We start from the raw sequence: 97,685 nt of genomic DNA, 5'->3' as shown, positions 1-97,685 counted from the left end.
GTAAATCGTTAAACCAGAACATCAGCAGCAATACAAACAATACACCAAGGTCGTTTAAGCTGCATCAGAATTATCCGAATCCGTTTAATCCAACAACAAACATTAAGTTTGATATACCAAACGATGCACATATAACAATAAGGATATATGATCTGCTTGGCAGAGAGGTATTCAGTGTTAACGAATATAAACAAGCCGGAATTTATGAATTGATGTTTGACGGAAGTAATTTAGCTTCAGGGTTGTATTTTTATAGCCTTGAAGCAAGTCCTTCGACAGGCTCCCAAAATGGGCTAGCAGGACGAGGATACTTTGAAACCAAAAAGATGGTTTTGATAAAGTGATCCCGCCAAGGAGGGGTCTGCGAAAATTCCTGAACATTTTCTTGAAAATGAAGTTTAGAATCATTCTTAAACCTGCAGGGTCTTAGAGACCTTGCAGGTTTTTTTGTAGCCGTGAATACTCGTAAAGGTAATGTTGTGCTGAGTCCCGCAACTCGTGCGGGATAAACTTCGTCGAAGCACGTAGCTCCCAGCCCTTCGACTCCCACGCCTTAGGCGGGCACAGCGCTCAGGGCGACAAAATTGATTTGTAGTTGAGCCGATTTCAAAGCCAGTCCTTAGGTTTTAAGGGCACGTTAAGATTTTATTTTAACTTTTAAGAACCCTGAAAGGGTTCGACTACGGTTTCTTTTGAAGACATGGCAGGTTTTTTATTGTAAAGTGATGCAGTTCAAATATCATGTGTCGTTATTAAGTGACCCCCACTCAACGAGTCAATGACTCTTAGAGTCGTTGACCAGCTCCCCAGTCAGGGGGAGGGTAAATTAATAACGCAATCATTAATGATTCCTGCATATCTGGTTTTACACCACTGGTTTAAACAAAGTCAATCTGTTGTAACTCCGCTTTTAAATCTCCCGAATTTTTCGTAAATTTGTAATTCCTGCATGTTTAAATCCCATAAAAACACACAAAAACAGCATTTTTAAGCAGATTTTAGAAAAATTAATATATTAAAGGAGTAATATAATAGTATGAAGCGTATCGGAATATTATTTGGCCAGGAAAATACTTTCCCCCAGGCATTTATTGACAGGGTTAATCACAAAGCCAGGGAAATGAATGTTGAAATTACAGCAGAAGCTGTTCAGATAGATAAAGTAATACAGGGTGAACCGTTAAAATATCACGTAATAATAGACAGAATTTCACAGGATGTACCTTTTTACCGCGCATTCTTAAAAAATGCTGCATCAAGCGGAACGGCTGTAATCAATAACCCGTTCTGGTGGAGCGCAGATGAAAAATTTTTCAACAATGCGTTAATGACAAAAATAGGCGTTCCGGTTCCCAAAACCGTTATACTTCCTTCAAACCAACTGCCGCCGGATACAAATCATAACTCGTTCCGCAACCTCGCATTTCCGCTGGATTGGGAAGGCATATTCAGCTACATCGGGTTCCCTGCATACTTTAAACCTCATGCCGGGGGCGGATGGAAGAGTGTATATAAAGTAAGCAATGTTGAAGAGTTCTTTAACGCTTACAATGAAACCGAACAGCTTGTTATGATGCTTCAGGAAGAGATACAGTTTGATGAATATTACCGCTGCTACTGCCTTGACAGGCAGGATGTATGGGTAATGCCGTATGAGCCCCGCAATCCACACCATTTAAGATATTTAAGGGATACAGTTGTTGCCCCTGAAAGGCTTAAGATGCTTACAGATGTTGTATTGAAGATAAACCGCGCGCTTGGATATGATTTTAACACAGTTGAGCTTGCTTTAAGGGATGGCGTTCCTTATGCGATCGATTTCTGCAATCCTGCACCGGATGCTGATGTTCATTCAGTTGGCGAAGCTAATTTTGAGTGGATAGTTGAAGCTGCCGCAAACATGGCTATCCGCAGGGCAATGGAGCACAGGGAAGGACTGAATAACCTGACATGGGGAGATTTTGTTTATTCATCTGCAAACAATGAACCCATTGTTGAAGGCGCATATGACGCTTCAGTAAAAAAAAAGCCCAAAAGTAAACCAGGCGTAAAAAAGGCAGCTAAAAAAGCCGCCTCGGGCATTGAAGGCGAAGCTAAGACTGAAAAGAAATCAAAAAAGACTAAGGCTGCTTAGCAATCGGTCTATCCCAAATTCCAAAAGAAAGTGAAAGAATGAATTTCGTTTTTTTATGGTAATGCTCCAGACCAGATACAAAGGAAATTTGTCACCCTGAACTTGTTTCAGGGTCTGCTTTCATACTATTAAATTTTTGAGTAAAATGTACAGATGCTGAACCAAGTTCAGCATGACTAAAGTTAGAGTTAAATTCATATTTTCGCGGCAAGTCGTAAGATTTGGTATATAGCGCTTTCTGGAGTCGGAGATACTTCAGCAAACTTTTAACTGGAAGTAATATTTTAATATTATAAATTGAGATTCCCGCTTATACGGGAATGATAACGCCATATATTGCTTTATTAATCTTAATTATATAGATTGTAATTCAACAATATAAAAATTATGGATAAGCATATTTTTACACTAGGTATCGAAGAAGAGTTCATGCTGGTTGATCCCAAAACAAGGGCTCTTGTTTCTCATATGCAGCAAATCGTAGATTCAGGCAAAGTATTCTTAAAAGAACAGATAAAGCCTGAAATGCATGCATCAGTGGTTGAAGTAGGTACAAAAATATGCCGTGATATCCATGAGGCGCGTGATGAAGTTACGAGTCTTCGCTCTAACCTGGCTTCACTTGCAAAGGAAGCGGGATTCAGAATAGCGGCTTCCGGCACTCATCCGTTTACTCACTGGAACGAAGTTTCAATCACAGACCATCCGCGTTATCACGAAATTGTAAATGAAATGCAGGAAGCGGCACGCGCAAACCTGATATTCGGGCTGCATGTGCATGTCGGGCTTCCAAACCGCGAAGTCGGTATTCAGATAATGAATGCTGTAAGATATTTTATTCCTCATATCTTCGCTCTTTCAACAAACTCGCCTTTCTGGCTTGGAAGGAATACTGGATTTAAATCTTACCGCGTAAAAGTATTTGATAAATTCCCAAGAACAGGTATCCCTGATTATTACGATACCGTTACGGAATTTGATAATTACGTCAATCTTTTAATTAAAACCAATTGCATAGATAACGGCAAGAAGATCTGGTATGATATCAGGCTTCATCCGTATTTTAATACTCTAGAGTTCCGCATGTGTGATATACCAATGAGGGTTGATGAAACTATCTGCCTGGCAGCGCTGATGCAGGCTGTTGTTGTTAAGCTATACAAGCTGATGAGGCAGAACCTCGGTTTCAGGATATACCGCCGTGCGCTGATAAACGAGAACAAATGGCGCGCTGCGCGTTACGGTACTGAAGGTAAGCTTATTGATTTTGGCAAGCAGGAAGAAGTGGATTTTAAAATTCTTGCTATGGAGCTTATCTCATTTATAAGTGATGTTGTTGATGATCTTGGAAGCTGGGAAGAAGTGAATTACATATTGCAGATGCTGCAAAACGGAACCGGCGCAGACAGGCAGCTTTCAAAGTGGGATGGAACCCAGGAAGGCCTTAAAAAAGTGGTAGATTATATAATAGATGAAACACATTTAGGTTTAAGCTGATAAAAATTTAATAATAATAATATAAAAATACATTTTACTTAATGGATCAAATGCATACAGTTGTTGATTTTGATAAAGAACTTTCTGAGGGTGCACATAATGCGATAGTTGTTTGTTTAAGGCTTCAGCCGGAAGAAAGAATTACTATCATAACCGATAATGAATCCCTTGAAATAGCTTCATCACTCGTTGCCGAAGTGAATAAAGTAGGCGCTGAGTGCAGCTTAATGGTAATTGAAGATTATGCTTCGAGGCCTCTTAAAAACATGCCGCAGCCGATACTTGATGACCTCGCGAAGTCACAGGTAAGTATATTCTGCGCAATTGCCCATACGGGCGAGCTTCGCTCAAGAATTGATATGACCGAAGTTGTTGATAAGCATAAGATACGCCACGGGCATATGGTGAATATCAACAAGCAGATAATGCTCGAAGGAATGCGCGCTGATTTTCTGAAGGTTGATGAGCTTTCACAGAAGCTTATAGAAAAAGCAAGGAAGGCGAAGATTATTACTATTAAGAGTCCGGCTGGAACAGATATGGTAAGTGAATTTTCGCATGACCTTAAATGGCTTAAAACCAGCGGAATAATTTCAGTGGAAAAATGGGGCAACCTGCCCGGCGGTGAAATATTTACTTCACCAAAAAACTGCAATGGTGTATTTGTTGTAGATGGAGTAGTAGGGGATTACCTCTGCCAGAAATACGGCGATATAAAAGATACACCGCTGAAGATATGGATTAAGGATTCACGCATCACAAAAATGGAATGTTCTAACAAAGAGCTGCTTGAAGAGTTCACTGCTTACACTATGACTGATGAAAACAGCAACCGTGTTGGCGAATTTGCAATCGGCACCAATATTGCATGCAAACATGTTATCGGTCATATTTTACAGGATGAAAAATTACCAACTATTCATATAGCTTTTGGCCATCCGTATTCAGCACACACAGGCGCAGACTGGCAATCAACAACTCACATTGACTGTGTTAGTGTGGATTGCAGCATCTGGCTGGATGACGAACAGGTAATGGATAACGGAAAATTTCTGATATAAGTTTTTTATTTTCCATTAATTCCAACATTACAAAAGGTGCAATGCACATAAAAAAATGAGACTCCACATCATTAGCTTACTTTTAAGCACAGCCCTGTTTTTAAGTTTCAATGGATGCAAAAAAGACGATACATCTGTAAATAATAATACGAATAATTCACCAACAGTACCTGTAAATCCTGTTCCGGCAGATAGTTCAACAGGAATAGATGACAGCTCTGACGTATTATTAAGCTGGGAAAGCACTGACCCGGATATAAATGATACACTTAAGTTTGATGTTTTTGTCGGTTCATCGCTGCCTATAAGCGAAATACCCATAGCTGCAAATCTTCTGACCCCGCAGTACAACCTTGGAATGCTTCCTTTTCCCGGTTCTACTTATTATTGGAAGATAAAAGCTAAAGATAATCACGGTGCTTCTGTTACAGGAGAAATATGGGAGTTTACGATCAGAACAAGACCGTAAACCAGTAAAACCATAAACCAATAAAACCATAAGCCAGAAAGACCATAAACTAATTAAAGAATTTGGTTCCGGAAATTAGGAAAAAATACAATGCGGAATTCACCCAGGAAAAGTATGAGGCATTTGTTAATGACCTTAATACAGCTTATGAATTTCCTATAGAATTCCGCATTGCTGAAACGCCTATATTCATAGGCAAGGAATTCAAGAACGAGATCCTTACCGCCGCAAATATGATAACGGATTATCTAATGAGCGCGGAGTATCAAAAGATCTCTATGAATGCTATCCCCAAAGGTATGGAAGTGCCCAATGACCCAGGTTACCCTGCAATGATGGCAATTGATTTTGCGATATGCAAAGATGAGAACGGTAAGTTAATTCCAAAGCTTATTGAGCTGCAGGGATTTTCTTCGCTCTTCTTTTATGAATTGCTGCAGAACTATATGTTCAGAAAGCATTTTAATATTGATGAACGTTACGGCGGCCTGCTGAATATCCATAAACCTGATGAATATCTTGATATCCTGAAACGTGTTGTTCTTGGTGATTCTGCCCCGGAAAATGTTATACTCCTTGAAATTGAACCTGACAAACAGAAAACAAGAATAGATTTTGAATGCTGTTATACATATATAGGTGTTAAGCCTGTTTGCCTGACAGATATCACCAAAGAAGGCAAAGACCTTTATTATATGCTCAACGGAAAGAAAACTAAAATAGAGCGTATATATAACAGGGTAATATTCGATGAGCTTGAAAGAAGAAAAGACCTGAAATCCGCATTCAGCTTTCAGGATGAGCTTAATGTAACCTGGGTGCCGCATCCCAACTGGTTTTACAGGATAAGCAAGTATTCACTTCCTTTTTTAAAAAATAAATACGTACCTGAAACAAGGTTCCTGAGTGATGTTGAAAATTATCCCGCCGACCTGGAAAATTATGTGCTTAAGCCTCTTTTCAGCTTTGCCGGGCAAGGCGTAATTTTTGATGTGACAAAAGAAGCCCTTGATGGAATTACAGACAGAACAAACTACATATTGCAGAAAAAAATAAATTATGAGCCTGTTATAGAAACTCCCGACCAGCCTGCCAAGGCTGAGCTGCGCTTATTATTCGTTCATGATAACGGAAAGCCCTATCTTGTAAATAACCTGGTACGCTTAAGCAAAGGCAAGATGATGGGCGTTGATTTCAACAAGGAAAAGACCTGGGTTGGCTCAAGTCTTGCATATTTTGAGCATTTGTAGAATCTAATCACGAAATACACCATTTTCATTAATTCTGTCAATTAAATATGAAATTTCAAGAGGTTTTTTCCAGTTTCTATGTATCATTCGATGACAATTAGAACATACAGGAATTACATTATCTAAAGCATCATCAATTTTACGAGTTAAATCTTCATCTTCATATTTAAAAATTGGTTTAACATGATGAATTTCAATAAACAATTTACCTAAAGCAACACCATAAAACTTAGAAAAATTAAAATCGCATGTATGACAATCAATTGAATCATCAGTATTTTTAAATTTGTCAATAGCCTTTTCTCTTAGCAAAGTTGATCTTTCGTAAACTGAAACTTCTGTAATTTTCTTTATACCTTCTTGAATTAAAATATTCTCATCAAAAACTTCTATAGCTTTTTTATCAGTTTCAGCATTATTTTCAAGTTCAATAAATGCACTTTCTAAATCAGAATATTCAAAATCATTAACAAGTAAATATTTTACTATATCAGAATTATTTTTTAGATGTAATATGCCAGCATCAGTTATCTTATATTTTTTTTCGGTATAATCATAGTCAGCCAAACCATTTAAAGTATTATGCGATTTTAAATTTCTTACTTTTTGGGAAAATTTAGTATCATTTCTACTTGGATTTCTTTCTAAATCTTCAGGTGGTGGTTTTAATATAGAAGTTAATTTATCTATTAAAGTAGTAGTATCAATCATACCATCCGGTTGAATGTTCATTAAAAATAAACTTGGTAAGATTAATTCTTTTTCAGGAATCCGTCTAGTCATAATTTTTAATTATTAAATGTTTAGTGTTAGGATTATTTCTATTTTTAAAACTTACTAGATATCTTTTGTCAAACGATGTTATATGTAGGCCTTTGCCTTCATATAATGAAACTATAAACTCTGTATTTTTTATTACGAGCATCCATTTAGCCTTGCAGTTTTTAATAAATAAATTTGCTAATCTGATATGCTCTTCTTTTCCAAAAACATTTTTTGTATATGTGCTAAACTCACTATCATAAGGTGGATCTAAAAAAACAAAATCATTATTTGATGGCTTAAATTTTAATATAAAATCTTCAAAATCAAGACTTGTAATTTTTGTTTTACTTAAATGGTTTAAAAAATCCTTTTGCCTAAAATAATTTAATTTTTTGTTAAAGTCTTTTCTATTATACTGAATACCTCCATAAGGTACATTAAATTCACCTTTAGAATTATATCGAAACATTCCACTATATGCTTGATTCCTAATAAAATAAAAAATTACTGTTTGTACAGTTCTATTTAATTGATAGAAATTTGAATTGTTATATAAATGCCTAAAATGCATATAAAATGCACTTTTTAATGCTGTCTCAATATTCTGCAATAAATCAAAATCTATAACATCGTTTCCGTCATCTTCAATTTTTGATAAATTATTAATCTTAGAAGTTAAGTTTTTATTTAGTTCAAATAGGAAGTTTTCAATATTCATATTAAAGAAACTGCCTTTGAGTAAATCCTTAAACTCAAAATTATGTTCCAATATAAATTGAGTTATTTTGTCTTTTAACTTTATCAAATTTTTTTCTATGTGATAAGATCTATAAAGTTGTATGAAAAAATTATTATTATTTCTTACAATTTCTTCTAGAGCTTTCCAATTCTCAATAATCTTAATAAATAGATTAAAGAATAGTTCATTATTTTTCTTTGCTAATTCCAAATACAAGTTAATTAGCTCGTCTGATTTGTCATTTATAAAATAATTTTTAGCTTTTACTGCAAAGTAAACTGCACCACCACCAACAAAAGGATCATAAAAGTTTTCAATTTGTTTTGGTAATTGAGGTAAAATATAGTTAAGCTCAGAATCTTTTCCGCCAGGCCATTTTATAATAGGTGTAAGCCTTTTTTCCTTATTGTAATATGATACATTATAGTTTATTAAACTCAATGTTTCAAGTTCATCATAAGAATTATTCGTAATTCCATTACTTTTAATAAGCTTCATTTAGTAAGATAAAAATAGAATATGTTTTTTACAGTATAGTTTTTAATATCTTAACTTAAAAATTCTAAGCAAAATTTTTAAATTGTTTTTAAATTGATTGCTTGGTATTTTTGTGCTCTAAATTTTGTAAAAAACAGACAATATGAGCCATAAAATGAAATTTTTTGCAGTTTTGCTGGTTTTTTGTGGTTTTTCATTCAATTCTAACGCCCAATTACTGCCCAGTTTTGCATTTGCAGGGGGAGTAACCGCCGGGTGGCATTTTAATCCCGTAAAAAATCTGAACACAGAGCTGAAAAACGCAGGATTTCCTGAATTTTCTGAAAATGGTTTTTTAACTCTGGGCGGCGGTGGATTTATTGATCTGCCGATGAAGGATAATTTTTTAAGGATTGGCGGCTTTGGAAACGGTTTTTCTTCCAAAATTTCAAAGCAGGTTAATGATACATTAAAAAAAGACGCTAATTATTCAATGGGGCAGGGCGGCTTCAGCCTTGAATACATCATTCCCATCAGCAAAATTTTTGATATTTCATTCGGTTCACAGTTTTCAACGGGCACACTCAAGCTTGAGCTCTATAAATACGGGAATGACCTTGGAAACTACAGTACAATTTCAAACGTATTTGGTTCAAACGGCTCTTCATCAGATATTTCGCACACATTTAAATCACGTTTCTTTACTGTTCAGCCGCAGGTTGGTGTTGGTATCATGCTGAGAAAATTCATGTACCTTAAGATTGACTGCGGTTACCAGCTTGGCGCTCAGAATACCTGGAGAGTAGATAATGATGTTGAAGTAAAGGATTTTCCAAAAGGTATAGAGACAAAAGGCCTGGTAATTAATGTAGGGCTTAACTTCGGATTATTTATAAGGGATTAGATTATTCCCCTCTTGAGAGGGGAGGAATTTCGTGAAGCGAAATGGAGGGGTGTGTTAATTAAAAATCAGATTATACCATATAACTCCAAACTGGTAGATACTGCCAGGAAGCTTAGGAAGCAGGGAATTTATTCTGAAGTCTTATTATGGAAAGAGCTGAAAGGTAAAAAACTGGGTTATGATTTTCACAGACAAAAGCCTATAGACGAATAAATTGTTGATTTTTACTGCAGTAAGTTATCACTGGTAATAGAAATAGACGGTAACAGTCATGATGAAAAGGAAAAATATGATGCTAAAAGACAAAACAGACTTGAAGAATTTGGACTAACAGTATTAAGATTTAAAGATCACGAAGTTACAAAAGATGTAAAATTGGTTATTACAAAAATTTTAACGTGGATAAAGGAACACACCCCGTCCCGGTAAACCGGGCCACCCCTCTTTTTAGAGGGGAATAAGAAATGAAAAACATACTTGTTACCGGCGGAGCCGGTTTTATTGGTACAAACTTTGTCTATTATATAACCTCTAAAGGTTATAATGTCACGGTTCTTGATAAGCTCACCTATGCGGGAGGAAAAGACAATCTTGAGCCTCTTATTGCTGAAGGCAAAGTTAAATTTATCGAAGGCGATATCTGTGATAAAGATATTGCTGTTAAGTCGCTTAAAGGCTCTCAATCTGTAATTCATTTTGCGGCTGAAAGCCACAACACCCGCAGCGAAACCGACCCTGACCTTTTTTACCGCACAAATGTTGAAGGCACAAAAGTAATGCTTGAAGCCGCGTTTGAAAACGGAATCGAGAAATTCATCCATATATCTACCGATGAAGTTTATGGCTCTATTGCCGATGGTTATTTTGCTGAAGGCGATAAACTCATTGGCGATAGCCAGGCAACTTCCGCGTATTCAAAATCAAAATCACAGGCTGATGACCTTGCAATGGAATTCGGAAGAAATTACCCTGTGATAGTCTTAAGGCCCACAAACAATTTCGGCCCGTGGCAGTATCCTGAAAAAGCGCTGCCTAGATGGATATCAAATATCCTGCTTGGTGATAAGATCCCCTTATGGGGAGAAGGCCTGCAGGTGCGTGACTGGCTTTATGCGCCGCTGACATCGGAATGCCTTGAGTTCTTACTCAATAAAGGCGAAGCAGGAAATGCGTATAATGTCGCAGCAAACCATAACCCTGAGATCACAAACCGCCGGGCTGCTGAATGGATATGTGAAATGCTTGGAGTAAACAAAGATGAATGGATAAGCTACATTCCTGATCCAAGACCCAACCATGATTTCCGCTACGCTTTAAATGTAGATAAGATAACCAAGCTTGGCTTTAAGCCGGCAGTTGATCCTTATGCTCAGTTCAAAGCCACAGTTGAGTGGTATAAAGCCAATGAACAGTGGTGGAAAAAACGCAAGGAAGAAGCTGAAAGTATATATAAATAACCGGCAAACAGTTTAAACTGTTGCAGGTATTTGATACCAGATACAAGGAAATACAGAATTCTAATTTCACTAATACACTACCAGAAGGAAAACAATAAATGAGTGAAGTATTAAGAGAAAAAATCAAGCAGAAAAAAGCCAAGATCGGTATTATCGGACTGGGATATGTCGGTTTACCTCTTGCAATAGAGTTCGCAAGAAAAGGATTTAATGTACACGGCGTTGATCTTGACCAGAATAAGATCAAGCTTATACAGCAGAAAAAGAATTATATAAAAGATGTTATCAATAAAGATTTCCTTTACGCAATAAATAATAACCTTTTTACAGCTTCAGCAAATTATGATAAAATAGGCGACCAGGAAATTATCTTCATTTGTGTGCCTACCCCGGTTACTGATAATAAAACTCCTGATATTTCTTTTATAATGGATTCCACACAGGAAATTTTCAAAAGGATGAAAAGGCACACCCTGATAATATTAAAAAGCACAACATTCCCCGGCACCACCGAAGATTACGTCCAGCCGCTGCTGGAATCAAAAGGGTGGAAATGCGGCAAAGATTATTACCTCTCATTTTCACCTGAAAGGGTTGACCCAGGAAATAAAGTATATAATACCGGTAATACCCCGATAGTAGTCGGCGGGGTAACTAAAAAATGCCAGGAGCTTTCTGTGATGATAATGCAGGAAGTTGCCACAAAAGTACACCAGGTATCTTCACCCAGGGCCGCTGAAATGGAAAAGCTGCTTGAAAATATTTTCCGCAGCGTGAATATAGCGCTGGTGAATGAGCTTGCAAGGCTTTGCGACAGGATGGGAAATGTGAATATCTGGGAAGTAATAGAAGCTGCCGCAACCAAGCCATTTGGATATATGCCATTTTACCCCGGTCCGGGGATCGGCGGGCACTGCATACAAATAGACCCGTACTATCTTGACTGGGCTGCAAAACAATATGACTTCCACACGAATTTTGTTGAGCTTGCAGCTGAATCCAATGAAGAGATGCCCTTTTATGTAAGGGATATGGTTATGAGAGAAATTGCCAATGCGCCGGTTAAAGCCGCTGACGCCAATGTATTGATACTTGGCACCACATTCAAGCGCGATGTTGAAGATCCCAGGAATTCACCGGCAATAAAGGTAATAGAGCTGCTCTATAAAGAAGGAATTCAGAACATCAATTTCCATGACCCGTATATGAGAAATATAAGGCTGATGGATAAGATATTCCGCGTTCAGGAGCTTAATGAAAAGCTGCTTAAAGAAGCTGATGTTACTGTTATAGTAACAGATCATACTACATATGATTATGAATGGATAGTCGCTTTTTCAAAAAGGGTTATCGATACAAGGAACGCGACAAAGAAGCTGAAATTGAACAGGGAAAAGATAACGCTTCTTGGCGCTAACACTTTTAAGATCAGCTAGCTGAATATTAATTGACCAGAACAAAAAAGAAGATCATATCCGTTGTAGGGGCAAGGCCTAATTTTATGAAGCTTGCCCCTATTGAACGGGAGCTTAACAAACACAAATCCCTTTTCAAACATTTAATAGTACATACAGGTCAGCATTATGACCACAGGCTTTCAAAGGTATTTTTTAAGGATCTGGACCTGCCAGAACCGGATATTTATTTAGGTGCAGGCTCAGGCTCTCATGCAGAGCAGACCGCGAAAATTATGACTGAATTCGAAAAGGTCGTGTTAAAAGAAAAGCCTGATCTTGTTATTGTTTTCGGCGATGTAAATTCTACTATAGCCTGCGCGCTTGTATGCTCAAAGATACATCACGGCAGCGGTACAATCCCTATAGCGCATGTTGAAGCAGGCCTCCGCAGCTTTGATAACACAATGCCTGAGGAAATTAACCGAATTGTAACCGATGCTCTTTCTGAAATGCTTTTTATAACTGAGCGTGCCGGTGTTGATAACCTGTTGAAAGAAGGAGTTAAAAGAAACAGGATATTTTTAACCGGTGATACTATGATAGATTCGCTGGTTCATTTCAGGAAAAAAATAAATTCATCAGAAGTACTGAAGAAGCTTGGAATAAAAAAGCAGAAGTATGTTCTTGCAACAATACACAGGCCGGTGAATGTTGATAACAAAGAAAATCTTGCAAAGATCATATCAATTTTTGAAGGAATATCCCATTCAGCCCGCACTAATGATCCCGGTATAAAAATCGTTCTCCCCATTCACCCCCGAACGCTTAAGATGGCGGAGAAATTCGCACTTCTTAAAAAGCTTGAAGGAATTAATAACATAATAATTACTGAACCCGCCGGGTATACAGATTTTATAAAGCTTTTAACTGATTGTAAATTCGTAGTTACTGATTCAGGCGGCATTCAGGAAGAAGCAACTTTTTTGAAGATTCCCTGTTTAACATTAAGAGAGTCATTTGAGCGCCCGGAAACACTAAAATTGGGTTCAAATACTTTGTGCGGATTAAGTGAAAAGCTGATAATTAAGAAAACAGCGGAAATATTTAAGGGAAAATACAAAAAAGGGAAAATACCTCATTTAATGGACGGAAAAGCAGCTGTCAGAATAGTAAAAGTTATAAAAACCCGCCTCTTTTAGACCACCACAAAAGATTACATTATTGTATTTTCTATCTTTTAAAAAAGAATTAACTTTAAATTACGGGAAATTATTTTTCCCCGAAGCGGAATTTAAGCTAAAGTTAATAAAACCACTAGTTTTTGGAAGAAAAAAAGTATTATTTTTTCTCTGATGTGCATCTGGGTTTCCTGGGAAAAGATGAAGAAAAACAAAAGGAAAGGAAACTTGTAAGTTTTCTTGAAAGTATAAGGTTAAATGCCCGCGAAATTTTTATTGTAGGCGATCTTTTTGACTGCTGGATAGAATACAGAAGAGCTGTTCCAAAAGGGTTTTACAGAACCCTTGCGAAGCTGAATGAAATTGTTGAGCAGGGTATTAATGTAAATTTTTTTTCCGGGAACCATGATTTTTGGCTAAATACATATCTCCGTGATGATGTTGGACTGAAGCTTTACAGTGACTCACTTGAAACTGAGCTTGACGGGAAAAAATTCTTCATTACTCACGGCGACGGGCTTTCAAAAGGAGATACGGGTTATAAGATAATTAAAAAGATTCTCCGCAGCCCGGTTAATCAGTTCCTGTATTCACTTGTTCATCCCGATATCGGTCTTTGGCTGGCACAGGGTTCATCAAAAAAATCAAGGCTTCATACTGATGACAGGCAGAGAGTAATAGAAACATATCCTGAGAGCAGTAAAACAGGTTCACATGGTTCAGGCGGTATGCGTGATTTTGCATCGGGTAAAATAGGAGAAGGCGCAGATTTTGTTGTAATGGGGCATATTCATAAACCCCAGTATATAGAGCTTAAAAATAATGGCAGGGTTGGTTATTATATAACCCTGGGCGACTGGATCAAAAATTTTACGTACGGCTCATATTCAAACGGAATATTTGAGCTTAAAAAATTTGAATAAGAAAATCAGAGGATTTAAACCATAGATGTTCGGCGGAAAAAAGAAAAACGAAAATAACAGCAGGATAACAAAGTCTTCAGAACGCGAAGAGTATTTTAATAACCGCGATTTCAGAAGGAATATGATGAACAAAAAGAAACGTTCATCAAAAAGAAAGCTTAGCATTTTTGCCCTATTCTTAATTATCATATCTGTATTAGTAATTTCATATGGCGCGTTTCTTTTTAACGGGCTGCCGCCGCTTTCGAGCCTCGAAAATCCCAAAACTGACCTCGCGACAAAGATCTACTCCGAAGACGGCGAGCTTATTGACCAGCTATTTATAGAAAACAGGACTATTGTTTCAATCGATGCTATTCCGAAAGATCTCATCAATGCTGTAATTGCAACTGAAGACAGGAAATTTTATAAACACTGGGGTGTTGATGTTGACAGGATTATAAAGGCAATGGTGAAAAATGTAATGTCCTTTTCGGTAAAGGAAGGGGCAAGCACAATAACCCAGCAGCTTGCAAGAAATCTTTACAGGACAGAAATTGGCCAGGCAATATCCATGACCAGAAAGCTTCGCGAAGCTATAACTGCCGTACAGATAGAAAAAACTTATACAAAGGAAGAAATTCTGCTTCTGTATCTTAACCAAGTATATTTCGGCAGGGGTGCATACGGAGTAGAAGCAGCCGCTAAAACATTTTTTGATAAATCAGTTACTGATCTTACGCTTGATGAGTGCGCAATGCTAGTCGGAATGGTAAAGAACCCCTCAGGCTTTTATGACCCGATAGAAAATCCTGAAAACTGCCTTGATCGCAGAAATATTGTTCTGAACAATATGCAGGAAGAAGGCTACATTACAAAGGAAGTTTATGAGCTGGCCAAAAATGATCCCATCAAGGCGCAGCCAAGAACTATACAGAAAAAATCAACAGGACTCGGCGGTCAGTTCAGCGAATATGTAAGGCAGGTACTTGAAAAAAAATCAGAGAAGTACGGTTTTAATATTTACAGGGATGGCCTTATTGTTACAACTACGCTGAATTCACGCATGCAAAAGCATGCTGTTGACGCAGTTACCAACCAGCTTAAGGATTTTCAGCGTTCATTTAATTCCACCTGGAACTGGAAGGGTAATCGCCAGTTGCTCAATGAATCCGTTGAAAAATATATTAAACAAAGCGATGAGTATAAAAAAGCGAAAACAGACCAGGACCGGCAGAGAATTTTCAATAAGCTTAAACAGGATAATGAGTTCGTAGAAAAAGTTAAAGAGCGTGAAATAGCCGTCCAGGTTGGTTTTGTTGTGATCGATCCTAAAACCGGCGAAATTAAAGCTATGGTCGGACAAAATCCGAATTATCCCTTTAAATACGGGCTTAATCATGTTACACAGATAAAGCGTCAGCCGGGTTCATCATTTAAACCATTTGTTTATACCACTGCCATAGAAAACGGGTATTCGCCCGCATACACAATTTCAAATGATCCGCTCAAAGTTGTTATCGGCGGCCAGACATGGGCACCCAAAGGCGGCGGAACCGGCGGAATGGTTTCACTGCGCGATGGTATCACTCACTCAATAAACGTAGTTGCTGTGAGAACAGCTATGGAAATTGCGCCGATAGACCAGGTAATAAAGCTTGCGCATAAGATGGGAATTAATTCAGAATTACCAAATGTGCTTTCACTTTCACTGGGCGTAGGCGAAGTATCACCGCTTGAAATGACAAGCGCGTACGGTGTTTTCCCAAATGAAGGAATATGGGTTGAGCCTCATGCAATTTTAAGAATTGAAGACCGTTACGGCAATATAATAGAAGAGTCAATTCCTGAAACAAGGGAAGTAATAAGCGAAGGTGTTGCATACATGATGAGCGATATGATGGAAGATGTAGTGAACGATGGTACTGCTGCATCAATAAGGAACTGGTTCAACAGGCCTGCAGCCGGTAAGACGGGTACTACACAGGATTACACCGATGCCTGGTTTGTCGGATTCACGCCGCAGCTTGTGGCAGGATGCTGGCTTGGATTTGATGACCCGCGCATAAAATTCGGCGGCGGATACGGACAGGGCGGCAGAGCCGCTGCGCCGATTTGGGGCAGGTTTATGAAATATGTTTATGATGACCCGCAAACAACAATGGAATTGAAGTATTTTGAAATGCCCCCTGATGTTGAGGAGGCTAATATATGCACTGTTACCGGATTGCTTGCAAATGAAACCTGCCCGGCATATAATGACCTTATTCTGAAAAGGAACACGGGCCGAAGATGCTCAATGACTCATGCTTTTACACCAACGGAAGGTACTGAAACAACAGGTGAACCTCCGCCGGGAAGTATAGGGTTTTAAAACTCTGATAATTTTAAATTACGGATAATTCAATTCTAATGGGCGTGTTCTCCGCTAAGTTCGCCTTTTTTCATTTCTGATTTCAAATAAAACGTGCCTTTTATTACTATTTCCTCACCGTTTTTCAGTTTATCAATCTGGAATATATTTATACTTCTTAAGCCAAACCAATCAACTTAAAAGTAATATTTAGTAATTACAAAGTCTTTTTCAATAAATAATTGACATATGTAATTCCATCAATAATTTCAGACAACGATTTTTTACTTTTTTCCACTAATTCCAAGAACTTTTTGTTATCATTGAAATCTACATATAAATTTTCATAATTCAATTCATAAATTCTGCCAGTTTTACTAATACTATAATAGTACTTTTTATATTCTCCATACCTAAAATGCTTATGCATCTGGAAATATATAATTAAACCTGATGTATCTATAATTGTAAAAGACCCATACAATTGTTCAATTTCCGGTGCTTCATATAATCTTTGTTTAAGAGTATCTACTCTATAATTTAATGTACTAAAATTAATATAGTGGATACTTTTTGAACATACCGGTAATGAAAGGAAAAAAACGAATATAATACATATTGTGTGTTTGAACATATTAAAAATGTTTAATAATTTATTGTTATTTTCTAAATGTCATTTGTCAATGTTCATGCTCTCCCAGTTCACCTTTTTTAAGCTCAGATTTTAAATAAAAGGTTCCTTTAGTAACGATATATTCGCCTTCTTTTAATTCTTCCAATGGAAATATCTGGATAAATTTATCGTCTGAAACACCGGTGTTTACAATTATCTTTTTGAAGACAATACCTTTTTTGTGTTCCTCTTTACCTGCTTTATCGTTTTTTCCGGCTTCTTCTTTATGTTCTTCTTCACTGTGTTCATCTTCTTTGTGCTCATCATGATCTTCGATTTCTTTTATCTCGTCGGTTTTTACGAAAATATACTTACTCTCACCTTCTGTTTCAATTGCAGAAATTGGCACCGCAAGAACACTTTCCTGCTTAACATATATCTTAGCAGAAACAAACATATTGGGCAGTAACTTCTCATTTTTGTTGTTAATGGCTACCCTTACTTTTACCGTACGCTTTGCATCATCAAAGACCTTATTTACAAAAATTATTTGTCCTTCATAAACTTCATAAGGATCAACTGATACATCCAATGTTACTTTCTGCCCCGCTGAAACATACGGCAGATCCTGTTCAAAAACATTTAGATCTACAAATACAGTAGAGGTATTAATTATATGGAACATATCGCCGGAAGGCTCAACATACTGTCCGACAGATACATTTCTTTCTATTATGTTACCTGAAATAGGCGCGGTAATTGAATAATACCTTTGTAAATTAGCTACAGTATCTTCATATATATTATCAAACCTGTTCTTGGATATCCTGTAACTGCTTAATTTTTCCTCTAATGTTTTATAATCTGCCAGCGCCTTTTTATATTTTGATTCAAGTTCATTTAATGTTTTTTTTGAGCCTATGTTATCGCTGTTAAGCTTTAACTGTCTTTCGTATTCTCTTTTTGAATATTCATATTCATTCTTAGAATTTATATATTCAACCTGAACATCTATAAGCTGCGGGTTTTCTATTACAGCCAGAGTTTGACCGGCTCTGACATATGAACCCTCTTTAACATAAATTTTCCTTACCCTACCCGGAATAATGCTCCCTACTTTTGATTCCTGGTCAGGGTTTATCACAACTTCGCCGTTTACCTTAATGTAACCCGATATATTTTCAAGAGCAAGCTTTTCGCTTTCAATGCCCATTAATTTTATCTGATCATCAGTTAAAGCAACCTCGCGGGTTTCATTCTCTTCAGAATGGTTTTCTTCTTCAGGCTTCGTATCACCCTGCTCCTTATTACTATCGCCACAGCTCTGAATTACCATTGCTGCGATAATAAACATAAGAGTTATTATAATTCCTTTTAGTTTGATTATTATATTCATAATTATTTCATTTTTGGATTACATAATAGAATGCTATTTATGATTATGTCCATCCCCTTCTTTATGGTCATGTCCATCGTCTTTTTTATTTTCATTTTTTGTATCTGCCTCTTTTTTCTTGCTTTCCTCTTTTGTACAGCCTGGAATTACCAATGAACCTGATAAGATACAAAGAATTAAAAATAATTTTAATTTTGTCATTTTATTTCTCCCGCAATAAGTTTTTCTAATTTATAAATAGAAGCGTAATAGCTGAATAATGATCTAAGGTATTGTGTCCGTGTTTCATAAACTATCTGTAAAGCCTGTAAATATTCCACATAATCAATTGCTCCCTCTATGTAGCTTATCTTAGCCTGTCTTAATATTTCATCTGTCTCCGGCATAGCTTCCGTATGGAAAAATAAAGACTCCCTTAACCCGTTTTCAAATTCTTCAAATGTACGGTTAACATCATTTTCAATTGTTCTTTTTATATTTATTTCTTCATTTGAAGCAATATCCAGTTCATAACCTGCTTCCTTTATATTACCGGTCTCTTCCCACCAGAACCATAATGGTACACCCAAGCCAAACTCAACACCCCAGAAACCGGCATCATTTCCAATTTTCTGTGTGTAATATTTGAAAGAAAATTTGGGAAGCAATTCAGACCTGGTTAATGATAATTTATTACTGAACTTTTCCCTTTGATATTTATTTATTTTCAGATCAGGATTATTTGATAATGCTGCTTTTTTTATTTCTTCTTTATTAAGTATAATTTCCCTGAAAATAAGCTCATCAGTTGGCACGAAATTGAAATAAGTAACATTCGTCAGTTTCTTAAGCTCTGACCTGGCTTTTATTATTTCTGACTCAATATTCTTGATCTCGTTCTCAAATTTTATCTTATTTACCTTAGCGCCTAATACTTCCAGGTTACTTGTTGCGCCTGCGTCATATTTTCTTTCCGCTGTAAAAAGGAAATCATCATATATTTTGAGATTTTCGCGGGCTGTTTCAAGCATTTTGATGTTTAAGATCAAGCTTAAATATGCATTTTCAACTTCATTTTTTAGATTAATGGCAAGTTTATTTAACTCCTGCCTGGAAATTTCTACCTGTGAACTTTGAACATCATTACGTAGAAAGTAATTTGTTGGAAATTCCATTTCCTGCAGAATACCAATTTTCCTTGATTCAAAGTTTTTTATATTTCCTTTAATTCCTTCGAACTCAATAAATAACTCAGGACGAGGTATATTAAACGATTTAAGCTTTATCGCTTCTTCTTTTTTTATGTTTAATTTAGCTGTCTTAATTTCCTGATTATTTTCTATAGCTATTTTAACAACTTCATTCATGCTGAATTTCTGTGAATAAACTGAATGCTCGTTGATTTCCAATATCAGAAAAGCCAAAAACAATAATTTTAATAGTTTCATGATAAATAATTATTTAAAATTCAACAGCCTTAAACTGTTTATGATTACTAAAATTGTAACGCCTACATCAGCAAAGATAGCCATTACTAGGTTGCTTAATCCCATTACTGCTAGCACGATAAATAAAAATTTTGTACAAATTGCAAAAATAGTGTTAATTTTGATGGTTTTTATAGTCTTCCTGCTTAACCGTATTAAAAATGGAATTAAATTGAGGTTATCATTCATTAAAGCTATATCTGCTGTTTCTATGGCAATATCCGAACCGGCTGAACCCATTGCTATCCCTATATTGGCAAGTGCAAGCGCAGGTGCGTCGTTTACACCATCACCTACCATAGCCACATTTCCATACTGGTTGATAAGTTTACTTATCTCATTTGATTTCCCTTCCGGTAGTAACTGGCTCCTTAAGTCAGAAATTCCCACTGATGAGCCGACAAAGTTAGCTGCCTTATCATTGTCGCCTGTCATCATTACCGGTACTACTTTCAGTACTTTAATTTCATCTATTGCATTCTTACTGTCACTCTTAATTTCGTCCGAGACTGCAATAATGCCCTCTACAGTATTATCATTACTTAATACAAGGGCAGTTTTTCCCTGTTCCTGCAGTCTTTCCACTACTTTAACAATGTCCTGCTTTACAGTATGCTCTTCAGCTACAAACTTCAGACTTCCCAATACATGGTGAGCATCTGAACAGACAATGCAATCTCCTTTAACGCCTTTTCCTAAAACAGCCTCAAAATTTTTAACCTTATGAAAATCAATGTTCTCTTCATTTGCTTTTTCAATAATACTATGAGCAATGGGATGCTCTGAAAAGACCTCAAAACCAGCAGCACAAGCAATTAATTCTTTTTTTGAAAAACCATTAAGCGGAATGATGTCACTTACAATAGGTTTTCCATATGTAATAGTTCTTGTTTTATCCAGGGCAATTGCCTTAATTTTTCCTATATCTTCAAGATACTTTCCGCCCTTAACTAATATTCCTTTAGAGGAAGCATTTCCTATTGCTGAATATATTGAAACAGGGGTTGAAATAACCAAAGCACAGGGGCAGGAAATAACCAGAAGAGTTAAACTCATTAACAGCCACTCATTAAAATTACCGTTTAGGAATAAAACGGGAATGAGTATCAAAAATGCCGCAATAACCAATATTGTTGGGGTATAATAAGCTGAGAACGTATTTATAAATCTTTGTGTATCAGACCTGGCTTTTGAAGCCTGGAATGTAAGCTCAATTATTTTCGACAAGGTAGAGTCTTTGGATACCTTAGTTACTTCTATTTCTATATATCCCTGTTTATTAATTGAGCCAGCGAATACGGTATCATCAACTCGTTTATCAACCGGTATAGGTTCGCCTGTAATCATAGATTCATCAATAAATGAAGTGCCTTCAGTAACTGTACCATCCAGGGGAATCTGATCGCCTGGTTTTATGATAACTATTTCTCCTACTGAAACTTCCTGAATCGGCACATCACCTTTGGATTTTATATTGGCGGTTTTAGGTGAGTTATCTATTAAAGACTGAATAGCGGATTTACTTTTTACAATCCCATATCTTTCCATGTATTCACCTAATGTAAAGAGTATAATTACTATAGCAGCCTCAGGATATTGTTTTAAAAAAAACGCACCGCATATTGCGATAAACATGAGTGTATTAATGCTGCGAAAATTAAATTTGACTAAATTCCTGATTCCGCTCCAAATCGTTCTGTAACCAATCGCGATGCTGATTAATCCAAATAATGCAGCTTCAAAAGTATTATTAAAATGAAAATCCAATAGAGACATTATCTCAAAAATCAGAACAAAGAATAATGCTACTAACAAATATTTAAATTTCTTATCTTTTATTAATTCTTTCATATTCAATAAAATAAACCTGATTTTTAAAAACAATTTTTATTCTAAGCTTAGACAGAATACTATTTTCTACTTCAGTTCACTGGTCAACAGATTTATCGTCTATACTATGAAGGTGATCCTGAATTTTGGTGCTTCGTTATAATTCTTTAAAAAAGAAAACTGATAATATTAGAATTAGCATTGTAAAAATGATCTTATATTTTTTTCAAAGTATTTAGAATTAAATTATAAGATATTTCTCAATAACCTCAACAATAATAATACCATCTCCGGAATTTCCGGTATGAGCATGAGATTTAATCTTGTTTATGAAATTATCTGTCTTTTCGTTTTCACAAACAATACTAATAACTGCGATCTTAGAAACACTTTCGCCAAGTTCGGATGAGAAATTACTGTGCAGGATATCCACGTACTTCAAGGCGCCTACCTCGTCGATAACACTTACATACTCTGCCCCTTCTTCCTTAAGGCTGTCTAAAATATCACGCACCTTAAAAGATTTCACAAATGCTTTTATTAATTTCATAAAATTATTTCTTAATATTATTAAAAGATTGGTTCCAATTTTTATAATTTAGCCAGAATCTTTTTTAATTTATTCGAAACTGCTGAAGAAGCGATAATTAAGTCTTTGTCACTAAATATCCTCATTGCAATAGAATAATTTACAGCACAAATACGAATTTGATTGTTTTTCAATTCACGTACAACGATACTAAAGGGAAGCATTAATCCAACATCTTTATCAACAAGTAAAGCTTTATAAGTAATTAATGGATTATATATATTGAAAATTTTATAATTTCCAATTTCCACTTCCAATTTCTTATTTAAAATGTCTCTTAAATCCAACTCTCTCAATACTATGAAATCCTCATTTATTAATTCTTTTTTTAAATTATTCAGTGTTTCTTTAAAAGAGGTCTTAACGAACTTTGTTAAAGTATATTTCATATAAAGTAATTTAACTAACTATAATGTTTCACGTTTTTTTAAATCATTTTTAGGATTTACGTGTTTATTAAATATACCGTAAAGTACGGGTAAAACTATCAGAGTAAGCAAAGTAGAAGAAATTATTCCGCCGATAACAACTGTTGCCAAAGGTCTCTGAACTTCTGCCCCGGCACCCTGTGAAATTGCCATTGGTATAAAACCTAAAGAAGCAACCAGGGCAGTCATCAATATTGGTCTTAATCTGGCTGATGTACCTGAAATTATACGGTCATGTACATTACTTATCCCTTCTTCTTCAAGCCGGTTAAAATAAGCGATCATTACAATTCCGTTCAATACCGCAACACCAAACAATGCAATAAACCCAACACCGGCAGAAATACTGAATGGCATGCCTCTTATAAGCAGTGATATAATTCCTCCTACAATTGCAAACGGAATACCTGAAAATACCAGTAGACCCTGCTTAATGGAATTGAATGCAATAAACAACAGTGCAAAAATAAAGAGCAGCGCAACAGGTACTGCAATAAGCAGCCTGTTAGAAGCGCTTTCAAGATTCTTAAATTGTCCGCCATACTCTATTATATAACCCGGGGGCATTTTGATACTCGAACTGATCTTGCTTTTTAATTCATCAACAAAACTTCCAATATCCCTGCCTCTGACATTTCCCTGTATGACGATCCTTCTTTTCCCGTTATCCCTTGTTATTTCCGCGGGTCCTTCTTTTACTTCGATATCGGCAAGCTCGGAAAGCGGAATTTTAATTCCCGAAGGCGCTGCAACAAGAATATTCCTGATGGAATTCATATCCCTTTTATATTCATCATCATACCTTATCACAATATCAAATTTCCTGTCACCTTCAAATATCACACCCGCCGACTTGCCCGCCATTGAAGTTTCTATAACATCATTAACGTCATCAACATTAATGCCATATAAAGCAATTTTATCCCTGTTTATTTTAATTTGCAGCTGCGGTAAGCCTTCTAACTGCTGAACAGAAATATCTTCTGCGCCGCTTATGGTCGACATGACTTTTGAAACTTCATTGCCGTGTTTTGTTAATACGCTCAGATCATCACCAAATATCTTAACCGCGATATCACCCCTTGCGCCTGATATCAATTCATTGAACTTAAGTTCAATTGGCTGTGTAAAAGATAAGCCTACCCCGGGCACTGCAAGTAATTCTTTTTGTATCTTTTCTACAAGTTCTTCTTTGGTTTTGACTGTTGTCCATTCTTCAATGGGTTTTAATATCACTATTACATCACTTATCTCGGGTCCCATTGGATCGGTTGCAAGCTCAGGCGCTCCGGTTTTGGTTACAACAGTTTTAACTTCTGGGAATTTAGCTTTTAATATCTGCTCGCATTTTGTACCGAGATTAACAGACTCGGTTAAAGAAACTCCCGGTAGCCTTACTATCTGAAATGCAAGGTCGCCTTCATCCAGCTTAGGTATAAATTCAGAACCCAGTTTTGTGAAAGCAAAAAGACTTATAATAAGCATTAAAACAGCAACAGATATAATTACAAACTTATTCTTTAAGGAAAATTCAAGTACAGGCTGATAGAGTCTTTTGATAAAATTAATTATTTTATCAGCAATATTTTCCTTTTCGCTTAAATTTCTTTTTAAGATAAGCGAACACATCATTGGAACATATGTCAGCGATAAAAGCAGTGCCCCGACCAGCGCAAAACCGACAGTAAACGCCATTGGTTTAAACATCTTACCTTCAATCCCGCCTAATGCAAAAATTGGCAGGTAAACAATCAAAATAATAAGAACCCCGAAAATTGCTGATTTAATAATACCGGATGAAGCGTTAAACACAGTTTCATTTAATTCAGATCTTTCAATGGGTTTTTTATTTAAATGTATCTTTGCAGCTACTGTAACAATAACAGATTCAACAATTATTACCGCGCCGTCAACTATCAGTCCAAAATCAATTGCCCCTAGCGACATTAAATTTCCGGATACTTTGAATAAATTCATCATTATCAGTGCAAATAACATTGCAAGCGGTATCACTGATGCAACTATAAACCCAGCACGCAAATTACCCAATAATAAGAACAAAACTAAAATGACGATAACTCCGCCTTCTATGAGGTTTTTTTCTACTGTTGCAATAGTTTTATTAACAAGATCTTCACGGTTATAGAATTCATCTATTGTAATCCCTTCGGGTAAAGAAGGTTTAATATCTTCAATTTTTTCATGAACTCTCCCGGCCACTTCTCGGGAGTTTGCTCCTTTTAACATCATCACAATACCGGTTACAACTTCGCCATTCCCATCCTGTGTAACGGCGCCGACTCTTAAACCTTCTCCATATTCAACATCAGCCAATTGTTTTAAATATACCGGTGTACCGTGGTCGGATTTTACAACAATATTCTTAAGATCGTCCATGCTTTCGATAAGACCGATTCCTCTGATAGAATACTGGTCGGATTGTTTTTCTATAAAACCACCGCCAACATTACTGTTATTATTTATAACAGCCTCATAAACTTCTCTTAGAGTGATATTGTAATTTGTTAATGCACTGGGATTTATGTGCACATGATATTGTTTTTCAAAACCGCCAAAACTGTTTATTTCAGCAACTCCATCAGTACCAAGTAACTGCCGTTTAACTATCCAGTCCTGTATTTCCCTCAATTCGGCATTATTATAAGTGGTATCTTTCGGGTCTATTGGTCTTACAACATACTGATATATTTCACCCAGTCCCGTGCTTACTGGCGCCATTTCGGGTTTACCTAAACCTTCCGGTATGTTTTCTTCGGCATCCTTTAGTTTTTGAAAAACCTGGTTCCTTGCAAAGTATATATCAACCTTATCATCAAAAACGATTGTAACAACAGATATACCGAATTTCGAAATTGACCGCATTTCCACAACATCAGGAATACTTTTCATTGAAATTTCGATCGGGTATGAAATGAATCTTTCTATTTCAGAAGCCGAAAGTGTGGGACTTGAAGTGATTACCTGTATTTGGTTATTTGTAATATCTGGTACAGCGTCAATAGGCAATTGTATTGCGGAATAAATTCCGGCTAAGATCAAAATAAGGATACAAAAGCCCACAACCATTTTTTGCTTTATTGAAAAAGCTATAATTTTATCTATCATTAACTAACATTAACTAATATGAATGAAAATAAGCGCTACGCATCTATTGCGCACACTTCATATAAATAAAAATTTAAACTTAGTTTATGCTTTTGGAGGCGGAGATGTTGGTTTATATGATAAGGGGAAAATATTGGAATGATCAATTACTTCAAGATCAATTGAAGTAGTATTAATTACTGAAAGATGATTTGTAGAAATTGAAATAGCAATATTGCAGCACAGGCAGTTGCATAGGGGGGAACAAAGGTCATGATAGTCATCAGTATGCGTATCTTCAATGTGTACTACGCCTTCTGTTTGACAGAATTCAGTAGTGAGTACGTCATTGCATGGTTTAAGCGCCAAAAACAGTACATATATCAGCAAAAATGCTGAAAAGTATTTATGTAAATATACAAACATATACAAATATAAACTGCTGAGGCTTATTAATCAAGGGATTTGAGTAAATCGCCGGAAAATGTACTAATATTTTTTTTAAGTTTTGTATTTTATGTAATTACAGTATATTATGATAAAAGTCATTTTTTTTAATGATAAAGTGTGTTAAGTTTGTACAGAATGAAGGAACATTTCAGAAATATCATCAGGATCTTTGTAGCTTTTTTAATGCTTGCCGGAGGCAATTTTGTTTTTGCGCTGGCGCATGGTGATTGTTTTATCAGCTCTCATGGCCACATTACCTGCGAAATGGAATGCTGCCAGGAAAACCCCTGCCTTGAAGAAGAAGAAGAAGAAAACACAATATTAACTTCGGTTGAAACTGACTCCTGCTGCCAGACTCATATAGATCAAGCCATTGAGCAGGATATTACTCTGCCAGTAATATCACACAATACTGAACTTTCCAAAACCATTTATTCTAATATTGATAAAGTTTCAAATAATATCGAACCAAACGGTTTTATTGCATTCATACACAAACACAAAACTACAAATATTCTCCTCATAAATTCAGTTCTCCGCATTTAAAATTAATTTTCATTACTGGTTTTTTAAATTTAAGCCTGCGGCCCGGCTGCGGGATTTTATAAATTTTTATTAATGAAAATTAAAATGAAATTATACTTCATCCTATCCGTATTTATTATTGCAGCGGCATTTACAAATGCAGAATTCAAAAATTATTCAGTACCTTATCATTATTCTGATACTTCGATGGTCTGTCCCGTAACTGGTGACCCGGTTGCCGGCGAACATATTGTTTACAGGTATATAGATAAAGAATTAAAATTCTGCAATGATGGATGCTTGATGGCTTACAAAAAAGATCCGTCAAAATATTCCGAACATCTTAAATGCATGCCATGTAATGATGATGATGCTAACCGTGAGATAAGCACAACCCATGATGGAGTGAAGTACTATTTCTGCGGAAAAGGATGCAAGGGAAAATTTGAAAAAGATCCCGAATCATACTTGAAGCAATTTTCCAAACAGAACTGAAAATTACAATGAAAACCATTAGAGGATTTTTAATAATACTGTTATTGCTTTCCTCGGGCAGCCTGCTTTCGCAAAGTATAACCGGTTACATATACGGCGATGACGAAGGCAAAAAGCAGCCGCTTGATGCGGCTGTGGTTAAGTGGATAAATACCACAAAGGGAACAATTACAGATGAAACCGGTAAGTTTGAACTTACTCTTGTTAACATTACAGATAAAAGGCTTGTAGTATCTTATGCGGGATATAAAACTGATACTGTTGATGCTGCCGATAAGCAGTCAGTTGAAGTTACACTGATACCAAACATGTCAACTTCAACAATAAATGTTGAAGACCAAAAGAAATCCACGCACTTTGGCAATTACAATGCCAAGACAGAAGTTATCACTTCACAGGAGCTTGTAAAAGAAGCCTGCTGTGACCTTGCAGGATGCTTCGGCAGGAATTCTTCAGTGGAAGTTGCAGTAACAGATATTATCACCGATGCGAAAGAGCTGAAGATACTTGGCCTCGAAGGCGCATATACCCAGCTTCTGGTTGATAATATGCCGCTGATGTCGGGTCTGAATACCAAGTACGGTATTTCCAGCATTCCCGGTACACAGATAGATAAAATAACGATCTCAAAAGGCTCAAACTCCGTTATACAGGGTTATGAATCCATCAGCGGTATCATGAACGTGATACTGAAGGATTATAATAATTCTGACAGGCTGCTTGTAAACGGTTTTGTGAACAGTATGCTTGAAAAACAGTTTAACCTTAACTTTGGCAACAGCATAAATAAAAAATGGAGCAATATTTTAACTTTTCATACAGTACAGAAATCAAATGTAATGGATGATAACGGCGACAGCTTCCTTGATAACCCGCTTATTACAAGGTATGTGCTTTATAATAAATGGAACCTGAGCGATAAGGATAACCAGACTGAATTCAATATTGCAGGGAGGTACTGGAATGAAAAACGCGACGGCGGCCAGACAAATGATCCATCACATAGCGGAACGCATACGACAGGGCATGCATTGTATGAGCAGAATGTTAAGATAAATTCAGCAGAAGGATACTCAAGGTTCAGCAAACAGTTCACAGAAACCAGCGGCTTAAAGATGTATCTTACATCTTCATATTATGACCAGGTTTCCAATTACGGATTCACCAAATATGACGCTAAGCAGACAAGCTTTTCTGCTATGGGATTTTATGAATTTGAGCTGATGCCCAGAAGCTACCTAAAAACAGGCTTCAGCTATAAATACCAGAAGATTGACGAAGTAATTGCATTTGGTGATACTACTTCAAAAACTTACGCTGGTAACTATATTAAGAAAGAAGCTATCCCCGGAGTATTCGCGGAAAACTCACTCAGCTTCTTTGAAGATAAGGCATCATTAATGACTGGCATCAGGCTGGATAACCATAATGAGCACGGGCTAGTAGTTACACCAAGAGCGCTTTTCAGGTACCAGCCGGTTAAAACTATTGTTTTAAGGGCATCAATCGGCACCGGGTTCAGGACACTAAATTTATTCAGTGAGTACTCAAACCTTCTTGCAAGCTCCCGTAATGTGGTAATTGCAGAAACACTTGAGCCGGAGAAGACACTTAACTACGGCGTTGACCTGCTTTATTATTTTGGCGGCACATCATTTTCAGGCAGTGTAAATGTTGATTTCTACAGAACAGAGTTCAGCAATAAGATCATACCTGATTACGATTCAAACCCGCGTGAAGTAATATTCGCAAATTTGAACGGCAGGGCATTTTCAAATGTAATGCAGAGTGAAGTCAGTATCACTTTACTTCGCAGCTTAGATCTTAAATTCGCGTATAAATTCATTGACCTGAACTATGAAAAAGACGGCGTAAAATATGAACAGCCGTTTGTTTCAAAACACAGGGTGCTTTCAACAATATCATATATTACAAATAATAAGGAGTGGTCATTCAGCGCCGGGCTCAACTGGTTCGGCAAACAGCGTTTGCCTTCAACGGCATCAAACCCGGTGGAGTATCAAAGGCCAACGGAATCAAAGCCGTATACAATTGTAAACGCGCAGGTTAATAAGAACTTTAAATATTTTGAATTATACGCAGGCGTTGAAAATCTGCTGGATTTTAAACAGGATAACCCAATTATTGCCGCAGATGATCCTTTCGGGCAGTATTTTGATACCTCATTCATCTGGGGTCCGACAAAAGGCAGAGAGATATATGCAGGCTTCAGGTTTATTTTAGGCAAGTAAAATAATCAGAGAATATTATTATTCATGAACAAGGGGCCTCAAGCCCCTTGTTTTGTTTATGTGAAGCGTTTAGTTTAAAAGCCGTCGTTGGTGTTTTCACCAACGACAAAATCATACAGTTCAAGGAGAAAATAATTGTTATCGTTAAAAGATGATTTTGCCATTCTTAAAGTCTTATAATGAGTGGGCCGTTGGTGAGAACACCAACGGCGGCGAATTACACTAATGTATGAACAAGGGGCCTCAAGCCCCTTGTTTTGTTTATATGAAGCGTTTAGTTATTATCATCGTTACTGCATTTAAATTCAACAAAGATACCTTTATATTCGCAGGAATATGTACAGAATAAAGCTCAATGAATTCGAGGGTCCCTTAGACCTCCTGCTGTTCTTTATCCAGCGGGATGAGCTTGATATTCACAATATCCCCATATCAAAAATCACCAATGAATTCTGCGAATATGTGAATTATATCCAGGTGCTAGATCTTGAGCTTGCCAGCGAGTTTATACTAATGGCGGCTACCTTAATACAGATAAAAGCCAAGATGATGCTGTTTAAGCCTGAGGAAATTACCGAAGAGGAAGAGGATCCCAGGTATGAGCTGGTAAAAAGGCTGCTTGAGTACAAGCGGTTTAAGGATGCTTCGCAGGAATTCGCAACCCTTGAAGAAGAACACCGGAAGGTGTTTTACCGCAATGATTTTGACGGCGACTATAAAATTGACGATGAAGCCGAAGAAGATGTAACTATACAAAATCTGACCCTATATAACCTTATCAAAGCGTATAAATTCGCAATGGAGCATCAGCCCAAAGAGGTTGTTCACAACATCACGCGAATGAATGTTTCCATTGATGAGCAGATAGCGCATGTAAATACGCTTTGCAGCAGCGCTGAATATGTGTCATTCCTTGAAATGATAATAGGGATGGAAAAGATAAGAATAGTGGTAACATTCATTGCAATCTTAGAAATGGCAAAAAACGGCATAATTGGTATAAAAATCAATGAAACTTTAACGGATTTTCATGTTTTTAAAATAGCAGAACTGCCTGAAGAGGGTATTATAGAGACCTCAAGTTTTAATTAATTTTTTGTTTTTTCTCTTTATTTAGCAAAAAAGCTTTATTATATTCGTAATCTGCATTATAAACTCAAATACAAGGCTATACGGGCGTGGTATCTCGTTTCTTATTTATCTAAACTAAAGTTTAATAACAATATATACCATAAATGAATTTTGACGGCATAAAAAAAATTGTTGAAGTTTTGATCTTTTCATCAGATAGGCCCCTGACGTTAAAACAGATGAAGGATATTATCAACCAGGAAAAATCCGAAACCGGAGTTACCTCGGATATCCGTAATATCGAAAAGGCTGTTGGTGAGCTGATAGAAAAATATAATACCGGCGATTATTCATTTAATATCATACAGGTAGCCGGCGCATACAGGTTTGCTACCAAACGTGAGTTCGCTCCCTGGCTGGCTAAGCTTAACAAGGAAAAATTAAAACGCAGGCTGTCACAATCAGCCCTTGAAACACTTGCCATAATTGCATATTCTCAGCCGATAACCAAAGGTGAAATAGAAGCGATCAGGGGAGTTAATGTTGATTACATAATCGGCTCACTGCTTGAAAAAGATCTTATCACCATAAAGGGCAGGGCAGAAGTTGTTGGAAGGCCGATGTTATACGGCACAACCGATAACCTGCTTGAGTATCTTGGAATAAATGATATAACAGACCTGCCGCAGTTAAAGGCAATTGATGAAATTATCAAGTCGGGTCCGCCGGAAGGTGTTACCCAGAGCGATATTGATTTCTACGAAGAAATTAACCAGATCCGCGAAAAGATAACATCCGGCGGGAACGCCGCAGGACAGTTAATTTCGGAAGTTAACACAGATGAGAACGAAAATGTTATTATCCACGAAATGAGTTCTGAATTATCCGGTTTAAAAACTGATGATTCAGAAGCAGAAGTGAATATTATTGATGATAAGAACGATGTTACAAGCTCTGAAAGAGACGGTATAGAAAGTATCAGTGATGAAGAAAGTAATTAAAAAAAGAACTTTCAAAAGATCTGATGATGTACCTGAATATATAAATCCCGAAAAGAAGTCATGGAGTAAATCTGATGCAGAAGATAATTACCGGGGTGAGGATTCAGGAACTGACGATATAAAACTTACAAGGCTAAACAAATTTATTTCGAATGCGGGTGTAACCGCAAGAAGAAAAGCAGACGAATTAATTTTTACAGGAAGGGTTACAGTAAACATGCAGACTGTTACAGAACCGGGCACAAAAGTTAACCCGGAAAAAGACGTAGTTAAAGTTGACGGGGAGAAGGTAAAGCCTCAATCCGAGTTTATCTATGTCGTCCTCTTTAAACCAAGGGGATATGTAACTACCACTCACGACGAAAAAGGCAGACCGACCGTGATGGATCTTATAGGTCTCAATACCCGCCTATACCCTATCGGCAGGCTGGATTACGATACAGACGGAGTTCTCCTGCTGACAAATGACGGGGAGTTTTCCAATATGATGATGCATCCCCGCCACAAGGTATTTAAAACTTACTTTGCCAAGCTGGATAAACCCATGGAAGAGAATGATACTAAAAAGCTTCGCGAAGGTGTTATGATCGACGGCAGGCCGACATCAAGGGCAAAGGTCAGGATCATTCCCAATACAGGCGACCAGAATATCTGGATATCTATCCACGAAGGAAGGAACCGCCAGGTAAGAAGAATGCTTGAAACATTAGGGTATATAGTTCAAAGATTAAAAAGAGTTGAATACGCAAGGATAGGCCTTGACGGCTTAAAACCGGGTGAATGGAGATACATGACCCCTGAAGAGCTTGCCGATGCCAGAAAGCTTGCAACGCCAAAACCACCGGTTTTCAGGAAACCTGAGGTTACTGAAGCTCCCGAAGGTGAAGTGCCCGTGAAAAAGGAAAAAAAGGGCAAGAAGGGCGGCAAAAAGAAGAAGAAGAAAAAAGACAAGCTTAAAAAAGCTGCTGCAGTTCAGCAGCCGTCTTCAGACTCTGATGTTCTGGAAAGTATATCCAAAGAACTTGAAAATATTTCTGAACAGATTTCCGATAACAACGAATAAAAGCTTTAAACCCGTTTTTAATATTTTCAATTTTACTTCAAATTTTTAAGGACACAATTTTGCTCTGAGGGGTTTTAAAAAGTTGTGTCCTTTTATCATTATTGAATCTGATATTAAACTAAACAGGAGAATTTTTTGCAGGAAACCAACGATCTGGTAAAGAACCGAATTGCAGCGCTTGAAGAAATTAAAAAGATGGGTGTTAACCCGTACCCGCACAGGTATGATGTAAGTACAAACTCTGCTGAAATTTTAAGCACCTTCAAAGATCCGGCTGATGAAGCCGAAGCTGAATTGCAGAAACAGAAAATTGTTTCTGTTGCCGGCAGGATAATGGCTATACGTAAAATGGGTAAAGCCAGCTTTTTCCAGGTAAAAGATGATACGGGAAAAATTCAGATATATATAAGACAGAATGATGTTGGTGAAGAGCAATACAAGCTGTTCAAGCTGCTTGATATCGGCGATATAATCGGGGTGAAGGGCTTTGTTTTCAGGACTAAAATGGGAGAGGTTTCTGTTCATGCGGTAACAATAGAGCTGCTCACAAAAACCATACAGCCTCTGCCGATCGTTAAAGAAGAAACCACCGAAACCGGTGAAAAGATCGTTCATGACGCGTTTGCTGATGTTGAGCTTCGCTACCGCCAGCGGTATATTGATCTTATTGTGAATGAGCATGTTAAGGAAACATTTATTAACAGGACTAAGATCATACAATCCATAAAAAGGACACTGGAAAAGTATAACTTCATGGAAGTGGAAACCCCTACACTTCAGTCAATTTACGGCGGAGCGAATGCCAGACCGTTCATTACTCACCATAACGCTCTTGATATTCCTTTGTACCTTCGAATTTCAAATGAGCTTTATTTAAAAAGGCTGGTTGTAGGCGGTTTTAACCGGGTGTATGAGCTGGTTAAGGATTTCCGCAATGAAGGCATAGACAGAACACATAATCCTGAGTTCTCACAAATTGAATGGTACCAGGCGTATGGCGACTACAATGACAGTATGAACCTGTTCGAAGAGGTAGTTGAAAATGCCTGCCTTGCTGTGCATAATTCAACCAAGGTTAATTACCAGGGCACAGAAATAGATTTTAAGCGGCCGTGGAAACGCCTGAAAATGGTTGATGCAGTTGCAGAAAAAAACGGTATAGATGTTCTTAATATGAAAAAAGCTGATATCATTCAGTACATGAAAGATAAAGAAATAGATCTTGACCCTAAAATTACTCACAGCAAAGGGCTGGTTATATCCGCATTATTTGAGGCAACCTGTGAGGAGAGCCTTGTACAGCCCACATTTGTTATAGATCACCCGATTGATACAACACCGCTTTGCAAGCCGCTGCGCGAATATTCAATGCAGCAGCTGGATGAAATGAAAAAAGACCCTGAAGCAGTGATATTTGTTGAAAGGTTCGAGCCGTATATAAATAAATGGGAGCTTGGCAATTCATACACAGAGCTTAACGACCCGGTATTGCAAAGAGCATTGCTTGAAGAGCAGGTTGAGCGCGGCAGAGGCGGTGAAGAGGAAACCCATCCGCTGGATGAAGACTTTTTACGCGCAATTGAAGTAGGTATGCCGCCTACAACAGGAGTCGGGCTTGGAGTTGACAGGCTCGTAATGCTGCTTACAAATTCAGCAACTATCAGGGATGTTCTGTTCTTCCCGTTAATGAGACCATTGTAGAGGATCTTTTATCTATCAATGAAAAATAAACTGACCTGGTTTTTTCGAATTGTCATAATTGTGAATCTTAAAATTTTATTTTCAGTTTTAAAAGATACCTGCTTTCGCAGGAATGACAAAAGTATTTGGGCTGCCACGCTCTTTAGGGCGTGGAAAAAATATGTTTAACTCTATCGGGACTTTAGTCCCCAAAATTAAAATTTTGAATGCTGTTTGAAGAAACCATAGACGGATATTTATATTCCACCGATAAAGATAAGCTGCAGTTTGATGTGATCCATAATTTTTTAGCAAATGATTCATATTGGGCTAAGGGAATTTCCCGGGATATATTGAAACGTTCTATAAATAATTCCGAATGCTTCGGGATATATTCAGGCAGCCAGCAGGTGGGGTTTGCAAGAGTTGTAACAGATAAAGCTACCTTCGGGTATATTGGAGATGTATTCGTTTTACAGCCGCACCGCGGCAGGGGAATATCAAAAAACCTGATGACATTTATTCTTAAACACCCTGAGCTGCAGGGCTTCAGAAGGTGGATGCTTTTGACAGCTGACGCCCAGGAACTATATTCAAAGTTTGGATTTATAAAATTTCACGCACCTGAAAGGTGCATGGAATTATGGTTTCCGGATGTTTACGGCAGTGATCCGGATAAAAAAATTATCGCCGCTAAAGAAAATAACTGATAAGAATAACTTTGTAATGAAAGTGATATTTTAAAATGAAAGTAGTAAACAGCATATTAGAACTCTTCGGAAAAACCCCTTTAGTAAAACTGAATCATTTAACCAAAGATATTAAAGCATCGGTGTTCGCAAAAATGGAATCGATGAATCCGGGCGCAAGCGTTAAGGATAGAATAGGACTTGCGATGATCGAAGACGCTGAAAAACGCGGCCTGCTGAAACCGGGCGGAACTATCATTGAAGCTACAAGCGGAAATACGGGTATTGGTCTAGCATTAACCGCGGCAGTTAAAGGCTATAAATGTATTTTTACAATGACAGAGAAGGTTTCAATGGAAAAACGCCGTTACCTTCAGGCTTTGGGAGCGGATGTTGTTATTTGCCCGATGACTGCCAAACATGACTCACCCGAAAATTATGTAAACGTTGCAAAACGCATTAACGCAGAAACACCCAACTCACTTTTTATATACCAGTATAACAATCCCTCTAATCCGGATGCTCATTATCATACAACCGGACCCGAGCTTTGGGAACAGACGCAGGGCAGAATTACACACTTTATAGGAAGCCTTGGTACAGGCGGGACTGTAAGCGGTACAGGAAGATACCTGAAGGAAAAGAATCCGGGTATTAAAATTATTGCCGCTGATCCATACGGCTCAATTTTTAAAACTTATAAAGAATCAGGCGTAATGACAGAAGGAACACCATATCTTGTTGAAGGTATAGGTCAGGATATGCTGCCTGAAAATGTTCATTTTAAGTATATTGATGAGATAATAAACATAACCGATAAGGAATCATTTCAGCTTTCACGAAGGCTTGGCAGGGAAGAAGGCATTTTCTGCGGAGGCAGCACGGGTACTAATCTTGCAGCTGCTTTAAGAGTCGCTAAGGATCTTGATGAGAATGCTTTGGTTGTATTTATTGTTTGTGATACAGGTGAGCGCTATTTGACCAAGCATCATTCAGATGAATGGATGAGGGAAAAACGCCTGCTTGAAAAGGATAAAACCACTATAGGGGTTGTGTTCCAAACCAAGCTTTCTGGCGGTTTGCCAAATATGATATCCGCTGCGCCGGGTGAAACGATAGGTGAAGCGCTTGCAAGACTTGAGCAGTATAATGTTTCCCAGATACCTGTGCTTGAAGATAACCGTTCAGTAGGCTCATTAACCGAAGCAGATATGATGAGCATGATAATTGATAATCCGGCAACTATAGATAAAAAGGTATCTGAAGTTATGGAAAAACCTTACCCGGTAATCGATGAATCTGAGGATATCAGGCATGGAATTCAGTACCTTAAGGAATCACCTGCGATACTGGTAAGCCAGTACGGCAGATTGATAGGTATCTTAACAAGATACGATGTGCTTGATTTTGTGTGATATCATCATTAATACTTCGTGCAAAGACGCAAAGCCGCTAAGTGTTTTATACATTTTCTTAAATTATATTTATTCAAGTACAAAGAATTCCAATTTATACTAATTTTAAACAATATCAGGGATGCAAAATAAGCAGAGTTTCCGAAAAGTAACTTTGCGATCTTTGCGTCTTTGCGAGAGATCAAAAAAAAATGAAATTTTCAACTAAAGCTATACATGCCGGCAACAACCCTGACCCTACAACCGGGGCAGTGAATGTACCAATTTACGCTACTTCAACATACGCTGATGAAGCGTTTGGAGTATCAAAAGGATTTGATTACGGAAGAACAATTAATCCAACGCGCGTAGCGCTTGAAACCAATATTGCAGCTTTAGAAAACGCAAAACACGGTTTTGCATTTTCAAGCGGAATGGGCGCCACACATGCAATTGCAACACTTCTCCAAAAAGGAGACCATGTAATAGTATCACAGAACGTTTACGGCGGAACCTACAGAATATTTGAACGCATCTTCCGCAAAATGGGGCTGGATTTTTCTTGGGTAGATACATCAAAAGAATCTGAGATCAATGCTGTATTAAAGCCTGATACAAGAATGATATTTGTGGAAACTCCCACTAATCCGATGCTTACGCTCACAGATCTTGAAATGATCTCAAAGTTCGCAAAAGCAAATAAGCTGATATCTGTATGTGATAATACTTTTATGAGCCCTTATTTCCAGAATCCGCTTGACCTTGGAATTGATATTGTTGTGCACAGCACCACCAAATATATAAACGGGCACAGTGATGCCATCGGCGGCTTTGCCGCCACATCGAACGCAGAAATTGCCGAACAGCTTAAGTTCATACAGAATTCAGTAGGGGCAGTTCCTTCGCCGTTTGATTGTTATTTAGTCCTTCGCGCTACTAAAACACTGGCTTTAAGGATGGAAAGACACAACGAAAATGCGATGAAAATTGCCGCTGTTCTGTACGATAAATATAAGGATAAGATAAAACACGTATTCTATCCGGGGCTGCCCTCACATCCGCAGCATGAGCTTGCAAAAAAGCAGATGCGCGGCTTCGGGGGAATGATATCTATAGACCTGGGCTCACTTGATAATGCAATTAAGTTTTTTAACGGACTTAAGATTTTCTCACGTGCTGAGTCACTCGGGGGAGTTGAGAGCCTGGTTTGCCATCCTGTCAGCATGACTCACGGCGCTGTGCCGAAAGAAGAACGCGAAAAGTTCGGCTTAACAGACGGACTTGTAAGGCTATCAGTAGGCGTTGAAGATTACGATGACCTGATAGAAGATATAACCAATGCACTTGGCGGAGTAAAATAATGCTTGATAATCATAATACCATTCGCGCGCAGTTCCCGTTCACAGAAAAATTTATTTATTTTGATGCAGCGCATTATACGCCTTACCCTTTAAGATCTGTAGAAAAGCTGAACGAATTTATACATAAATTCACAACTGATTACCTGAATCTAAGCCTGGTGAACATTAACAGCTCACGTGAGTTCAGAAAAACATGCGGTAAGCTTTTGAACTGCGAAGCAAATGATATTATTATTACATCGAACACAACACACGGAATTAATATTTTCGCAAACGGGATAAAGCTTGAAGCGAATGATAATAATGTGGCAATGCTTGATTCAGAATTCCCCGCAGTTGTTTATCCGTGGCTTAACCAGGAAAAGCTCGGCAGGGCAAATGTAATGCTTATACCCAGCGATAAAGGCTATGCCAACGAAGCTCTTATAAAGCGTACGCTTATGGATTTTAATGTAAGGGTTTTTACCATAAGTTTGGTTCAGTTCCTCGGGTACAGGCACTCAATAAGAAATATCGCTGAATTTTGCAAAAAACGCAATATTTATCTTGTTGTTGATGCAATTCAGGCAACAGGCGTTTGCCCTGTTGATGTCCAGGAAATGGGTATCGATTTTTTAAGCACAGGGAACCAGAAATGGCTTATGTCTCCTGCCGGATTAGGGTTTACGTACATTTCAAAAAAATACCGTGAGCTTATTAATCCAACCTATGCGGGTACTACGAATGTGAATTATAACTTCGATAACTTTCTTGATTACAAGCTTGATTTTAAAACCTCAGGTGAAGCTTATGAGAATTCAACACTAAACACACTGGCTTTGATCGGTACCGATGAGGTACTCAAATATTTTATGGAGCTGGGTGTAAAAAATATATTCGATCACATAATTGATATACAGGATAAGCTTATCAGCCTGCTTGATAAAACAAAATATAAAATTGAAAGCGATCTTTCTGCAGAACACCGCTCGAACATCCTGATATTTTCTCATGTTGACAGTAGTAAGAACAAAGAAGTGCAGAAAATGCTTGAAGATAAGAAAATATATATCGCAGTACGTGAAGGTTTCCTTAGAGTTTCACCGCATATTTACAATAACTACAGTGATGCAGAACAATTGGCTGAAGCATTGAACAGTTATTAACATTACAAATCAAATTATTATGGCATACCACAATTCAAAAACTGTTTCAACAACATTCGAAGAAACAATCGAAAGAGTAACCGAAGAGCTGAAAAATGAAGGCTTTGGGGTGCTCACAGAAATTGACGTAAAAGAAACATTAAAGAAAAAGCTTGATGTGGATTTCAGGAAATACAGAATACTTGGAGCATGCAACCCGCCGCTTGCATACAAAGCGTTAAGTGAAGAAGAGAACATAGGCGTGATGCTGCCCTGCAATGTGATTATTCAGGAAAAAGAAGGCGGTGTTGTCCAGGTATCTGCTATCAATCCAATGGAATCAATGAAAGCAGTTGCGAACCCGAAGCTTGAAGAAGTTGCATCAACCGTAAGCAGTAAGCTTGCGAAGGTAATTGAAAATTTAAATTAAAATAAATTGGCTGCTATTTTTTTAAAAAAGAACGAATCCCGCAGGATTTTAAACGGTCACCAGTGGGTATTCAGCAATGAAATTGCAAAAACAGAAGGCAGCCCTGAAACCGGCACTCTTGCTGAGCTTTATGACCAAAAGGAATATCTTGGAACCGGTTTTTATAACAAAAATTCACTTATTTCATTAAGACTGCTGAATAATTCTTACGAAGGTGACCTGGGAGAATATATAAAAAATGCCATTCTTAATGCTAATGACCTAAGAAGGACATTCTACCCGAACCGTGATTCATACCGCATGGTATTCAGTGAAAGCGATTTCCTTCCCGGGCTGATAATTGATAAGTATAACAGTACATTTGTAATGCAGGTCTATTGTTACGGTATGAATGAAAATATTCAATTGGTTGTTGATGTTTTGAAAAACCAGCTTGGAGCTGTAAATATCTTTACCAGGAACGATCCGTATTTCAGAAAGCTCGAAGGTCTGCCTGAAGATGATACAGTTTATCTAGGCGAAGCCTCTCCTGAAACAATTGATGACGGCAGCCTGAAATATAAAATAGATTTTGCATCATCCCAGAAAACGGGCTTTTATTTTGACCAGTGCGATAACAGGGAATTCATAGAAAAGATCTCAAGCGGTAAAACCGTGCTTGATGCATTCTGCAATTCCGGCGGATTTGGAATGCATTCTGCAAAAGCAGGTGCAGGTTATGTTACTTTCCTTGATTCATCCAAAAGTGAGATCGAAAATGCGGAGAAAAACTTTGCACTTAATGAGCTGGCTAGTGAAACCGATTACATTGTAATGGATGTATTTGAATACCTGCAGAAATGTATTGATGCCGGAAGAACTTTTGATGTTGTAATGATTGATCCGCCTGCGTTTGCAAAGAGCAGGAAAAGTATCCCTGCCGGTTTGAAAGGATACGCAAAGCTTAATAAAATGGCTGCCAGCTGTGTTGGTGTTAACGGGTACCTGGTTACATCATCATGCTCACATCATATTTCACAGGAGGATTTTTTAGAAGCTGTTTTTAGCGGCGCAGCTAAGGCTGACCGTAAATTACAGCAGGTCCGTTTTAATTCCGCTTCACTCGATCATCCTTCAATTCCCGGAATGAATGAAACAACCTACCTCAAATTCGCGGTATTTAAGGTAATTTAATTCGAATTTTTATATCTTTTTAAATTCAATCAATACCCTTATTTTACATTTTAAATTCTAAAATTAGCAAAAATGAGCAAATATCCGCCGATATATTACGCAGAATATTTGGGGCTTGATAAACTGTTAAGTTCTCAGAATCTTAAGAGTGAACAATACGGCTATAAAGCGCATGATGAAATGCTGTTTATAATAGTACACCAGGCTTATGAGCTATGGTTCAAACAGATACTGCATGAGCTTGATTCTGTTACGCAAATGTTCCGTGATGAAGTTGTGGATGAAAAAAGTATCGGCATAGCTGTTGCCAGGTTACACAGGATAACTGAGATTCAGAAGCTGATAATTGAACAGCTCCGTGTACTTGAGACAATGACCCCGCTGGATTTTCTGGAGTTCAGGGATTTCCTGATACCTGCCAGCGGTTTCCAGAGCTTTCAGTTCAGGCTTATTGAAAATAAGCTTGGTTTAAGCGAAGAAAAACGGATCCAGTATAACAATGTTGATTACCTTAACACTCTTGAAGAACAGCACAGGAAGATCATAATGGATACTGTTAATGATCCATCAATGTTCGAACTTCTTAACAAATGGCTTGAAAGAACTCCGTTTTTAAACACAGATAAATTCAATTTCTGGCAGAGCTATAAGCTTGCAGTTGAAAAAATGCTTGAACATGATAAAAATATCATAAACAGCAATCAAACATTAAGCGAAAAGAAAAAGGATTTTCAGCTTAAAAATATTGAGCTGACCCGTGAAAATTTTGAAGCGCTGTTTGATGAGAACAAACATAAGCAGCTTGTTGAAGAAGGCAAAAGGCATTTGAGCAATAAAGCAATGCTTGCAGCTATATTCATTAACTTATACAGGGATGAGCCTATACTTCATATGCCATATATGCTGCTGAATCATTTGGTTGAGATCGATGAATTATTCACGGAATGGCGTTACAGGCATGCGCTTATGGTTCACAGGATGATAGGCGCAAAGATAGGTACAGGCGGCTCTTCGGGTCACCAGTACCTTATGAATACTGTTGATAAGCACAGGATATTTACAGACCTGTTCAACCTCTCAACATACCTCATTCCGCGCTCTGAATTGCCAAAGCTTCCGGATGAGCTGATCAAAGAGTTAAGCTTTAGTTTCAATAACAGGTAAGTTCGTCAATTTATTTCAAAAATTTAACCACGAATTACACAAATTTCACTAATGTTTTTTTGGTCAAATTTATATGAATGAGCCTATTTTTAAAGAAGAATCATATAAAATTATTGGATGTTGTCTTGAAGTACATAAGGAACTGGGTCCCGGATTTCTAGAGGTTGTATATAAGGATGCGTTGGAGATTGAGTTTCAATTAAATAATATTCCTTACTCCAGGGAAAAATTGTTTGAGGTATATTATAAAGGTAAACCTACAAACAGAAAATATAATGCGGATTTTGTTATTTATGATAAAATAATTCTGGAAGTAAAAGCATACAAAAAATTATCTGACGATAATATGCTGCAAACTCTAAATTATTTAAAAGTTACAAAACTTAAATTAGGAATATTAGCAAATTTTGGTGAAAATTCATTTAATTCCAAAAGAGTTGTATTTTAATTAGTGAAATTTGTGTAATTCGTGGTTAATGTTATTTTGTAAAACCAAAATTGTAAAATTGTGAAAATATGAAAATTGATTTATCAGGAAAAAATGCCGTAGTCTGCGGTTCATCGCAGGGGATTGGCAGGGCAATAGCAATTGAATTTGCAAAGTGCGGAGCTAATGTTGTACTTGTTGCAAGGAATGAAGAGTCATTACGTAAAGTGTTAAGGGAGCTGCCTGCTTCAAAAACCCAGAACCATAACTTCATGGTTGCTGATTTCAGTGAACCTGAAGAACTGCGCAAAAAGATGCATAATTTTGCAACTGAAGCCAGGCCGGTGCATATTCTTGTAAATAATACCGGCGGTCCAAAAGGCGGTGAAATTCATAAAGCAGAAACCGGTGAGTTTGAACAGGCGTTCAGGAATCATTTGATATGTAATCAGATTATGGTCCAGGCTTTAGTTGACGGTATGAAGAGAAATGAATATGGCAGGATAATAAATATTATTTCAACATCGGTTAAGCAGCCAATTAAGAATCTCGGAGTATCAAATACTATCCGCGCAGCGGTAGCTAACTGGGCTAAAACACTTTCTGTGGAGCTTGCTCCGTTCGGAATTACAGTAAATAATATTCTTCCGGGAGCTACTAAAACAGAACGATTAACCAGTATTTTTAAAGCACGGATGGAATCAAGCGGAAGATCTTTTGAAGAGATCGAAAAAGAATGGCTGGCTGAGATCCCTGCAGGCAGGTTTGCAGAACCCGAAGAGCCTGCGTTTGCGGCAGCTTTTCTTGCTTCACCGTTTGCAGCATATATTAACGGCATAAACCTGCCGGTTGATGGCGGAAGATTAAACTGTTTGTAATATATTTAAAAAGATTTTTAACCACTAATTACACTAATTTCACAAATAAGAATTGGTTAAATCATTCTTAGTTGAACAGCTCAATACATCAATTCTGTTTAAGCCGTAATTCAAGTGTAAAAAGGAAATTCGTGTAATTAGTGTAATTCGTGGTTTACGTTTTTGTTTCTGAAATTTTGAATATACAAATTAACAATAAACTAAATTAAACTATGCTATCATACAACGTAACAATAAATGTAGATGATGATATCCATGATGATTGGGTTGACTGGATGACTTCGCAGCACATTCCGGATGTCATTGCTACAAGGTGCTTCAATAACTACAGCATGCACAGGCTGCTTTCACCGGAGCCTGAAGAAGGCACAACATATGTAATTCAGTATATGTGCGATAATGTTGAAGATTACGAGCGCTACCAGATCGAACATGCAGCTTTGCTGCAGAACGCGCACCAGGAAAAATTCGGCGGCAAGTTTACAGCTATAAGGTCTCTAATGGAAGAGGTCTGATATAATTAGCAATGAGCAATTAACAATGATCAATTATGGATCATTCAGAAAAGAACAAAACGAAACCTGATGGCGGAATTGATTCAGAGGAATTAGCTAAACTTTTTGAGAAGCTAAAGCTGAATAAATTCCAGTTCTGTCCGTATTGCCAGAGCGCAGTTGAATATATTTGGGTGCATGGTCATTACCAGTGCCCAAAATGCAAAAATGTAGTGATAAGCTGCTGCGGAGAATCTTAAATAGTGAAATAGTTAAATAGCGAAATGGTGAAATGGTGAGTAGATATGTGGTTGCATAGGTAAGCAGGTTAAATAACTGAAGCGGAGATCAATAATTTATGCGCAGGTTACATTTAAGTATATACAAAAAGTGGTTTGAAGAGATATTGTGTGGGACCAAAACAATTGAATACAGAGATATAAAACCATATTATGAAAAGCTGTTAAAAAATCATTATGATGAGGTCAAGTTTGTTAATGGTTATGGCAGAGAGAGATCATTTCTTGTCATTAAGATCACTAAGATAATCAAAGGGAAAGAATTCTACGAAATACATTTAGGTAATATTATTGAAACAGGAAACCTGTAACTTGTATCATGTAATTATTAAATCAGTGAAATCAATTAATCAAACAAATCTGTGATCAAAAACTATATTAACGGTGAATTAGTTGAGCCGGTATCAGAAAAATATTTTGATAACTTCGATCCGGCTGTTGGCGAGCCGTACGGTATTGTGCCTGATTCCGATGAGCGTGATGTTGAGCTGGCCGCAGCCGCAGCCGAGGCTGCATTTCCGGCCTGGTCGGCAATGCCTGCCGATGAACGCTCGCGTATTATGTTTAAGATAGCAGATCTGATAAAACGCGATCTTGCAGAGTTTGCAAGGGCTGAATGCATCGATAACGGCAAACCGCTCACTCTCGCAAAGACAGTTGATATTCCGCGCGCAATTAAGAATTTCGAGTTCTTTGCATCTGCAATACACGGCTTTTCAAGTGAAGCGCATCATACCGAAGGCGAAGCTGTTAATTATACCCTGCGTTCACCAATTGGGATAGTTGGCGCAATATCACCATGGAACTTACCCCTGTATTTATTCACATGGAAAATAGCCCCGGCTTTAATTTCAGGTAACTGCGTAATTGCAAAACCATCTGAAATTACGCCAATGACTGCTTACCTGCTTTCGGAAGCCTGCATTGAAGCGGCCCTGCCGGAAGGAGTACTGAACATTGTGCACGGGTACGGTAATAAAGTTGGAAAAGCCATAACAGCTCACCCAAAGATAAAAGCAATAACATTCACCGGCGGTACCAAAACCGGTGCGGATATTGCCTCGGTTGCAGCGCCAATGTTCAAAAAGCTTTCGCTGGAGCTTGGCGGGAAAAATCCCAATATAATTTTTGCTGATGCTGATTATGAAAAAATGCTCAGCACAACCGTAATGTCCTCATTCCGCAACCAGGGTGAGATCTGCCTGTGCGGCTCGAGGATATTTATTGAAAAGCCTATATACGAGAAATTCAAAAATGATTTTGTTGAACGCACAAAAGCTTTGAAAATAGGCGATCCGCTGCAGAATGATACTGACCAGGGCGCTATAGTTTCTAAAGAGCATATGGAAAAAGTGCTTGGTTACATAAAGCTTGCAAAGGATGAAGGCGGTACAATACTTTGCGGCGGAAATCAGTTCATACCCGAAGGCAGGTGCGAAAACGGCTGGTTCATAGAGCCAACTGTTATTGAAGGTCTGGCGTATAATTGCAGAACGAATCAGGAAGAGATCTTTGGGCCTGTTGTTACAATAACACCGTTTGAAACCGAGGAAGAGGTTTTAATGATGGCAAACAGTACAGAGTACGGTCTGGCTTCTATTGTATGGACTGAGAATCTTTCACGCGCACACAGGATGGCGGCAAATATCCAGACAGGTATAGTATGGATAAATTGCTGGATGGTGCGCGACCTGCGCACGCCGTTCGGCGGGATGAAATCCTCAGGGGTTGGCAGGGAAGGCGGCACGGAAGCCTTAAGATTCTTTACCGAGCCTAAAAATGTTTGTGTGAAGCTATAATACTTTTGTCTTTAAATTTTACCGGTGGGGTAGATTTGGGAAATGTTTTTTTCGTTAACTAAATTTAAATTTTATGATGCTCGGGATCTGTATAGAACTTAAAACCACTTGTAAACACTGCAGCTCACCTTTGATGCTGAATGCTTTTACTGAGAGCATATTATGCCCTTCATGTTACAAAAATAATTATTTTGATGGCGAAGAATGGAAGAACCTTCTGGAAGATGCAATGGAGGAAGCTCCAAAAATGGAATTGGGTGAAGGCCAGCCTTCAACAATTATGCGCGGCCAGTACACTTACCAGCTTATGTACGGCAGGCAGGAGCCACGTTGCAGTAAATGTAAAACCAATGTAGAAATTGAAAAGATTGAAGGTTATGCCCAAAAAGGCAAAACTCACTGCAAAAAATGTTCTGAGGAAATATTCATCCGCAAGCCGGATGAGTTAATATCAGAAAGCTTTTCAAATGTAAAATACCTTGTTGGTGAAGATGATGACCAGTTAAGGAAAAATTCCGAACCCGGCAAGCTGCCTTCATCGGCAAAGCCTGTATTGTTCACCTGTCCTGCTTGTGCCGGGAATCTGGAAATTGACGGCACTGACCGGATGGTGAACTGTAAGTTCTGCGATTCACAAATTTACCTGCCCGATGATCTTTGGCTTAGACTGCACCCCGCTAAAGAGGTTACAAGATGGTACATGGTGCTTGATGAAAACGCACTGCCGCCAAAAGGAAAAATGCCTGAATGGTATTACCTTTCTGATTTGATAGCCGATAAAAACGGGAATGTATATTTCGCTACAGCAAATGACGGCGAAAGCGATTTTATGGTATGGTCAATTGATAAAGAGCTGAATACAAGATGGATAAGTAAAGATATAAAGTTCAATTACGAAGATACCAGAATGGAAATTGCGGCTGACGGCAATATTTATCTTTATAATCCCAACAGGCATTCACTCGTAAAAATAAGTTCAGAGGACGGTAAGCTGATTGAGAAGATTGAAGGCAGCAAAGACCGCAAAAAGCTTAACATGAAAGGCTGCAAGCGCCTTGTTGCTTATCCCGATGGAACGCTGCTGGCTAATATAAACCACGTTTTTGCGAGGTTCAACGAAGACGGCGAGCGGGTTGAGCTGTGGGAAGCAAAAAAACTGGGGCTGTTTTCATCTGGAGCCGGCGATGATATCCCCGAAGGTGACGGCGAATGGGCGCCTTATGTTAAAGATGTGGGTTCATGTCCTAAAAAGATAAATGGTGATTTTACTTACATGAATATAGGGCTAGACGGGTATTTGTATATGCTCGATAGAAGCTCAAGCGATGGAGAGCTTGCCAAGTATGAGCTTTCAGGTACTAAAGTGTGGTCAAAATACATTCCGCTTAATTATAAGGAGTGCCGCCCGTGCCAGGATGAAAGAGGTTATATATATATAATTGGCAGTGATGAAAAGTCTAACACAAGAGTAATAAGATATCACGTATCATCAGATTCTTTTGAAACTATAATAGTTGACCTGATGGAAGGCGGCAAGCTTCAGGAAGAAGATACCATTGCTGTTTTGCCAGACGGAACGATATTTGCCGCAAAATTCTATAACAGGCTTAAAGTCTTTTCGCCTTCAATGGAAATGATCTACCGCTCAGAGCAAAGCAAAGAAGATGATGAGCTTGAGCTGAGAAGAAGGAAAGATAAAATAGAAAAAGACGAGGAGTTTGAAAACTGATGCTTTCATTCTGGGAAAAAAACTCGTTTTTGAAGTATGATGTTATTATCGTAGGCAGCGGTATACTTGGACTTTCAACTGCATGCGAAATAAAAGAAAGAGATCCCGGTAAGGAAATATTGGTTTTAGAACGCGGTATTTTCCCCACCGGCGCAAGCACAAAAAATGCAGGCTTCCTTTGTTTTGGCTCGATAACTGAAATACTTGAAGATATTAAAATTAAAGGTGAAGCTGAAACGCTCAGCCTCATTGAAAAAAGATGGGCAGGGATAAATTATCTTAAGCAAAGGCTTGCCGAAAACAAGATAGGATATTATTCTTACGGCGGGTATGACCTTATTGATACACCAAGATCCGGGGTGATCAGAAAAATTGATATAGTAAATGATCTTTTAAAACAGATATTCGGAAAAAATGTTTTTGAAATATCCGATAGTAAAATAAGTGAATTCGGCTTTAATAAAGAGCTTGTTTCTCACCTGGTTTATTCACCGATGGAAGCGCAGATTGATACCGGTGAAATGATGAAAACGCTCATAAACTACGCACAGTTCCTTGGTATCCAGATCATCAACGGCGCTGATGTTAAAGAAGCCTCCGGCGGAAAAGTTACAGTCCGCCATCCTGCACTTAACAGCTCAATTGAGTTTAAAGGTGAGAAAGTTATTATTTGCGCAAATGCATTTGTAAATAAAATATTCCCTTCGCTGGCGGTAAAACCGGGGCGGGGACAGGTGATAATTACAAATGAAATTGAATCTTTAAAATTCAAAGGTATTTTCCATTATAATGAAGGTTATTATTATTTCAGGAATTATGGTAACCGTGTAATTTTCGGCGGCGGGCGGAACCTGGATTTTAAAACCGAGGAATCATATGATTTCAGCTATAATGATATGATATTAAATGATCTCAAAGAAAAGCTGGATAATATGATACTTCCGGGAGTGAAATATGAAATAACTGATAAATGGACAGGGATTATGGGTTTCACTGAAAATAAGCTGCCTGAAATTAAAGTTATCGATAGCAGCACAATTGCTGCATTGAGCTGCAACGGAATGGGAATTGCGCTTTCAGGTTACATTGCCCGTGAGATAGTAAATATGTTAAGCTGATTTGTGTATGTTATTTTTCAAGCTCCTTAAGTACTTTCCTTGCGCGTGATTTTAATCCAGGTGTTGAATCTTTCATTAGCAGGTTTATTGTCTGTACCAGCTCGCTTTTAAGCTCCGGATATTGTTTTACTATACCTGCAGCAACCGTCATAGAAAAACACCTTACGGCAATAGTTTCTTTAGGATCAGTGATATAGTTAATACAGTGATCAAACACTCTTGCCCTGTATTTTACAGGTATATTCAGGAACTGAAGTACTCTTATAATATTCCTTTTAACCGCTGTATGAATATTTTCGCTATCAAGCCTTTTGATTATCTTCCCTATATTTTTTTCTACAAGCTCCGGATGTTCTTCTGCAACAATACTAAGTACCCATGAAATTCTTTGTACGACCCTGTATTCATCATTCAGGAATAAAAAAAGGAACTGCCTGTACCGGTCTTCATCAGTACCGATCCAGGCAGCAATTTTTAAAATCTGCTTTTTGGAGTGCTCCTTTAAAACTTCCTCTCGAAGATCCATTTTTCATTAATTACATATTTGCTTCATCAGCAGTTGGTCCGTAAGAACTTGGTAATGGAATATCGAGCAGCCTTAAATAAACACCAAGCTGAGCGCGGTGGTGAACTTCATGGTTAAACACAAATGAACGCAGTACAGCTGCTTTAGGCAGTGTAAAAAATACCTGTTCACCATTTCTCATTGTCCAATTTTCCATAAATTTTGCATCATCTGCATTCTTAAGACATTCAACAGATTTTTTAACCATATCATCAAATTTTTCAACCAGTGCTTCAGTTGTCTTTGGGATCTCTGGTTTGTATTCAAATTTAGCAAAGTCAAGCTCATCCTGGTCAATTGTTACCATAGTCCAGCTCAAAAGTTCAGCAACATGATTAGCCAGGTTGCCAAGCTTCATTGATTTTGCGTGCGGTGCCCAGTCGGCTTTATCCATTGGCACGCGTTCAAGCAGCTTTCTTGTTGCAGCAGCTTCCTGCTGAAGCTCCGCGATAAAAACTTCGTTCATTCCCATAGTTTTTACAGTTTTTTGGTTATTAATAGAATTAAAGAGGCAAAATAACTTTATGCTTCAGGAGTTTCAATGATATTAATAAGCAGAAACGTTCAATTTAGTTGAGGAACTTTCCAGTTGTTTTTACACTACAATATTCATAATTTTGTTAACTAACCGGAATTGAAAGTTCCATAGAAAATTGTTGAAATTATGAAAAAAATAGCTTTTTTGTTGCTTTTTGCTGTTGCAGCTATAAATATCTATGCAGGTGATAAGTCATGGTATAAATTTTTTACAGGTAAAATAGATTCTTACCCTGTTACCATGTGCCTGGTTAAGTATGGTGAAGAAGTACGTGGGTTTTATTATTACGATAAGTTCAAACAGCCGATAGATGTTTACGGAAACGTGACGGGAGATTCAATTTCACTGTATTCATATTCAGGCTATGACGATACAGAAGCTTTTAAAGGAGTATTAAAAGGAATAAGCTATTCCGGAGTTTGGGATAAGCCATCAAAAAGCAGGGTATTTGATTTTTCATTAACTGAAGATAAAAAACAAAGCAGTAATTTTGAGTTTGTGTATGTTGAAGGCAAAGAGAAATATTTCAAAGATCTGGAAGCGCCTTTCTGCAGCTACACAGAAGGTACAATATGGCCGACTGATGAGTTTGATAATGCGCAGTTCATACGGAATTACATACTCAAATCAAAAAATATGAAAACCGGCGCATCGGAAATCGGCGAGCAGATGCTTGCCAATAAAAAGAAATTTTTCATGGAATTTAAGGAATATAACAAAGACTTAAAGCGTGATGATATGGGTGACGGCTGGAGCTATTCGCTTGAAAGCCAGAATATCAGCATTCCGGTATTTTTCAATGATAAGCTTTTTGTGTTATCTAATTTTGACTATAGCTACACCGGCGGTGCGCACGGAAATTATGGAACAGGGTTTGCAAACCTAGACCTGAAGCGCAAAAAAGTCCTTTCAATTGATGATGTTGTTACCAAAAAAGGAAAAGAAAAATTACCGGCTCTGCTTGAAAAATATTTTAAGATCCAGAGAGGAGTTCCGCGGGAAAAAACTCTCATGGATGCCGGTCTATTTATAGATACGATACCTGTGAATGACAATTTTATGATATCACCGGGTAATATTATGTTCAATTATGTGCCGTATGAAATTGCTTCTTATGCAGATGGTGAAATAAAAATTACAATTCCCGTAAGTGAAATTTCTGATTTTTTAAAACCGGAAGTTAAAGATCTTTTTAAAGAGTAATGGCTGAGAGTACAAATAATAATTCAGAAGCAATAAATTCAGGGAAGGCTCCTGAACCAGTTGGATTGTACCCGCATGCGAGGCGAGCGGGTAATCTGCTTTTTCTTTCGGGGGTTGGACCCCGTGAGCGCGGCACTAAAAAGATCCCCGGTGTTACACTGGATGATAATGGCAATATTATATCATATGATATCGAGATACAATGCCGCTCAGTTTTTCAGAATGTGAAATGGATACTCGAAGAGGCGGGCTCTGGGTGGGATAAGCTGATAGATGTGACAGTGTATCTTACCAATATGAAAGACGACTTCCCGGTTTATAACAGGCTTTGGGCTGAGTATTTTAAAGATAGCCAGCCATGCCGTACGACCCTTGAAATAAACTGTTTACCAACACCAATAGCAATTGAACTGAAATGCATTGCGCTTGCAGAAAACAACGGGCAGATATAATTACTTTTATAACTGCAATAGCTTTTTTAATTTTACTTCCTGCATATTTTATGATATCAGAACCGCCTAAGGAACATAAATATACTTACCTGGCACTGGGTGACTCGTACACTATCGGTGAAATGGTAGATGAAAAGGACCGCTTCCCAGTGCAGCTTGTTAACAGGCTGCGGGGTGACAGCATCAGCATTAAGGAACCCGTAATTATTGCAACCACAGGGTGGACTACCGATGAGCTGATGGCTGCAATAAAAGAAAAGAATATTACAGATACTTTTAATATTGTTACTTTGCTCATTGGTGTAAATAACCAGTACCGCGGCAGGGATGCTGAGAATTACAGGGCTGAATTAAAGCAGCTTCTGGATATTGCCCTAAATTATACCGGCGGGAAAAAAGAACATGTGTTTGTGCTTTCTATACCTGACTGGGGTGTTACCCCCTTTGCGGAAGGGAAGGACAGGGGTAAAATTGCTGCAGAAATTGATGAGTATAACAGTGTAAAGAAGGAAGAATGCGAAAAACTTGGAGTGAAGTTTTACGATATAACCGAAATATCCCGCACCAGCGACCCCGCATTAACAGCATCAGACGGGCTGCATCCTTCCGGTAAAATGTACGGTATGTGGGTCGATAAGATCTACAGCGATATTAAACAATTACTAAAATAGTATTATTGTCATTCCCGCGAAAGCGGGAATCTTTTTTTGTTTAAAACAGCAATATTTAATTTATTTGGAAATTATTGGAAAATTCACTGCCCGATATAAAAATTAACGATTATACTTACAGCCTTCCCACTGAAAAAATTGCACAGTATCCTTTATCCGAAAGGGATAAATCAAAGCTGCTGGTTTATGAAAAAGGAAATATTTCTGAAAAGAAATTCAATGAGCTTCCCGGAGTTATTCCGCCAAACACACTTCTGATTTTTAATAAAACCCGTGTAATAAATGCGAGGCTAAGATTTAAAAATCAGAGCGGTAAAAATATTGAAATATTCACATTAGAACCCGCTGAACAAACCGAGCTGGTTACTGCTTTAAACACAAAAGGCAGTGTAAATTGGCTGTGCCTTGTGGGAAACCTGAAGGCATGGAAAGGCGGGAAGCTTGAATCACAAATAAACACAGAATCAGGCAGCATTACTTTAGCAGCGGAGCTGCTTGAAAAAAAAGGTGATTCTTTTATAGTAACATTAAGCTGGCAGCCTGCGGAAAAAACCTTTGCCGAAATACTCGACCTTTTTGGCGATGTACCGCTTCCGCCGTATATGAAAAGGGATTCCGAAACAAACGATAAACAAACTTATCAGACAGTCTACGCGGAAAATGAAGGCTCAGTTGCAGCGCCAACAGCCGGACTCCATTTTACTGAAAAAGTATTTGAAGGGCTGAGGAGAAATAATATCAAAACAGATTTTGTAACACTGCATGTTGGTGCGGGAACGTTCAAGCCGGTAAAATCAGAAACAATTACCGCACACGAAATGCACTCCGAAAGCTTTTATATAGATAAAAAAACTATCAGCAGCCTGCTAGAAAATCTTAATGTAAACAAAATAATAGCAGTTGGCACAACTTCTATGCGTACTATTGAATCGCTATACTGGTTCGGTGTACAGCTCCTACAGGGAAGGCATTCAGGCAACGAGGTGCTTATCAGCCAGTGGGAGCCATATGAAAACACAATCGAAGATGTAAGCACAGCCTTAAAGGCTGTATTGGAATACATTAATTCAGCCAGCATTGAACATTTATACGGTAAGACCAATATTATTATAGTTCCCGGTTATGATTTTAAGATATTCAGCGGTCTGATTACAAATTTCCACCAGCCCCAAAGCACACTTTTACTTCTGATAGCAGCATTTATTGGCGGCGACTGGAAGAGGGTCTATGAATATGCTTTAAATAATGATTTCCGTTTCTTAAGTTACGGTGATAGCTCAATATTATTGAAGTAAAGGATCTATAGTAGCCGCTTTTCATCCATTTCAAATATTCTTAATTTAATTATTCCTTGATATGAATGAACAAACTCTTCAGAATTTCCGCGCATTTACCAAATTATACGGTTACATCAGATTTTTCCATCCAAGTGATGAAGCAGCATCCGTTGACTGGGATAAATTTTCTGTTTATGGATTTGAGTATGTTGAAAATGCTGAAAGTGAAATGGAGCTTAAACAAAGACTCCTTGAGCTGTTTTTACCTATTGCTCCTTCGCTAGAGATATATTTTGCAGGGGATGATTTTACTTACGACCTGAGAAAAATAATTCCCGAAAATACAGAAGGCTTGCTGCCCGTAGCGTGGCAGCATAAGGGAATTCAGGATAATATGGACACAATTTATGGTATTTATAAAAGTACCAGAATAAACAGGATTCCGCCTGTTGTAAATCAATCTGCAATACTCTCAAAAACGATCGATGCGTCAGAATTCAGAGGAAAAAAGATCAAGATTATTACGGGTATTAAAATACCGTTCGAAGATAGAGATACGAATGGAGAGCTTTGGGTTAAAACATATGGAGTTAACGGAGAAGTTTCCGGGTACTCTGAAACTCATTTTAAAGTTGACAAATGGAAAAAATATGAAGCTGAAATTAACATTCACTTAGATGATTTAAAAATTGAGTATGGAGTTAGACTGAATAATGAAGGTATATTGTTTGTAAATGGTTTCAATTTGGAAGTCTATAGTGCAGGAAAATGGAGAACAGCAGAACTTACTGATGGTAGGTTTGAAGAACAGGCTTGTGGTAAATCACCCCAAGAGTGGAACATTGTAAGCTGCGATTATATATATGAGATTATTGATTTTGATACATTTGATAATGATAAAGCGTGTTTTATTCAGAGCTGTTACAAAAAACAGCCATTTGATAAATATCCTTTGCCCGGGGAGCTCATCAATAAACCAATTTCAGGCAGCCTAAGCTGCATTGTCCCACTGGCGTTATATTCAGATACAGTTGGTACATTGCCGCACTCAGATGTTGAATCATTGAAAAATTTGCAGGCTATACTTGAAGAGAGTAAGTTCAGTGAGCTCAGCGGGGAAAGTAAATACGTACGTTTAGCAGGTATTGCCAAACTTTGGAATGTAATACAGCATTCATACCCGTACTTTGAGCTTTATAATATTGACTGGAACGGTATTTTGAATGATGCATTGAAATTTGCGGTGATAAGTAAGAACGGAGTTGATTTCCTGAAATACTTACAAATTATAACCTCTAATTTGAATGATGGTCATGCAGGTGCGGCATACAGCAAACACAAATTTAATTATTGTTACCCGCCTTTTTTGCTCGATCATGCCGAAGGAAAGTATGTGATAAGCCGCATTTTTGAAAAGGACACCGGTTTGTTAGAAGGGGATATTTTAACTGAGATAGACGGCAGGAATGTTCATGAAATTGCGGATGAAGAGGGTGAGTTGATATCTTCAGCTACGGAAGGCTCGCGCATTAACGGGATCCTTTGGGGCAGACTAACCAAGGGAGTAAAAGATTCAGTTATCAAATTGAAATTAACGAGGGAAGGGGCGAAACTAAATTCAGAATTAAAACGCAATTTCCAATTTTCCGACGTAATGGAGAAGGGATATTATCCGGAATACAGACCTGAAAAAATTTCGGAAGTGAAACCCGGGATTTTTTATGTGGACCTGACACGTTTAACCACAGAAGAGCTGAATGGAAAAATTTATGAATTGGCAGTTGCAAAAGGTGTTATATTCGATGTTCGCGGTTATCCAATGTTAGAATGTGATTTTTTGAATAATTTATCTGATAAAAAACTTTTTTCAGCGAAGTGGAATGTTCCTCAATTAATTTACCCTGATTATGAGAACCTGGTTGGATTTGATACATCTGAAAGATGGGAAATGGAACCGCTTGAACCGCAATTCAAGGGGAAAATAGTATTTATGACAAATGGCGGGGCTATCAGCTATGCTGAATCGATTTTGGGAATAGTAGAGGCGTATTCGCTTGGAGAGATTGTTGGTGAAACAACAGCCGGCACTAATGGGAATATAAATCCGGTATCACTTCCCGGAGGGTATACCTTTCAGTTTACAGGTATGAAAGTGCTTAAACATGATGGTACCCCTCATCACGGAGTAGGAATTCACCCGACTGTTCCGGTAAGGCGTACTATCAAGGGAATCCGTGAGAAACGAGATGAATTTCTGGAAAAAGCCCTTGAATTAATTGAAAAATAATTTTTTATGCTTTTTAATTTCATAATTCATTCTTAAGTTACACCAAATTATACATTCATTTAAATAATATGTTATGGGTGTCATTGTAATATCGGCTTATAAGCCGAAACATAACATGGATACTGAGCTGTATTCCGCAGTTAAAAGTCATGTACCTATTCTTCGTTCACTGGGGATGGCAACTGACCGGGAAGTTATAGCCATGAAGGCAGGGGATGGGACTATTCTTGAAGTTTTTGAATGGGTATCGCCGCTTGCTATAGAAGATGCTCATATGCATCCTGAAGTGCACAAAATGTGGAAAGAATTCGAAAGCTGCTGCGAATACATAAAGCTGGTTGATGTAGCAGAGTGTTCGGGACTGTTTGCTGAATTCACTCCGCTGGAATTATAACAGGGTTTTTTAATTATACAGCTTTCAACTAAATAAATAAAACTATGCTCGAAACATTACAAAAGAACTGGTGGTTAATTGCTGTAAGGGGTGTACTTGCAATTATTTTCGGTATTCTTGCGCTTGCATCTCCTTATATAGTAATATTTTCACTCATTACTTTCTTCGCGTTCTTTGCAATACTTTCAGGGTTTTTTATCTTAACACTCGCTTTCCTGGGTGAAACCGATAATAAAGGTCTGCGAATAATTGAAGGGCTTATCTTCCTTGGCGCGGGAATTTTAGTGCTGTTTAACCCTGTATCTGCTCTTGGGGGAATAATGATATTCATAGCCGCATGGGCAATACTATCGGGTATAATTCATATAATAGGCGCTATAAAGATGCGTAAAGTAATTACAAATGAATGGCTGATGATATTAAACGGCATAGTCTCAATAATTTTCGGTATACTGCTTGCCGGTAACCTGATACAGGGTGCGGGCGTGATGCTGATGGTGTTTGGCGCATTCGCAATCCTAAGCGGAATATTTTCAATAATGCTTGCATTCAGAATAAAAACGTATAAATTAAATTAAACTATAGTACATAAAGGACTTAAATATGTCAAATGACGAAAATGTTAATCCGGGCGGTATCGATTCAGGAAATGAAGGCCTGAACGAAGAATACCTGGTTTCAGTTTTTAAAACAGATAACATGGCAATTATCGCAGTTGTGAAGTCAATTCTTGATGAAGCCGGCATAAAATACATGGCAAAAGGTGATGGCATTCAGGGGGTAGTACCTATCAATGCTTTCCCTGTTGATTTCCAGGTAATGCCTGATGATGTTGATTACGCTAAAGAACTTCTTGCTGAAGTTGATGAAGATTCAGACTGGTACGATGAAAATTCACCCGATGACTCAGGCGAAGAAAATCCAAACCCTTAATACCACTATATGATAAAAAAAATTATTGCGGCTTTCGTTTTGCTGGTTTGCTCTGTTTACGGGCAAACCAGCGAAGTTATATTTATACAGATGAACGATGTTTACGAAATTGCCCCGCTTGAAGGAGGTAAGTACGGCGGACTTGCGCGCGTAAAAACCGTTATCGATAGAATTAAACAGAACAACCCGTACACATTTGTTGTGCTCTCAGGCGATTTTATCTCACCCAGCGCGCTTGGCACAAGCACATATGAAGATAAACGAATAAACGGCCGGCAGATGGTTGATGTTCTTAATGCCATCGGGCTGGATTATGTTACATTCGGCAACCACGAATTTGATTATAAATATGATGTGCTGCAGGAAAGGCTGAACCAGTCACAATTTGAATGGATAGCAAGCAATGTTAAAAGAAATGATAACGGCACTACATATCCTTTCAGCAGCAACGGTATCGATCTGCCTGAATATAAAGTATTAAAAGTGCAGGGGTACCTGAAAAACCAGCCTATTAAAATAGGCATAACCGGTATCTGTATAGATGCTAATAAACAGCCTTATGTAAGTTATTCTGATTATTACAGCTCAGCCAGAGAAGTATATTCAATATTACGTGATAGCATAGACTGTTACATTGCTATATCACATCTTAATATTGATGAAGATAAAAAGCTTGCATCTGAAGTGCCGCAGATTAAGTTAATTATGGGCGGGCATGAACATGTGAACATGCTTCATAAAGTAGGTGAAACATTGATAACCAAGGCTGATGCCAATGCAATAACTATCTATATACACAGGCTTCTTTTTGATGAACATAATAAGCTGCTTGAGATAAAATCTGAGCTGGTAAGTATTGATGAGAAAATACCAGAAGATCCCAAAGTAAAAGCGCTGGTTGATGAATGGGTCACGCGCGCTTATAAAGGATTCTACGATAAAGGCTTTGACCCGCTTAAGATGGTTATTGATCTTAAACAAGATACACTTGACGGAAAAGATGAAACTGTCAGGTACTCTCAAAGTGCTTTAGGATACCTGGTAGCTAATGCAATGTTTGACGCGGTAAAAGGAGCAGACCTGGCATTTTTCAACAGCGGTGCAATAAGGCTGGATGATAAGCTGACTGGTGAAATTACAGAATATGATATTATCAGGGTGCTTCCCTTTGGTGGAAAGATACTTAGGGTTGAGCTTAAAGGGTCACTGCTTAAGCAAATTATTGAAACAAGCTTTTCGCAGCCGGGCAGCGGCGGATACCTGCAGTATTACGGACTTGAGCAAACTGCAGCCGGGTATAAGATCAAAAATGAGCTTATTGATGAGAATAAAGTTTATACCGCCGCGGTTGCTGATTATTTAATGAGCGGTATGGAAAGTAATTTCGGGTATCTTACAAAAGAAAACCCGGGGGTGATAAAAGTAACTGAACCGGATCCTGCTGATAAAAGTGATCTTTCAAATGATATCCGGTTTGCTGTAATAAATTTTCTGGGAAAGTGGTATAAACCAACCAAAAATTAACAGGTAATATTGAGAGAGTGGAAAATTTAAACTTAACTACGGTTATTGCAGCGGGATTTTTAATATTATCATTTATTATTCTTTATATTTTTAAGCATAAAAAAAGGAAATGAAAACAATCCCCATGAATCATAAATGAAATTCATTAAATACTTACATACTAATTTCAGCAGCGAAGAAATGCATGAAAGATCAGAAGGATTCAGAAGATTTATGGATTCAAGAAGAAGCATTCGTGAATTTTCTGACCGCGATGTTCCTATTGAAATAATAGAGAACATCATTATGACAGCATCTACAGCTCCATCCGGGGCACATAAGCAGCCCTGGACATTCTGCGTAATAACTGATCCTGATATCAAAAAACAAATTCGCGAGGCTGCTGAAAAGGAAGAGTATGAAAACTATAACGGAAGAATGGATGAGCAGTGGCTTAAGGACCTTGAAAAATTCGGCACTGACTGGAAAAAACCATTTATTGAAACAGCACCATATATAATTGTAGTATTTAAAAAATTATATGATATATCTGAAACAGGAGAAAAACTGCAGAATTATTATGTGAGTGAATCTGTAGGAATTGCCTGCGGATTTTTACTTACAGCTATTCATAATGCAGGTTTATGTGCGCTAACACACACGCCCAGTCCAATGGGTTTTTTATCTAAAATACTTAACCGGCCGGAAAATGAACGCCCATTTTTATTAATTCCTGTCGGTTATCCTGAAGAAGGCTGTACGGTTCCTGAAATTAGCCGAAAAAGTAAAAATCAAATTATATTAAATTTCTGAAATTACTAAATTAGATATAAAGCGGTGTATCAGGCAAATTTCGGTTGGATTGATTTAAATATTTAGTTTACCGGTAAGTTGTTTAGTTAATGCATTTAATATTCCGTTATTCCTTAAAGAAATATAAGAACCGAATTTTTGTCTGCAGTTTATGATAATGCCTCCGATGAGAAAAATATGGTTCCCTGTAAAATCTGTACGGTTGATAAGCTCCATTAACCTTTTTTCATTTGCCTCGTAGAATATTTCTGCAGCTTCCATTTCCGGAATATTTGCCGAAAGTATCCTTTGTTTGTTATCTTTAACCAGTTTTTCAAGGTAGATTTGCTGCCTGTCAAGCACATCGATTCTTTCAGCTTCATTAATTCTGGAAAGCGCCATGGCTGCAGCTCCGCAGCAATTTGACTCCTTATGCTGGCCCGGGCGTGTTACCCTACCAATCACACCATGTGTTGTGACGCCTATATGCGGACCGTAAAATATCAATACAGCCCCGTCATCCGGTACGTGGGATGCAAAGGCTTTCATACCCGTTAACCCGGTGAACGGGAAGCCGTTGAGTCCACCCAGCTCAAAAGCCCCGAGCATTTGCCGCGCATCTGCAGGGTATTCAATGCTGTTTATATCATCGCTGCATATGGAGTTCGCAAGTAATATCTGGTTTGGTGTGTAATCATATTCATTGAATATTGACTGAATTACATTATGCATCAGGTTATTCAATGAAACTGCATCAGGGTAAAAATTCTTTACTACAGGGGAAATATCGGATAGTTGTTCGTATAAGCTCATAACTTAATTTGCTTACACAAAAATAAAAATAGAAAAGTAATTTTAATACTCAAAAAAAGAATACCGGTTTATTGCTCTTTTTTAACTTTATCGTTATATCTTAGATCTATTAACGATCCTTTTACGGAATTTTTTACAGCTTTAAAATCTGTATCTGCGCCATTTGCACCGGTTACCAAAATACCGGCTGATTCGCTGTTATCCTCAGCGGAATACTCCTGGTAAAGCTTGTAAGTATAACCATTATTTTCAAATGTAAGATAGTTGAGGTCAAGTCCTGCATTTTCCTTTCCTCCTCCGCGGTAATAATAACTGTATGTAAAAAGATTCCACGAATCGCTGTTTAATGCTGCGGGATAGGTGAGCTCAACCTTGCTGTTTGTGCCAAAACGGTAAACAATATATGATTCATTTTCGCCTGTACAAATAACGGCGGTTTTACCGCTGCTGGTTTTGAACCTGAAAAGCTCTGTTTCACCTTTTTTTACAAGCTGTGAATAAACTGACGCTGCTGAAAAAATTAACAATATTACTAATATTTTTTTCATTTTATTTCTTCTGATATTTCCAGTTTCTTGATTTGCCTTCTGTCATCCATTCAATTGCCGTTTCCATTCTTTTGTTCCTGGTCGCTTCCGTTTTTGCTTCGATTATCCATTCAATGTACTCCCGCTTATGTGATGGCGGAAAGCCTTCAAATACAGCTTTCGCTTTTTTGTTTTTATTTAATTCTTTCTGAAAGTAAGCCGGCATGGAGTATTCTTTTCTTTCGTGTTTGGGCTTTTCGCTCCTGCTGATCTTTATTCCCGCATCGTTAAGCTTCATGGCTTCTTTTATCCATTTAACCAGTACAGCATCTTTGGGCAGGTCTTCTATTGATTCAATTCTGCCTAAATTACCCATTGCGCCTTTTGCATTTTTGCCCATAAGTATTTTGCTGTCCTTCATTATAGCGCCTTTCCAGAAGTACAGTACGGCATGCTTTTTAAAAGCTGCAAAACCCATGAACGGTCCCTTGTATTCAAAGCTTGGCATTCCCCATTTTATCGTTTCAGTAACCTCCGGACATGTTTTGTGAATGAGTTTTCTGAAATGCTCTAATACCGGTTTGGCAAAATCCTGTGACTTTGCGATGTATGCGTCAACTCTTTTATCCTTTGTTCCCATATCAATTGATTTAAATTTATTCTCCAAACTGAGATAAATGATGGTCCAGGTGTTTCCATGTGATGAGGCTCCACTCTTCCGGTGTCATAGGTCCGAAAAACGGATGGGGATCCCTGCTAATTGCGCCCGGGCCTTTTTCAGCTAATGATTCTACAAGTGAAATTAATTTTTCTTTTTCAGCTTCAAGCTCGTACTTTCCCTTTGGTTTGAACTCATCGCTGGTAGGAACACCTTTTTTAAAAGGCTTATCGCTCAATGCCTGCTTTAATGCCATTTTGCCGAAAAGAATACCGAGTAAACCGCGTTTCAGCTTCAGCTCTCCCAGTGATACTCTGATAGGTTCCTGGCAATGAAACAGCATTTCCTCAGCTCCCATTTTTCCCCAAAGAGGTTTTGAGCCTGCATGGATTTTTCTGATCCTGTTTATGATAGCTGCATTATCAACTTTATTGAATATATCCTGCATTTATTATTATAAGCTTAATTATTATGAAGCCGAATGTAATTTTTCCGAAAATATTATTATTTATACTTATTTAAAATCAATTTAATTTGATCTTATAACAGGCTTTAACCTGCAAACCCTTGATACTAAAAACCTGTTCCTGTTGAAAAGTTTGTAAAACAGCCAGGTTATCTGCTTGAATGGCGGAACCGAAAGCATATAGCCAAAAGGACTGGACCACCATACTGTTTTCATCCCGAATATATAGGCATCTGCTCCTATGAGTTTTCTTCCGTCAGAAAATAACAGGATGATATCCCTGTTTTCCAGCTCACCCGGCAATTTCAGCTCTTCACGCACCCATTTATCCTGCAGCATGGCTATTCCATAGCCTGTACGGTTTATGGTCTTCTCCCAAAACGGTATCCACCATGAGCAAAAACCGCACATACCGTCATATAAAACCCAGCCTTTTTGTTGAGGAAATGTCTGCATTAAGTTTCTGTAAGTATGACATACTAATTTACTCATCCTTTTTCCCTAAAACAATTAATTATTATACCTTTAATTATTGTGTTATTTTAACGATTTTTGTCAATTCGTAAAACAATTTTTCATTTTAATCAGGCGAATATACTATAATGCTTAAATCGCTTTCAAAAATAACCCGCAAAATATCTTCTCATTTAAACAGGAATGTTACAAAGCAGAACCAGGGTCACATTATTGCTCTAGGCGGCGGTGGATTCTCAGATCAGCCAAATAATCTTCTGCTTGATGAATACCTTCTGTTACAGACTAATAAAGCTAAACCAAAGGTACTTTTTCTGCCAACAGCCGGGGGTGACCATGAAGATTATATTGCTAAATTCTACCGTGCTTATAATAAATTCAATTGTAAGCCTACGCATCTTTCCCTGTCAAAAAAATCTGTACCTTTTAAAAAGCTTGAACAGATAGTTCTAAGCCAGGATCTTATCTTCGTAGGCGGAGGCAGTCCCAAATTTTTAATGCAGGTTTGGCGTAAAGCCGGACTTGACCGCATCATAAAAAAAGCATGGAAGCAGGGCGTAGTGTTAAGCGGAATGTCAGCCGGCGCTATTTGCTGGTATGAAGATGGTTACCAGAATCCAAAGGATGATATCTGGCGCAGGATAAGCTGTCTCGGTTTTCTTGAAGGAAGCTTTTGCCCGCATTATGATAAGCGCGGAGAGCTCCGCAGTGCCTACAGGAAAATGATATCTTCAGGTGAAATTGAAGGTGGTTACGGGGTTCAGGATGGTGTGGCGCTGCATTATGTAGGCACGGAGCTTAAATATATAGTATCAAGCTCACCGGATGCAAAGGCTTATATTGTTAAGAAGGCGGCGTTCAGGGTCACAGAAAAAGAGCTTAAACCAGCTTACCTTGGGATACTTCATGAGGCGCATCAGCTTAACTCAAAGATCTCAGCCAATGATGATGATACGCTGATTGATAATACTGAAATTGTCCGCAGGTATATCAAGCTCATAAATGAACATGATATTCCCGGCCTGCTTGCTATGACATCCGGTGATGCTGTATTCATTGATTCGATGGGAATTGATACTAAAGGTGTTACAAATATGCGCAAAGCATGGAATGTTTTGCTTACTTTTTTCCCAGATTATACTGTAATTATAAAAGATATAATCAGCAAAAATGGTATGGTGGCAGTTTTTGGCACAGCTAAAGGTACACTGGCAACTGATGGAAGAATTCTGGCGGAAAATAAATTTGAGATCCCGGCATCATGGACTGCAACAGTTGAAAACGGAAAGATAACCAAATGGCGCGTTTATGCAGATAATCAGCCTGTTAGGAAGCTGATAGAGAAGTATAGGGGGAAAATGTGAAAAGGCAAAAAGCAAAAGGCAAAAAGGAATAAAAGATAATAAAATACTTTAACATTTCATGACAAAAAAAATTTTATTGTTAGGCTCAGGTGAGCTGGGTAAAGAATTCGTTATAGCCGCAAAGCGGCTGGGACAGTATGTAATTGCTGTTGATTCATACAACAATGCCCCCGCCCAGCAGGTTGCCGATGAACGCGAAGTAATAAACATGCTCTCCGGTGATGAGCTGGATAAGATCGTAGCAAAACATAAACCGGATATTATTGTCCCAGAAATTGAAGCTATCCGTACTGAAAGGTTCTATGATTACGAAAAACAAGGGTACCAGGTTGTGCCAAGCGCGCGTGCAGCTAATTTTACTATGAACCGTAAAGCGATACGTGACCTTGCCGCGAAAGAGCTGGGACTCAAAACTGCGCCTTACAAATATGCTTCTACACTCGATGATTTCAGAAAAGCTGTAAAAGAAATAGGCATTCCATGTGTTGTTAAACCGCTCATGTCATCTTCAGGCAAGGGGCAATCAGTTATTAAAAATGAAGGAGATATAGATAAAGCGTGGGAATATGCTTCAACCGGCGGCAGGGGAGATTACTCAGAAGTAATTATTGAAGGATTTATAAACTTTTTTACAGAAATAACACTTCTTACCGTTACACAAAAAAACGGCAAAACCCTGTTTTGCCCGCCAATAGGCCACAGGCAGGAGCGCGGTGATTACCAGGAAAGCTGGCAGCCATGCGTGATCTCACCTGAACATCTTGCCGAAGCGCAAATGATGGCTGATAAAGTCACGCGCGCGCTTACAGGTTATGGTATATGGGGAGTTGAATTTTTTCTTGCTTCCGATGGCGTTTATTTCAGTGAGCTCTCACCACGTCCGCATGATACAGGTATGGTAACACTTGCCGGCACACAGAATTTTAACGAGTTTGAGCTTCACTTAAGGGCTGTACTGGGACTCGATATCCCCGAAATCACTTTAGAGCGTGCCGGCGCCAGCGCAGTTGTGCTTGCTGGTGATGATAATTCCGGTCAGCCTGTTTACAGCGGACTTGAAGAAGCTGTAAAATATCCCCAGTCAGATATTAAGATCTTCGGTAAACCCAGTACCCGTAAATTCCGCAGAATGGGTGTTGCGCTGGCATATGGTAAACCGGATGCTTCAACCGATGAGCTTCGCTTTAAAGCCAAAGAAATTGCAGATAAGATAAGAGTAAATATTTAACATATATTTTTTGCGAGGAGCGTTAACGACGAAGCAATCTCGTAAATAGAGCAATAATTTTGTTTGCCACGATCTTCAGCTCGTGGATCAAATTTGCAAATTAAACCCGGCTTTAGCCGGTAACACAGAATTAAATTATGAAAGTAAAAGCTTAAGGGCTAAAGCCCATTTCTTTTGTATCCTTTACCCACGACCTGAAGGTCGTGGCTATTATAATAGCAATTTAATTTTCTTTCTTTTTAAAATTATTTTACATTAAAAAGGAGAAGATTTCGGTATATTTTTGTTTTCTAAATCGTTTTAGATTAATATCGAATTGTAAAAAGGGATGACAAATATTTTTATATTTAGCTTTGTTTAGATAGGTTTTATTTAAAACTCTTTAGATATCTTGTAACATTATTGCCACGACCTTTAGGTCGTGGATTAAATTGCAAATCAATCCCGGCTTTAGCCGCTAACAGAATATGCCATTTATAAAGATCTGGATACATTTAATTTTTTCAACAAAAACCGGGCTCATATAATCACAAAGGATTTGAAGCCCAAATTACTGGCTCATATCAGAGAAAACGCTGAAAGTAAAAAAATCTATTTAGATTCAGTTAATTGTGTTGCTGACCATATACATATGCTGGTTTCATTAAAAGGTGAACAAAGCATTTCTAAAGTTACTATGCTGTTAAAAGGTGAATCTTCCTTTTGGATAAATAATAATAAATTATCAAATGCAAAATTCGAGTGGCAGGATGAATTCATAGCAGTTTCTATTGGTGAATCTGCATTAACGAAAGTAAGAAAATATATTGCTGATCAGGAAGAGCATCACAAGAAAAAAACATTTGCAGAGGAATACGAAGAATTCATTAAAGTATATGGATTTGAAAAGCTTAAGGGCTAAAGCCCATTTCTTTTTTATCCTACCTCCACGACCTGAAGGTCGTGGCAATCAAGATAATAAAGCAATATATTAATTTGAATTTGTTTATGTAAAAAAGATAAGCTTCGTTAAATCTCATCATGGAAAAATATTTAGAAGTAAACCGTGAGTTGTGGAATAAAAAAACACCGGTTCATATATCATCAGAATTCTACGATGTACCATCTTTCAAAAAAGGAAAGTCATCGCTAAATCCAGCGGAGCTTGAAGCGCTTGGTGATGTTTCCGGTAAATCACTCCTTCACCTGCAGTGCCATTTCGGGCTGGATTCTCTCAGCTGGGCAAGACTCGGCGCAAAGGTCACAGGAATTGATCTGGCTGAAAAAGCAATTGATGCTGCAAAGGAGCTGAACGTAGAACTGGGACTTGATGCTGACTTCATCTGCTCTGATGTATATGAGCTTAAAAAAGTGCTGGATAAAAAATTCGATATCGTATTTACATCATACGGCACTATCGGCTGGCTTCCGGATCTGAATAAATGGGCTGAGATTGTTTCGCACTTTTTAAAGCCCGGCGGAACATTCTTTATTGCAGAATTTCACCCCGTAAGATGGATGTATGATGATGACTGCGTAAAGATGGATTATTCTTACTTTAATGTTGAACCAATTATTGAAGAAGTTGGGCATTCATATGCAGATAAAGACCGTGCTATAGACCATTTATCGTACGGCTGGAACCATCCTTTAAGTGATGTTTTTTCTGCTTTACTGAAACAAAATCTGCAGGTAACCGAGTTTAAGGAATATCCGTACAGCTATTATAAGTGTTTTAATAACACTGTTCAAAATGAGCTGGGATACTACGAAATTAAAGGAATTGAAGGAAAAATGCCTTTAATGTATACCATTAAGGCAATAAAACCTCAGTAAAATAACAAATCCATCCTGAAAAACAAAGAGCAGCAGACCGGTAAAGGGAAGTTAAAGGAAGTTACAACAAACGAAAATGCGCAAAATGTTGTAACTTATTACGAAGATACGGGGCTTGATTACGGCAAATGGAGTCGTGAGTATAATATGCATTTCGGATATTACAGGTTCCCCATGATACCGCTATGGCGTGAACAGATGCTTGATGCTATGAACAGGTTTGTGATTGAAAATCTGAAGCTGGGTGATAGCGATAAAATTGTTTATGACCTTGGGTGCGGACTTGCCGCGCCATGCAGGACTTTCGCTAAAATGTATCCCGGAAAAAAAGTTAAAGGCATTACAATTGTTGAGTGGCAGATCCAAAAAGCAAGGGAGCTTAACAGGCAGAAGAACATTGACGGTAATATAGAGCTTGTATTGGGTGATTACACCGATCTGCCGTTTGATGATAATTCCGCTGACGCTGCTTACGCGCTTGAAAGCGCCTGCCACTGCCCCGATGATGATAAAGCAGCATTTGTTAAAGAAATGATGCGCGTTCTTAAGCCGGGTAAAAATTTTGTAATTGCCGATGGATTCTTAAAGCGGCCATCTGAAAAATTTTACCCGCTGCTTAAATACTGCTACACGGAAATTTGCAAAGGCTGGGCGCTGCCTTCGTTCCCTAATGTGAACGGAGTTGTTGAGCAGCTGAAATTGAATGGCGCTGAAAATGTTACGGTTACCGATCTTTCATTCCGTGTTGCGCCGTCAGTAATGCACGCGCCGTTCACAGTTGTAAGCTTTGTATTAAAGAAAATGCTGCAGGGTGAAAAGCTTAATTCTGTAAGGATAGGACATTTGAAAGCATGTTTTCTGGGGTTGTTAATGGGAATGCACCGCGGAAGCTTTTCTTATCTGATGATATCAGGAAATAAAAAATCATAATATAAATATGAAAACAATATTGCTGTTTCTCGTTCTTTCATCAGTTTGTTTTGCGCAGTCAGCAAAGGAGCTTATTGGCTCCTGGCAGGCAGCGCCGCATGTAGCGGCTGGATATGATGATACTTTCACATTTAATGATGACGGAACGTTCTATTATTTTAATAATCAAATGAATTGCGCTATAAGAGAAGTCGGGTATGGAGGAACGTGGGAGCTGAAAGGAAAAACAATTCATCTTACAGTTACATATTATGATATTGAAAAAGGCGGCTGGCTTGAACCATCTGACGGAAGCTGCGGAAGTGATTCAATGCTGGTAGGCTCAACAATAGTTAAGGTCCTTCAGTTTCCTTACGATCAGAAAGAATTGAGGCTATCCGGTTTCAGAACAGAAAACGAAGACGGCACTGATAGATTCACAATGGAAATAAATAACAGGAAACATTGGTATTTTTCGAAATTTGAGTATTAATAGAAAATGAAAGTAGTAAAGCTGACAGAAAAAAACATCCCCGCGTTCAAACAATATTTTAAACAATATTCCCATGAACAGGATGAATCGAATCCCCCGCTGGATGATTTTACAACTGGTGAAAATGACCCTGTGTATTTGCTGATTAATGGCAGCGAGGTCCGCGGCGCAGCCGCTTTGATGCTGCATCCCGAATACAGGGAAGTCAGGCAGGCAAGGCTCAGGATGTTCCATGCCGCCGATGGTGATTATTTATCCTATTTAAAGCTTTTAAACAGCATTTTACTGCATACTTCAGGGCTCACTTCTATTTACGGTTTTATTGAAGATAATTACAGCAATATTGCAAAAATATGGGAAGATCTTGGATTTGAATCCAGAAGGTTTGCATGGATACTTATCAGAGATACCAAAGAATTTACCGGACCGCAGTTTCCTGAAGGGTATGAGCTGCGCACTTTCCGTGACGGTATTGATGAGGAGCACTGGTGCAGCATAATTAATGACGCATTCGGGCACTCACTCGGTCACGTGCGGATGACACCAGAGCGTTTAGAGCACTGGAGGCTTGACCCTGCTTATATCGATGGCGGAATGAAACTACTCTGGCACAATGATACACCGGTTGCTACTTTGAGTATGACAAAAGAAGAACACAAAGGCGAATATCTGATCTTTATAGAAGCTATTGGTGTAGCAGGTGATTACCAGGGAAAAGGCTTAGGTAAGAATCTACTCAGGACAGGTATTCAGTATGCCGCTGATAGCGGTTCATCGGGAGTTATGCTTTCTGTCAACGGTGAAAATGATAAGGCTGCCGACATGTACTTCCGCGAAGGATTTAAAAAAGAAGCCCTGTACAAATGCTACTACTTTGATATAAAAAATTAATAAACCTGCATAATGGCAAAAGAACAAAAAATTGATCGTGATGTTAAGGGTGAATTCATGGAAGTTCTCCGAAAGTCACTTAAGGAAAATACATTCGTAAAATTTACACTTGGCAAATACCGTGGGAGTGAAGACGGTCTGGAAAATATTTATGTAAATCCGGTAAAAATAAAAGAAGAAGTGAAATTCGCTCTGCGGTATAAGTATAAAACCCGTGATATATACAAAAACCATACTGCTGATGAAGCAGCGAATATCATAAGTGATGAAATGGGGAAAAATTTTCTTTACGGGGGACTCTTTACAACTGTAAATGATCATGTGCTTGAATACAATAAAAAACGTGTTCCCAGAACGTATACCCGTAAGGCATCGTTTTCGCGGGTAGAGATCAAAGAACATAACCGCATTAAGACCCGTTATATTGATTCAAAAGATAAATATCTTAACCTGCTTGGAATTACCAACCAAAAAGGAGAAGTAAAAGGCGATAAGTATGATAAGTTCCGCCAGGTGGATAAGTTTATTGAGATACTGAACGGACTAATAGAATCAAGCAGCCTCGCAGATAAAAATGAAGTGGATGTAATTGATTTCGGCAGCGGAAAATCTTATTTAACATTTGCAGTATATAATTTCCTGAACCATAAGCTTGGATTGAAAACTAAGGTTACAGGTATCGAACAAAGAGAGGACCTTGCGCAGCTTTCCAATGATATTTCAACAGCAGTTGATTTTAATGACCTGAAATTCATTAACAACACAATTAATGATAACAAAATAAAGGAAGCTGATATTGTTATTGCACTTCACGCATGTGATACTGCTACTGATGATGCTATTGCCAAAGCAATAGCACTGAAAGCTGAAATTGTCATCCTTGCTCCATGCTGCCAGAAATATGTGCGTAAACATCTTCACATCCCCGAAGAATTAAAGGGTGTTTTTAAACACGGCATACTGGAAGAGCACTTAGCTTCCTTTATAACCGATGGCTTAAGGGCACTTGTGCTTGAATCATACGGCTATAAAACCAAGGTGTTTGAATTCATTTCAGGTGACCATACCAGCAAGAATATCATGATTACTGCCATTTTGGATGAGTTCACCGATGATAACTACTTTGCCAAAGTTGTTGAAATCGAAAAGATGAAATCGCAATTTGGCTTAAGCGATTTTTACCTTGATAAACTTCTCACAAAAATAAAATAAATTTTTATGCTTGAACTGAACATCGATCAAATATTTACAGCGGTAACAAAGGAAGAACTGTACTCTTACAGAGAGAAAATAACCGAAGCAAATAATTTGCTTTATCAAAAAACCGGCAAAGGAAGCGATTTCCTAGGCTGGATTGATCTTCCTTCAAATATTTCCCAAAATGAAATTTCACGGATAAAAGAATGTGCTTCATTACTTGCAGAGAACTCTGATGTAATTGTTGTTATCGGAATCGGAGGCTCTTATTTGGGAGCGCGAGCCGTAATTGATGCATTATCAGATAATTTTAACAACCTGTTAAACCGGTCTGAACGCAACGCGCCGCTGGTTATTTTTGCAGGAAATAATATCAGTGAGGATTATCATGCAGAGTTGATGCAGGCTCTTGAAAACTTTGATTATTCTATAATAGTGATTTCAAAATCAGGTACAACCACAGAGCCGGCAATTGCCTTCAGGTTGCTTAAAACTCACATTGAAGGCGAATACGGCAAACAGGAGGCAAAAAACCGTATAGTGGCTGTAACCGATAAAGCCAAAGGCGCTTTGAAAAAGCTTGCCGATGCTGAAGGTTACCAAACATTTGTAATTCCCGATGATGTAGGCGGAAGATTTTCTGTGCTGACTCCGGTAGGTTTACTGCCCATTGCTGCTGCCGGTTATGATATTGATAAGCTGCTAGGCGGTGCAAAAGCTATGCAGCAGCTTACCCGTGAGAAAAAAAATATTGATGAAAATCCCGCAGATCTTTACGCAGCTGCGCGAAACGCCCTTTATAATAAAGGTAAATCGATTGAAATTCTTGCAAGCTTCACACCAAACCTGAATTATATAATTGAATGGTGGAAACAGCTTTATGGAGAATCAGAAGGCAAAGAGGGTAAAGGGATTTTCCCTGCAGGCGTGAATTTTACGGCTGATCTTCACTCAATGGGGCAGTGGATACAGGAAGGAACGCGCAGTATTTTTGAAACTGTGATTAGTATAAATGAATCCAAATTTACACTTACCGTGCCGCGCGATAGTGATAACCTGGATGAAATGAATTACATCGCAGGCAAACGCCTTGGTGAAGTTAATAAAATGGCAGAGCTTGGCACCATGCTTGCGCATGTATCAGGCTGTGTGCCAAATTTATCAATTACGCTTAACAGACTTGATGAGGAAAATCTTGGAGAGCTTATCTATTTCTTCGAAAAAGCATGCGCTGTGAGCGGATATCTGCTGGGTGTTAATCCGTTCGATCAGCCGGGAGTTGAAGCTTATAAAAAGAACATGTTCGCTCTTCTTGGCAAGCCAGGTTTTGAAGAAATGAAAAAAGAGCTGGAAGCTAAACTTAAAAAGCATTAAAGCGAATGTCGTTTGGTTATGGCAATAAAAGGGGAGTAACAAAGTGGCGGATGCCTTCAGGTCCCCAGGCAGTTTTAATAATCCTTATCTTCGCGCTGCCGCCGCTGGTTGCAGCATTTCTCTTTGAGCATATCCCGCAATTTTTAAGGATACCCCTTGCAGTAGTTTGGTTCCTTGCAGCATTTGTTGTTTATATTTACATTATTTCCCACGGCAGGGGCAAAGAAAAAAGTACAATTACTTCTGCGAATGCTCTTACCGGTGAATTCACCATTGATAATAACTGGATATCATTCCTCGCTTTCTATCCGCTGGTTTCTACAGTAGGCGCCGTTATTAACGGCTACTATCTTATAGCTGTAATGCTTGTTATTACCGGGTTAATGATAATAACTGTTGGAAGGCACTTCAGAAAAAAAATCAGAATCGATGAGGCAGGAAATTTATATGTTATTACCGGCGGTGAAGAGAGATATATTGATTTTAACACCGTCAGCTCAGTTATTGGAAAATTAAACCCAATGAGCTCTGAAATTGTATATAAACCTATAATTATCATTAGTTTTAACAGCATGCTAACAGAGCATAAGCCTTTAAGGCTTAAATTTTCTGTACTTCGCTCAGTTAAATACGGAACCTACTCACCCTCTCAACTGATTCTATCATATATAAAAGAAAAATGCGTATCACACGGTTTTATTATTACTTATCTTAACCCCAAAGAAACCGATTTCAAAGCAGAAAAATTATAATTCTATAAATCAAATCATACTGCCATGAAAACATTACTGCTTTCATTAATTCTTATTTTTACTTTTATGAATATTTCATATTCTCAGAAACATGATTGCTGTGAAGAAGAGACTACAGCAACTGAAAAGAAACCCAAAGCTGAGTGCTGCGAAGAAGTTAAAGGCACTACAGGCAGCGATATTACTGCCCCGAACATAATGGCGATGTTTGGTAATGATGAGAGCTTTAAAAATGAGCATCCCCAGCCGCTTACTTTTACTCTGGCAGATGGAAAGGGGAAAATGATCACCTATAAAACAAGCGATGGCATTGACGCAAACGGGTATGAAGTAAAGGCTGATAACCCGACTAACAACTGGGTATTCCTTTTCCATGAATGGTACGGACTGAATGATTATATTAAGCGTGAGGCTGAAGAAGTCGCCTCAACATTAGGGAATGTAAACGTGCTCGCAATAGATCTGTATGACGGTAAAGTCGCAACGAACAATGATGAAGCCGTAAAGTATGTGCAATCGGTAACAAACGACCGCGCACTTGTGATCTTAAACGGCGCAAAAGACTATGCAGGCAGTGATGCAGTGTTTGCAACTTATGGGTGGTGTTTCGGGGGTTCATGGAGCAACCAGGCTGCAATTGAGCTGGGAGATAGATGCAAAGCTTGTGTGATATATTACGGAATGCCTGAGCAGAATCCGGATAGGCTTGCTAAGCTTAAAGCTCCGGTTTTGGGAATTTTCGCGAAGCAGGATGGGAGAATTACACCTGAGGTAGCCGGGAAGTTTGAAAGTGATCTAAAGAGCCTGAATATTCCCGCAACAATTATTATTTACGATGCCGGACACGGATTCGCAAATCCAAGCAATCCAAAACACGATGTTACCGCCACAACAGATGCAAAAGAAAAAACATATGCGTTTTTAAAAGAGAAAATGAAGTAAGATAGTAGGTCAAAGGCATGCCTTTGACCTACATTTGATTTTTTTTTGTAGAGACGACCCGACAGGTCGTCTTTTTAATTAATTATTCATCTCTCTGCGTCTTCTCATCACTGCAGTAAAAACTAATAATCAACCAATTCCCTCAACTGCTGTTTAAATCTTTCTTTCGGGAAGAAATTCTGCTCAAGCTCAGTTGCAAATGGAACGGGTGTATCAAGTGAACCTGAGCGCATTATAGGCGCATCGAGGTATTCGAACAAATTCTGCGCTATCCATGCGGCGATCTCCCCTCCAATTCCGCCAAAGAGTGTATCTTCATGCAGAATAATTACCTTACCTGTTTTTTTAACGCTCTCAGCGATGGTATCATAATCCAATGGCAGCAATGTACGCAGATCAACTATATCAGCCGAAATATCCTTCATATTCTCAAGGGCATTTAATGCCCAGTAAACACCCATGCCGTAGGTAATGATTGTAACATCGTCACCTTCGGTTTCGTATCTTGCCTTGCCAATGGGCAATGTGTAATAACCATCAGGCACGTCTTCGCTCACGCTTCTGTAGAGCGCTTTATGCTCAAAGTACAACAAGGGATTGGGGTCTTCAAAAGCGCTTAAAAGCAGTCCCTTAGCGTCATACGGTGTTGCGGGGTAAACTACTTTCAGACCGGGTACATGGGTGAACCAAGCTTCATTGCTTTGGCTGTGGAACGGTCCTGCGCCAACACCTCCGCCAGTAGGCATTCTTACAACTACATCAGCGTTCTGTCCCCAGCGGTAATTTATTTTGGCAAGGTTATTCACAATTTGATTAAACCCGCAGGTCACAAAATCAGCGAACTGCATCTCAACCATTGCCTTGTAACCTTTTATTGAAAGCCCAAGCGCTGAACCAACTATTGCTGATTCACAAAGCGGCGTATTTCTAACTCGCTCTTTGCCGAACTCCTTATAAAAATTTTCTGTAACCTTAAACACACCCCCGTATTCACAAATATCCTGACCCATCAGCACAAGGTTATCATGTTTTATCATCGCTTCCTTCAGCCCGTCAGAAACAGCATCAACAAAGCGCCTTTCTTTGGATGCTTCACCAGGCTCAATTATAACGGGGTTATATGGTGCGTAAACATCATTAATTTCATATGCTGTATCGGGTACTATCTTTGGCTGAGCGAAAGCTTTATCGAGTCCGGCTTCAATATCCTTTTTAAATCCGGCGCGTATATCCTGAATGATTTCATCATTCAGCAAACCCAGCTCTTTTAAATACGCCTCATAATTCTTTACCGGATCTTTTATTTCCCACTTCTCAAATAATTCTTTAGGCACATATTTAACACCGGAGGCTTCTTCATGTCCCCGCATACGGAAGGTCATACATTCAATTAACACCGGACGCGGTTTTTTATTCATGCTGTTACGCAGAGTTAAGATCCTGTCATATACTTCAAGCAGGTTATTTCCGTCAATCTGGTATGATTCCATTCCGTAACCGATTGCCTTATCAACCAGCGCTTTGCACTTATATTGTTCGGTTACCGGAGTTGAAAGTCCATAAGCATTATTTTCAATTATAAACAGTACGGGCAGATCCCACACAGCGGCCACGTTTAATGATTCATGGAAGTCGCCTTCACTTGTGCCGCCATCACCTGAAAATACAGCTGTTGTCTTAATTTCATGTTTTTTATCCTTAAGCTTATTCATCAGCTCAGCCAGTGCAATTCCATCTGCAATGCCAAGCTGGGGACCCAAATGGCTTATCATTCCCACAATATGATAATCATTGGTGCCAAAATGGAATGACCTTTCGCGACCTTTCGAAAATCCGTTGTAGCTGCCCTGCAGCTGCATGAAAAGCTTATCCAGCGGAACGCCGCGTGATGTAAATACTCCAAGGTTACGGTGCATAGGCAGTATATATTCATCCTGCTGCATAGCCATTGTTAAGCCTACTGAAATAGCTTCCTGCCCGATACCGGAGAACCATTTGCTTATTTTACCAAGCCTCAGGTTAAGCAGCATTTTTTCTTCTATCATTCTGGGCAGCAAAATTGCCTTATAAAGCTCAAGCAGGGTTTGGTCTGAATATTTTTTCCGGTTGAATTCCATAACAGTGCCGAAAAATTCCGATGAGCTGTGTTTCGTATCGTTTTGTTTATGCATTAATTTTAAACCTGTAATTATTAAAATATTAAAAAAGGGAAGGCTTCTTACGGCTTCCCTTTATATGATCGTGTGAATTCAATTTCCTTCTTAAGCAGCAGGGGGAGTAAATGATCTTGATGAATACTCCTGGTCTAAAATAAGCAGACCCTCGCCTTTACCGCCAATAATTTCCATCTTTCCTAAAGCTTTGCTTGCAAGCGCTTCTTCTTCAACCTGTTCATCAACATACCATTTCAAAAAGCTGTTTACAGCGTGATCGTTTTCTTTTATTGCATCATCCATCAGGTCGTTTATTGATTTAGTGACCTTTTTTTCATGGGCAAGCGCTTTTTCAAATACTTCTATCGGTGATTTAAATGTAACATCGGGCTGCGCTATCTGCTGAAGCTCAACCTTGCCGCCTTTATCAAGCACAAAGTGGAAAATTTTCATTGCATGAAAATGCTCTTCCTGTGCCTGCACGTGGAAATAATTGGCTATTCCATCCAGGTTCATTGAATGGAAATATGCTGCCATTGAAAGATATTCATACTCAGCAAAGAACTCATTGTTCATCTGCTTGTTAAGTTCTGACTGAAGCTTTCCTGATAACATACGTTGCTCCTTAATTAATTGATTTTACAAAATTACTAATAATAAAAATCAGTTTAAATGATAAAATGTTTCAGTTTTAAACGTATAATGGTGATTATTAATGGTTTATAAAAATAAATTTATTGAGCGATTTTACCCTTTAACCTATTTACTATTTAACTGATTAACTGTTTGCATAGTAAATTATCAACTATCAAATCTCAACTGACAACTATCAACTCTCAACTCTTCATCCTGTCTATAAGTCTTCTGTCTTTTTTAGTGGGCCTTCCTGTGCCTTTGAACTTGCTTTGATATGAAACGAAGCGTTCTGTTCCCCGTTTTGCAAACTCTTCAGGGGGAGTTATATCCTCAGCATAATTTTTTACCAGCGGAGCTCCAACACGTTTTTCAAGCAGCTCCAGCACCCTGAAAGCCCGCTTAACATATCCCTGCTGAACAGTTATTATCTCACCCGGCTTTATATGGCGTGATGGCTTTACACTGGTGCCATCGATCTTGACCTTACCGCCATCACATGCTTCGGTTGCAAGGCTGCGTGACTTAAATAAACGGATGCACCATAAATATTTATCGATTCGTACGTTCAAATATCAAATAATTAATACCAAATACCAAATACCAAACACCAAATATTAAATATCAAATATTAAAAAACAAATAACAGATCAGATTTAACTGTAAATTATCAACTGTCAACTATAAACTGATCAGTTTTCCTAAATCATTGCGCATTTCATCAAATCGTTTTAATGCGGATTCAATGAACTCCTCATTAATCATTTCCTTCAATTTATCTTCACTCAGTACATCAAACTGGTTGAGCTTAAATGTCTGCTCCAGTCCGTCCTGCTCAAGCTTTACCAAGTATTTCTGATTCCACAAAAAAACCGATATCCGGCATTTTAGGTGGTGTATTTCTGCTATTGTTCTCATTTAATAACAATTTAACATTTTATGTGGTTTTAATAAATAGCAATTTTGATAAAATATATTTAAATTTATAAAATGGTAACAGTAATTAAGAAGACAGATACAAAAAGGCAGATCAAACGTAAGGTCAAACCTACGGGATATTCCAGTCAAAAGAAACTTTTTGATGCTAAGAAGTATAATGGAATTTTGAAACTTAAGGAAGATCCGCTCGAAATACAAAAGAAAATGAGAGAAGAGTGAGGAGCTAATTGGTTGTAGATACTAATATTCTCCTCTATCTGCTTAACGAAGATGACAAAATCGAATCCCTTCTGAACAGAACTCAGGTTTACATATCATATATCACGGAAATAGAACTTTTGAGTTATCATAACATCTCAAACGCTGAGTTGAAGAAAATTGAGGCAATGATAGATAATTGTACCGTAATAGAAATGAATCACGATATAAAACAACATGTTATTGATTTACGAAAGAAGTATCGAATTAAGTTAAATGATGCAGTTATCGCTGCCACTTCACTTTATATGGGAATGCCTCTACTAACAGCTGATTCAGGATTTATTAAAATTAAAGAGTTGGATCTGAAATTCTATGAAAAATAATGTAAATTAATTCGGTTATTCTTCTCTTTTAAAAAAAGTCCATTCGGAAAAAATTCCACCTCTTGCATAGAAACCGTCATCATTAATGTCTTTTATTGAATATTTTAAAATCTTTCCTTCTGGTATTAATGTAAATGGTATTTTCATTCGTATTCTGATTCTTTTATTGAATACACTGAATAAATAAAATTTTACTGTTTCGTAGCCAATGTATGATACTTGTAACAAACCACCAAGATCTTGTCGAGGTATTTTTAGGTAAGCAACACCATCTTTATTACTAGGCATAGAAAGTATTTTTTCACTTCCTTTCCAATACGCAATAAATGCACTAACGAGCGGACCCACCCCATCTGTTAATTTTAATTCAATATTTATAGTATCATTTATTGAAATAGTGGAATCTATAATCACAAAACTTGATGTATCGAAATCTATTGGTTTATCTTTAAATTGTAAATATAAAGAGCCCATTCCTTGCAAGTAAGTTCCGAAACCAATATCGTTTACAATATCATCCCTGTATCCAAATTTAAAGTGTAAGCTATCAAGGATTGTAATTTCTTCGCGATATTCCGAATTATAAACAGTCTCTCCTGTAAAATGATTATACTTCCATACAGAAACATACCTTCCCGGCTCAATTTTTTGTGCAAAAGAAAATTGGTTTACAGAAAACAATATTAATAATATTACAAATACTTTCCTGCTCAATTCGTGTAATTAGTGAAATTCGCCTGACTTTCGCCTTTTGAAAGTTGGTTATCTTTTATCATTCTTCATTTGCGGTTACATTATCTCAACAACCAATGCCAACGCAGCAGTGATCAAAGTTATAATTCCCATGGCCGTACCGGCTAAGATCTTCGTATGCCTTTCAGCAAAAGATAATATGTAAATAGATTTCAGGATATTATTTGAAATTATCGCCTGCAGCGCGGCCCTGCCAAGTGTATCAAGCGGAAGCTCATATTTGCCCTGGAAAATGTTCAGCAAAAACGGGTCAATATCAGTAAACCCGGTTATAAAAGAAAGTATATCAAGCCCTGATGTGCCGAAATTCGTGATAGTGTATGATGTTACTATGCTGAAGAGTATAAACAATCCCGCAAACAGAAGCGAAACCTTAAGTTCAAGCGGATTTGTATGGGGTGACTGAAGAAGCTCCTTTTGCTTGGGTTTATTTCTTAAATAAATAAATACTCCCGCTGAAGCTGTTGCAACAATTAATATCGCTGAAAATGGAAGCATCATGAAGGCAAGCTCCCTGTTAAAGATGAACATAAGTATCAGCACCCTAAGGTACATCATTGCATTTGCTATTATTATTGATGCAGCATAAATTCCTGAGCTGCTTTTTACCTCACGGCTCCGTTTTGAAATTATTACAGTTGTTGCCGTTGAACTGTACATTCCCCCAAGCAGCGCCGTGATTATTACTCCAGACTTCCTGAAAAAATAAGTCTGAAGCAGGTAGCTTGCATAGGATATTGCCGAAACTATCACAACTGTAAGCCATATTTCATATGGCGAGAGGCTTATATATGGCAGTGTTACATCACTGGGCAGCAATGGCAGTATGACTCCTGCAACGATGAGAAATTTCGCAAGGGTTGTGAACTCTTCAATATCTATCCTTTCGGATACTTTTTTGAAAAAAGTTTTCTTTTCGACCATTATCAGTACTGTAACAACTATAAGTACAGTAAGCCATTTTGGCTGTGTGATAATAAGCGGTCCGAGAGAATATGTAATAAAAGCAACAAAAATTGATGTGAGACCCCATGATTTTGTATCACGGATCTTTGAAAAATAAAAAATTCCCAGCAGTGCTGCAAGTATAACTGCGCCCGTTATAAAAAGGTAAAGATTCTGCGGCGAGATGGTATACAAAATAAATCCAAGTGAACCAATGAATGCAAAGGTCCTGTCTGTACCGAAAGAGGGCGAATCAGTTTCTTCGCTGTCCTCTTTTTCTTCATCACGCCTTTTGCGCTGCTCAAACCCTATCAGGAATGCAAGGGCAACTGTGATAATAAAATCAATGAACAGCTCCGGTATTTGTGAGAAAATCTCCATTTTGTTAATTAAACATAGCTTTTAGTCACTAAGTTTTCAAGGGGAATTAGCGAACAATAACGTTTTCTGCATTTCCATTTTTCTCTTTTAACCCTCGCCTAAACTCACTAAATTTGTAATTAATTAAGATTCCTGCTTCCGCTTGAATAACACAAAGTGTAGTATCAGGTCTAACGACCCGGCATATTTATAATAAAACTATGGAACTTACAGGCAATATCGTTGATGTTTTGAACAGGAAGATTTTTCCGGGCACAGTAACATTTGAAGATGGAAAGATTAAATCAATTACACCTACTGAAGGCAAGTATGAGAACTACATCCTGCCCGGATTCATAGATGCCCACGTCCACGTGGAAAGCTCAATGTTAATTCCATCTGAATTTGCACGGCTTGCCGTGCTGCATGGTACAATTGCCACGGTATCAGATCCGCATGAAATCGGCAATGTACTCGGACTCGACGGCGTTAGGTATATGATAGATAACGGCAAAAAAGTGCCGTTCAAATTCTATTTCGGCGCGCCTTCCTGTGTTCCGGCTACAACATTCGAAACCGCGGGAGCAGTTATAACCGCTGAAGATATTAAAAGACTGTTTGAAGAAGACGGCTTGAAATATCTTAGTGAAATGATGAACTATCCGGGTGTACTGCACCGTGACCCGCTTGTAATGGATAAGATCAATATCGCTCATAGTTTAGGCAGACCCGTTGACGGGCATGCCCCCGGACTAAAAGGTGAAGACGCAAAGAAATATATAGAAGCAGGAATATCAACTGACCATGAGTGCTTTACACTTGATGAAGCGTTGAGCAAAATAGGGTACGGAATGAAAATTCTCATCCGCGAAGGCTCCGCCGCTAAAAACTATGAAGCCCTGCATCCGCTGCTTGGCTCTCACCCGCAAATGGTAATGTTCTGCAGCGATGATAAACACCCCAATGATCTTGTTGTAAGCCAGATAGATGAACATGTCCGGCGTTCTGTAAAATACGGGTATGACCTGTTTGATGTACTTACTGCCGCATGTGTGAACCCTGTTAAGCATTATAAGCTTGATGTCGGGCTGCTTCAGCCAGGTGATGCAGCGGATCTTATTGTTGTAAATAACTTAACTGATTTTAAGGTTTTAAAAACATTCATTAACGGGCAATTGGTTGCAGAAGAAGGTAAGTCTCTGATAGAAAGAGTCCCGGCGGAAATTGTAAATAATTTTAACACTACCAGGAAATCACCCGGTGATTTTTCCGTGAATGCCCGTAATGACGGTGCACCCGTTATCAGGGTTATTAAAGCACTCGAAGTCCAGCTTATAACTGAAGAGCTTCATGAACCGGCAAAGCTTTTTGATGCGAAGCTGGTATCCAATACTGCAAACGATGTTCTTAAGATGACAGTTGTATGCAGGTATAACAATGAAAAGCCGGCGGTTGGATTTATCCGGAATTTCGGGCTAAAGCGGGGAGCTATTGCTTCATGTGTTGGGCATGATTCACATAATATCATAGCTGTTGGCGCATCAGATGAAGATATCTGCAATGCCGTTAACGGAATAATTGATTATAAAGGCGGCATATCAGTTGCTTTTGACGGCAATGTTGAAGTATTGCCGCTGCCTGTTGCGGGAATTATGACAAATGAAGACGGCTATACAATCGCAGAAAAATACACACGCCTTGACGCAATGGCTAAAGAGCTTGGTACTGAGCTTCATGCGCCGTTTATGACATTATCATTTATGGCACTTTTGGTTATTCCTCAGCTAAAGCTGAGTGATAAGGGTCTGTTTGACGGGCGTAAATTTGAATTTGTTGATCTGTTTGTGTGATTGCTTTTTTTGATCTCGCGAAGACGCAAAGGCGCAGTTTTATAATTTTTTTTGATTTAGAATAACAGGAATTTTTGTCTGTTAATAATTAGATTTTGATTTGCCCCGCTCTTCAGAGCGGGAAATGAAAATACCCCCTCTTGATCTCCCCCTAACAGGGGGAGAAGAGAACGCAACGCAGTTGTGTTCGAAGTAGGGGTAATGCACTGCCAATGAAAACATTCACTTTAAATAACACAAATTATACAATCCGGCTCTTTGATGAATCTAAAGATTCTGTTGAGGAGCTAACAGACCTTCTGCACCGTGCATATAAAAGGCTTGCTGATATGGGGCTGAACTTCATTGCAACATTTCAAAGTGCTGAATACACACGGAATTATCTGAAAAAAGGGGAGTGTTACATTCTTGAAGCAAGCAGCAAGCTTACCGGTACTGTATTCTATTATACTACTATGTGGGATGATGCCCCGGAAATTTATAAACAAAATGATTCTGTGCTAATAGGCAAGTTTGCTGTTGAGCCGGCTCTGCAGAAGCACGGCCTTGGCTCAAAGTTAATGGATTTTGTTGAATCACTTGCCATAAAAAGAAATAAAAAGCGTGTAGTGCTTGATACATCCGAGAAAGCTTTGCATTTAATTGATTATTACAATAACCGCGGATATGAATATATCCATTACTGGCAATGGCCTGATGTTAATTATAAGAGTGTAATCTTAAGTAAAGAGCTTTGAAGTTCGTAAGACTTCAAAAGTCTGTTTTTGTCATAGTATTTTCAGATGAATCTTATTTATATAATATGTGATAAGACTTTTGAAGTCTTATCGTAAAAAATTCTGCCACCAAAAATCCAGGACTGCCAAATGTACACTCCAAAACATTTCGAAGAGAATGAAAGAGCGAAGTTAGTTGAATTCATGAAGCAATACAACTTTGCATCATTGGTCAATACCGCAAAGAAAAGATATTGGGCAACTCACCTCCCTTTTTTGGTTGAAAAAAATGACGGTGAAATTATTCTAAGAGCGCATATGGCTAAGGCAAACCCGCAGTGGGCTAATTTTAAAGCTGATGAAGAAGTGCTTGTTATTTTCCAGGAACCGCATGCATATATATCACCTAAGCTTTACGATAACCCGGTGAGTGTACCTACGTGGAACTACATCGCAGTACACGCTTACGGTGTGCCTCAAATTCACCATTCATTAGAAGAAAGAATTGCTGTGCTTGAAGATTCATTCAAAGTTTTCGAGCCTCAGTATCAAATGCAGTGGGAAAGCTTACCGGAAGATTATAAAAACGGTTTACTCGATGGAATTGTTGCTTTCAGCATAAAAATAAAAGAAATTGAAGGGAAATTCAAATTAAGCCAAAACAGAACAGAGGGCGACAGGGAAAGAATAATTGAGGAACTGGGCTCAAAAAAGGACAATGTAAAACGGGATATTGCATCATTTATGAAAGCCCGGAAAAAATAACCGTTTCTATATCATTAATAAACATAGATTTATTTTATTTTTAGCCTAACGTCTTTAAGGTATTCCTACATTGCAATATTTAGTTTATTTTACGTTAATATAAAAGTATAAATATTGCAAATAGCAAATTTCGTGGAGTTTAATATGGCTAAAAACAACCAGCCAAAGACAGTTCTGGCATCACGTAATACGTCAATTATTTCAGTGGCTGAATCATTACTTAACGATGCAGGAATCATTTATTCGATCAGCAAAAACGGAGTAACAGAGATCCAGGTAACAGGAGATGAAAATATTCTGAACGCGCGGAAGATACTCATTGATCTTGAAGAGCTTGATTTCCATGATAACAAGTGAACGGTTATATAGATTTATATTTCAGTTAATAAAATAAGTATTTAAATTTACAGCGGAGCTTAGCTCCGCTTTTTTTGTGCCCTCCTTTCTGAAACTTTTTTATAATACGTAAAATTATTGATATGAAAAAAATTCTCATCTTAGGCGGCACAGGGTTCGTTGGCAGGATCCTTACCGAAAACCTCATAAAGCTTGATATACAGCCCGTACTTTTTAACCGCGGCAAACGCTCTCCCGGAATTTTCCCTGAGCTTCGGCATATACAGGGGGATAGACTTAATCCTGAAGAAATAAAACAGATCGCAGATGAAGACTGGGATACTGTCATAGATTTCAGCTGTATGTATCCTGTAAACCTGGATGAGATCACCGAAATGCTAAATGGTAAGGTTGGAAGGTATATATTTATTTCCACTGCAAGTGTTTATCCTATGAACGACCCGGAGTTCTGGAGCAAGCCGCTGGAGGAAGATGCGCCAACCTTGCCATGTACCGAAGAACAGAAAACAGATCCTGATGTTAATTCCACTTACGGTGAAAAAAAAGCTGAGTGTGAAAGGATCCTGCTTAATAAAAAATGGCTGGATTCAGTTATCTTCAGGCCCGGGCTGATATACGGCAGGTATGATTACACTGACAGGTTCTATTACTGGCTGTACAAAGTGCATAATAATAAAAAAATACTTTTTCCTGATGGCGGCAAAGAAAGCTTTACAGCAACATTCAGCGAGGATTTTGCAGAGCTTATTAGGGCAGCTATAGATGTGAAGGAGCATAACAGGATCTATAACGCTGTAACCCATAAACCGGTAACACTTAAGGAATATATTAATTCTGCTTCTGTGCTGACCGGTAAAACACCTGAACTAATCGATGTATCTATGGATTTCATCGAAGAAAATAAAATTCAGCCGTGGGCTGACCTGCCAGTATGGGTTGGAGCAATGAATATGTGCCTTGATAATTCAAGGGCAGAAAATGATTTCCCCGTTTTCTTCCATAACTTCAATGAAAGCGTTAAACGATGCGTGGATTATTATTCTGCTTTGGGATGGAAGGCTCCTGTTGCAGGATTATCAGATGAACGCGAAAGTGAGCTGATTCAAAAAGCATCAGCTTAAGAATAGAAAGAACATAATGGTTCTGTTTTGTTACAGAAAAAAAAATGAAATTTAATGGCTCCGCAAGGAGCCTTTTTTTATATCCAATCACCAAATACCATAGTTTTTTTCTTTTAATCCTTGACATTTCAATTTTCTTCGATTAACTTTGCATTACAAAGTACTTTTTAGCAGAAACCAAATTCTTGAACAATGGAGCAGAATAAACCCGGAAACAGTGAAATGGATTCAAACCAGCAGCATTTAAAGAACCTGACGGAGATACGAAGCCTGATGGAGCGTTCCAGCAGCTTTATATCGCTCAGCGGGCTATCAGGTATAAGCGCCGGTATAATGGGCCTGATAGCGGCATTTATCCTTCATCAAAAGCTTTTCAGGTTTATGGATTATTCCAGCTCACCAATGATATCCGCTGAAACGCGTCTTGATTTCATAATTTTCGGAATTACAGTATCTGCGGCTGTACTTGTTATAACTTTCCTTGCGGCAATATACTTTACCGCCAGGAAGGCAAAAAAGAACGGGTACCCGGTTTGGGATGGCTCCGCAAAAAGACTGGTAGTGAACCTGTTCTTACCCCTTGTAACCGGGGGAGTTTTCTGCCTTATACTTATATATCAATATTATGACTGGCTTGTGCTGCCTTCAATGCTTGTGTTCTACGGGCTTGCCCTATTGAACGCCGGTAAGTTCACTTTAAGTGAAATAAAATGGCTCGGTGTTTCTGAAATTCTGCTCGGGCTTATATCAATGCTTTTCCTTAATGAAGCTATATATTTCTGGGGTGCAGGATTCGGTTTGCTTAATATTCTTTACGGATTAGTGATGTATTTTAAATATGAAAATAAATAATTGAATTTCAGCCTGTTAAGCGGAACAAATTGAAGGATATCCTCGTAAATATTAATAAGCTCTTTGAAAGCAAGATCAGGCTTGGGATCATGTCAATGCTGATGGTAAACGATTGGGTTGATTTTAATTCCCTTAAAACCCACCTTGATGTTACTGACGGGAACCTTGCCAGCCATATGGCATCACTTGAAAAAGCAAAATATGTGAAGGTCAATAAATCATTTATAGGCAAAAAGCCGAATACAACATATTCAGCTTCAGCTGCAGGAAGGAGAGCATTTAACGAACATTTAGACGCACTTGAAAGGTTAATAAACAGCAGCGCAAAATAAAGCGCGAAGCTGAAAAAACAAATCATGAAAAAGATCATCATATCCGGAGGGCCCCAACATGCATAAGCCCAGGTTCATTATTACAATTGCGCTTCTGGTAATCTATAATTTTTTCTTCTGGTCAGAAAAGCTGGGGCTGAACATTTTTATTTTTTTCTCTCTCGGAATCGTTGCCCAGCTTTTTATGAATGAAGAGAATATTAAAAATAAAAATGTCATTGTATCGATGCTTGCTGCTTTGTATGCCTCGGCGATGGTTTTGTTCATAAACTCCGGTTACGCCAAATTTGCAGCATTTGTTTGTTTTATGATCTTTACAGGGTACATTCACCAGCCGCAGCTTCAGACAGTCTACAGCGCAGTGCTTACCACAGTTTCAAGTTTTGTGATCTTTCCGTATAACATATATACTGAGCTCAGGTATTTCGCTTCAAAGTTCAGGGCGTTTAAGCTGGCTCTAAAGTTCGTTAAGCTTGCCTTTATACCGCTAATATTTTTTGTGATATTCTATTCCATTTACGCTTATTCCAATCCGGTCTTCAACTCATACTCAGTTACTTTCTGGGATTCAATTGGGAATTACCTGTATGATATTTTTATAAATTATCCCATACTTCGTTTCTTTTATATCCTGCTGGGATTAATGTTAATTACCGCTTTTATTTATAACAATAATATCAGGGTATTTACAGAGCTTGATAACTCATTCCACGATTCATTGCAGCGTGATAAAATATTCAAGGTGCACTCACGCACTAAGCCTGTACCGAAATCACATTTAATGTATACCCTCTTTTCATACCGCTTTAAGCCAAACTCGCTTAAGCTTGAAACAAAAATGGGAATTGTACTGCTTGTAATGATGAATGCTTTGCTGCTGCTTCTGAATGTAATTGATATACAGGTTACGTGGCTTGGCTTTGATGCGGCAAATATTGAGAACATTGCGTACTATGTCCATGAAGGCACTTATTATCTCATTTTCAGCATACTGCTTTCAATGGCAATATTACTGGTAATATTCCGCGGTTCGCAGAATTACCTGGCTTCAAACAAAACATTAAAGCTCCTTGCATATACATGGATAGTTCAGAACGCTTTTATGGCAGTATCGGTATCCCTCAGGAATATCTATTACATAGAGCATTACTTTGCGCTTTCATATAAAAGAATAGGCGTTATGATTTTCATTATCCTCACGCTTACCGGGCTTGTTACAATGATATTAAAAATTCATCAGAAAAGAACGACGTTCTGGCTTTTTAAGGTCAACAGCATGGCGGCAATATTAATGCTGTTGATCATGAGCTCATTCAGCTGGGATATTACAATTGCCGAATTCAATCTTAAAAATCCCGCAAAAGATAAAATTGATATTGATTACCTGCTGAAGCTAAATGATGATGCGCTTCCTGTTCTTGATAAACACAGGGATGTCCTCAACAGGGATTTCCTGGAATACAGCTTTATTTTCAGTGACTATAACAACGGGCTTACTGTTTACAAGCAGCGTGTTGAAAGCTTTGATATTAACCAGGAAAATTATTCATGGCTTTCGTGGAATCTGCCGGATGAAAGAACCAAACAATATTACAAAGAAAACGGGTCGCAAATTTACCTCCCGCTCAAAAAGAAAAATTTAGACAGCCTGAAAAATAATGTGATCGATAAAAATGAGCATCTTGAAACAGTGCCGCGAAATGATAATGATATTAATGCCCGTGAAAATGAGCCGAAGATTGAAGAAACACCAAAGCTGAATGCACCTGATATTGATAGAAGGCAGAATCAAAGATGACGGATATGGAAAAGTATTTTGATAAAACCACATTTACGGGTTTGGTTCTGCTGCTTCCTTCAACAATGATAATTATATCAATACTGCTGAGGGCAGTTGAGTCAGAGCTGTTTTATGAAGCGCTTTTTACAATTAAGAAAACATTAAACCCGTACGTTGTTATGAACGTTTGTTCGCTTGTCTCACTGTTAATTTGCTTTGCAGATATTATTTTTATCAATTCTAAAAAGGCTGATACTAAAGAACTTGAGCTTTTGGTGTACAGAAAAAGCTTTTTAAACTTAACTATTATAACAGTTAACATAAGTTACATTATATTCATATATCTTTATCATGACCTTCAGAAATTAGGCAATATTCCCGTTGGCAGAAATTAAAACATAATTCAAAAAATTTAATTACAAACCAAAATGAAACAAAATATTTTGGAAAACATCCAAAATCCCTCTATGCTTGAAAAGCTTTACCGCGAGAACTATACTGAATTTACAAATAATTTTAATGAAATATTTCCGGAAATTAAGGAAGAGCCGCTTGCCCAATTCTGGAAAATAAGGCTTACCGAAGAAACATTGAACATTGCCGCAGATAATGATTCCGCTGAGGATCTTTTGGGCGGGAATAACGGAAAGTTCAATCTTTTATATACCGTAATAGCGGCTTTGGTATGCGGCACAATTTTAAAATTCCCCAAAATTTTCGGTCTTGAAGCACAGTATTTTATTCCCAATAATCTGCCGTTTTTGCTTTTCCCTGCACTGGCGCTTTTCTACCTGCTTAAGTTTAAAGCTGACAGTAAAAAAATTATCGCTGTATTTTCTGTTGTACTGTTTGGTATCGGGTTCATGAATTTTATCCCGTGGCAGGAAACCAGCCAGACAAGGATACTTTCAGCGATCCATTTTTCATTTATAACATGGGTCCTGCTGGGAGCTTCATATATTAATTTTGATATTAGCTCAAGAAAAGCAAGGATGAACTTTTTAAAACGCAACGGAGATACTTTTGTACTGACAGGGGTCATTCTTTGTGCCGGTATGCTGCTTACAATGCTTAGTGCTGCAATGTTCAGCGTCATTAAAGTAAGGATAGATACTGTAATAGAAGAATATGTTGTTGTTTACGGGCTAATTTCTGCGCCGATTGCAGCCAATTATATGATAGAAACCTCGCCTAAAATTATCAGCAGGGTAGCTCCTTTTATTTCAAAGCTGTTTACGCCTTTAATGTTCATTGCTATGACTGGTTTTTTGGCGGCGCTGGTATTTTTCGCTAAAGATCCATTTAATAACAGGGAAGAGCTCATAGTTTTTAACGTATTGCTGGGCGCAATAATTGCAGTGGTTGTTTTCACATTTTCAGGCAGTGCAGAAAATCACAGGTCAATTTACAATAAAATACTGCTTCTGCTTTCCATCGAAGCGTTGGTTATAAACTCAATCGCGCTTTCGGCTATTATTTACAGGCTGTTTTCCTTCGGGCTGACTCCTAACAGGATTGCAGTGCTTGGAGCAAACCTACTGCTCTTCTCCAATCTGATATTAATTACATTCAAGCTTTTTCAGTTTATCCGTAAAAAAGCTGAAGCTGAAAGTGTTGAAAAAAGCATGTCTGATATGCTGCCGATCTATGCAGTATGGGCTGTGATTGTTGCTGTATTGATGCCATTGTTTTTTTGGTTTAAATAAACTTCCAGTTTATACTGAAATATTGATTTTTAATATATATTTTTGTGGAAATTGAAAATTAACTACTATGGATTCAACTAAAATTCAATCAATTACAATGGGAAGCGTTTACGCTGAAGATTATAGCGATTCGTTCAGATTCTATAATGGTGTGCTTGGACTCGAAGATTACTCTCCAATGGGTGATAAGGCCTGCTTTTTCCAGGTAAATGATGAACAGGGAATGTACCTCGAAGGCGGCTATGATGCCCCCGAAGCAGGATTCGATACCACCAAAGTATCGTTTACATTCAAGGTCGGCTCCGCCACACAGATGTTCGCCAAGCTGCGCAAAAATGCTATTCGTACGATACAAAAAGAACCTATGAAAATGAATGAGGATACATATTGGTTCCAATGTTACGACCCTTCAGGTAATATTGTGGAATTTGTTGGCGGGGAGTGAATTACTCGTGCCACGAATACAGGTATGTTAATATCTGATTTAAAACGGATTTTTCATGTTATTCCGAAATTCAATATAGAAACTGGTTTCGTGGCATGAGTATCTTCTTGATTTAAACAATGACCGATAAAAATAAAATATCACGAATTCCATAAGCAGTTAATAAAATTATAACATTTATCATAAGAATAAAAGTAATCAGTAGGATAATATATTATGGAAAAAACAAAGATCACCTCGATCGGTATGGGCAGCATTTATGTAGATGATTTTAAAAAAGCATATGAGTTTTACAGCGGTATGCTGGGACTCGAAGGACAGCCGGGTGAGAATTCCTGCTTCTATCAGCTTAATAAAGAACAGGCAATATATGTCGAAGGCAATTATAATCCGGTTGCTAAAGATCCCAAAGGCGTAAAATCAGCAATAACATTCAGGGTTGAATCAGCTTTAAAGATGTATGATAAATTAAAAAATTCAGGTATTGAGATGATCCAAAATGAACCAATGAAGATGGCTGAAAATATATATTGGTTCCAGTGTTTTGATCCTTCTGGAAATATTGTTGAATTTCTGGGAGGCGAGTGATTCCCTCGTGCCTTAAATAGTGTCAAGGTATTATCTTAACTAAAACGGGATTTTATACCTTACTAAAATCATTAGTGTATTTTCAGTTTAAGCTCTCATATAAAAAGATTCCCGCTTTCGCGGGAATGACAATCAACTTACAGTTTCGAATCAATAAAATATGGCAGCATTTTGCGCCATGAAGGCCAGTCATGCGGGATATCATATCCCCAGAGGTCCAGTTCATGGTCAATGCCTTTGGCATGCAATACATTGCTTAGATTTTTAGATGCTTCCGGATTTTCATAGCTGCCCTGCCCGGTTGTGATATAAATGTGTTTTCTGCCTCTTATCTGGTTCAGTATATTCTCATCGTTCAGGTTGCTTAAATAATCTACTGGTGAATTAAAATAAACGTTCTCATCATAATAACCTTTTGAATAATCCTTCAGGTCATATGAACCGCTCATTGCAATTGTGCCTGCAAATATATCAGGCCTGCGGAAAAAAGTATTTGCTGCATGAAGCGCACCGAATGACGCGCCGGTTGTTATTATCTGCACATCATTCCCGCATATTTGTTTTATGAACGGAACTACTTCGTTTATTACATATTCATTGAACTGTTTGTGCCGCTCTGATTTATATTCCGGGTGATTTTCATCATTCAGCCAGCTTTCACTGTTTATACTGTTGATGGAAATTGCGCGTACCTTTCCGTTGTTAATATATGGTGTTAATGATTCAATTAAATGAAACCTTTCATACTCCAGGTAATCAGCTGCCGCCGTGGGGAACATTAAAAGCGCATACTGGTTTCCTGTTCCGTAAACTACAGTTTCCATTTCTTTATTCAGGTTCGGACTGAACCATTTGTGTATTTCTCTCTGCATATGATATATATTTTGGTTATTCCTCAGGTGTGTGAACTGCAAAAATACAAATATTTATACACAGTAAAAAGTCGTTTTACTCTAAAAGAATTGGTATAGTTTATAAAATAACTTATTTTTATAATTAATGAATTCATCCATTAAAAACCACAAAAATCCCCCCAAAATGCAGTTTTCGGGAGGTTAATTAAATACATTGATATGGGAAAAAAAGAAAAAGTTTCCAAAAAAAGCAGCGCATCTTCAACGGAAAAAAATGAAAAGAAACTGCGGAAGATAACCGAAGAAATAACGGAACTTCGTAAAAAATATATTAAAGTTATTAGCAGGCTTGCCGAAGCAGATGTTAAAGATTATATCCTGAAAGATGTTGAAGGAAATGACATAAAGCTCTCAGAAATGTTCGGTGATAATGAATACCTCATTCTTGTTCATAATATGGGGAAAGCCTGTTCTTACTGCACGCTCTGGGCAGATGGCTTCAGCGGAGCAGCTTATTATATAGAAAAGAAAGCGGCGTTCGTTCTGGTATCACCCGATCCCCCGGAAGTTCAAAAAGAATTTGCCGCCTCACGAGGTTGGAAATTCAGAACATACTCAGCTGCGGGCACTGATTTCATTGCAGATATGGGCTACTATACTAAAGCCGAAGGCTACTGGCCCGGTGTATCTGTATTCCATAAAGATGAAAACGGGAATATCAAACGTGTATCCAAAGATTTCTTCGGACCCGGTGATTTTTACAGCGCTCCCTGGCACTTTTTTGATCTCATTCCGCAAAACAAAGAAGAAAAGGAGAAATAGATATTCATGAGCGCTATGCCGCAAGAGCTGAAAAAGATCTATGATGAATTCAGCCAAATGAAAAAGGATTCATCAGCGTTTTTATCCAAAGTAAAAGAAAGCGAATTCAACAAACGCCCCGCAGATAACGGCTGGTCAATTGCTGAATGTATCGATCACTTAATTGTAACCGGGGTTGATTACTGCGATACTTATGAAAAAGGGCTGAAAAAGCTGGAAGAAAAGAACCTGAGGTATTCAGGCGAAATGAAATTCAGCTGGATAGGAACTAAATTTATCGGAAACGTTGAGCCGCCGGTAAAGAAAAAATTCAAATCACCCGGCAAATGGGTGCCTGATTCAAATATTAACAAAGCAAAAGCAACAGAGGCTTACCTGCAGCTTCAGGATAGATGGATGGAACTGGTTGAAAGATCAGCGCCATGGGATCTTACAAAGATAAAATTACCTTCTCCGGCAGTAAGCTGGATAAAATTTTCGGCGTTTGTAATACTTGAAGTAAATGCTGCGCACCAGCGCAGGCATCTTGAACAGGCTAAGAATGTAAAACGAAATTTAAAATAACTATAAGGAGCTATAATAATGTCACTAAGTTCATTCAATTTTAAGCAGTGGATAGAAGAGAACCGGCACCTGTTAAAACCGCCAGTTGGCAATAAATGTATGGTGAACGGCGACCTGATCGTTATGGTTGTAGGCGGACCCAATTCACGCAAAGATTATCACTACGAAGAAGGCGCTGAATTTTTCTACCAGGTAGAAGGTGATATAGTTGTTAAAGTTATAGAAGACGGTAAGCCCAAAGATATTCATATTAAAGAAGGTGAAATGTTCTACCTTCCGCCAAACATACCGCACTCACCGCAAAGACCAGCCAACACAGTTGGCCTGGTAATTGAGCGCAAGCGTGAAGAAAAAGAGCTTGATGCTTTCCAGTGGTACTGTGAAAACTGCGGCAACAAGCTATACGAAGAATTCGTTAAGCTCGATGATATTGTTACACAGCTTCCGCCGATTTTTGAAAAGTTCTGGAACGATATGGATAAACGCACCTGCAACAAATGCGGAACAGTAATTCAGCCTCCTGCTAAGTAATGAAGATAGATGTACATACGCACATACTGCCTGAAAACTGGCCTGACCTGAACAAAAAATATAACACTCACGGTTTTGCTACAATAGAACATCACAAGCCGTGCTGCGCCAAAATGATGATAGGCGATAAGGTCTTCCGTGAGATAACCGAAAATTCATGGAGCAGCTCCAAACGAATTGCGGAGTGTGATGAACACAATGTTTCAATGCAGGTAATTTCCACTGTGCCGGTTATGTTCAATTACTGGGCAAAGCCCGGTGAAACTTATGATCTCTCCCGCTTCTTAAATGACCATATTGCAGACGTTGTCAGGGATAATCCATCAAGGTTTATCGGGCTTGGAACGCTGCCGATGCAGGATACAGGGCTTTCTGTTAAAGAGCTTGAGCGCTGCATGAAAGAGCTTGGACTTGCGGGAATAGAAATAGGAACTCATATTCACGGTAAGAATCTGGATGACCCGGATATCTGCGAGATATTTCACGCCTGCGAAGAAATGAATGCCGCGGTATTCGTTCACCCCTGGGATATGCTCGGCAAAGACAGGATGCCTGAATACTGGCTTCCCTGGCTTGTTGGTATGCCCGCTGAAACATCGCTGGCAATATGCTCTATGATATTTGGCGGCGTATTTGAAAAGTATAAAAACCTGAAAGTGTGCTTCGCACACGGCGGTGGTTCATTCCCTTTTTCAATTGGGCGTATAGAACACGGTTTTCATGTAAGGCCTGATCTTGTTCAGACCCGGAATAAAGTAAACCCGCGAAATTACCTGGGCAAATTTTACCTTGATTCGCTCGTTCACGATGAAATGGCTATGAAATTCCTAATTGACCTGATTGGCGAAGACTGCATTGTAATGGGCTCTGATTATCCTTTCCCCTTGGGGGAGCATGTGCCGGGAAAGTTAATTGAATCAATGTCTGAGTTTAACAGTGTTGTAAAAGAAAAACTACTGTGGAAAAATGCTGCGGAGTTTTTGGGAATAACTGAGCTTATACAGAAAATGTATGGTAATGTAGCATCATAAAAAGATTCCCAAACCGGAGTTTGGGAATCAGATTTAAGCTTTTTCTTTCCCATTCCGGAGTTTGGGAATCAGATGTGGTCTTTTCTCTTTCCCAAACTCCAGTTTGGGAAAGCATAGAATAATTATTCCAAATTATTGTAACATGTTTTTTGCTTTTTCACTTTTGCCTTTTCACTTTTGTCTTACTTCACTAAAACCATCTTCTTCATATCACTAAGCTTACCGGACTCAAGCTTATAATAATAAATTCCTGAAGCGTAATTTCCCGCATTAAACTCAATCTCATACGTACCGGCAGATACCACTTCATTCACTAATACAGCAACCTGCTGCCCGTTTGAATTATAAACTGTAAGCTTTGCATTTTCTCCGCCTTTTGAGATATCGAACCTGATCTTGGTAACAGGATTAAACGGGTTAGGATAGTTTTGTTTTAGCCCAAATTTATCAGGTACAATAGTGGATATCGGCATAATTCCTATAACCTGATTTAATGCGCCGCGTGAATCGATAAGTCCCCACCCGAAGTAATTATCAAACCCGGGGGTATCTTCGTTTGCGGGACCAACCTGGTCACGCGCTGAATTTTTCAGCGCATTATATATATCATTAAATGTCAATGATGGATTCACACCAAGCAGCAATGAAATTACCCCGGCTGTCATTGGCGTAGCTTGCGAGGTGCCGCACCAGTAGTTGGTTGAATTGGGATTGTTATAAACCAGTCCCAAAATCATTTCGCCCGGAGCAGCAAAATCAATGTGTGAACCAAAGCTGCTGCCGCCTCCCCAGCAGAAAGGTACTGCGCGGAACATCCTGTTGTTGATCGCGCCTATTGCAATTACATTGTTCAGTCCGGCTGGGTAGTAAGTGACATTATTGTTGTTATTCATCATACATGCAACTACTATTCTGCCGTTATTGAACGCATAAGTAACTGCATCAGCCATTGCCTGGCTGTAAGACTGGCCGCCAACGCTCATATTCAAAACTTTTGCGCCGTTATCTACCGCGTAAGTGATTCCTGAGGCAAACCAGGAATACTGTCCGGAATTTGAAGCGTTCAGTATCTTTACAGGGATTATTCTGCAGTTCCAGTTTACTCCTGCCATCAGTGATCCGTTATTTCCTTTTGCACCTACTATGCTGCCAACATTGGTTCCGTGTCCATGATCATCTGTTGGATTGTTATCGTTGTTGGCATAATCATATCCCTGCAGCATCCTTCCTGAAAATTCAGGGTGGGTGAGCGGCATGCCTGAATCAAGGATTGATACAATTAAATTAGTACCGGTTGTTATATCCCATGCGTTTACAGCGTTAATATCACCACCTGATGTGCCGGCAACTCCGTTGATAGTCTGTCCCGTGTTCCGCAATCCCCATTGGTTACCAAACGAAGGATCATTTGGAACAAGCGAAGTATTCTGTGAGAAATTACTTCCGCCAAAATATCCGCCGCCATATCCAATATAATCAAACTCAGCGTATTCGATCTGCAGGTTTTTAGATATGTAATCCCTTGCTGTTTCAATTGAAACAGCACCGGGGTTGATCTCAATTATAAATATTCTTTCAATCCCTCCGTGAAGCGGCGTCATATCAGCATCAGGCTTAAGAGCCTTGAGGGTGAGTATATTACATTGCTGCATAAAAATATTCAAAGCTGAATTGCGGTTCATATTCACTGAACCTGCAACTAGATTCTCCGATAAACTTTTGGGCGCATATAGGCGGGCATCTCTGAAAAGCTCTGTGCCCTGTTTGAATTTTATTATCAGCGACTGTTTGCTGTATTCTTCAGAGAACAGGGCTGAGGATTGTATTACCAATGTAATGATGAAGAATATTTTTAATGCTGTTTTTGCGGGTAGATATGACGGCTTCATTTTACCTCCGTTTGAAATTGATTTGGTTATGTACATAACTTAAAATAACACTTTTTTTAAGTTATTACTTTATCTAAAATTACGTATTAAAGCTAAATTCTCTTTTCTTTGTAAAAATAAGGGGCCGCAGCCCCTCATTCATATTTTTTTTACCTTTTTTTACTTTCCGTACTTTAAACGGTCCCGCTTTTTTGCTTAGCGGGATGCCTTTTCACTTATTTAATAAGTACCATCTTTTTCATATCAGTATAACTGGCTGTTTCAAGCCTGTAATAATATACTCCTGATGAAAGTTTACCCGCATCAAAGCTTACTTCATAACTGCCGGCAGTCAGCGCTTCATTAACCAGAATTGCTGTCATTTGGCCTAGGGTACTGTAAACTGCCAATTTTAAATTAGCGGAGCTTTCAGTAATATCAAATGTAATTTTTGTAACAGGATTAAACGGGTTAGGGAAGTTTTGATGAAGTGCGAACTTTTCCGGAATATTTGAATTTACCTGCTGTACCCCCGCAATATTTCCTATATTATGGAATGTTACAGTATTGTTGCCGCTGTTTGGTACACCAAGAGTATCACCGTTTTTATTAATATATATATCAGCCGGATTGCTTAAGCCGCTGTTGATTACTATAGTAACCGGCAAAGTAAAATTGATATCATACCTCAGTATTTTAGCGGGAGCAGGTGACCATGAAGAAATATATACATTATCATATTTATCAAGATAAATTCCGTCACAGTTATTATGACCGGTGTTTGTAATTGTAGTGAGCGATGAATCAACAAGATTTACCTGCTTAATTGCCGCATTGCTTCCCCAGTAACATATAAGCAGCCTGTTGCGGGGTGAATCAACATACACGCCGTTAGGCTGTCCACCTGCAGTTGGTACGTAGATCCACCATGCACCGGTATTTAAATTCAGCTTGTAAATTTTTTGTCCGGTAAAATCTGAAATATACGCAATACCCGTTGACTGGTCTATACCTAATCCGTTAAGAAACGATGCTCCGCTCAAAGTAGCGGTAAATTCCTGTGTTCCGGTTGCGAGTGAAAATCCTTTTATCGTGCTTCCCGCGCAGGCGTAAACCCTGCCGTTGTAAATCCTTATACCATGGCTGCCGGAGCCCGATGGCGCAAAATCAGTTACCACGCCTGTGGCATTGTTCCTTTGTTTTATCACACCGCCGGAATTAGTTACCAGCCACCTGTTATATACAGAATCATAAACTACACTTTCCGGACTTGTGTACTGGGAATAAATGAGGGAAAAATTTATGAAAAATAGTGCAACAAATAAACAATACTTCTTCACGCTGCTCTCCTTAAAAAATTAATAGAATAGCCGTAAATTTAATGATTTTTTTGGTATTATTTAGGGTATTTAATTTATTTAAGAGTGAATTTGAGTAAACTCAGCGGCTAAAATTAATCTTTTTTAATATATTCTGGTTTGACTGTAAGTTTAATTTATGTATTTGTAATTTACGCTATTAACCAATAATTTTAATCATAAAAATGAAAAAAGCAATTTTATTCTTATTCATTCTTACTTTCAGTATATCAGCCCAAAACAGTGATACAGTTACAACTTCAAGCGGTTTAAAATATATAATATTAAAAAGCGGAAATGGTAAAAGATCCGAAGCAGGCAAAGTTGCCGAAGTACATTATACCGGCTGGCTGCTTGACGGCAAAAAATTTGATTCCTCCAGGGATAGAAAAGAACCGTTTGAATTTACTCTCGGCGCAAAACAGGTTATAGCCGGTTGGGATGAAGGCGTAGCCTTAATGAAGATAGGCGATGAGTTCAGGCTTATACTTCCTCCAAATCTTGCTTATGGTGAGCGTGGTGCGGGAGAAATCATTCCGCCAAACGCTACACTTGTGTTTGATGTTGAGCTGCTTGGTGTGCATAAGCCTAAAAAATCCATTGTTGATACACTGATGGCAATAATTATAAATAA

The 97,685-nt window shown here is 38.3% G+C and carries 99 protein-coding genes and 2 pseudogenes (1 of these 101 only partly in view); 75 read left to right on the top strand and 26 right to left on the bottom strand.

The features are described 5' to 3' along the window. The 6 genes from J0M37_16475 to J0M37_16450 all read left to right on the top strand — a co-directional run. Positions 1-344, top strand: a 344-nt coding sequence (locus J0M37_16475; protein MBN8586684.1) for a T9SS type A sorting domain-containing protein, incomplete at its 5' end; no start/stop codon positions are given. Between the two features lie 692 nt (positions 345-1,036). Next, the gene (locus J0M37_16470) at positions 1,037-2,134 is read left to right on the top strand and encodes a hypothetical protein (GenBank protein ID MBN8586683.1); all 1,098 of its coding nucleotides are present in this window, start codon (positions 1,037-1,039) and stop codon (positions 2,132-2,134) included. Between the two features lie 387 nt (positions 2,135-2,521). Next, positions 2,522-3,631 carry a carboxylate-amine ligase gene (locus tag J0M37_16465; GenBank protein ID MBN8586682.1) on the top strand — a complete coding sequence of 370 codons (1,110 nt, stop codon included), beginning with the start codon at positions 2,522-2,524 and terminating at the stop codon, positions 3,629-3,631. Between the two features lie 41 nt (positions 3,632-3,672). Next, positions 3,673-4,692 carry an aminopeptidase gene (locus tag J0M37_16460; GenBank protein ID MBN8586681.1) on the top strand — a complete coding sequence of 340 codons (1,020 nt, stop codon included), beginning with the start codon at positions 3,673-3,675 and terminating at the stop codon, positions 4,690-4,692. 55 nt (positions 4,693-4,747) lie between these two features. Then, positions 4,748-5,161, top strand: coding sequence for a hypothetical protein (locus J0M37_16455; protein MBN8586680.1), 414 nt, complete (start codon positions 4,748-4,750; stop codon positions 5,159-5,161). A gap of 62 nt (positions 5,162-5,223) precedes the next feature. Then, complete coding sequence (locus J0M37_16450) at positions 5,224-6,411, top strand: hypothetical protein (protein MBN8586679.1); 1,188 nt, start codon at positions 5,224-5,226, stop codon at positions 6,409-6,411. A 3-nt stretch (positions 6,412-6,414) separates the two neighbouring features. Here J0M37_16450 and J0M37_16445 read toward each other — a convergent pair whose 3' ends face one another. Then, positions 6,415-7,194, bottom strand: coding sequence for an HNH endonuclease (locus J0M37_16445; protein MBN8586678.1), 780 nt, complete (start codon positions 7,192-7,194; stop codon positions 6,415-6,417). Beyond that, positions 7,187-8,413 carry a DNA adenine methylase gene (locus tag J0M37_16440; GenBank protein ID MBN8586677.1) on the bottom strand — a complete coding sequence of 409 codons (1,227 nt, stop codon included), beginning with the start codon at positions 8,411-8,413 and terminating at the stop codon, positions 7,187-7,189. Before J0M37_16440 ends, J0M37_16445 begins: the two co-directional genes overlap by 8 nt. A 154-nt stretch (positions 8,414-8,567) precedes the next feature. On the opposite strand from J0M37_16440, the gene J0M37_16435 reads away from it, so the two are divergent. The 7 genes and pseudogenes from J0M37_16435 (at position 8,568) to J0M37_16405 (ending at position 16,604) form a co-directional block, all read left to right on the top strand. Continuing rightward, a complete protein-coding gene (locus tag J0M37_16435; protein MBN8586676.1) occupies positions 8,568-9,296 on the top strand; it encodes a hypothetical protein in 729 nt (242 codons plus the stop codon). A gap of 57 nt (positions 9,297-9,353) precedes the next feature. After that, positions 9,354-9,725, top strand: a pseudogene (locus J0M37_16430) (endonuclease domain-containing protein). A gap of 35 nt (positions 9,726-9,760) precedes the next feature. Further along, complete coding sequence (locus J0M37_16425; protein MBN8586675.1) at positions 9,761-10,753, top strand: NAD-dependent epimerase/dehydratase family protein; 993 nt, start codon at positions 9,761-9,763, stop codon at positions 10,751-10,753. 98 nt (positions 10,754-10,851) lie between these two features. Continuing rightward, positions 10,852-12,189 (top strand): nucleotide sugar dehydrogenase, encoded by a 1,338-nt coding sequence (locus J0M37_16420; GenBank protein ID MBN8586674.1) that lies wholly within the window; start codon positions 10,852-10,854, stop codon positions 12,187-12,189. A gap of 65 nt (positions 12,190-12,254) precedes the next feature. Then, complete coding sequence (wecB, locus tag J0M37_16415; GenBank protein MBN8586673.1) at positions 12,255-13,349, top strand: UDP-N-acetylglucosamine 2-epimerase (non-hydrolyzing); 1,095 nt, start codon at positions 12,255-12,257, stop codon at positions 13,347-13,349. A 122-nt stretch (positions 13,350-13,471) separates the two neighbouring features. Next, positions 13,472-14,251 carry a UDP-2,3-diacylglucosamine diphosphatase gene (locus tag J0M37_16410; GenBank protein ID MBN8586672.1) on the top strand — a complete coding sequence of 260 codons (780 nt, stop codon included), beginning with the start codon at positions 13,472-13,474 and terminating at the stop codon, positions 14,249-14,251. A 25-nt stretch (positions 14,252-14,276) separates the two neighbouring features. Then, positions 14,277-16,604: a PBP1A family penicillin-binding protein gene (locus tag J0M37_16405; protein MBN8586671.1), complete on the top strand. Its 2,328-nt coding sequence runs from the start codon at positions 14,277-14,279 to the stop codon at positions 16,602-16,604. Between the two features lie 659 nt (positions 16,605-17,263). Here the strand turns inward: J0M37_16405 and J0M37_16400 are convergent. The 8 genes from J0M37_16400 to J0M37_16365 all read right to left on the bottom strand — a co-directional run bounded on the left by J0M37_16400 (position 17,264) and on the right by J0M37_16365 (position 26,436). Further along, positions 17,264-18,592, bottom strand: coding sequence for an efflux RND transporter periplasmic adaptor subunit (locus J0M37_16400; GenBank protein MBN8586670.1), 1,329 nt, complete (start codon positions 18,590-18,592; stop codon positions 17,264-17,266). Positions 18,593-18,625: 33 nt separating this feature from the next. After that, the gene (locus J0M37_16395; GenBank protein MBN8586669.1) at positions 18,626-18,793 is read right to left on the bottom strand and encodes a hypothetical protein; all 168 of its coding nucleotides are present in this window, start codon (positions 18,791-18,793) and stop codon (positions 18,626-18,628) included. After that, entirely contained in the window at positions 18,790-20,019 is a 1,230-nt protein-coding gene (locus J0M37_16390; protein MBN8586668.1) for a TolC family protein, read from the bottom strand. The genes J0M37_16395 and J0M37_16390 overlap by 4 nt, the downstream gene beginning before the upstream one ends. 9 nt (positions 20,020-20,028) lie before the next feature. Beyond that, entirely contained in the window at positions 20,029-21,909 is a 1,881-nt protein-coding gene (gene cadA / locus J0M37_16385; GenBank protein ID MBN8586667.1) for a cadmium-translocating P-type ATPase, read from the bottom strand. A gap of 220 nt (positions 21,910-22,129) precedes the next feature. Further along, positions 22,130-22,438: a P-II family nitrogen regulator gene (locus tag J0M37_16380; GenBank protein ID MBN8586666.1), complete on the bottom strand. Its 309-nt coding sequence runs from the start codon at positions 22,436-22,438 to the stop codon at positions 22,130-22,132. 41 nt (positions 22,439-22,479) lie between these two features. Next, positions 22,480-22,866, bottom strand: coding sequence for a DUF302 domain-containing protein (locus J0M37_16375; GenBank protein MBN8586665.1), 387 nt, complete (start codon positions 22,864-22,866; stop codon positions 22,480-22,482). A gap of 18 nt (positions 22,867-22,884) precedes the next feature. Further along, positions 22,885-26,031, bottom strand: a complete 3,147-nt coding sequence (locus J0M37_16370) for an efflux RND transporter permease subunit (protein MBN8586664.1) — start codon at positions 26,029-26,031, stop codon at positions 22,885-22,887. Positions 26,032-26,115: 84 nt separating this feature from the next. Next, on the bottom strand, positions 26,116-26,436 hold the full coding sequence (locus tag J0M37_16365) for a hypothetical protein (GenBank protein ID MBN8586663.1): 321 nt from the start codon (positions 26,434-26,436) through the stop codon (positions 26,116-26,118). A gap of 159 nt (positions 26,437-26,595) precedes the next feature. On the opposite strand from J0M37_16365, the gene J0M37_16360 reads away from it, so the two are divergent. The 22 genes from J0M37_16360 (at position 26,596) to J0M37_16255 (ending at position 48,626) form a co-directional block, all read left to right on the top strand. Then, positions 26,596-27,006 carry a hypothetical protein gene (locus J0M37_16360; GenBank protein ID MBN8586662.1) on the top strand — a complete coding sequence of 137 codons (411 nt, stop codon included), beginning with the start codon at positions 26,596-26,598 and terminating at the stop codon, positions 27,004-27,006. Between the two features lie 84 nt (positions 27,007-27,090). Beyond that, a complete protein-coding gene (locus tag J0M37_16355) occupies positions 27,091-27,480 on the top strand; it encodes a YHS domain-containing protein (GenBank protein MBN8586661.1) in 390 nt (129 codons plus the stop codon). An 8-nt stretch (positions 27,481-27,488) separates the two neighbouring features. Then, positions 27,489-29,732, top strand: coding sequence for a TonB-dependent receptor (locus tag J0M37_16350; protein MBN8586660.1), 2,244 nt, complete (start codon positions 27,489-27,491; stop codon positions 29,730-29,732). 336 nt (positions 29,733-30,068) lie between these two features. Continuing rightward, on the top strand, positions 30,069-30,824 hold the full coding sequence (locus J0M37_16345; GenBank protein ID MBN8586659.1) for a segregation/condensation protein A: 756 nt from the start codon (positions 30,069-30,071) through the stop codon (positions 30,822-30,824). Positions 30,825-30,967: 143 nt separating this feature from the next. Next, a complete protein-coding gene (scpB, locus tag J0M37_16340; GenBank protein ID MBN8586658.1) occupies positions 30,968-31,804 on the top strand; it encodes an SMC-Scp complex subunit ScpB in 837 nt (278 codons plus the stop codon). Between the two features lie 145 nt (positions 31,805-31,949). Further along, on the top strand, positions 31,950-32,867 hold the full coding sequence (locus J0M37_16335; GenBank protein ID MBN8586657.1) for an rRNA pseudouridine synthase: 918 nt from the start codon (positions 31,950-31,952) through the stop codon (positions 32,865-32,867). Between the two features lie 135 nt (positions 32,868-33,002). Further along, the gene (lysS, locus tag J0M37_16330; GenBank protein ID MBN8586656.1) at positions 33,003-34,568 is read left to right on the top strand and encodes a lysine--tRNA ligase; all 1,566 of its coding nucleotides are present in this window, start codon (positions 33,003-33,005) and stop codon (positions 34,566-34,568) included. Between the two features lie 206 nt (positions 34,569-34,774). Further along, positions 34,775-35,257 carry a GNAT family N-acetyltransferase gene (locus J0M37_16325; GenBank protein MBN8586655.1) on the top strand — a complete coding sequence of 161 codons (483 nt, stop codon included), beginning with the start codon at positions 34,775-34,777 and terminating at the stop codon, positions 35,255-35,257. Between the two features lie 35 nt (positions 35,258-35,292). Beyond that, positions 35,293-36,651, top strand: coding sequence for a cysteine synthase (locus tag J0M37_16320; protein ID MBN8586654.1), 1,359 nt, complete (start codon positions 35,293-35,295; stop codon positions 36,649-36,651). Positions 36,652-36,842: 191 nt separating this feature from the next. Further along, positions 36,843-37,991, top strand: a complete 1,149-nt coding sequence (locus tag J0M37_16315; GenBank protein ID MBN8586653.1) for a PLP-dependent transferase — start codon at positions 36,843-36,845, stop codon at positions 37,989-37,991. Further along, a complete protein-coding gene (locus J0M37_16310) occupies positions 37,991-39,136 on the top strand; it encodes an aminotransferase class V-fold PLP-dependent enzyme (GenBank protein MBN8586652.1) in 1,146 nt (381 codons plus the stop codon). The genes J0M37_16315 and J0M37_16310 overlap by 1 nt, the downstream gene beginning before the upstream one ends. A 19-nt stretch (positions 39,137-39,155) precedes the next feature. Further along, a complete protein-coding gene (locus tag J0M37_16305; protein ID MBN8586651.1) occupies positions 39,156-39,545 on the top strand; it encodes a DUF302 domain-containing protein in 390 nt (129 codons plus the stop codon). Positions 39,546-39,551: 6 nt separating this feature from the next. Continuing rightward, the gene (locus tag J0M37_16300; GenBank protein MBN8586650.1) at positions 39,552-40,718 is read left to right on the top strand and encodes a class I SAM-dependent rRNA methyltransferase; all 1,167 of its coding nucleotides are present in this window, start codon (positions 39,552-39,554) and stop codon (positions 40,716-40,718) included. Positions 40,719-40,790: 72 nt separating this feature from the next. Continuing rightward, positions 40,791-41,882 (top strand): tryptophan 2,3-dioxygenase, encoded by a 1,092-nt coding sequence (locus J0M37_16295; GenBank protein ID MBN8586649.1) that lies wholly within the window; start codon positions 40,791-40,793, stop codon positions 41,880-41,882. A gap of 73 nt (positions 41,883-41,955) precedes the next feature. Then, on the top strand, positions 41,956-42,330 hold the full coding sequence (locus J0M37_16290) for a GxxExxY protein (GenBank protein ID MBN8586648.1): 375 nt from the start codon (positions 41,956-41,958) through the stop codon (positions 42,328-42,330). Between the two features lie 68 nt (positions 42,331-42,398). Further along, a complete protein-coding gene (locus J0M37_16285) occupies positions 42,399-43,187 on the top strand; it encodes an SDR family oxidoreductase (protein MBN8586647.1) in 789 nt (262 codons plus the stop codon). 212 nt (positions 43,188-43,399) lie between these two features. Continuing rightward, positions 43,400-43,702, top strand: a complete 303-nt coding sequence (locus J0M37_16280) for a DUF4286 family protein (GenBank protein ID MBN8586646.1) — start codon at positions 43,400-43,402, stop codon at positions 43,700-43,702. Between the two features lie 35 nt (positions 43,703-43,737). Continuing rightward, positions 43,738-43,941, top strand: a complete 204-nt coding sequence (locus J0M37_16275; GenBank protein ID MBN8586645.1) for a hypothetical protein — start codon at positions 43,738-43,740, stop codon at positions 43,939-43,941. Positions 43,942-44,039: 98 nt separating this feature from the next. Next, the gene (locus J0M37_16270; GenBank protein MBN8586644.1) at positions 44,040-44,291 is read left to right on the top strand and encodes an ASCH domain-containing protein; all 252 of its coding nucleotides are present in this window, start codon (positions 44,040-44,042) and stop codon (positions 44,289-44,291) included. Positions 44,292-44,342: 51 nt separating this feature from the next. Next, complete coding sequence (locus J0M37_16265; protein MBN8586643.1) at positions 44,343-45,779, top strand: aldehyde dehydrogenase; 1,437 nt, start codon at positions 44,343-44,345, stop codon at positions 45,777-45,779. A 73-nt stretch (positions 45,780-45,852) separates the two neighbouring features. Further along, a complete protein-coding gene (locus J0M37_16260) occupies positions 45,853-47,508 on the top strand; it encodes a hypothetical protein (protein ID MBN8586642.1) in 1,656 nt (551 codons plus the stop codon). Beyond that, positions 47,508-48,626, top strand: coding sequence for an FAD-binding oxidoreductase (locus J0M37_16255; protein ID MBN8586641.1), 1,119 nt, complete (start codon positions 47,508-47,510; stop codon positions 48,624-48,626). Before J0M37_16260 ends, J0M37_16255 begins: the two co-directional genes overlap by 1 nt. A 10-nt stretch (positions 48,627-48,636) precedes the next feature. Here the strand turns inward: J0M37_16255 and J0M37_16250 are convergent, their stop codons facing one another. Next, positions 48,637-49,152 carry a hypothetical protein gene (locus J0M37_16250; GenBank protein MBN8586640.1) on the bottom strand — a complete coding sequence of 172 codons (516 nt, stop codon included), beginning with the start codon at positions 49,150-49,152 and terminating at the stop codon, positions 48,637-48,639. A 10-nt stretch (positions 49,153-49,162) separates the two neighbouring features. Continuing rightward, on the bottom strand, positions 49,163-49,663 hold the full coding sequence (locus J0M37_16245; protein MBN8586639.1) for a DinB family protein: 501 nt from the start codon (positions 49,661-49,663) through the stop codon (positions 49,163-49,165). A gap of 192 nt (positions 49,664-49,855) precedes the next feature. On the opposite strand from J0M37_16245, the gene J0M37_16240 reads away from it, so the two are divergent. From J0M37_16240 to J0M37_16195, 10 genes are all read left to right on the top strand, one after another. Continuing rightward, positions 49,856-50,932 (top strand): DUF3298 domain-containing protein, encoded by a 1,077-nt coding sequence (locus J0M37_16240; GenBank protein MBN8586638.1) that lies wholly within the window; start codon positions 49,856-49,858, stop codon positions 50,930-50,932. Continuing rightward, the gene (locus J0M37_16235) at positions 50,932-51,384 is read left to right on the top strand and encodes a RidA family protein (protein ID MBN8586637.1); all 453 of its coding nucleotides are present in this window, start codon (positions 50,932-50,934) and stop codon (positions 51,382-51,384) included. Before J0M37_16240 ends, J0M37_16235 begins: the two co-directional genes overlap by 1 nt. A 50-nt stretch (positions 51,385-51,434) precedes the next feature. Then, a complete protein-coding gene (locus tag J0M37_16230; GenBank protein MBN8586636.1) occupies positions 51,435-52,055 on the top strand; it encodes an SGNH/GDSL hydrolase family protein in 621 nt (206 codons plus the stop codon). Between the two features lie 74 nt (positions 52,056-52,129). Next, positions 52,130-53,350, top strand: coding sequence for an S-adenosylmethionine:tRNA ribosyltransferase-isomerase (locus J0M37_16225; GenBank protein ID MBN8586635.1), 1,221 nt, complete (start codon positions 52,130-52,132; stop codon positions 53,348-53,350). 61 nt (positions 53,351-53,411) lie between these two features. Beyond that, entirely contained in the window at positions 53,412-55,619 is a 2,208-nt protein-coding gene (locus tag J0M37_16220; protein ID MBN8586634.1) for a hypothetical protein, read from the top strand. 73 nt (positions 55,620-55,692) lie between these two features. Beyond that, positions 55,693-56,013, top strand: a complete 321-nt coding sequence (locus tag J0M37_16215) for a hypothetical protein (GenBank protein ID MBN8586633.1) — start codon at positions 55,693-55,695, stop codon at positions 56,011-56,013. Positions 56,014-56,057: 44 nt separating this feature from the next. Continuing rightward, positions 56,058-56,591: a DUF308 domain-containing protein gene (locus tag J0M37_16210; protein ID MBN8586632.1), complete on the top strand. Its 534-nt coding sequence runs from the start codon at positions 56,058-56,060 to the stop codon at positions 56,589-56,591. A gap of 25 nt (positions 56,592-56,616) precedes the next feature. Further along, complete coding sequence (locus J0M37_16205) at positions 56,617-56,946, top strand: DUF2007 domain-containing protein (GenBank protein MBN8586631.1); 330 nt, start codon at positions 56,617-56,619, stop codon at positions 56,944-56,946. Between the two features lie 9 nt (positions 56,947-56,955). After that, positions 56,956-58,470 (top strand): bifunctional metallophosphatase/5'-nucleotidase, encoded by a 1,515-nt coding sequence (locus J0M37_16200; GenBank protein MBN8586630.1) that lies wholly within the window; start codon positions 56,956-56,958, stop codon positions 58,468-58,470. Positions 58,471-58,605: 135 nt separating this feature from the next. Further along, a complete protein-coding gene (locus J0M37_16195) occupies positions 58,606-59,262 on the top strand; it encodes a nitroreductase family protein (GenBank protein MBN8586629.1) in 657 nt (218 codons plus the stop codon). A gap of 54 nt (positions 59,263-59,316) precedes the next feature. Here J0M37_16195 and J0M37_16190 read toward each other — a convergent pair whose 3' ends face one another. From J0M37_16190 to J0M37_16170, 5 genes are all read right to left on the bottom strand, one after another. Continuing rightward, positions 59,317-60,054, bottom strand: coding sequence for a hypothetical protein (locus tag J0M37_16190; protein MBN8586628.1), 738 nt, complete (start codon positions 60,052-60,054; stop codon positions 59,317-59,319). A 68-nt stretch (positions 60,055-60,122) separates the two neighbouring features. Then, a complete protein-coding gene (locus J0M37_16185; protein ID MBN8586627.1) occupies positions 60,123-60,602 on the bottom strand; it encodes a hypothetical protein in 480 nt (159 codons plus the stop codon). Position 60,603: 1 nt separating this feature from the next. Continuing rightward, entirely contained in the window at positions 60,604-61,221 is a 618-nt protein-coding gene (locus J0M37_16180; protein ID MBN8586626.1) for a YdeI/OmpD-associated family protein, read from the bottom strand. A 16-nt stretch (positions 61,222-61,237) separates the two neighbouring features. Then, positions 61,238-61,687, bottom strand: a complete 450-nt coding sequence (locus tag J0M37_16175; protein MBN8586625.1) for a DUF1569 domain-containing protein — start codon at positions 61,685-61,687, stop codon at positions 61,238-61,240. Between the two features lie 81 nt (positions 61,688-61,768). Beyond that, positions 61,769-62,197 carry a DUF393 domain-containing protein gene (locus J0M37_16170; GenBank protein MBN8586624.1) on the bottom strand — a complete coding sequence of 143 codons (429 nt, stop codon included), beginning with the start codon at positions 62,195-62,197 and terminating at the stop codon, positions 61,769-61,771. Positions 62,198-62,307: 110 nt separating this feature from the next. Here J0M37_16170 and J0M37_16165 point away from each other — a divergent pair, with 110 nt between their 5' ends. The 11 genes and pseudogenes from J0M37_16165 (at position 62,308) to J0M37_16115 (ending at position 73,144) form a co-directional block, all read left to right on the top strand. After that, a complete protein-coding gene (locus tag J0M37_16165; GenBank protein ID MBN8586623.1) occupies positions 62,308-63,543 on the top strand; it encodes a Type 1 glutamine amidotransferase-like domain-containing protein in 1,236 nt (411 codons plus the stop codon). Positions 63,544-63,601: 58 nt separating this feature from the next. Further along, complete coding sequence (purT, locus tag J0M37_16160; GenBank protein ID MBN8586622.1) at positions 63,602-64,771, top strand: formate-dependent phosphoribosylglycinamide formyltransferase; 1,170 nt, start codon at positions 63,602-63,604, stop codon at positions 64,769-64,771. Positions 64,772-65,238: 467 nt separating this feature from the next. Further along, positions 65,239-65,672, top strand: a pseudogene (gene tnpA / locus J0M37_16155) (IS200/IS605 family transposase). Between the two features lie 119 nt (positions 65,673-65,791). Beyond that, positions 65,792-66,586, top strand: a complete 795-nt coding sequence (locus J0M37_16150; GenBank protein MBN8586621.1) for a class I SAM-dependent methyltransferase — start codon at positions 65,792-65,794, stop codon at positions 66,584-66,586. Positions 66,587-66,733: 147 nt separating this feature from the next. Beyond that, positions 66,734-67,516: a methyltransferase domain-containing protein gene (locus tag J0M37_16145; protein ID MBN8586620.1), complete on the top strand. Its 783-nt coding sequence runs from the start codon at positions 66,734-66,736 to the stop codon at positions 67,514-67,516. 7 nt (positions 67,517-67,523) lie between these two features. Beyond that, positions 67,524-67,988, top strand: a complete 465-nt coding sequence (locus J0M37_16140) for a lipocalin family protein (GenBank protein MBN8586619.1) — start codon at positions 67,524-67,526, stop codon at positions 67,986-67,988. A gap of 6 nt (positions 67,989-67,994) precedes the next feature. Beyond that, on the top strand, positions 67,995-68,879 hold the full coding sequence (locus J0M37_16135) for a GNAT family N-acetyltransferase (protein ID MBN8586618.1): 885 nt from the start codon (positions 67,995-67,997) through the stop codon (positions 68,877-68,879). Between the two features lie 12 nt (positions 68,880-68,891). Continuing rightward, on the top strand, positions 68,892-70,091 hold the full coding sequence (locus J0M37_16130) for an SAM-dependent methyltransferase (GenBank protein MBN8586617.1): 1,200 nt from the start codon (positions 68,892-68,894) through the stop codon (positions 70,089-70,091). Between the two features lie 6 nt (positions 70,092-70,097). After that, positions 70,098-71,450: a glucose-6-phosphate isomerase gene (locus J0M37_16125; GenBank protein MBN8586616.1), complete on the top strand. Its 1,353-nt coding sequence runs from the start codon at positions 70,098-70,100 to the stop codon at positions 71,448-71,450. Positions 71,451-71,455: 5 nt separating this feature from the next. Beyond that, a complete protein-coding gene (locus tag J0M37_16120) occupies positions 71,456-72,202 on the top strand; it encodes a hypothetical protein (protein MBN8586615.1) in 747 nt (248 codons plus the stop codon). A gap of 24 nt (positions 72,203-72,226) precedes the next feature. Beyond that, complete coding sequence (locus J0M37_16115) at positions 72,227-73,144, top strand: dienelactone hydrolase family protein (protein MBN8586614.1); 918 nt, start codon at positions 72,227-72,229, stop codon at positions 73,142-73,144. A 122-nt stretch (positions 73,145-73,266) separates the two neighbouring features. Here J0M37_16115 and J0M37_16110 read toward each other — a convergent pair whose 3' ends face one another. From J0M37_16110 to J0M37_16095, 4 genes are all read right to left on the bottom strand, one after another. After that, positions 73,267-75,261, bottom strand: a complete 1,995-nt coding sequence (locus J0M37_16110; GenBank protein MBN8586613.1) for a dehydrogenase E1 component subunit alpha/beta — start codon at positions 75,259-75,261, stop codon at positions 73,267-73,269. A gap of 144 nt (positions 75,262-75,405) precedes the next feature. Continuing rightward, complete coding sequence (locus J0M37_16105; GenBank protein MBN8586612.1) at positions 75,406-75,912, bottom strand: ferritin; 507 nt, start codon at positions 75,910-75,912, stop codon at positions 75,406-75,408. Positions 75,913-76,133: 221 nt separating this feature from the next. Further along, the gene (locus tag J0M37_16100; protein ID MBN8586611.1) at positions 76,134-76,502 is read right to left on the bottom strand and encodes an RNA-binding S4 domain-containing protein; all 369 of its coding nucleotides are present in this window, start codon (positions 76,500-76,502) and stop codon (positions 76,134-76,136) included. Between the two features lie 109 nt (positions 76,503-76,611). Then, positions 76,612-76,848, bottom strand: coding sequence for a hypothetical protein (locus J0M37_16095; protein ID MBN8586610.1), 237 nt, complete (start codon positions 76,846-76,848; stop codon positions 76,612-76,614). 72 nt (positions 76,849-76,920) lie between these two features. Between J0M37_16095 and J0M37_16090 the strand changes: the two genes are divergently transcribed. Together J0M37_16090 and J0M37_16085 are read left to right on the top strand one after the other, a co-directional pair. Then, entirely contained in the window at positions 76,921-77,088 is a 168-nt protein-coding gene (locus J0M37_16090; GenBank protein ID MBN8586609.1) for a hypothetical protein, read from the top strand. A gap of 8 nt (positions 77,089-77,096) precedes the next feature. Continuing rightward, positions 77,097-77,453 (top strand): type II toxin-antitoxin system VapC family toxin, encoded by a 357-nt coding sequence (locus tag J0M37_16085; protein ID MBN8586608.1) that lies wholly within the window; start codon positions 77,097-77,099, stop codon positions 77,451-77,453. Between the two features lie 15 nt (positions 77,454-77,468). On the opposite strand, the gene J0M37_16080 is transcribed toward J0M37_16085, so the two are convergent. Together J0M37_16080 and J0M37_16075 are read right to left on the bottom strand one after the other, a co-directional pair. Beyond that, the gene (locus tag J0M37_16080) at positions 77,469-78,167 is read right to left on the bottom strand and encodes a hypothetical protein (protein ID MBN8586607.1); all 699 of its coding nucleotides are present in this window, start codon (positions 78,165-78,167) and stop codon (positions 77,469-77,471) included. A 75-nt stretch (positions 78,168-78,242) separates the two neighbouring features. Continuing rightward, positions 78,243-79,532, bottom strand: coding sequence for a DUF4010 domain-containing protein (locus tag J0M37_16075; protein MBN8586606.1), 1,290 nt, complete (start codon positions 79,530-79,532; stop codon positions 78,243-78,245). Positions 79,533-79,732: 200 nt separating this feature from the next. Between J0M37_16075 and ade the strand changes: the two genes are divergently transcribed. The 12 genes from ade to J0M37_16015 all read left to right on the top strand — a co-directional run bounded on the left by ade (position 79,733) and on the right by J0M37_16015 (position 90,023). Further along, complete coding sequence (gene ade / locus J0M37_16070) at positions 79,733-81,361, top strand: adenine deaminase (GenBank protein ID MBN8586605.1); 1,629 nt, start codon at positions 79,733-79,735, stop codon at positions 81,359-81,361. Positions 81,362-81,573: 212 nt separating this feature from the next. Next, positions 81,574-82,098, top strand: coding sequence for a GNAT family N-acetyltransferase (locus J0M37_16065; protein MBN8586604.1), 525 nt, complete (start codon positions 81,574-81,576; stop codon positions 82,096-82,098). Positions 82,099-82,227: 129 nt separating this feature from the next. Next, entirely contained in the window at positions 82,228-82,842 is a 615-nt protein-coding gene (locus tag J0M37_16060) for an FMN-binding negative transcriptional regulator (GenBank protein ID MBN8586603.1), read from the top strand. Between the two features lie 144 nt (positions 82,843-82,986). After that, entirely contained in the window at positions 82,987-83,199 is a 213-nt protein-coding gene (locus J0M37_16055) for a hypothetical protein (GenBank protein MBN8586602.1), read from the top strand. Positions 83,200-83,321: 122 nt separating this feature from the next. Continuing rightward, the gene (locus tag J0M37_16050; protein MBN8586601.1) at positions 83,322-84,320 is read left to right on the top strand and encodes an NAD-dependent epimerase/dehydratase family protein; all 999 of its coding nucleotides are present in this window, start codon (positions 83,322-83,324) and stop codon (positions 84,318-84,320) included. A 192-nt stretch (positions 84,321-84,512) separates the two neighbouring features. Then, the gene (locus tag J0M37_16045) at positions 84,513-85,172 is read left to right on the top strand and encodes a hypothetical protein (protein MBN8586600.1); all 660 of its coding nucleotides are present in this window, start codon (positions 84,513-84,515) and stop codon (positions 85,170-85,172) included. 29 nt (positions 85,173-85,201) lie between these two features. Further along, positions 85,202-85,504 (top strand): transcriptional regulator, encoded by a 303-nt coding sequence (locus tag J0M37_16040; protein ID MBN8586599.1) that lies wholly within the window; start codon positions 85,202-85,204, stop codon positions 85,502-85,504. A gap of 58 nt (positions 85,505-85,562) precedes the next feature. Continuing rightward, positions 85,563-87,302, top strand: coding sequence for a DUF4173 domain-containing protein (locus J0M37_16035; GenBank protein MBN8586598.1), 1,740 nt, complete (start codon positions 85,563-85,565; stop codon positions 87,300-87,302). 5 nt (positions 87,303-87,307) lie between these two features. Continuing rightward, on the top strand, positions 87,308-87,679 hold the full coding sequence (locus J0M37_16030; protein ID MBN8586597.1) for a hypothetical protein: 372 nt from the start codon (positions 87,308-87,310) through the stop codon (positions 87,677-87,679). Between the two features lie 33 nt (positions 87,680-87,712). Then, entirely contained in the window at positions 87,713-88,990 is a 1,278-nt protein-coding gene (locus tag J0M37_16025) for a hypothetical protein (protein MBN8586596.1), read from the top strand. 67 nt (positions 88,991-89,057) lie between these two features. Beyond that, complete coding sequence (locus tag J0M37_16020; GenBank protein MBN8586595.1) at positions 89,058-89,435, top strand: VOC family protein; 378 nt, start codon at positions 89,058-89,060, stop codon at positions 89,433-89,435. A gap of 216 nt (positions 89,436-89,651) precedes the next feature. After that, a complete protein-coding gene (locus J0M37_16015) occupies positions 89,652-90,023 on the top strand; it encodes a VOC family protein (protein MBN8586594.1) in 372 nt (123 codons plus the stop codon). A gap of 137 nt (positions 90,024-90,160) precedes the next feature. On the opposite strand, the gene J0M37_16010 is transcribed toward J0M37_16015, so the two are convergent. Next, positions 90,161-90,895, bottom strand: coding sequence for an esterase family protein (locus J0M37_16010; GenBank protein MBN8586593.1), 735 nt, complete (start codon positions 90,893-90,895; stop codon positions 90,161-90,163). A 201-nt stretch (positions 90,896-91,096) separates the two neighbouring features. Between J0M37_16010 and J0M37_16005 the strand changes: the two genes are divergently transcribed. Genes J0M37_16005 through J0M37_15990 form a run of 4 tightly spaced genes read left to right on the top strand, consistent with a single transcriptional unit; the run spans position 91,097 to position 93,825 of the window. Further along, complete coding sequence (locus J0M37_16005) at positions 91,097-91,699, top strand: DUF899 family protein (protein MBN8586592.1); 603 nt, start codon at positions 91,097-91,099, stop codon at positions 91,697-91,699. A 6-nt stretch (positions 91,700-91,705) separates the two neighbouring features. Next, entirely contained in the window at positions 91,706-92,263 is a 558-nt protein-coding gene (locus J0M37_16000) for a DinB family protein (GenBank protein MBN8586591.1), read from the top strand. A gap of 18 nt (positions 92,264-92,281) precedes the next feature. Further along, positions 92,282-92,794, top strand: coding sequence for a 3-hydroxyanthranilate 3,4-dioxygenase (locus J0M37_15995; GenBank protein ID MBN8586590.1), 513 nt, complete (start codon positions 92,282-92,284; stop codon positions 92,792-92,794). Next, positions 92,794-93,825, top strand: coding sequence for an amidohydrolase (locus tag J0M37_15990; GenBank protein ID MBN8586589.1), 1,032 nt, complete (start codon positions 92,794-92,796; stop codon positions 93,823-93,825). Before J0M37_15995 ends, J0M37_15990 begins: the two co-directional genes overlap by 1 nt. Positions 93,826-94,007: 182 nt before the next feature. On the opposite strand, the gene J0M37_15985 is transcribed toward J0M37_15990, so the two are convergent. Both J0M37_15985 and J0M37_15980 read right to left on the bottom strand, forming a co-directional pair. Beyond that, entirely contained in the window at positions 94,008-95,714 is a 1,707-nt protein-coding gene (locus J0M37_15985) for a S8 family peptidase (GenBank protein ID MBN8586588.1), read from the bottom strand. Positions 95,715-95,929: 215 nt separating this feature from the next. Then, the gene (locus J0M37_15980) at positions 95,930-97,033 is read right to left on the bottom strand and encodes a T9SS type A sorting domain-containing protein (protein ID MBN8586587.1); all 1,104 of its coding nucleotides are present in this window, start codon (positions 97,031-97,033) and stop codon (positions 95,930-95,932) included. A gap of 203 nt (positions 97,034-97,236) precedes the next feature. On the opposite strand from J0M37_15980, the gene J0M37_15975 reads away from it, so the two are divergent. Next, positions 97,237-97,685: the 5' portion of an FKBP-type peptidyl-prolyl cis-trans isomerase gene (locus J0M37_15975; protein ID MBN8586586.1), read on the top strand. It continues 319 nt past the right edge of the window; only the first 449 of its 768 coding nucleotides appear in the window; the start codon lies at positions 97,237-97,239; its stop codon lies beyond the right edge, outside the window.

The organism is Ignavibacteria bacterium, from assembly GCA_017303675.1.
In the GTDB taxonomy this organism is placed as follows: Bacteria; Bacteroidota; Ignavibacteria; order Tepidaquicellales; family OLB5; genus OLB5.
This window is presented reverse-complemented; position numbering and strand designations above follow the sequence as displayed.

Bases quoted from the DNA above. Each gene is read 5' to 3' on its own strand.
- J0M37_15990 (MBN8586589.1), top strand. From the start codon at position 92,794: ATGAAGATAGATGTACATACGCACATACTGCCTGAAAACTGGCCTGAC.
- J0M37_16460 (MBN8586681.1), top strand. From the start codon at position 3,673: ATGGATCAAATGCATACAGTTGTTGATTTTGATAAAGAACTTTCTGAG.
- J0M37_16420 (MBN8586674.1), top strand. From the start codon at position 10,852: ATGAGTGAAGTATTAAGAGAAAAAATCAAGCAGAAAAAAGCCAAGATC.
- wecB (MBN8586673.1), top strand. From the start codon at position 12,255: ATGAAGCTTGCCCCTATTGAACGGGAGCTTAACAAACACAAATCCCTT.
- J0M37_16020 (MBN8586595.1), top strand. From the start codon at position 89,058: ATGGATTCAACTAAAATTCAATCAATTACAATGGGAAGCGTTTACGCT.
- J0M37_16210 (MBN8586632.1), top strand. From the start codon at position 56,058: ATGCTCGAAACATTACAAAAGAACTGGTGGTTAATTGCTGTAAGGGGT.
- J0M37_16365 (MBN8586663.1), bottom strand. From the start codon at position 26,436: ATGTTTGTATATTTACATAAATACTTTTCAGCATTTTTGCTGATATAT.
- J0M37_16455 (MBN8586680.1), top strand. From the start codon at position 4,748: ATGAGACTCCACATCATTAGCTTACTTTTAAGCACAGCCCTGTTTTTA.
- J0M37_16135 (MBN8586618.1), top strand. From the start codon at position 67,995: ATGAAAGTAGTAAAGCTGACAGAAAAAAACATCCCCGCGTTCAAACAA.
- J0M37_16405 (MBN8586671.1), top strand. From the start codon at position 14,277: ATGTTCGGCGGAAAAAAGAAAAACGAAAATAACAGCAGGATAACAAAG.
- J0M37_16370 (MBN8586664.1), bottom strand. From the start codon at position 26,031: ATGATAGATAAAATTATAGCTTTTTCAATAAAGCAAAAAATGGTTGTG.
- J0M37_16215 (MBN8586633.1), top strand. From the start codon at position 55,693: ATGGGTGTCATTGTAATATCGGCTTATAAGCCGAAACATAACATGGAT.
- J0M37_16250 (MBN8586640.1), bottom strand. From the start codon at position 49,152: ATGGATCTTCGAGAGGAAGTTTTAAAGGAGCACTCCAAAAAGCAGATT.
- J0M37_16130 (MBN8586617.1), top strand. From the start codon at position 68,892: ATGGCAAAAGAACAAAAAATTGATCGTGATGTTAAGGGTGAATTCATG.
- J0M37_16355 (MBN8586661.1), top strand. From the start codon at position 27,091: ATGAAATTATACTTCATCCTATCCGTATTTATTATTGCAGCGGCATTT.
- J0M37_16140 (MBN8586619.1), top strand. From the start codon at position 67,524: ATGAAAACAATATTGCTGTTTCTCGTTCTTTCATCAGTTTGTTTTGCG.
- J0M37_16390 (MBN8586668.1), bottom strand. From the start codon at position 20,019: ATGAAACTATTAAAATTATTGTTTTTGGCTTTTCTGATATTGGAAATC.
- J0M37_16440 (MBN8586677.1), bottom strand. From the start codon at position 8,413: ATGAAGCTTATTAAAAGTAATGGAATTACGAATAATTCTTATGATGAA.
- J0M37_16190 (MBN8586628.1), bottom strand. From the start codon at position 60,054: ATGAGCTTATACGAACAACTATCCGATATTTCCCCTGTAGTAAAGAAT.
- J0M37_16145 (MBN8586620.1), top strand. From the start codon at position 66,734: ATGCATTTCGGATATTACAGGTTCCCCATGATACCGCTATGGCGTGAA.
- J0M37_16025 (MBN8586596.1), top strand. From the start codon at position 87,713: ATGAAACAAAATATTTTGGAAAACATCCAAAATCCCTCTATGCTTGAA.
- J0M37_16115 (MBN8586614.1), top strand. From the start codon at position 72,227: ATGAAAACATTACTGCTTTCATTAATTCTTATTTTTACTTTTATGAAT.
- J0M37_16470 (MBN8586683.1), top strand. From the start codon at position 1,037: ATGAAGCGTATCGGAATATTATTTGGCCAGGAAAATACTTTCCCCCAG.
- J0M37_16345 (MBN8586659.1), top strand. From the start codon at position 30,069: ATGTACAGAATAAAGCTCAATGAATTCGAGGGTCCCTTAGACCTCCTG.
- J0M37_16105 (MBN8586612.1), bottom strand. From the start codon at position 75,912: ATGTTATCAGGAAAGCTTCAGTCAGAACTTAACAAGCAGATGAACAAT.
- J0M37_16255 (MBN8586641.1), top strand. From the start codon at position 47,508: ATGCTTTCATTCTGGGAAAAAAACTCGTTTTTGAAGTATGATGTTATT.
- J0M37_16275 (MBN8586645.1), top strand. From the start codon at position 43,738: ATGGATCATTCAGAAAAGAACAAAACGAAACCTGATGGCGGAATTGAT.
- J0M37_16170 (MBN8586624.1), bottom strand. From the start codon at position 62,197: ATGAGTAAATTAGTATGTCATACTTACAGAAACTTAATGCAGACATTT.
- J0M37_16240 (MBN8586638.1), top strand. From the start codon at position 49,856: ATGAAAAAAATAGCTTTTTTGTTGCTTTTTGCTGTTGCAGCTATAAAT.
- J0M37_16180 (MBN8586626.1), bottom strand. From the start codon at position 61,221: ATGGGAACAAAGGATAAAAGAGTTGACGCATACATCGCAAAGTCACAG.
- J0M37_16005 (MBN8586592.1), top strand. From the start codon at position 91,097: ATGGGAAAAAAAGAAAAAGTTTCCAAAAAAAGCAGCGCATCTTCAACG.
- J0M37_16185 (MBN8586627.1), bottom strand. From the start codon at position 60,602: ATGAAAAAAATATTAGTAATATTGTTAATTTTTTCAGCAGCGTCAGTT.
- J0M37_16075 (MBN8586606.1), bottom strand. From the start codon at position 79,532: ATGGAGATTTTCTCACAAATACCGGAGCTGTTCATTGATTTTATTATC.
- cadA (MBN8586667.1), bottom strand. From the start codon at position 21,909: ATGAAAGAATTAATAAAAGATAAGAAATTTAAATATTTGTTAGTAGCA.
- J0M37_16175 (MBN8586625.1), bottom strand. From the start codon at position 61,687: ATGCAGGATATATTCAATAAAGTTGATAATGCAGCTATCATAAACAGG.
- J0M37_16235 (MBN8586637.1), top strand. From the start codon at position 50,932: ATGGCTGAGAGTACAAATAATAATTCAGAAGCAATAAATTCAGGGAAG.
- J0M37_16325 (MBN8586655.1), top strand. From the start codon at position 34,775: ATGCTGTTTGAAGAAACCATAGACGGATATTTATATTCCACCGATAAA.
- J0M37_16380 (MBN8586666.1), bottom strand. From the start codon at position 22,438: ATGAAATTAATAAAAGCATTTGTGAAATCTTTTAAGGTGCGTGATATT.
- J0M37_16435 (MBN8586676.1), top strand. From the start codon at position 8,568: ATGAAATTTTTTGCAGTTTTGCTGGTTTTTTGTGGTTTTTCATTCAAT.
- J0M37_16290 (MBN8586648.1), top strand. From the start codon at position 41,956: ATGAATGAGCCTATTTTTAAAGAAGAATCATATAAAATTATTGGATGT.
- J0M37_16065 (MBN8586604.1), top strand. From the start codon at position 81,574: ATGAAAACATTCACTTTAAATAACACAAATTATACAATCCGGCTCTTT.
- J0M37_16110 (MBN8586613.1), bottom strand. From the start codon at position 75,261: ATGGAATTCAACCGGAAAAAATATTCAGACCAAACCCTGCTTGAGCTT.
- J0M37_16465 (MBN8586682.1), top strand. From the start codon at position 2,522: ATGGATAAGCATATTTTTACACTAGGTATCGAAGAAGAGTTCATGCTG.
- scpB (MBN8586658.1), top strand. From the start codon at position 30,968: ATGAATTTTGACGGCATAAAAAAAATTGTTGAAGTTTTGATCTTTTCA.
- J0M37_15995 (MBN8586590.1), top strand. From the start codon at position 92,282: ATGTCACTAAGTTCATTCAATTTTAAGCAGTGGATAGAAGAGAACCGG.
- J0M37_16165 (MBN8586623.1), top strand. From the start codon at position 62,308: ATGCTTAAATCGCTTTCAAAAATAACCCGCAAAATATCTTCTCATTTA.
- J0M37_16425 (MBN8586675.1), top strand. From the start codon at position 9,761: ATGAAAAACATACTTGTTACCGGCGGAGCCGGTTTTATTGGTACAAAC.
- J0M37_16125 (MBN8586616.1), top strand. From the start codon at position 70,098: ATGCTTGAACTGAACATCGATCAAATATTTACAGCGGTAACAAAGGAA.
- J0M37_16245 (MBN8586639.1), bottom strand. From the start codon at position 49,663: ATGGGAATGAACGAAGTTTTTATCGCGGAGCTTCAGCAGGAAGCTGCT.
- J0M37_16270 (MBN8586644.1), top strand. From the start codon at position 44,040: ATGCGCAGGTTACATTTAAGTATATACAAAAAGTGGTTTGAAGAGATA.
- J0M37_16035 (MBN8586598.1), top strand. From the start codon at position 85,563: ATGCATAAGCCCAGGTTCATTATTACAATTGCGCTTCTGGTAATCTAT.
- J0M37_16285 (MBN8586647.1), top strand. From the start codon at position 42,399: ATGAAAATTGATTTATCAGGAAAAAATGCCGTAGTCTGCGGTTCATCG.
- J0M37_16260 (MBN8586642.1), top strand. From the start codon at position 45,853: ATGATGCTCGGGATCTGTATAGAACTTAAAACCACTTGTAAACACTGC.
- J0M37_16195 (MBN8586629.1), top strand. From the start codon at position 58,606: ATGAAATTCATTAAATACTTACATACTAATTTCAGCAGCGAAGAAATG.
- J0M37_16030 (MBN8586597.1), top strand. From the start codon at position 87,308: ATGGAAAAGTATTTTGATAAAACCACATTTACGGGTTTGGTTCTGCTG.
- J0M37_16310 (MBN8586652.1), top strand. From the start codon at position 37,991: ATGCTTGATAATCATAATACCATTCGCGCGCAGTTCCCGTTCACAGAA.
- J0M37_16060 (MBN8586603.1), top strand. From the start codon at position 82,228: ATGTACACTCCAAAACATTTCGAAGAGAATGAAAGAGCGAAGTTAGTT.
- J0M37_16045 (MBN8586600.1), top strand. From the start codon at position 84,513: ATGGAGCAGAATAAACCCGGAAACAGTGAAATGGATTCAAACCAGCAG.
- J0M37_16375 (MBN8586665.1), bottom strand. From the start codon at position 22,866: ATGAAATATACTTTAACAAAGTTCGTTAAGACCTCTTTTAAAGAAACA.
- J0M37_16230 (MBN8586636.1), top strand. From the start codon at position 51,435: ATGATATCAGAACCGCCTAAGGAACATAAATATACTTACCTGGCACTG.
- J0M37_16205 (MBN8586631.1), top strand. From the start codon at position 56,617: ATGTCAAATGACGAAAATGTTAATCCGGGCGGTATCGATTCAGGAAAT.
- J0M37_16000 (MBN8586591.1), top strand. From the start codon at position 91,706: ATGAGCGCTATGCCGCAAGAGCTGAAAAAGATCTATGATGAATTCAGC.
- J0M37_16395 (MBN8586669.1), bottom strand. From the start codon at position 18,793: ATGACAAAATTAAAATTATTTTTAATTCTTTGTATCTTATCAGGTTCA.
- J0M37_16350 (MBN8586660.1), top strand. From the start codon at position 27,489: ATGAAAACCATTAGAGGATTTTTAATAATACTGTTATTGCTTTCCTCG.
- J0M37_16010 (MBN8586593.1), bottom strand. From the start codon at position 90,895: ATGCAGAGAGAAATACACAAATGGTTCAGTCCGAACCTGAATAAAGAA.
- ade (MBN8586605.1), top strand. From the start codon at position 79,733: ATGGAACTTACAGGCAATATCGTTGATGTTTTGAACAGGAAGATTTTT.
- J0M37_16095 (MBN8586610.1), bottom strand. From the start codon at position 76,848: ATGAGAACAATAGCAGAAATACACCACCTAAAATGCCGGATATCGGTT.
- J0M37_16090 (MBN8586609.1), top strand. From the start codon at position 76,921: ATGGTAACAGTAATTAAGAAGACAGATACAAAAAGGCAGATCAAACGT.
- J0M37_16200 (MBN8586630.1), top strand. From the start codon at position 56,956: ATGATAAAAAAAATTATTGCGGCTTTCGTTTTGCTGGTTTGCTCTGTT.
- J0M37_16280 (MBN8586646.1), top strand. From the start codon at position 43,400: ATGCTATCATACAACGTAACAATAAATGTAGATGATGATATCCATGAT.
- J0M37_16305 (MBN8586651.1), top strand. From the start codon at position 39,156: ATGGCATACCACAATTCAAAAACTGTTTCAACAACATTCGAAGAAACA.
- J0M37_16120 (MBN8586615.1), top strand. From the start codon at position 71,456: ATGTCGTTTGGTTATGGCAATAAAAGGGGAGTAACAAAGTGGCGGATG.
- J0M37_16445 (MBN8586678.1), bottom strand. From the start codon at position 7,194: ATGACTAGACGGATTCCTGAAAAAGAATTAATCTTACCAAGTTTATTT.
- J0M37_15985 (MBN8586588.1), bottom strand. From the start codon at position 95,714: ATGAAGCCGTCATATCTACCCGCAAAAACAGCATTAAAAATATTCTTC.
- J0M37_16050 (MBN8586601.1), top strand. From the start codon at position 83,322: ATGAAAAAAATTCTCATCTTAGGCGGCACAGGGTTCGTTGGCAGGATC.
- J0M37_16220 (MBN8586634.1), top strand. From the start codon at position 53,412: ATGAATGAACAAACTCTTCAGAATTTCCGCGCATTTACCAAATTATAC.
- J0M37_16150 (MBN8586621.1), top strand. From the start codon at position 65,792: ATGGAAAAATATTTAGAAGTAAACCGTGAGTTGTGGAATAAAAAAACA.
- J0M37_16055 (MBN8586602.1), top strand. From the start codon at position 82,987: ATGGCTAAAAACAACCAGCCAAAGACAGTTCTGGCATCACGTAATACG.
- J0M37_16315 (MBN8586653.1), top strand. From the start codon at position 36,843: ATGAAATTTTCAACTAAAGCTATACATGCCGGCAACAACCCTGACCCT.
- J0M37_16295 (MBN8586649.1), top strand. From the start codon at position 40,791: ATGAGCAAATATCCGCCGATATATTACGCAGAATATTTGGGGCTTGAT.
- J0M37_16320 (MBN8586654.1), top strand. From the start codon at position 35,293: ATGAAAGTAGTAAACAGCATATTAGAACTCTTCGGAAAAACCCCTTTA.
- J0M37_16015 (MBN8586594.1), top strand. From the start codon at position 89,652: ATGGAAAAAACAAAGATCACCTCGATCGGTATGGGCAGCATTTATGTA.
- J0M37_16400 (MBN8586670.1), bottom strand. From the start codon at position 18,592: ATGAATATAATAATCAAACTAAAAGGAATTATAATAACTCTTATGTTT.
- purT (MBN8586622.1), top strand. From the start codon at position 63,602: ATGACAAAAAAAATTTTATTGTTAGGCTCAGGTGAGCTGGGTAAAGAA.
- J0M37_16360 (MBN8586662.1), top strand. From the start codon at position 26,596: ATGAAGGAACATTTCAGAAATATCATCAGGATCTTTGTAGCTTTTTTA.